At 63.3% G+C, this 82,418-nt stretch carries 86 protein-coding genes, 1 tRNA gene, 1 pseudogene and 1 riboswitch; of the genes and pseudogenes, 47 read left to right on the top strand and 41 right to left on the bottom strand.

What is annotated here, in order from left to right; all coding sequences use genetic code 11:
- From AC07FD_RS37060 to AC07FD_RS37075, 4 genes and pseudogenes are all read left to right on the top strand, one after another.
- A partial coding sequence (locus AC07FD_RS37060; protein WP_478353866.1) for a hypothetical protein occupies nucleotides 1–256 on the top strand: 256 nt, incomplete at its 5' end.
- Nucleotides 257–275: 19 nt separating this feature from the next.
- Nucleotides 276–407, top strand: a pseudogene (locus AC07FD_RS37065) (IS1 family transposase); the annotation flags it as partial.
- Between the two features lie 209 nt (nucleotides 408–616).
- Entirely contained in the window at nucleotides 617–859 is a 243-nt protein-coding gene (locus AC07FD_RS37070; RefSeq protein WP_095084843.1) for a cupin domain-containing protein, read from the top strand.
- Nucleotides 860–1,106: 247 nt separating this feature from the next.
- A complete protein-coding gene (locus tag AC07FD_RS37075) occupies nucleotides 1,107–1,313 on the top strand; it encodes a hypothetical protein (RefSeq protein ID WP_143748743.1) in 207 nt (68 codons plus the stop codon).
- A gap of 365 nt (nucleotides 1,314–1,678) precedes the next feature.
- On the opposite strand, the gene AC07FD_RS37080 is transcribed toward AC07FD_RS37075, so the two are convergent.
- Nucleotides 1,679–1,763 (bottom strand) — tRNA-Leu (locus AC07FD_RS37080).
- 291 nt (nucleotides 1,764–2,054) lie between these two features.
- On the opposite strand from AC07FD_RS37080, the gene AC07FD_RS37085 reads away from it, so the two are divergent.
- The gene (locus AC07FD_RS37085) at nucleotides 2,055–2,639 is read left to right on the top strand and encodes a YqaA family protein (RefSeq protein ID WP_478353867.1); all 585 of its coding nucleotides are present in this window, start codon (nucleotides 2,055–2,057) and stop codon (nucleotides 2,637–2,639) included.
- Nucleotides 2,640–2,721: 82 nt separating this feature from the next.
- The gene (locus tag AC07FD_RS37090; RefSeq protein ID WP_478353868.1) at nucleotides 2,722–3,240 is read left to right on the top strand and encodes a disulfide bond formation protein B; all 519 of its coding nucleotides are present in this window, start codon (nucleotides 2,722–2,724) and stop codon (nucleotides 3,238–3,240) included.
- 165 nt (nucleotides 3,241–3,405) lie between these two features.
- Here AC07FD_RS37090 and AC07FD_RS37095 read toward each other — a convergent pair whose 3' ends face one another.
- A complete protein-coding gene (locus AC07FD_RS37095) occupies nucleotides 3,406–3,963 on the bottom strand; it encodes an HNH endonuclease (protein ID WP_006328497.1) in 558 nt (185 codons plus the stop codon).
- 127 nt (nucleotides 3,964–4,090) lie between these two features.
- Complete coding sequence (locus AC07FD_RS37100) at nucleotides 4,091–4,732, bottom strand: DNA-3-methyladenine glycosylase family protein (RefSeq protein WP_478353869.1); 642 nt, start codon at nucleotides 4,730–4,732, stop codon at nucleotides 4,091–4,093.
- Between the two features lie 72 nt (nucleotides 4,733–4,804).
- Between AC07FD_RS37100 and gluQRS the strand changes: the two genes are divergently transcribed.
- From gluQRS to AC07FD_RS37115, 3 genes are all read left to right on the top strand, one after another.
- Entirely contained in the window at nucleotides 4,805–5,680 is an 876-nt protein-coding gene (gluQRS, locus tag AC07FD_RS37105; RefSeq protein WP_478353870.1) for a tRNA glutamyl-Q(34) synthetase GluQRS, read from the top strand.
- A gap of 136 nt (nucleotides 5,681–5,816) precedes the next feature.
- On the top strand, nucleotides 5,817–6,035 hold the full coding sequence (locus tag AC07FD_RS37110; protein ID WP_478353871.1) for a hypothetical protein: 219 nt from the start codon (nucleotides 5,817–5,819) through the stop codon (nucleotides 6,033–6,035).
- Nucleotides 6,036–6,190: 155 nt separating this feature from the next.
- Nucleotides 6,191–7,105: a DMT family transporter gene (locus AC07FD_RS37115; RefSeq protein WP_478353872.1), complete on the top strand. Its 915-nt coding sequence runs from the start codon at nucleotides 6,191–6,193 to the stop codon at nucleotides 7,103–7,105.
- Here AC07FD_RS37115 and AC07FD_RS37120 read toward each other — a convergent pair.
- The gene (locus tag AC07FD_RS37120; protein WP_478353873.1) at nucleotides 7,075–7,926 is read right to left on the bottom strand and encodes a YihY/virulence factor BrkB family protein; all 852 of its coding nucleotides are present in this window, start codon (nucleotides 7,924–7,926) and stop codon (nucleotides 7,075–7,077) included. The genes AC07FD_RS37115 and AC07FD_RS37120 overlap by 31 nt on opposite strands.
- 58 nt (nucleotides 7,927–7,984) lie before the next feature.
- On the opposite strand from AC07FD_RS37120, the gene AC07FD_RS37125 reads away from it, so the two are divergent.
- The 7 genes from AC07FD_RS37125 (at nucleotide 7,985) to AC07FD_RS37155 (ending at nucleotide 13,379) form a co-directional block, all read left to right on the top strand.
- Complete coding sequence (locus tag AC07FD_RS37125; protein ID WP_478353874.1) at nucleotides 7,985–8,851, top strand: SDR family oxidoreductase; 867 nt, start codon at nucleotides 7,985–7,987, stop codon at nucleotides 8,849–8,851.
- A gap of 23 nt (nucleotides 8,852–8,874) precedes the next feature.
- On the top strand, nucleotides 8,875–9,066 hold the full coding sequence (locus AC07FD_RS37130; RefSeq protein ID WP_184876255.1) for a twin transmembrane helix small protein: 192 nt from the start codon (nucleotides 8,875–8,877) through the stop codon (nucleotides 9,064–9,066).
- A gap of 18 nt (nucleotides 9,067–9,084) precedes the next feature.
- Nucleotides 9,085–9,666 (top strand): cob(I)yrinic acid a,c-diamide adenosyltransferase, encoded by a 582-nt coding sequence (locus AC07FD_RS37135; RefSeq protein ID WP_478353875.1) that lies wholly within the window; start codon nucleotides 9,085–9,087, stop codon nucleotides 9,664–9,666.
- 33 nt (nucleotides 9,667–9,699) lie between these two features.
- Nucleotides 9,700–10,500, top strand: a complete 801-nt coding sequence (locus AC07FD_RS37140) for a rhomboid family intramembrane serine protease (RefSeq protein ID WP_478353876.1) — start codon at nucleotides 9,700–9,702, stop codon at nucleotides 10,498–10,500.
- A gap of 180 nt (nucleotides 10,501–10,680) precedes the next feature.
- Nucleotides 10,681–11,430, top strand: coding sequence for an electron transfer flavoprotein subunit beta/FixA family protein (locus AC07FD_RS37145; RefSeq protein ID WP_478353877.1), 750 nt, complete (start codon nucleotides 10,681–10,683; stop codon nucleotides 11,428–11,430).
- A 23-nt stretch (nucleotides 11,431–11,453) separates the two neighbouring features.
- The gene (locus AC07FD_RS37150) at nucleotides 11,454–12,383 is read left to right on the top strand and encodes an electron transfer flavoprotein subunit alpha/FixB family protein (RefSeq protein ID WP_478353878.1); all 930 of its coding nucleotides are present in this window, start codon (nucleotides 11,454–11,456) and stop codon (nucleotides 12,381–12,383) included.
- 117 nt (nucleotides 12,384–12,500) lie between these two features.
- Nucleotides 12,501–13,379, top strand: coding sequence for a 3-hydroxybutyryl-CoA dehydrogenase (locus tag AC07FD_RS37155; protein ID WP_095084859.1), 879 nt, complete (start codon nucleotides 12,501–12,503; stop codon nucleotides 13,377–13,379).
- A gap of 17 nt (nucleotides 13,380–13,396) precedes the next feature.
- On the opposite strand, the gene AC07FD_RS37160 is transcribed toward AC07FD_RS37155, so the two are convergent.
- The 3 genes from AC07FD_RS37160 to AC07FD_RS37170 form a co-directional block, all read right to left on the bottom strand.
- Nucleotides 13,397–15,376 (bottom strand): PAS domain S-box protein, encoded by a 1,980-nt coding sequence (locus AC07FD_RS37160; protein WP_478353928.1) that lies wholly within the window; start codon nucleotides 15,374–15,376, stop codon nucleotides 13,397–13,399.
- Nucleotides 15,377–15,633: 257 nt separating this feature from the next.
- Complete coding sequence (locus AC07FD_RS37165; RefSeq protein ID WP_478353879.1) at nucleotides 15,634–16,272, bottom strand: NrsF family protein; 639 nt, start codon at nucleotides 16,270–16,272, stop codon at nucleotides 15,634–15,636.
- A gap of 1 nt (nucleotide 16,273) precedes the next feature.
- Nucleotides 16,274–16,825 (bottom strand): sigma-70 family RNA polymerase sigma factor, encoded by a 552-nt coding sequence (locus tag AC07FD_RS37170; protein ID WP_457150780.1) that lies wholly within the window; start codon nucleotides 16,823–16,825, stop codon nucleotides 16,274–16,276.
- 205 nt (nucleotides 16,826–17,030) lie between these two features.
- Here AC07FD_RS37170 and AC07FD_RS37175 point away from each other — a divergent pair, with 205 nt between their 5' ends.
- The 3 genes from AC07FD_RS37175 to AC07FD_RS37185 all read left to right on the top strand — a co-directional run bounded on the left by AC07FD_RS37175 (nucleotide 17,031) and on the right by AC07FD_RS37185 (nucleotide 20,872).
- Nucleotides 17,031–18,038, top strand: a complete 1,008-nt coding sequence (locus tag AC07FD_RS37175; protein ID WP_478353880.1) for an iron ABC transporter substrate-binding protein — start codon at nucleotides 17,031–17,033, stop codon at nucleotides 18,036–18,038.
- Between the two features lie 174 nt (nucleotides 18,039–18,212).
- Nucleotides 18,213–19,793: an ABC transporter permease gene (locus tag AC07FD_RS37180; protein ID WP_478353929.1), complete on the top strand. Its 1,581-nt coding sequence runs from the start codon at nucleotides 18,213–18,215 to the stop codon at nucleotides 19,791–19,793.
- Nucleotides 19,790–20,872, top strand: coding sequence for an ABC transporter ATP-binding protein (locus AC07FD_RS37185; RefSeq protein ID WP_477228408.1), 1,083 nt, complete (start codon nucleotides 19,790–19,792; stop codon nucleotides 20,870–20,872). Before AC07FD_RS37180 ends, AC07FD_RS37185 begins: the two co-directional genes overlap by 4 nt.
- Before the next feature lie 45 nt (nucleotides 20,873–20,917).
- Here the strand turns inward: AC07FD_RS37185 and AC07FD_RS37190 are convergent, their stop codons facing one another.
- The 5 genes from AC07FD_RS37190 to AC07FD_RS37210 form a co-directional block, all read right to left on the bottom strand.
- Nucleotides 20,918–21,727, bottom strand: coding sequence for a phosphodiesterase (locus AC07FD_RS37190; protein WP_478353881.1), 810 nt, complete (start codon nucleotides 21,725–21,727; stop codon nucleotides 20,918–20,920).
- 62 nt (nucleotides 21,728–21,789) lie between these two features.
- The gene (locus AC07FD_RS37195; protein ID WP_478353882.1) at nucleotides 21,790–22,890 is read right to left on the bottom strand and encodes a sn-glycerol-3-phosphate import ATP-binding protein UgpC; all 1,101 of its coding nucleotides are present in this window, start codon (nucleotides 22,888–22,890) and stop codon (nucleotides 21,790–21,792) included.
- Between the two features lie 14 nt (nucleotides 22,891–22,904).
- Nucleotides 22,905–23,819, bottom strand: coding sequence for an ABC transporter permease subunit (locus AC07FD_RS37200; RefSeq protein ID WP_478353883.1), 915 nt, complete (start codon nucleotides 23,817–23,819; stop codon nucleotides 22,905–22,907).
- Between the two features lie 7 nt (nucleotides 23,820–23,826).
- A complete protein-coding gene (locus tag AC07FD_RS37205) occupies nucleotides 23,827–24,711 on the bottom strand; it encodes a carbohydrate ABC transporter permease (RefSeq protein WP_478353884.1) in 885 nt (294 codons plus the stop codon).
- 157 nt (nucleotides 24,712–24,868) lie between these two features.
- The gene (locus AC07FD_RS37210; protein WP_478353885.1) at nucleotides 24,869–26,221 is read right to left on the bottom strand and encodes an extracellular solute-binding protein; all 1,353 of its coding nucleotides are present in this window, start codon (nucleotides 26,219–26,221) and stop codon (nucleotides 24,869–24,871) included.
- Nucleotides 26,222–26,465: 244 nt separating this feature from the next.
- Here AC07FD_RS37210 and AC07FD_RS37215 point away from each other — a divergent pair, with 244 nt between their 5' ends.
- On the top strand, nucleotides 26,466–27,506 hold the full coding sequence (locus AC07FD_RS37215; RefSeq protein WP_478353886.1) for an endonuclease/exonuclease/phosphatase family protein: 1,041 nt from the start codon (nucleotides 26,466–26,468) through the stop codon (nucleotides 27,504–27,506).
- 234 nt (nucleotides 27,507–27,740) lie between these two features.
- The gene (locus AC07FD_RS37220; RefSeq protein WP_478353887.1) at nucleotides 27,741–30,179 is read left to right on the top strand and encodes a putative bifunctional diguanylate cyclase/phosphodiesterase; all 2,439 of its coding nucleotides are present in this window, start codon (nucleotides 27,741–27,743) and stop codon (nucleotides 30,177–30,179) included.
- Here AC07FD_RS37220 and tlpA read toward each other — a convergent pair.
- Nucleotides 30,176–30,862 (bottom strand): thiol:disulfide interchange protein TlpA, encoded by a 687-nt coding sequence (tlpA, locus tag AC07FD_RS37225; protein WP_478353888.1) that lies wholly within the window; start codon nucleotides 30,860–30,862, stop codon nucleotides 30,176–30,178. The genes AC07FD_RS37220 and tlpA overlap by 4 nt on opposite strands.
- Before the next feature lie 35 nt (nucleotides 30,863–30,897).
- Between tlpA and argH the strand changes: the two genes are divergently transcribed.
- From argH to lysA, 3 genes are all read left to right on the top strand, one after another.
- The gene (gene argH, locus AC07FD_RS37230) at nucleotides 30,898–32,298 is read left to right on the top strand and encodes an argininosuccinate lyase (RefSeq protein ID WP_478353889.1); all 1,401 of its coding nucleotides are present in this window, start codon (nucleotides 30,898–30,900) and stop codon (nucleotides 32,296–32,298) included.
- Nucleotides 32,299–32,391: 93 nt separating this feature from the next.
- A complete protein-coding gene (locus AC07FD_RS37235; protein WP_111544266.1) occupies nucleotides 32,392–32,598 on the top strand; it encodes a lipoprotein in 207 nt (68 codons plus the stop codon).
- A 68-nt stretch (nucleotides 32,599–32,666) separates the two neighbouring features.
- Nucleotides 32,667–33,935 carry a diaminopimelate decarboxylase gene (gene lysA, locus AC07FD_RS37240; RefSeq protein ID WP_478353890.1) on the top strand — a complete coding sequence of 423 codons (1,269 nt, stop codon included), beginning with the start codon at nucleotides 32,667–32,669 and terminating at the stop codon, nucleotides 33,933–33,935.
- A gap of 34 nt (nucleotides 33,936–33,969) precedes the next feature.
- Here lysA and AC07FD_RS37245 read toward each other — a convergent pair whose 3' ends face one another.
- A complete protein-coding gene (locus AC07FD_RS37245; protein ID WP_095084875.1) occupies nucleotides 33,970–34,272 on the bottom strand; it encodes an ArsR/SmtB family transcription factor in 303 nt (100 codons plus the stop codon).
- A 50-nt stretch (nucleotides 34,273–34,322) separates the two neighbouring features.
- On the opposite strand from AC07FD_RS37245, the gene AC07FD_RS37250 reads away from it, so the two are divergent.
- The 3 genes from AC07FD_RS37250 (at nucleotide 34,323) to AC07FD_RS37260 (ending at nucleotide 38,397) form a co-directional block, all read left to right on the top strand.
- Complete coding sequence (locus tag AC07FD_RS37250; protein WP_478353891.1) at nucleotides 34,323–35,264, top strand: threonine/serine dehydratase; 942 nt, start codon at nucleotides 34,323–34,325, stop codon at nucleotides 35,262–35,264.
- A 114-nt stretch (nucleotides 35,265–35,378) separates the two neighbouring features.
- A complete protein-coding gene (locus AC07FD_RS37255) occupies nucleotides 35,379–37,970 on the top strand; it encodes a TIGR02302 family protein (RefSeq protein ID WP_478353892.1) in 2,592 nt (863 codons plus the stop codon).
- 55 nt (nucleotides 37,971–38,025) lie between these two features.
- Complete coding sequence (locus AC07FD_RS37260; protein WP_478353893.1) at nucleotides 38,026–38,397, top strand: glyoxalase superfamily protein; 372 nt, start codon at nucleotides 38,026–38,028, stop codon at nucleotides 38,395–38,397.
- Between the two features lie 58 nt (nucleotides 38,398–38,455).
- On the opposite strand, the gene AC07FD_RS37265 is transcribed toward AC07FD_RS37260, so the two are convergent.
- Nucleotides 38,456–39,319: a LysR family transcriptional regulator gene (locus AC07FD_RS37265; RefSeq protein WP_478353894.1), complete on the bottom strand. Its 864-nt coding sequence runs from the start codon at nucleotides 39,317–39,319 to the stop codon at nucleotides 38,456–38,458.
- Nucleotides 39,320–39,519: 200 nt separating this feature from the next.
- On the opposite strand from AC07FD_RS37265, the gene AC07FD_RS37270 reads away from it, so the two are divergent.
- A complete protein-coding gene (locus AC07FD_RS37270) occupies nucleotides 39,520–40,467 on the top strand; it encodes a DMT family transporter (protein ID WP_478353895.1) in 948 nt (315 codons plus the stop codon).
- Here AC07FD_RS37270 and AC07FD_RS37275 read toward each other — a convergent pair whose 3' ends face one another.
- The 3 genes from AC07FD_RS37275 to AC07FD_RS37285 form a co-directional block, all read right to left on the bottom strand.
- Nucleotides 40,468–40,839 (bottom strand): response regulator, encoded by a 372-nt coding sequence (locus AC07FD_RS37275; protein ID WP_478353896.1) that lies wholly within the window; start codon nucleotides 40,837–40,839, stop codon nucleotides 40,468–40,470.
- A 75-nt stretch (nucleotides 40,840–40,914) separates the two neighbouring features.
- Nucleotides 40,915–41,457, bottom strand: a complete 543-nt coding sequence (gene hpt, locus AC07FD_RS37280; RefSeq protein ID WP_477228397.1) for a hypoxanthine phosphoribosyltransferase — start codon at nucleotides 41,455–41,457, stop codon at nucleotides 40,915–40,917.
- 23 nt (nucleotides 41,458–41,480) lie between these two features.
- Nucleotides 41,481–42,125: a hypothetical protein gene (locus tag AC07FD_RS37285; protein WP_478353897.1), complete on the bottom strand. Its 645-nt coding sequence runs from the start codon at nucleotides 42,123–42,125 to the stop codon at nucleotides 41,481–41,483.
- A 192-nt stretch (nucleotides 42,126–42,317) separates the two neighbouring features.
- On the opposite strand from AC07FD_RS37285, the gene ftsE reads away from it, so the two are divergent.
- From ftsE to AC07FD_RS37300, 3 genes are all read left to right on the top strand, one after another.
- On the top strand, nucleotides 42,318–42,977 hold the full coding sequence (gene ftsE / locus AC07FD_RS37290; protein WP_027023302.1) for a cell division ATP-binding protein FtsE: 660 nt from the start codon (nucleotides 42,318–42,320) through the stop codon (nucleotides 42,975–42,977).
- Nucleotides 42,970–43,965, top strand: a complete 996-nt coding sequence (locus tag AC07FD_RS37295) for a cell division protein FtsX (protein WP_478353898.1) — start codon at nucleotides 42,970–42,972, stop codon at nucleotides 43,963–43,965. Before ftsE ends, AC07FD_RS37295 begins: the two co-directional genes overlap by 8 nt.
- 133 nt (nucleotides 43,966–44,098) lie before the next feature.
- Nucleotides 44,099–44,824, top strand: a complete 726-nt coding sequence (locus tag AC07FD_RS37300) for a YdcF family protein (protein ID WP_478353899.1) — start codon at nucleotides 44,099–44,101, stop codon at nucleotides 44,822–44,824.
- Between the two features lie 4 nt (nucleotides 44,825–44,828).
- Here AC07FD_RS37300 and AC07FD_RS37305 read toward each other — a convergent pair whose 3' ends face one another.
- From AC07FD_RS37305 to AC07FD_RS37315, 3 genes are read right to left on the bottom strand one after another with little or no spacing between them, the layout of a single operon-like run.
- Nucleotides 44,829–45,479 (bottom strand): pyridoxamine 5'-phosphate oxidase family protein, encoded by a 651-nt coding sequence (locus tag AC07FD_RS37305; RefSeq protein WP_478353900.1) that lies wholly within the window; start codon nucleotides 45,477–45,479, stop codon nucleotides 44,829–44,831.
- 24 nt (nucleotides 45,480–45,503) lie between these two features.
- The gene (locus tag AC07FD_RS37310) at nucleotides 45,504–45,974 is read right to left on the bottom strand and encodes a nuclear transport factor 2 family protein (protein ID WP_478353901.1); all 471 of its coding nucleotides are present in this window, start codon (nucleotides 45,972–45,974) and stop codon (nucleotides 45,504–45,506) included.
- A gap of 55 nt (nucleotides 45,975–46,029) precedes the next feature.
- Nucleotides 46,030–46,581, bottom strand: coding sequence for a carboxymuconolactone decarboxylase family protein (locus AC07FD_RS37315; RefSeq protein ID WP_478353902.1), 552 nt, complete (start codon nucleotides 46,579–46,581; stop codon nucleotides 46,030–46,032).
- 102 nt (nucleotides 46,582–46,683) lie between these two features.
- On the opposite strand from AC07FD_RS37315, the gene AC07FD_RS37320 reads away from it, so the two are divergent.
- Nucleotides 46,684–47,586 (top strand): LysR family transcriptional regulator, encoded by a 903-nt coding sequence (locus AC07FD_RS37320; RefSeq protein WP_478353903.1) that lies wholly within the window; start codon nucleotides 46,684–46,686, stop codon nucleotides 47,584–47,586.
- A 128-nt stretch (nucleotides 47,587–47,714) separates the two neighbouring features.
- On the top strand, nucleotides 47,715–48,503 hold the full coding sequence (locus AC07FD_RS37325; RefSeq protein WP_478353930.1) for a lysophospholipid acyltransferase family protein: 789 nt from the start codon (nucleotides 47,715–47,717) through the stop codon (nucleotides 48,501–48,503).
- Between the two features lie 18 nt (nucleotides 48,504–48,521).
- Here AC07FD_RS37325 and AC07FD_RS37330 read toward each other — a convergent pair whose 3' ends face one another.
- The 3 genes from AC07FD_RS37330 to AC07FD_RS37340 form a co-directional block, all read right to left on the bottom strand.
- Nucleotides 48,522–49,148, bottom strand: a complete 627-nt coding sequence (locus AC07FD_RS37330) for a LysE family translocator (protein WP_478353904.1) — start codon at nucleotides 49,146–49,148, stop codon at nucleotides 48,522–48,524.
- Nucleotides 49,149–49,238: 90 nt separating this feature from the next.
- Nucleotides 49,239–50,186: an aldo/keto reductase gene (locus AC07FD_RS37335; RefSeq protein ID WP_478353905.1), complete on the bottom strand. Its 948-nt coding sequence runs from the start codon at nucleotides 50,184–50,186 to the stop codon at nucleotides 49,239–49,241.
- Between the two features lie 121 nt (nucleotides 50,187–50,307).
- Complete coding sequence (locus AC07FD_RS37340; RefSeq protein WP_457152227.1) at nucleotides 50,308–50,829, bottom strand: gamma-glutamylcyclotransferase; 522 nt, start codon at nucleotides 50,827–50,829, stop codon at nucleotides 50,308–50,310.
- A gap of 133 nt (nucleotides 50,830–50,962) precedes the next feature.
- On the opposite strand from AC07FD_RS37340, the gene AC07FD_RS37345 reads away from it, so the two are divergent.
- Together AC07FD_RS37345 and AC07FD_RS37350 are read left to right on the top strand one after the other, a co-directional pair.
- Nucleotides 50,963–51,961, top strand: coding sequence for a DUF2125 domain-containing protein (locus AC07FD_RS37345; RefSeq protein WP_478353906.1), 999 nt, complete (start codon nucleotides 50,963–50,965; stop codon nucleotides 51,959–51,961).
- Nucleotides 51,962–51,968: 7 nt separating this feature from the next.
- A complete protein-coding gene (locus AC07FD_RS37350; RefSeq protein WP_478353907.1) occupies nucleotides 51,969–52,895 on the top strand; it encodes a sugar kinase in 927 nt (308 codons plus the stop codon).
- A gap of 9 nt (nucleotides 52,896–52,904) precedes the next feature.
- On the opposite strand, the gene AC07FD_RS37355 is transcribed toward AC07FD_RS37350, so the two are convergent.
- On the bottom strand, nucleotides 52,905–53,840 hold the full coding sequence (locus AC07FD_RS37355) for a prephenate/arogenate dehydrogenase family protein (protein WP_478353908.1): 936 nt from the start codon (nucleotides 53,838–53,840) through the stop codon (nucleotides 52,905–52,907).
- Nucleotides 53,841–53,846: 6 nt separating this feature from the next.
- A complete protein-coding gene (gene hisC, locus AC07FD_RS37360) occupies nucleotides 53,847–54,956 on the bottom strand; it encodes a histidinol-phosphate transaminase (RefSeq protein WP_478353909.1) in 1,110 nt (369 codons plus the stop codon).
- 137 nt (nucleotides 54,957–55,093) lie between these two features.
- Nucleotides 55,094–55,171, top strand: a riboswitch (SAM riboswitch).
- Nucleotides 55,172–55,284: 113 nt separating this feature from the next.
- Between hisC and metX the strand changes: the two genes are divergently transcribed.
- Nucleotides 55,285–56,454 (top strand): homoserine O-acetyltransferase MetX, encoded by a 1,170-nt coding sequence (metX, locus tag AC07FD_RS37365; protein WP_457153179.1) that lies wholly within the window; start codon nucleotides 55,285–55,287, stop codon nucleotides 56,452–56,454.
- The gene (gene metW, locus AC07FD_RS37370) at nucleotides 56,451–57,065 is read left to right on the top strand and encodes a methionine biosynthesis protein MetW (protein WP_095084894.1); all 615 of its coding nucleotides are present in this window, start codon (nucleotides 56,451–56,453) and stop codon (nucleotides 57,063–57,065) included. The genes metX and metW overlap by 4 nt, the downstream gene beginning before the upstream one ends.
- Nucleotides 57,066–57,087: 22 nt before the next feature.
- Here the strand turns inward: metW and AC07FD_RS37375 are convergent, their stop codons facing one another.
- Nucleotides 57,088–57,414: a DUF1330 domain-containing protein gene (locus AC07FD_RS37375; protein WP_095084895.1), complete on the bottom strand. Its 327-nt coding sequence runs from the start codon at nucleotides 57,412–57,414 to the stop codon at nucleotides 57,088–57,090.
- A 370-nt stretch (nucleotides 57,415–57,784) separates the two neighbouring features.
- Between AC07FD_RS37375 and AC07FD_RS37380 the strand changes: the two genes are divergently transcribed.
- On the top strand, nucleotides 57,785–58,720 hold the full coding sequence (locus tag AC07FD_RS37380; RefSeq protein ID WP_478353910.1) for a glycosyltransferase family 2 protein: 936 nt from the start codon (nucleotides 57,785–57,787) through the stop codon (nucleotides 58,718–58,720).
- Nucleotides 58,721–58,739: 19 nt separating this feature from the next.
- Here AC07FD_RS37380 and AC07FD_RS37385 read toward each other — a convergent pair whose 3' ends face one another.
- The 3 genes from AC07FD_RS37385 to AC07FD_RS37395 form a co-directional block, all read right to left on the bottom strand.
- Nucleotides 58,740–59,537 carry a DUF1194 domain-containing protein gene (locus tag AC07FD_RS37385; RefSeq protein WP_478353911.1) on the bottom strand — a complete coding sequence of 266 codons (798 nt, stop codon included), beginning with the start codon at nucleotides 59,535–59,537 and terminating at the stop codon, nucleotides 58,740–58,742.
- A gap of 87 nt (nucleotides 59,538–59,624) precedes the next feature.
- A complete protein-coding gene (locus AC07FD_RS37390) occupies nucleotides 59,625–61,451 on the bottom strand; it encodes an ABC transporter ATP-binding protein/permease (RefSeq protein ID WP_478353912.1) in 1,827 nt (608 codons plus the stop codon).
- 127 nt (nucleotides 61,452–61,578) lie between these two features.
- Nucleotides 61,579–62,367: a class I SAM-dependent methyltransferase gene (locus AC07FD_RS37395; RefSeq protein WP_478353913.1), complete on the bottom strand. Its 789-nt coding sequence runs from the start codon at nucleotides 62,365–62,367 to the stop codon at nucleotides 61,579–61,581.
- Between the two features lie 161 nt (nucleotides 62,368–62,528).
- Here AC07FD_RS37395 and gloB point away from each other — a divergent pair, with 161 nt between their 5' ends.
- Together gloB and AC07FD_RS37405 are read left to right on the top strand one after the other, a co-directional pair.
- Nucleotides 62,529–63,296 (top strand): hydroxyacylglutathione hydrolase, encoded by a 768-nt coding sequence (gene gloB, locus AC07FD_RS37400; protein ID WP_478353914.1) that lies wholly within the window; start codon nucleotides 62,529–62,531, stop codon nucleotides 63,294–63,296.
- Nucleotides 63,297–63,314: 18 nt separating this feature from the next.
- On the top strand, nucleotides 63,315–63,761 hold the full coding sequence (locus tag AC07FD_RS37405) for a cupin domain-containing protein (RefSeq protein WP_478353915.1): 447 nt from the start codon (nucleotides 63,315–63,317) through the stop codon (nucleotides 63,759–63,761).
- Here AC07FD_RS37405 and AC07FD_RS37410 read toward each other — a convergent pair.
- Genes AC07FD_RS37410 through AC07FD_RS37420 form a run of 3 tightly spaced genes read right to left on the bottom strand, consistent with a single transcriptional unit; the run spans nucleotide 63,758 to nucleotide 66,158 of the window.
- Nucleotides 63,758–64,432 (bottom strand): lysoplasmalogenase, encoded by a 675-nt coding sequence (locus AC07FD_RS37410; RefSeq protein ID WP_478353916.1) that lies wholly within the window; start codon nucleotides 64,430–64,432, stop codon nucleotides 63,758–63,760. The two genes, AC07FD_RS37405 and AC07FD_RS37410, sit on opposite strands and share 4 nt — an antisense overlap.
- Nucleotides 64,429–65,322: an aromatic amino acid exporter YddG gene (gene yddG, locus AC07FD_RS37415; RefSeq protein ID WP_478353917.1), complete on the bottom strand. Its 894-nt coding sequence runs from the start codon at nucleotides 65,320–65,322 to the stop codon at nucleotides 64,429–64,431. Before yddG ends, AC07FD_RS37410 begins: the two co-directional genes overlap by 4 nt.
- Nucleotides 65,323–65,369: 47 nt before the next feature.
- Entirely contained in the window at nucleotides 65,370–66,158 is a 789-nt protein-coding gene (locus tag AC07FD_RS37420) for a DUF3108 domain-containing protein (protein WP_478353918.1), read from the bottom strand.
- Nucleotides 66,159–66,415: 257 nt separating this feature from the next.
- Here AC07FD_RS37420 and rpmB point away from each other — a divergent pair, with 257 nt between their 5' ends.
- The 3 genes from rpmB (at nucleotide 66,416) to AC07FD_RS37435 (ending at nucleotide 68,250) form a co-directional block, all read left to right on the top strand.
- Nucleotides 66,416–66,712 (top strand): 50S ribosomal protein L28, encoded by a 297-nt coding sequence (rpmB, locus tag AC07FD_RS37425; RefSeq protein WP_091585249.1) that lies wholly within the window; start codon nucleotides 66,416–66,418, stop codon nucleotides 66,710–66,712.
- Nucleotides 66,713–66,849: 137 nt separating this feature from the next.
- Nucleotides 66,850–67,530 carry a queuosine precursor transporter gene (locus tag AC07FD_RS37430; protein ID WP_478353919.1) on the top strand — a complete coding sequence of 227 codons (681 nt, stop codon included), beginning with the start codon at nucleotides 66,850–66,852 and terminating at the stop codon, nucleotides 67,528–67,530.
- A 39-nt stretch (nucleotides 67,531–67,569) separates the two neighbouring features.
- Nucleotides 67,570–68,250, top strand: a complete 681-nt coding sequence (locus AC07FD_RS37435) for a spermidine synthase (protein WP_478353920.1) — start codon at nucleotides 67,570–67,572, stop codon at nucleotides 68,248–68,250.
- A 24-nt stretch (nucleotides 68,251–68,274) separates the two neighbouring features.
- Here AC07FD_RS37435 and AC07FD_RS37440 read toward each other — a convergent pair whose 3' ends face one another.
- From AC07FD_RS37440 to AC07FD_RS37465, 6 genes are all read right to left on the bottom strand, one after another.
- Nucleotides 68,275–68,760, bottom strand: coding sequence for an SRPBCC family protein (locus AC07FD_RS37440; protein WP_478353921.1), 486 nt, complete (start codon nucleotides 68,758–68,760; stop codon nucleotides 68,275–68,277).
- Nucleotides 68,757–69,125, bottom strand: coding sequence for an ArsR/SmtB family transcription factor (locus AC07FD_RS37445; protein WP_457152079.1), 369 nt, complete (start codon nucleotides 69,123–69,125; stop codon nucleotides 68,757–68,759). The genes AC07FD_RS37440 and AC07FD_RS37445 overlap by 4 nt, the downstream gene beginning before the upstream one ends.
- A gap of 173 nt (nucleotides 69,126–69,298) precedes the next feature.
- Nucleotides 69,299–70,327, bottom strand: a complete 1,029-nt coding sequence (locus tag AC07FD_RS37450) for an esterase-like activity of phytase family protein (protein WP_478353922.1) — start codon at nucleotides 70,325–70,327, stop codon at nucleotides 69,299–69,301.
- Nucleotides 70,324–72,222 carry a cobaltochelatase subunit CobT gene (gene cobT / locus AC07FD_RS37455; RefSeq protein ID WP_478353923.1) on the bottom strand — a complete coding sequence of 633 codons (1,899 nt, stop codon included), beginning with the start codon at nucleotides 72,220–72,222 and terminating at the stop codon, nucleotides 70,324–70,326. Before cobT ends, AC07FD_RS37450 begins: the two co-directional genes overlap by 4 nt.
- Before the next feature lie 11 nt (nucleotides 72,223–72,233).
- A complete protein-coding gene (gene cobS, locus AC07FD_RS37460) occupies nucleotides 72,234–73,220 on the bottom strand; it encodes a cobaltochelatase subunit CobS (protein ID WP_095084912.1) in 987 nt (328 codons plus the stop codon).
- A gap of 123 nt (nucleotides 73,221–73,343) precedes the next feature.
- The gene (locus tag AC07FD_RS37465; protein WP_184876143.1) at nucleotides 73,344–73,973 is read right to left on the bottom strand and encodes a J domain-containing protein; all 630 of its coding nucleotides are present in this window, start codon (nucleotides 73,971–73,973) and stop codon (nucleotides 73,344–73,346) included.
- A gap of 180 nt (nucleotides 73,974–74,153) precedes the next feature.
- Here AC07FD_RS37465 and AC07FD_RS37470 point away from each other — a divergent pair, with 180 nt between their 5' ends.
- Entirely contained in the window at nucleotides 74,154–74,456 is a 303-nt protein-coding gene (locus AC07FD_RS37470) for a BolA family protein (protein WP_095084914.1), read from the top strand.
- A gap of 22 nt (nucleotides 74,457–74,478) precedes the next feature.
- Here AC07FD_RS37470 and AC07FD_RS37475 read toward each other — a convergent pair whose 3' ends face one another.
- Together AC07FD_RS37475 and AC07FD_RS37480 are read right to left on the bottom strand one after the other, a co-directional pair.
- Nucleotides 74,479–76,032 (bottom strand): acetolactate synthase large subunit, encoded by a 1,554-nt coding sequence (locus AC07FD_RS37475; protein ID WP_478353924.1) that lies wholly within the window; start codon nucleotides 76,030–76,032, stop codon nucleotides 74,479–74,481.
- 127 nt (nucleotides 76,033–76,159) lie between these two features.
- Nucleotides 76,160–76,966, bottom strand: coding sequence for an alpha/beta hydrolase (locus tag AC07FD_RS37480; RefSeq protein ID WP_478353925.1), 807 nt, complete (start codon nucleotides 76,964–76,966; stop codon nucleotides 76,160–76,162).
- A 453-nt stretch (nucleotides 76,967–77,419) separates the two neighbouring features.
- Here AC07FD_RS37480 and AC07FD_RS37485 point away from each other — a divergent pair, with 453 nt between their 5' ends.
- Genes AC07FD_RS37485 through AC07FD_RS37495 form a run of 3 tightly spaced genes read left to right on the top strand, consistent with a single transcriptional unit; the run spans nucleotide 77,420 to nucleotide 82,250 of the window.
- On the top strand, nucleotides 77,420–79,369 hold the full coding sequence (locus AC07FD_RS37485; protein ID WP_478353926.1) for a PrkA family serine protein kinase: 1,950 nt from the start codon (nucleotides 77,420–77,422) through the stop codon (nucleotides 79,367–79,369).
- 17 nt (nucleotides 79,370–79,386) lie between these two features.
- Complete coding sequence (locus AC07FD_RS37490; RefSeq protein WP_478353927.1) at nucleotides 79,387–80,700, top strand: YeaH/YhbH family protein; 1,314 nt, start codon at nucleotides 79,387–79,389, stop codon at nucleotides 80,698–80,700.
- Between the two features lie 8 nt (nucleotides 80,701–80,708).
- Nucleotides 80,709–82,250, top strand: a complete 1,542-nt coding sequence (locus AC07FD_RS37495; protein WP_095084918.1) for a SpoVR family protein — start codon at nucleotides 80,709–80,711, stop codon at nucleotides 82,248–82,250.
- Nucleotides 82,251–82,418: the final 168 nt, after the last annotated feature.

Consider the following 82,418-nt stretch of genomic DNA (forward strand, 5'->3'; position numbering starts at 1 on the left):
TCTTGGGAATTCCAAAAACTCGCCCGCCGCTAAAAACTGCCAAAGTAGTGCTAGCCACCTCCATACAAAGGTCGCGCGCCATAAACTCTCGAACCCAATCCAATTTCCAACCAAACCGAGCCGGCTGGTGTCGCGCCTCGGAGCGGCAGCGGGCCAGTCATGGATGCTGGGGATCAAAACCAGCATAGGGTCAACGAGCGGCTGCGCGGTTGGTTGCGGACCGATCATTTTGGTAGTGGGTCAGTTTGAAATTTGACCGGATGCAATATGCATTCAAGCATGTCAGCACACCATTCGCGGAACGTCAGAACCTGACAATGCGGATGCACATGCGCCGCTTCACGCGTCTGACAAACGGCTTTTCCAAGAAGGTTGAAGCTGATTCAAACGCGGTGGCTTTGCACTATTGTTGCGCTGCTGGAAGCGGAAGAGGCGAAGATTGACCGCAAGCGTGCTACAAGAAGCACGTTGCCGCTAAACATTCGGGGGAAGCCAATGCAAATCACGGAAATATATGCTGACGAAGTTAGCGAGACGCACTTGCGCAATGTTCCGGTGAATCTTGCGCGACTTTGCCCCTCCATCTGCCCCCATCGGCGCGTCACCCGAAACACCGATGACGACCGGTGTATTTCTTGAATTGCCGCCCGGATGGGACCCGCAATACCATGCGACGCCGCGGAGGCAATTGGTGGTGTTGCTCCAAGGTCACCTCAAAATCACGACCACCGACGGAACTTCAGCCGACTTCCGGCGGGGCGATGTTCTCTTGCTCAATGACAAAGACAGCAAGGGCCACCGGTCGCTAGTCCAAGGTCAAGAGGCGGTTGGCCTGCTGCTGGTTGGCATCGCAGATTGATTCACATCGACAAATTTCAGACTGACCCACCGCCGTCATTTTAGAGAAATTGAATATTCGAATAAACGGCCTATAATTTGCCAGCCGGCAAACCCACCCCTCTTTGCCGGTAAGGCCCGGCGGTCAAACCCCGAGCCACCGCTATGGCCGCCGGACCGCTGGAAGACGGTCGGCAACGCTACGACGTTGTGCCGGGGTGAGGCAGGCACGAATCGGTGGCGTCGCCCAGCCAAGGGAGGTCATTCGCATGCACACGGCAGCACTGCAGCTTCGATCGCTCCGAGAAGCTTTATTGCCAATGATGGGGTTTACCGCCTGGCACGAAAGCGTCAGCGAAGAAGGCACGCCCATTTGGACACGTTACATCGCGAAAACGGACTCATGGGAGGTCCGTCCGATGACGCCTGAAGAGGAAGCCAAGGCTTTCTGGTGGTATTGTCCACCATTTATTTGAACCCCGTCCGAGGCGCCGCAGCCACTGTCTGGCCCCAAGGCCCGCGCCACGGAGGGACCGCTGGCGCGGGCCGGCCGATGTGCCCACCAGCCTGCGACGGAGCCAAGCAGCGGCGTCCGAAGCATGAACTCAACAATTCAAGCCCGCTAATGTTCCAGCCTCTTTGTCGGGTTCGATCCAACCCAACGCAAAAGGCCGCCACCTTACGGCAGCGGCCAAGTCATCGGCGACCGGCGCGCAAAACGAAATGGTCAAGGTGACCTCGGCCAAGTTCGGCTGGGCTGTGGACAGCGCCGTTGCATCCGTCAATCCGGCTCTCAGGATCAAGGCGAAATAACTGACAAATCAGCGCCTGAAAAATGGGGTGGTGCCCCTAGCCGGGATCGAACCAGCACTCCTTGCGGAACTCGATTTTGAGTCGAGCGCGTCTACCAATTCCGCCATAGGGGCTCAGGCCGGGCGGCCTGGATGGGCGCGGACTATACGGTTGGAGGCCTGTTCGTCAACTGGCCAATTGTCGATGGCCCGGATGCGACCAAACTTCACCTTTCGATTTCGTGGCGGCGCTGCCATTGTGCAGCGCGGAAAATCTTTCTAGACAGGCGGCGCATCAAAGTGCGGCGCGTCTGACAGGACAGATGGCGCGTGCTTTGGGTCTTTGTTTTGTGCATGCCCGTTGGTTGTGCATGCCAATGTCCGAAACCGCTGCGCATTTTTGGGCGACACGCATTAGGAGTGCCGATGCTTCGCGGACTTTACGACTGGACCTTGTCGCTGGCGGCAAGGAAATCCGCGGAATGGTGGCTTGCCATCATCGCCTTCATTGAGAGCTCGTTCTTCTTCGTACCGGCCGATGTGCTCTATCTGCCGATGGCGTTGGCACGCCCCGACCGCGCCTACCGCTATGCGCTGACCGCCACGGCCGCCTCGGTGCTGGGCGGCATCGCCGGCTGGATGATCGGCTACTTCGCCTACGACGCCGTCGCCCGTCCGATCCTGGAGCATTTCGGCGGCCTGTCGACCTTCGAGCACTGGCAGAATTCTGGCACCGGCCTGATGCTGGTGCTGCTCGTTACGTCCGGTCTCGCGCACCTGCCGCCGATCAAGGTCGTCACCATCCTTGCCGGCGCCCTGCACGTCAATTTGCTGATCTTCATCATCTCGGCCATCGTCGCGCGCGGCGCCCGCTTCCTGCTGCTGGCCTGGCTGCTGCGCCGCTATGGCGAGCCGATCCGCGAATTCATCGAAAAGCGTCTCGGACTGATCGCCGGCGCCGGCGCGGCTGCCCTGATTTTGCTCTATATCCTCGTCAAATACGCGTTCTAGTCCTGTCGCCCAAAAGTGCCCGGCGCTGTTGGGACAAGGACAGGGACGAAGAGCGCGGCGAACTCAACGGACGAAGAACACGATGACAGCGACCATGAATACCGACACCGGACGCCAGCGGACGCGCACCGCCTTGTTTCTCGCCGTCGCGATGGCCGCTACCGTGGGCTCGGCGCTGGGCTTCCAGTATCTCGGCGGCTACATCCCCTGCCACCTCTGCCTTGAACAGCGCACGCCCTACTACATCGGCGCGCCGCTGATGCTGCTGGCCGTGCTTGCATCCATGCTGCACGCGCCAGCATGGCTGACGCGCGGCCTGCTGGCCATAGGCGGCCTGCTCATGCTCTACGGCCTCTATCTCGGTGTCTATCACTCCGGCGTCGAGTGGCAGTGGTGGGCCGGCCCGACCGATTGCACCGCCGGCGCCGGGCCAGTCGACACCGGCGGCAAGGGCGTGCTCGACGCGCTCGACAAATTCGTGCCGCCCTCCTGCGACAAGGCGGCGCTGCGCATCCTCGGCCTGTCGCTGGCCGGCTGGAACGCCATCGCCAGCCTCGTCCTGGCCGCCGTCGCCTTCCGCAGCGCCCTCACCCGCGATTGAGCAAATTCGTTTGGCCGGCGCGACGCAGAGTTCGCGCAAAAATTCGGCAGGCTGAGTCGGATGGCGCGGCTTTCGAGAACCGGAGCGGAGCGTACTCAGGTACGTGAGCACCGGAAGCGCAGAAAGCCGCGTCAGGCGGCCAGCATGGCGGATTTGTGCCGAACTCTACGGTTCGAGTTCGACATCCCAGTACAGATAATCCATCCAGCTTTCATGCAGATGGTTGGGCGGGAACAGGCGGCCGTTGTTGTGCAAATCGTGCACCGTCGGCTGGAAGGGTTTCTGCAGCGGCCACATCTTGGCATGCGCCGGCATCATGCCGCCCTTCCTGAGATTGCAGGGCGAACAGGCGGCAACGACATTCTCCCACGTCGTGGCGCCACCGCGATGGCGGGGGATGACGTGATCGAAGGTCAGATCCTCCGGCGTGCCGCAATACTGGCACTGGAAGCGGTCGCGCAGGAAGACGTTGAAGCGGGTGAAGGCGGGGTGCCTGGACGGCTTCACATAGGCCTTCAGGCTGACGACGCTCGGCAGCTTCATCGAGAAGGTCGGCGAGGAGACGGCGTGCTCGTATTCGGCTACGATGTTCACCCGGTCGAGGAACACCGCCTTGATGGCATCCTGCCAGGACCAGAGCGACAGAGGGTAATAGCTGAGCGGACGGTAATCCGCATTCAGCACCAGTGCTGGAAGCCCATCCGGAGATACGGCGACCGTCACGTGTTTACCTCCTTGGTTCTAGACCCGAACGGCGCGGATACTGTAAGCCTGACATGACAGGGATGTGAAGCGGATTGTCGCGTCGCTGAAGCGCCAAAAATGCGTGATTTTCATGCCTTTTTGCGGTTTAAGCCGGCGGCGCGGCGTCCCGACCTTTGGTTTCGCGATAATAGGACCAGAAAAGCCGCGATGCGACACCTCGCCACGGGCTCCATGATTCGGCCAGTGCGATGAGTGTTTTCTCCGGCGGACGCGGCTCGATGCCGAGCGCGTGACCGACCGCGCTCTGCAAGGCGACGTCGCGCGCCGGAAAAATGTCGGGGTGGCCGGCGGCAAACAAAAGATACACTTCCGCCGTCCATGGGCCGATCCCGGACACCGCCGTCATTGTCGTAATCGCCTCCTGGGCATCGAGCGAACAGAGATGATGGAGGTCAAGGCCATCGGACACCGCCTGGGCAATGGCGATCAGTCCGCGCTGCTTCGGCCGCGACAGGCCCGCCTCGCGAAACATGTCTTCGCCGGCGGCAAGTATCGCCTGCGGCGTCAGCGGATCGACGAGTTTGGTCAGCCGGCTGAAGGTCGCATCGGCGCTGGCTCGGGACACTTGCTGCGAGACGATGATCGAGGCCAGGCTCCGGAACCCCGGCTCGGAAAGCCGCAGCGGCACCTCGCCAGCCATGCCGCGCACCTTTTCCAGGCGCGGGTCGATCAGGCAAAGCGCATCGAGCCCCCGGGCAATGTCGTCTGATGTGGCGATGCGCTGCATGTTTCTTGTTCCTTGACCCTCGACAGGGTAGCAATTGGCGAAGCGCCGCAAAACCTGATTGCCGCCGGACAAATGACACTCCTGACATTCCGCTTCGCCCCCAGCCCCAACGGCGACTTGCATCTCGGCCACGCCTATTCGGCGCTGCTCAATCAGAAATTGGCTGACGCCGCCGGCGGCCGCCTGCTGCTGCGCATCGAGGATATCGACACGACGCGCTGCACGCCGCAATTCGAGGCCGGCGTGCTTGCCGATCTGAAGTGGCTGGGGCTTGGCTGGGAACAGCCGGTGCGCCGCCAGTCCGAGCATTTCGCGGAATACGAGACGACGCTTGACCGGCTGATTCGGGACGAACTCGTCTATCCCGCCTTCATGAGCCGTGGCGAGATCCGGGCCTTCATCACCGACAGCGAAAAGCGCGGACGCGACTGGCCTCGCGATCCCGATGGCGTGCCGCTGTACCCGGCCGCCGACAAGGCGCTGTCGGCGAAGGAACGCAGGCGACGGATCGCCGAGAACGCGCCCTTCGCCTGGCGGTTGGATATCGATGCGGCCGTGGCGCGTGTCGGCAAGGACCTCGCATGGGCCGAATTCAGCGACGAGACGCTCGTCGCGACACGTACGACCGAAGCCCGGCCGCAGGACTGGGGCGACGTGGTCGTGGCGCGCCGCGACATCCCGACCAGCTATCACCTCGCCGTCGTCATGGACGATGCCCTGCAAGGCGTCAGCCATGTCGTGCGCGGACAGGACCTGTTTTCCGCCACCGGCGTGCAGCGCCTGCTGCAGGAACTCCTCGGACTGCCGCAACCGGCCTACTTCCATCATCGCCTCATCCTCGGGCCGGATGGACGAAAGCTGTCGAAGAGCCTCGGCGAAACCGGCCTTGCCGCCTTGCGCCATGCCGGCGCTTCGGTGGATGACATCAGGCGGATGGTCGGCCTTTGAGCCTGGCGAGGCCAGAGAAACCGCGTGGCGAATTCGGGTCATGTCGGTTTGAAGCCCGGTCGTCAGCCGCCATCAACCGACTGTCGCGTGACGGTCAAAACTTCTGTATGCTTGGCGCAAAGCGGTGGAGGCTTCCATGAAGCGACATCTGACTGACGAAGAAAAGGCGCGCGTTTGCGACAGGCTGACGGCAATCGAGGGCGCCAAGTACCCGGACCATATCGTTTCGGTCATGGTCAGCAACGAGACCGACGACAACGGCGATCCGGTATGGTCGGTAGTCAAGTCGTTTGACGACAGGGAAGCTGTCTATGGGCACAGCCCGCTTATCAAGTGGCCGGGGTGCAGCTGGTAACAGAGATCAGTCTCCCGAAATTTCAAACTGAGCCGAATTCGCCGTCGGTTGAATTCCAATGATGCATGGATCAATCGTTTCGTTTTGCGCGCCGGCTTGAACCGCATTAGAGCAGCGCCACGATCAACTCTCCCCAGTGCGGCGGTCTCCCGAACATGCACAGCTTCAAGCGGTTCATCCCCGCCACCTTCGTTGTCCTGTGGGCAACCGGCTTCATCGGCGCGCGCTACGCCATGCCGTGGGCCGAGCCGTTCACCTTTCTTGCCGGGCGTTTCGTGCTGGCTACGATCCTGCTCGCCGTCCTCATGCTCGTGCTGGGATCGAAGAGAGCCACCCGCACTGAAGCGCTGCATGCCACCGGCGCCGGCATCCTGATGCATGGCGTCTATCTCGGCGCCGTCTTCTGGGCCATCCACCGGGGCATGCCGGCCGGATTTTCGGCCCTCATCGTCGGCCTGCAGCCGCTGATCACGGCCGTGCTTGCCGGCAAGTTTCTCGGCGAGGCGATCCTGCCGCGTCATTGGGCCGGCCTTGGCATCGGGCTCATCGGCATCGTCATCGTGCTGTGGCCGAAGCTCGGCGCGCTCGGCGGTGGCGTGACGGCGGCGACGCTGACCGCCTCGCTGGTCTCGGTGCTCGGCATGAGTGCAGGTACGATCTGGCAGAAGCGTTTTGCCTCCGGCGGCGACCTCGTCGCGGCGACCATGTGGCAATATGTCGGCGGCGCCTCTTTAATGATCCTGGCTTCGCTCGCCTTCGAGACACGCACCGTCGTCATCAACGGCGAATTGATTTTCGCCATGGCCTGGCTGGTGCTGGTGCTGTCGCTCGGCGCCATCTTCCTGCTGATGGTGATGATCCGCGACGGCGAGATGTCGAAAGTGGCCTCGCTGTTCTACCTGGTGCCGGCGGTGACGGCCATCGTCGCCTGGGTTCTGTTCGACGAGCAGCTCAACACGCTGCAGATTGTCGGCATGGCGATCACGACATTCGGCGTCGGCCTGGCAACGGCTCGACAGACCAAGCCTCAGCCTTTCAATCAACCGACTCGGGCGCGCGCCTCCAGATAGCGGCTGATCGCGGCATTGAGTTCACCGCCGAGGATGAAAATCGCCGAGACCATGTAGAGGAACACCACCGCGATCATGATCGAGGCGAGGCCGGCATAAGTCGTCACGTAAGACGAGAAATGATCGAGATAGGTGGCGAAGACGGTCGAACCGATAAGCCATGCCGCCAGGGTGAAGATGATGCCGGGTACGATCGAGACCAAGCGGCGCTTGCCCGCCGGCAGCCAGAAATGCACGGCAAACAATCCGCCTACAATGACTGCCGAGGCGATGACATACCGCCATAGCGTGATCGTGCCCATATAGGGCTTGATCCCTTCGATATGGGCTTCGGCGAGCCGCGCCAGCAGTGGCGCGAACACCAGGAGCACGCTGATCGCCAGGAAACCGGCCGTCGCGATCAGAACGAAGATGATGCTCTGCACCCGGCGGTAGATGATGCCGCGCGTTTCCGAGACGCGGTAGGCGCGGTTGAGCGATGTGCGCAACGCCTCGATGCCGTTCGAGGCAAAGTAGGCGGCAAGCAGCACGCCGTAGGTCAACAGGTCGGTGCGCCTGACGGTCAGCACATTGAGCACCTCGCGCGCGATTGGCTTGGCGATCTGTTCGGGCCAGGTGTCGAAGACCAGATGCACGGCCGTGTCGGAGAACGCCTGCGCGCCGAGGAAACTCGCCAGCGTCGTGGCGAAAATCAGGAACGGAAACAGCGCCATCAGCGAAGTGATGGCCAGATGGCTGGCCATCGCCCAGCCGTCATCGGTGTTGAAATGGCCGAGCGCGTCGTAGAGCACGCGGCGCAGGGCGACAATATTCCGCAGCAAGAACCCGCGCTCCCTTCGATTGTCTCGACGCCGCGAATATGGGAAGGGATTGCGGCAAATGGCAACCCTTGGCGAAACCACGAACAGTCCGGTGCAAGCGTTGCGCTCGATCATCGTTACCGGCGCCTCTTCGGGAATAGGCGCCTACTGCGCCCGCGCATTGAAGGCGGAAGGCTGGCGGGTGTTCGCGACGGCTCGCAAACCGGAAGACATCGCCACTCTCGAAACGGACGGCATCGAGGCCTTCTATCTCGACTACACTGAAGCCGCATCCATTGAAGCGCTGGTCACATCGGTTCTGGATCGCACAGGCGGCCGGCTCGACGCCTTATTCAACAATGGCGCCTACGCGCAAGCCGGCGCCGTCGAGGACCTGCCGGTGGCGGCGCTCAAGCAGCAATTCGAGGCGAATTTCTTCGGCTGGCACGACCTGACCCGTCGGCTGGTGCCGGTGATGCGACGCCAGGGCCATGGCCGCATCGTCCACTGCTCGTCGATCCTCGGCCTTGCGCCGGTGCGCTTTCGCGGCGCCTATTCGGCTTCGAAACACGCGCTGGAGGGTCTGATGCTGTGCCTGCATCAGGAACTTAAGGGCAGTGGCATCCATGTCTCGCTGATCGAACCCGGGCCGGTAACGTCGAAAATCGCCAGCAATGCGCTGCCATGGTTCCTGCAGAACATCGATCACGAGAATTCGGTCCACCGCCTCGACTATGAGGCGCAACTGGCAAGGTTGCGGGCCGGCGGCAGCCAATCGGCATTGAAGCCGGGGCCGGAAGTGGTACATGCGGCGCTGCGCCATGCGCTTCTGTCGCGGCGCCCGCGCCCGCACTATGTGGTAACAGTGTCGGCTAAGATCGGTGCGGCGCTCAAACGCATCCTGCCCGCATCTATACTCTACCGCTTCCTTGCCAAACGCGCCTGAACCAACCGAACTGGGAACACACCATGGCAACCGTCTTCAACATCCTCGCCATTCTGGTCATGGTCGCCGTGGTGATCGTGCTCGTTCGCGGCCTCGTCAACATGATGCGTGGCGGTTCCGGCGTCACCTCGAACAAGCTGATGCAGGCGCGTGTTCTGCTACAGGCCGTGGCGCTGGCGCTGATCCTGCTGGCGGTGTATTTCACCCGCAAGTGAGGCCGTTCGGGAGGCGATGTGGTCAAGCTCAACAAGATCTACACCCGCACCGGCGATGATGGCACCACCGGTCTCGGCACCGGCGAACGGCGGCTGAAATCGGACCTGCGGGTGGACGCCTACGGCACGGTCGACGAAGCCAATGCCTGCATCGGGATCGCCCGGGTCCACTCGGCAGTCACCCACCCGGTGATCGACGCTATGCTCTCCCGCATCCAGAACGATCTCTTCGACCTCGGCGCCGATCTCGCCGTGCCCGATGACGGCAAGCCTCTCGGCTATGAGCCGCTGCGCATCATCGCCACGCAGACCGACCGGATCGAAAAGGATATCGACCTGCTCAACAAGCATCTTCAGCCGCTCAGATCCTTCGTGCTGAACGGCGGCACGCCGGCCGCCGCCGCCCTGCATCTCGCCCGCACCGTGGCGCGGCGGGCCGAACGGCTGATGGTGGCCCTGGCCCAGGACCCCCGCGAGCACGTCAGCCCCGACGGGCTGAAATACATCAACCGCGTCTCGGATTTCCTGTTTGTCGCCGCCCGGGCGGTCAATGACAACGGAAATGCCGACGTGCTATGGGTTCCCGGCAAGAACCGCTGAACTGTCCGAAAGCGCGAGGGGGCCAGGGGACCGATGTTCATCCCGCTTTACGACACCAACAGGCTGCGGCACATCCGCCTGCAATATGTGACGATCGGGTTGATCGTGGTCAACGCCTTGGTCTACTTCGCCACCGCGCTCGGCGGCGAGAATTTCTCAAATGCCGCCGTGCTCGGCCTCGGCTTCATCCCGGCCGTCGTCCATGACACCGCTGAGCTCGATCCTCGCTTTGTCGTCGTCCCCGAAAGCCTGAGCTACCTGACCTATTCCTTCCTGCATGCCGACATCTTCCACCTCGGCGGCAACATGCTGTTCCTGTGGGTGTTCGGCGACAATGTCGAGGACGCCCTCGGCCACGTCCGCTACCTCATCTTCTATCTGTTGTGCGCGATCGCCGGAGCCGCCTTCCAGGGCCTCATCGCCTGGGATTCGCAGGTGCCACTGATCGGTGCGTCCGGCGCCATCGCCGGCGTGGTCGTCGCCTATCTGATCCTTTATCCGCGCGTGAAGGTATGGGTGCTGGCCTTTGCCCGCATCCCGCTGCGCATTCCGGCCTTCATCCCGCTGGTCCTGTGGGTGGCGTTTCAGGTGGTGATGTTTGCCGCAGGCGGTGAGGACCAGATTTCATGGGCCTGCCACATTGGCGGCATCATCGCCGGCGCCATTTTGGTGCTAGTCTTGCGCAGCCGCGGCGTGCCGCTGTTTGCCGGCCCCGACGAGGACGTCACTGTCGCTCCGGCTGACCAGCCGACCGTTGCGGCCGAACCGGTGACCCCCGACCCGCCTGCTGCAACGCCGCGCTGGGGGCGAGGAAACGCTTCCGGCTCGGACTGAACCGATTTGAGCGCCTTGCGGCGTATTGACGTGCAGGGTTGCCGCAACTACGGAAACGTCTCCGTCGCAGCCTAAGGCGGTCAAAGACCAGAATTTCCATCCGGAATGTCGGCTTTCGACAACTCAGAAAGGGCGCAGGCTGTTATAGCGCGCCTAATTATCTTGAAGAGGTGACAGGCAATGAAGATCCTTGTGCCCGTAAAGCGGGTTGTGGATGCGAACGTCAAGGTTCGCGTGAAGGCTGATGGTTCGGCGGTGGAACTCGCCAACGTCAAGATGGCGATGAACCCGTTCGACGAGATCGCGGTCGAAGAGGCGATCCGGCTGAAGGAGGCCGGCAAGGCCGAAGAGATCATCGTCGTTTCGATCGGCCCGCAGCAGGCGCAGGAAACCTTGCGCACCGCGCTTGCCATGGGTGCCGACCGCGCCATCCTGGTCAAGACCGACGAACAGACCGAGCCGCTCGGCGTCGCCAAGGTGCTGAAGGGCGTCGTCGACGCCGAACAGCCCGGCCTCGTCATCCTCGGCAAGCAGGCGATCGACGACGATTCCAACCAGACCGGCCAGATGCTGGCGGCACTTCTCGGCTGGGCCCAGGGCACCTTCGCCTCCAAGGTGGTGCTCGAGGGCGACAAGGCCAAGGTGACGCGCGAGGTCGATGGCGGCCTGCAGACGGTGGAGCTGAAGATGCCGGCGATCGTGACCGCCGACCTTCGCCTCAACCAGCCGCGCTATGCCTCGCTGCCCAACATCATGAAGGCCAAGAAGAAGCAGCTCGACGAGAAGACCCCGGCCGACTACGGCGCCGACGTCAAGCCGCGGCTGAAGGTCATCAAGACCGAGGAGCCGAGCGGCCGCAAGGCAGGCGTCAAGGTCAAGAGCGTCGCCGAACTGGTCGACAAGCTCAAGAACGAAGCCGGCGTTTTGTAAGCGATCGGGAAAGGAACACGAAAATGGCTATTCTTCTGATTGCTGAACACGACAACGCCACCCTTTCCGACCAGACCGCCAAGGCGCTCTCCGCGGCCCTGCAGATCGGTTCGGACGTGCATGTGCTGGTTGCCGGCAAGGGCGCCAAGGGCGCAGCCGACGCCGCCGCCAAGCTGAAGGGCGTGAGCAAGGTGCTGCTCGCAGAAGCCGACGAGCTGGCCGAGCGCCTTGCAGAACCGACGGCGGCCCTTGTCGTCTCGCTGGCCGGTGACTATGACACGATCATTGCGCCGGCGACCTCGTCGGGCAAGAATGTCGCGCCGCGCGTGGCGGCCCTGCTCGATGTTGCCCAGGTCTCCGAGATCATCGAAGTCGTCTCGCCCGATACGTTCAAGCGGCCGATCTACGCCGGCAACGCCATCCAGACGGTGCAGTCGACCGACGCCAAGAAGGTGATCACGGTCCGCACCGCCTCCTTCCAGGCAGCCCCCGAGGGCGGATCAGCCGCGGTCGAGACCGCGAAGGCGGCGGCCAATCCCGGCCTCTCCACCTTCGTCGAGAACAAGCTCTCGGAAACCGACCGTCCGGAACTGACCTCGGCCAAGATCATCATCTCGGGTGGCCGTGCACTGGGCTCCTCGGAGAAGTTCCAGGAAGTCATCCTCCCGGTTGCCGACAAGCTTGGTGCCGCCGTCGGCGCTTCGCGCGCCGCAGTGGATGCCGGCTATGCGCCGAACGACTGGCAGGTCGGCCAGACCGGCAAGGTCGTCGCCCCCGATCTCTACATTGCGGTGGGCATTTCCGGCGCCATCCAGCACCTCGCCGGCATGAAGGATTCGAAGGTCATCGTCGCCATCAACAAGGACGAGGAGGCGCCGATTTTCCAGGTCGCCGACTACGGCCTCGTCGGCGACCTCTTCGTCATCCTGCCGGAACTGCAAAAGGCGCTTTGACGCTCTCTGCCAAAGCGTATTAAATAGTGAAGGGTGGGGTAGACGAAGTCGCCCCGCCCTTTTAGTTTGCACCGCACAAAAAGCAGGCCGCAAAGGCCTTTTGACGGGATCGGTGTAATGAGCAAGATCGAGACGATCGGCATCATCGGCGCGGGCCAGATGGGCGGCGGCATCGCCCATGTCTCCGCCCTTTCGGGCTACAAGGTGCTGATCTACGACATATCGCCCGACCGCATCGAGAAGGGTATCGCCACCATCAGCGGCAACATGGCCCGCCAGGTGGGGTCCGGCAAGCTCGACGAGAAGGTGCGCAACGAGGCGATGGCGCGCATCGCCTCCGCCCCGGCGATGGCCGATCTTGCCGGCGCCGATCTGGTGATCGAGGCGGCGACCGAGGACGAGACGGTCAAGCGCAAGATCTACGCACAGCTCTGTCCGCAGCTTAATCCCGAAGCCATCCTGGCGACCAACACCTCGTCGATCTCGATCACGCGGCTTGCCGCGCAGACCGACCGGCCGGAGCGATTCATCGGCATCCATTTCATGAACCCGGTGCCGCTGATGAAGCTGGTCGAGCTGGTGCGCGGCATCGCCACCGAGGACCAGACCTTCGAGGCGGCGAAGACCTATGTGAAGCAGCTCGACAAGACGATCACGGTCTCGGAGGATTTCCCGGCCTTCATCGTCAACCGCATCCTGCTGCCGATGATCAACGAGGCGATCTACACGCTCTATGAGGGTGTCGGCTCGGTCGACGCCATCGACACCGCCATGCGGCTCGGCGCCAACCATCCGATGGGCCCGCTGCAGCTGGCCGATTTCATCGGGCTGGATACCTGCCTGTCGATCATGCAGGTGCTGCATGACGGCTTGTCGGATTCGAAATACCGCCCCTGTCCGCTGCTGGTCAAATATGTCGAGGCCGGCTGGCTCGGCCGCAAGACCGGGCGTGGTTTCTACGACTATCGCGGCGAGCATCCCGTTCCGACTCGCTAATCGGGTCTTGGGTCGGATCAGGAGGCCGCGGCCAGCGGCTCGGGCGGTTCCATCCTGTCGTCCATGACGTCGCCGTCCGGCGCTACGGAAACGCAGCCGCGGCCGGCCGCCTTGGCCGCATAGCAAGCGGCGTCGGCCCTGGCGATGATCTCGTCGACTTCGCCGCAACTGGCGCCGATCGCAGCCAGGCCGATGCTGGCACCGATCACGTGAGGACGGCCATCCCAGGCGAAGTCCAGGCCGCGTATCGCATCGATGATGGATCGCGCCGCGATCTTGGCGCCGGCAGCCGAACCCGATTTCAGGACGACCGCGAATTCGTCGCCGCCCAGGCGCGCGACGATGTCTTCGGGACCAAGCACGCCGCGAACCGCCTCGGCAACCCGCTTGAGCAAGGCATCGCCGGCTGCGTGGCCGCCGGTATCGTTGACCAGTTTGAAGTGGTCGAGGTCAATGAACATGAACTGATGTCCGCTGCCTTTGCCCGAGGTGCCGTCCTTGCGCGCCTGATCGACCAGCTCCTCCATGGCGCGGATGAAGCTCGAGCGATTGGCAAGGCCGGTCAGTGCGTCATGCGCGGCCGCATGGGCAAGCTGGCGCTGCAGCGCGCGCGCATCGGTGAAGTCCTGGAAGACGATGACCAGTCCGCAGAATTCGTTCCGCTCGTTGATGATCGGCGACACCACCTGGCGGATGCTGCAGCGCGTATCGTCGCGCCGGATCAGGACGGCGCGGCTGTTCTGGTCGGCGGGCGCCTGGCCGCCGATGGTCGGCCGGGTGACGCCGATCCGGTGCCCCGTCTCCTCGTCGACCGCCCAGTAGACATGGCCAAGCACCTTGCCGAGGGCCTCGCCGCCGGCAACTCCGGTCAGCTTTTCGGCGACCGGGTTCATGAAGGTGACGCGGTTTGCGGCGTCGGTGCAGATGACGGCATCGCCGATCGACTGCAGCGTCACCCTCAGCCGCTCCTTCTCATCGGCCAGCATCGCCGCCGATACGGTGAGGCGTGCTTCCGCTTCCTTGCGCCGGGTGATGTCGGTCAGGCTGCCGATGGCCCTGACCAGCCGCCCCTCCTCGTCACGCTCGATGGCCTTGCCGCGGTCGAGGATCCATATCCAGTGGCCATCCCTGTGGCGCATCCTGAATTCGGCTTCGAAGTAGGGCGTGGTGCCGTCGAGATGGGCGCGATCCGCCTCGGCGACGGTCTCGCGATCGTCGGGATGGATCATCGCCAGCCAGCGGTTGGGATCGCCGTCGAGTTCGCCATCCTCGAAGCCCAGCATCTTGCCCCAGGTCTCCGAGTAGGTCGTCCCGCCCTTGCGCATGTCGAGATCCCAGACGCCCTGGCCGGCGCCTGCAAGCGCGAAATTCCAGCGCGTTTCCGCTTCGGCAATGCGCGCCTCGGCCTGTTTGCGCGCGTTGATGTCCTCGATCTGCGAGACGAGATAGAGCGGACGGCCGCTCCTTTCGTCGCGGATGACGGAGCCCGCAAGATGCGCCCAGACAGGTGTGCCATCCTTCCTGAGATAGCGTTTCTCGAAGTGGAAGGAATTGACCGTGCCCGCTTTCAGACCGGCCATCGTTTCCCGGCCGATCTGGATATCGTCGGGATGCGTGATTTGGAAGAAGGTCAACGCCTCGATCTCCTCGCGGCTGTAGCCGAGCATGGCGGCGAAGGCCGGATTGGTTTCGAGAATGCGCCCGTCGAGGCCGACAACGGCGATACCGATCGCGGAATCCTCCATGGCGCGGCGAAAGCGCTGCTCGCTCTCCGCGATCTGCCGGCCGTCCTTGCTGATCCGGCGGATGAACAGGGCTGCGAGGCAAAGCGCACCCGCCGCCACCGCCACCGAAACCTGCATGCAGAGCTTCAGCGCCTCGGTGCCGGGATCCAGTCGCGACAGCAGGATCGAGGCCGCCACGACGCTGAGGCCGGCCACGAGCACCGCCAACCCTGCGTGCCCAAAAGATCTTCGGCCGGTCAATCCTCGCCCCATCACGATACGTGCCACCCCCGTGCGCAAACGCATGTTGTCGCGCCGACCTTGGCGGATCGATTTTAAGGAATGGTTGCGTGCGGCATGCCGGCGCGATCGGTAATCGACAAACAATTGCCGGCATGATTAAGGATCGGTGTGCATGGGGCGCGACTGAGCAATTCCAGGAAAAGTGTGAAGCGGTTTTCCGTCCGGAATTGCGTCAAACAAAAAAGATGGAGCGGTTCGGCGTTTCCGTGAACTGCTCCGGCGCCGCACTACCAGCGCACGAAAAACCGCCCGCCGAGCGCGCCAAGCAGCGCGAGGAACGCAATCGCTATCGTGTACCAGGTGGCGACGAAAAGCGGCGAATCGTCGAAGCAGTGCGCGGCGTAGAAGGTTGCCGCCAGTCCGCCCGCGAGCAGGCCCGCGACCGCACCGGCAAGCACCGGCCGTGTCGGCGCGCCGTAGCGCAGCATCCACAGGAAAATGGCAAGCGGGCCAATGCCGATCAGCGGAATGAAACCCATGCAGATCATCATGTTGGAGCCGACCATCCTTGTGCCCCAGTCGGCCTCGGGCACGGCAAGCAGCTCAAGAACCACGGCCAAGGCTACCAACAGCGGCGCGGCGATCATCCCGGCCATTGCCCTGCTGGTCGGCGCACCGGGTGTCGACAACGCGCGGATCAGGGCAAAGGCGCTGACGGCAAGCACGATGGTGAAGACGAATTTGGAGAGAAAGCGCATCGTGTGCGCGGCGACCATGAAATCGGGGCGCGGGCCGATCGTCAGCAGGAAAACGATAGCCGCGATAACCGCCGCCGCACCGGCGGCCATCCACCAGGCCGATTGCAGCGGCATCGCCTTGCTGCGGGCATCGGCGTCCAGCGCTTTGATGAGATCGTCCGTCCTCATGTCATTCCCGCCCGAATCGCCCCTGCCCGAATCGCTTGGCTATCGCGGCAAGTCCCCGATGTAGCGACACGCGCACCGCCGTCTCGCTGATGCCGAACTTAGCCGCCGTCTCGCCGATTGACCGCCCCTCCACCGACACGGCCGAAACCACGGAACGCTGTGCCGGCGACAGGCCGTCCAATGCCCGGTTGATATCGCGTTCGCTGACGCTCTCCTGTTCCGGTTCGGCGAAGGTCTCGGCGATATCGTCGACATCGATCTCGATGCGTCGTCCGCGCCGCCGGAACGCGTCGATTAGCTTGAAGCGGGCGATCGCATAGACCCACGGCAACACCGGCGCATCCTGGCGCCAGGTATGTCGTTTCACATGAATGGCCAGCAAGGTTTCCTGCACGACATCCTCGGGATCGACCCCGCCCTGCACGATCTTGCGCCTGACAAAACCGCGAACCAGCGCGGCAATCCGGCGCAGAAAGTCGGCGTAAGCCTTTTCATCTCCCGCGATCGCGGCCCGCATCAGCCGGGAAAGCTCGGCCTCATCCTTGCCGGTCACAAGAGTTACTCCCCGATTTTCGCGTCTCGGCGGTGATTTGTTACGTGGCCGGCGAAATAATGTCCAAGCCAAATTACCGGCAAATCACGAAAGTTTGCGCCTCGGCGCTCGATCAAAATCGGCAAGACAATGTTGACTATCCCTGTCAGGTATTGATAGGTGCAGCCGTCACAGACGCAAGACCCCGAAATCCGAGGACGATGCCATGAAATATGCTCTCTCCACCCTCGTCGGCGCCACCGCGCTGGCAATTAGCCTGATCGCCGGACCAGCGATGGCGGAAGATGATGGCATCATTGTCTACAATGCCCAGCACGAGAACCTGACCAAGGCGTGGGCCGAAGGCTTCACCAAGGAAACCGGCATCAAGGTCACAGTCCGCAATGGCGGCGACAGCGACTTCTCCAACCAGATCGTCGCCGAAGGCGCGGCCTCGCCCGCCGACGTATTCCTGACCGAAAACTCGCCGGCCATGGCGCTGGTCGAAAGTGCCGGCCTGTTCGCGCCGGTCGACGCCGACACGCTGGCGCAAGTTCCCAACGACTATCAGCCGGCCAGCGGCAAATGGGTCGGCGTCGCCGCACGCAGCACCGTCTTTGCCTACAACAAGACCAAGCTGACGGCCGACCAGCTGCCCAAGTCGATGCTGGATCTCGCCGATCCGAGCTGGAAGGGTCGCTGGGCCGCCTCGCCGTCGGGCGCCGATTTCCAGGCCATCGTCAGCGCGCTGCTGCAGCTCAAGGGCGAGGCCGCCACGGCGGACTGGCTGAAGGCGATGAAGACGAATTTCACCGCCTACAAGGGCAACAGCACGGTGATGAAGGCGGTCAATGCCGGTGAGATCGAAGGCGGCGTGATCTACCACTATTACTATTTCGGCGATCAGGCCAAGACCGGCGAAAACAGCAAGAATGTCGAACTGCACTATTTCAAGAACCAGGATCCGGGCGCGTTCGTTTCAATTTCCGGCGGCGGCGTGCTGGCCTCGAGCAAGCATCCGATGGAAGCCCAGGCGTTCCTCAAGTGGGTGACCGGCAAGGGCGGCCAGGAGATCTTGAAGACCGGCGATTCCTTCGAATACGCGGTCGGCAAGGGCGCCGAGTCCAATCCGAAGCTGGTGCCGCTGGACGATCTGCAGGCACCCAAGGTCGATGCCACGACGCTGAACTCCAAGAAGGTCACCGACCTGATGACGGCAGCCGGCTTGCTTTAGTTGCCATTCCTCCTAAAAGGACAACCAACCACGCTCCCGCGGGAATTGGCCTTCCGCGGGAGTGATTTTGTTTTTCGAGATGGCATTCGTCGATGACGACACGCTGTGTTCCCGACCGCAATTGCGGTCCTTCAACTGCTGCCGCTGGACGGCACCGGCACGGCGTCTGACCTGATGCAGTCTGCGGTCGATCTCGCGCGCTCGGGCCTGCCTGCGGGCACAGGCCGAAGGGCTCGGCGACGCGCGGCACCCTGGCTGGTCATCGCCGCCATCTTCGTTTCGCTGCTGGCGCTGCTGCCGCTTGCCTTCATCATCTGGACCGCGGTGCAGACCGGCTGGGAAACCGTCTCGGCGCTGGTCTTCCGGCCGCGTGTCGGCGAGCTTCTTGTCAACACTGTCCTGCTGGTGTTGCTGGCCGTGCCGATCGCCGTCGTGTTGTCGGTGGCGCTGGCCTGGCTGACCGAGCGCAGCGACCTGCCTGGCGCCCGGCTCTGGGCCTGGCTGTGCGTGGCGCCGCTCGCCATTCCGGCCTTTGTGCACAGCTACGCCTGGATCACCATGGTACCCAGGCTGCACGGCCTGGGGGCCGGCGTGCTGGTTTCCGTCATCGCCTATTTCCCGTTCCTCTATCTGCCGGTGTCGGCGGCATTGCGCCGTCTCGATCCCGCCCTCGAGGACGCCGCGGCAGCGCTCGGCCTTGGGCCATGGCGCGTATTCTGGCGCGTCGTGCTGCCGCAACTCAGGCTTGCCATATGCGGCGGCTCGCTGCTGGTTGGGCTGCATCTGCTGGCCGAGTACGGCCTCTATGTCTTCATCCGCTTCGACACCTTCACCACGGCGATCGTCGACCAGTTCCAGTCGACCTTCAACGGGCCGGCCGCCAACATGCTGGCCGGCGTGCTGGTGAGCTGCTGTTTCGTGCTTCTGGGCCTCGAAGTGCTGGTGCGCGGCGAGGAGCGCTATGCGCGCGTTGGTTCCGGCGCCGCACGACACCAGCAGCGCGCGCCCCTCGGCCGCGCCACCATCCCGTGCCTGGCCTTGCTTGTCGCCACCACGCTGCTGGCGCTTGGCGTGCCTTTCGTCACCATCGGCGGCTGGCTTGCCGCCGGCGGCACCGCCGTCTGGCGCTTTGACGAGATCCGCCTGGCGCTCGGTCAGACACTGTTCCTGGCGGTCGCCGGCGCTTTGCTCGCCACCGTCGCCGCCATGCCTATGGCCTGGATCTCGATCCGCGCGCCCGGGCCATTGCAGCGCCTGCTGGAGGGCTGCAACTATATCGTCGGCTCGTTGCCGGGGGTCGTCATCGCGCTGGCGCTGGTCACCATCACCGTGCGCATCGCCCTGCCCCTCTACCAGACCCTTTTCACCATCCTGGTGGCCTATGCGCTGATGTTCCTGCCGCGCGCACTGGTCAGCCTGCGCGCATCGATCGCGCAGGCGCCGGTCGAACTCGAACGCGCTGCTTCCAGTCTCGGCCGGCCGCCGCTGCAGGCGCTGTGGTCGACAACGATCCGCCTGTCGGCGCCAGGTGCCGCGGCCGGCATGGCGCTGGTGGCGCTCGGCATCATGAACGAACTGACCGCCACCCAGATGCTGGCGCCGAACGGCACCCGCACGCTGGCGATGGCGTTCTGGTCGTACAGCGGCGAGATTGATTATGCCTCGGCCGCCCCTTACGCCTTCATCATGGTGGCGATGTCGCTCCCCTTGACCTGGCTGCTCTATGTCCAGTCGAAACGGATGGCCGGACGATGAGCTTTCTCGAAATCAGCGGCCTGCACAAGCATTACGGCCCGGTTGCGGCACTTGCCGGCGTCGATCTGAGCGTCGTCAGCGGCAGCCGCACGGCGATCGTCGGCCCGTCCGGTTGCGGCAAGACGACCCTGCTGCGGCTGATCGCCGGTTTCGAGGCGCCGGACCAGGGTCGCATCACGCTCGACGGCGAGGTGCTGGCCAAGGACGGCAGCGCGGTGCCGGCGCATCGTCGAGGCATCGGCGTGGTGGCGCAGGACGGCGCGCTGTTCCCGCACCTGACCATTGGCGACAATATCGGTTTCGGCATGGGTCGCGGCGAGGACAAGCGCGCCGAGCGCATCGCCGAACTCGCCTACATTGTCGGGCTCGACAAGGCGATCCTCAAACGCCGCCCCCATCAACTCTCCGGCGGCCAGCAGCAGCGCGTGGCGCTGGCCCGCGCCATGGCGATGAAGCCGCGGCTGATGCTTCTCGACGAGCCGTTCTCGGCCCTGGACACCGGCCTGCGCGCCTCCATGCGCAAGGCCGTGGCCGAACTCCTGGAGGCGGCCGGCATCACCACCATCCTGGTGACGCACGACCAGGCCGAGGCGCTGTCCTTCGCCAGCCAGGTGGCGGTGATGCGCGACGGCAAGTTCTCGCAGGTCGGTACGCCGCGCGAGCTCTATCTCAAGCCGAAGGACAGGATGATCGCCGAGTTCCTCGGCGATGCCATCATCCTGCCGGCCAAGATATCAGGCGGCTTCGCCAATTCTCCGCTCGGCCGCATCGCCGTCGATACGTCGGACAGCCGCGATGTTGTCCGCATCATGCTGCGGCCGGAGCAGATTGCCTTGAAGAGGACATCGCGCGAAGGCATGTCGGGCACCCCTGACATGCTGTTCGGCGAAGTGACGGAGTCCGAATTCGCCGGCTCGATGTGCACGGTCGCGGTGCGGCTTCTGAACAGCGCCGATCCGCCCGACGCCGCCGCGATCGGCAACACGCCGCTGATCCTGCGCAAATCCGGCATGGACGCGCCGGCGGTCGGCGAGATCGTCCGGCTGACCGTATCGGGAACGGCGCATGTGTTCGCCTGAACGGTCGAACGCTGGCGACGTTGTGCCTCAACGCGGCGAGCAGGCTCACGCCGTGATGCGTTCGCCGGTTTCGCCGGAATAGATCGGCCATTGTTCGAGAAAATCGCAACCATGCACGACCACGCGCCCGTTGGCGCTGTCGACGAGGATGACTGCGTAGGAGGGTGGCGCCTGCTCGACGATCTCGCTCGATCTGTCGAGGGCGAGCGCGAACCTTGCATGCAGGCCGCGCTGCGCCGAGAACGGAATGCCGGCGACCGTTCCGGCGATGTCGCGATGGACGTGACCGAAGAAGATGTGGCGGACATTGCCACGGCGCCGCAGGAGGCCGAGGAAGCGTTCGGGCTGCTCGAGCGCCAGCGGGTCGAGCTGCGGCAGCCCGAGCGCGACCGGCGGATGGTGCATGAAGACATAGGCGGGCCTGCCGGCTGTCTCCTCGAGCCGGGCGTCGAGCCAGGCAAGCCGCCTTTCGCACAATTCGCCTTCGATGCGTCCTTCCGCCAGGCAGTCGAGGAACAGCAGCACCTCGTCGGCCATTTGATGAGCCGACTGCACGAAGCCGTTCTCATCGACCGGAACTTCAGGAAACGCCGCGGCAAGATTGGCTCGCCGGTCGTGATTCCCCGGCAGCAATCGCCAGGGCACCGACAGCGCATTCAGGGCTGTCCTGAGATCGGCATAGCTCTGGGGCGCTCCGGTCTCGGTCAGGTCGCCAGTGAAGACGCAAAGCGCCGCGTCGGCGTGATGCGCATTGATGTGCGCGATGCATGAAGCCAATCGCTGATGCAGGTCCACGCCATAGCGGCGCTCGCCCTGCCGGCCAAGATGGACATCGGTGACCTGGATTATTTTCATCGCACGACCGTTTTGCCAGCACCGCCTGCCCCGTCATCGGCGACAGTGACTGCCTTCAGAAATCAGAGTGCTGGCTCCGGCACCGAGGCCTTGAAGACCTCGAGACGGGTTCCCGTGTCCGACGAGAAGAAATGCAAGTCATCCGGCGAAAACCGCAGACCGACAGTGCTCCCCGGCTCGGGGTGGACGGCCTCCGAAGTCATGACGGAGAACGACGCGCCGTCGAGATCGACATAGATGACCCGTCCAGCGCCCAGTTCCTCGACGAGGTCGACCGTGGCGTTGAGCGCGCCTGCCGTGCCGGGCGCCACCAGACGGACGGCTTCCGGCCGGATGCCGACGGCCACCTGCGTGCCGACAGCCAGACCGGCGCGTTGAACGGCAAGGCGCCGGCTGCCGCCCAGCAGCGAAAGCCCGTCGAGCTCGACCGTGCCTTCGAGCATGTTCATCGCCGGCGCACCAACGAAGGTGGCAACGAAACGGCTGGCCGGACGGCTGTAGACCTCACCGGGCGTGCCGACCTGTTCGACACGTCCGCCATTCATCACCACCAGCCGGTCGGCCAGTGTCATCGCCTCGACCTGGTCATGCGTGACGAACACGGAGGTGGCGTTCAAGCGGCGATGCAATTTGCGGATCTCCGAGCGCATCTGGACCCGCAGTTTGGCGTCGAGGTTGGACAGCGGCTCATCGAACAGGAACACCTTGGGTTCGCGGATCATCGCGCGGCCCATGGCGACGCGCTGCCTCTGGCCGCCGGAAAGCGCCATCGGCTTGCGGTCGAGCAGATGTTCGAGCTCCAGCGTACGCGCAACCGCCTGGATGCGCTGCGTACGCTCGGCAGCCGGAACACCAGCTACCTTGAGCGAATAGCCGATGTTCTGCGCCACGCTCATATGCGGATAGAGCGCATAATTCTGGAACACCATGGCGCAGCCGCGCTCGCGCGGTTCCAGCTTGTTGACGACGGTGCCGTCGATCGCGATCGTGCCGCCGGAGATATCCTCCAGCCCGGCGATCATGCGAAGCAAAGTGGACTTGCCGCAGCCGGACGGCCCGAGGATGACGACGAACTCGCCCGACGTGATGTCGAGGTCGACGCCGTGCACGACCTGCGACTTGGCGTAGCTCTTCTTGACGTCGCGAATGGTGATGGAGGCCATTGGCCGTCTCCTTGTTACTTTTCGGTGGCGATCAGGCCGCGCACGAACCAGCGCTGCATGGCGACCACGACTATCAGCGGCGGCAGCATGACGATAAGCGTTCCGGCCATGGCGATGTTCCATTCCGGGATGCCGCCGACATTGGGGATAAGCTGCTTCAACTCGGTGACCGCTGTCGCATGCGACTGGTCGGTGGTGATGAGCAGCGGCCACAGATACTGGTTCCATGCCCATAGGAACATGATGGTTCCAAGCGCCGCCATGTTGTTGCGCGACAGCGGCAGCAGGATGTCGATGAAAAAGCGCAGGGCACCGGCGCCGTCCATGCGTGCGGCCTCGGTCAGCTCATCGGGAACCGTCAGGAAGAACTGCCGGTAGAGGAAGGTGCCGGTTGCCGTCGCGATCAGCGGCAGGATAAGTCCGGAATAGGAGTTGAGCAGCCCGAGGCTGAGCGAAACCTGCACGCCCGAGACTTTCTCGATGAGCCAGCTCAGACCAGTCAAATCCAGGATGGTCTGATAGGGCGACAGAACGTTGGCGACCACTGCATAGGTCGGCACGATGCGCACCTCCAGCGGCAGCATCAGAGTGACGAAGATCAGCCAGAAGATGAGGGTGCGACCGGGGTAGCGGAAATAGACGATCGAGAAGGCGGTGAGCGCCGAGATCATCACTTTGCCCGCCGCGACGCCGGCGGCCATGATGAAACTGTTCAGAAGCTTGGGGCCAAGGTCGGCGGTCGTCCAGGCCGTTTTGATGTTGAGCCAGAAGTCGCTGCCCGGCAGCAGCGACATCGGCACGTCGTTGACATCCTTGAGATTATGCGACGCGGCAATGGTGACGACCACGAACGGCGCGATGCAAAGCACGAAGCCGACGAACAGGATCACATGCGTGAAGAAATTGAGGAAAGGGGTGCGCTCTACCATATCAGCCTCACCTGTAGTGCACACGCTGCTCGATGAAGCGGAACTGGAAAATGGTCAGCACGATGATGAGCAGCATCAGGATGATGCTCTGCGCGGCGGCACCCGAGTAATCGAGCCCTTTGAAGCCGTCGGAATAGATCTTGTAGACCATCAGGTTGGTGGCGTTGGCCGGCCCGCCCGAGGTCATGATGTCGACGATGCCGAAGGAATCCTGGAAGCTTTCGGTGATGTTGATGACCAGCAGGAAGAAGATCGTCGGCGTGATCAACGGGAACTGGATGTCCCGGAAACGCCCCATGACGCCCGAGCCGTCCATCGCCGCCGCCTCGATCAGCGAACGCGGAATGGCTTGAAACGCGGCGAGGAAGAAGATGAAATTATAGCCGACATATTTCCAGGAGAAGGCGATGATGATCGAGGCCATGGCGTCGGCGCCATCAAGGCCAGGGTCCCAGAAGCCGGGCCAGACCTGGTTGACGACGGCCATGAAGCCCGCTTCCGGCGCCAGGATGAATCGGAACGCCATTGCCAGCGCCGGAGCGGCGATGCCGTAGGGCCAGATCAGCACCACGCGATAGAAGCGCGAGCCGGCGAGCTGCCGGTCGGTCAGCGCCGCGAGCACGAGCGCGATGAACATCGCAAGCCCGGTGCTGATCCCGGCAAAGACCAGGCTGGCGGTGATCGAGTTCCAGTAATCGGCGTTAGACAGGATCGAGCGGAAATTGTCGAGCCCGACCCAGATGTTGCCGCCGCCCCAGGGCTGTTGCAGCGTTAGCGACCAGTAGACCGCCTGACCGGCCGGCCAGTAGAAGAACGTGAAGATCAAGAGGAGCTGCGGCACCGCGAAAAGGATGCCGATTGTCCAACTGCTGAAGGTAACGCGTTTTTCCATCGGTCCGCCGACGCCGCTTAACAGCTAGCTTAGAGCAAAGGGAGACTAGTCTACGAAATGGCCGCCCGTCGACCCAAGCATGATCCCGAAAGTGGAAACGGTTTTCGGAAGAGATCATGCCTGGACAAGACCGGCGGGCGGCCGCGTAGATGCGAGATCAGGGCAGGGTCTTGCCCGGATAGGTCTGCTGGAAGCGGTCGAGGATGGCATCGCCATTCTTGACCAGCGTGTCGAGGCCTTCCTGGACGCTGACCTTGTTGGCGAAGATCGCCTGTATCTGCGTGCCGAACTCGGCGCGGATCTGGGTGAAATTGCCCAACCGGATACCGCGGGTGATTTCGGTCGGCTCGGACGCGGTCAGGCTGGCGATCGCGGTTTCACGGCCCTTGAAGGGCGCCTTGTCGTAGAAGCCACTCGACTTCATGTAGTCGAAGCCCGACTTGGTCACCGGGATGTAGCCGGTGTTGGTCGACCAGAACAGTGCGGTCTTGGGATCGTGGATGAAGTTGAGGAACGCGGCCGCGCCCTTGTATTCCGCGTCCGACTTGCCCGAGAGCACCCACAGCGAAGCGCCGCCGACCAGCGAATTCTTGCGCTGGGTGCCGGCGTAGGCAGGCAGTTCGGCGACATCCCAGTTCATGCCTTCCTTCTGGGTCTTGCCGACGGTGCCGTGGTCGCCGACCGAGGTCATGATGACCTGGCAGGTGCCCGAGGCGAAAGCCTGGACCATGTCCTGGCCGAGGTCCTTCGACTTGATCTTGATCAGGCCGGTGTCATACCACTTCTTGAGGTCGGTGACGTACTGGACGAACTTGGTCTTGTTGACCTCCAGACGCGCGTCGAGGCCGTCATAGCCGTTGTTCTTGGTGGCGATCGGCTGGTTGTGGATGGCCGAGAACTGCTCCATCAGCTGCCAGCTTTCATTGGCCGAGATGTTGATAGCCATCGGGCATTCGTAGCCGGCGTCCTTCATTGCCTGCAGGTCGGCGCCGACATCTTCCCAGGTCTTCGGCGCTTCGGTCTTGCCGATCTTGGCGAAGGCGTCCTTGTTCCAGTACAGCAGCGCCGTCGAGGAATTGAACGGGAACGACAGCATCTCGCCCTTCGACGTTGCGTAGTAGCGCGCGATGCCGGGGAAATAGTCGGCGTAGTCGATCTTGTAGCCATTTTCTTCCATCAGCTTGTCGGCCGGCTTGTAGGCGCCCGACAGCATCATCGTGGCGGTGCCGACATCATAGACCTGGACGATGGCGGGCTGTTTGCCGGCGCGGAAGGCGGCGATGGTGTTCTGCAGCGTGGCGTCGTAGTTGCCCTGGCTGGTGCAGACGACTTCATAGTCGGACTGCGAGGCGTTGAAGTTCTTGCACAGCGTGTCGACGACACGTGCGAGGTCGCCTGAAAGGCCGAACCAGAAATCGAACTTGGTGGGCGCGGCGGCCGCTGGCAGCGCCATGGAAACGCTGATTGCGCCGGCGGCAAGAGCCGCCAGGCCATTTTTGATCATCGACATGAATCTCATTCCCTGTTGAGTGGCTCGTTTCAAGGATCGTTGCGCAGGTCCCGGGCCGTCTCATAGAGAAAGTATGTGACAGTTCTGCTGTGCCTTTTCAGGCCTGTGGACAGCCAATCTCTCCTCCCTCGACGGCTTGCGCCGGCATGAAATGAAAACGTCATATCGGCGCCCTAGGTACCTAGGGCGTCGAAAACTGGCGTAAAGGCCCACGTCGTTAACCGGCTAAAAATGGATAGACGAAATGCTTGTCTCGCAGCTCACACATGTGCCGATCGCCGACCGCGAGGCCATGCGCGAGGGGCCGCGTGATAGCGCCACTCATCTGCGCCTCGCTGCCGCCATTCCCGCACTGGGTCAGATCGAGATCGGCGGCAGGGCCTCGCGCGAAAGCGCCGGCGACACGCTCACCGTCGTGGCCTGGAACGTCGAGCGGCTCCGCCACGCCGACGCCGTCGCGGCGACGCTTATCGGCCAGTCTCCCGACGTTGTGCTGCTGTCCGAGGTCGATGAAGGCATGGCGCGCTCCGGCAACGGCCATCCGCTGCGCGCCCTCGCCGACCGGCTCGGCCATGCCTTCGCCTATGGCGTCGAGTTCGTCGAGCTCGGCACAGGCAACGCGGCGGAACGGTCGGCAACCGGCGACACATCCAATGCCGAAGGTTTTCACGGCAATGCTGTCATCAGCGCGGTTCCACTGCTTCGTCCATTCCTGGTGCGTCTCGACGCCGCCGGCGGCTGGTTCCTGCCGGAGCGCGGTCAGCCACGTATCGGCGGACGCATGGCGATCGGTGGCCAGGTGCAGGTCGGCAACCGCCGGGTGACGGTGGTCTCGGTGCATCTCGAAAACCGCACCGATCCCGCCGGCCGCGCCGGCCAGACACGCCACCTCCTCGATGCCATCGACAAATATGATCCGCAGGCACCGGTGCTGCTCGGCGGCGACTTCAACACGCTGACGGCCAGCCATGAGGACCGCCACGACGATCCCCAGGCCTGGGCGGCCCGCATCGCCGCCGAGCCCAACCGGCTGATCGATGTCGAGCCGCACGAACCGCTGTTCGCGATCCTCGCCGCACGCGGGTACGACTGGAAGACCGCCAACAGGCTCGACCTGCCCACCCAACGACTCGAGGCTGGTGATCCCACTCCCATCGGCCACATCGACTGGTTCTTCACATGCGGCCTCGTCGCGAGCGCTCCCGCCATTCTTCCGGCCCTGCTGCCGGATGGCCGGCCGAGTTCCGATCACGAGGCACTCGTTGTAACGGTTCGCATCGCGTGACGGGCTGGAGTCTCTCAGATTCATGGACCTCGATCTGCGGTCGGTTGGCCGGCCCCTGCGCCACTTCCGGCCCTCTGAAACCGCATCCACCCGAACGACGGGCCGATCCCACGCGGCCGCGCCTCACCCGGTAAAGCATGTCAGGGTTGCAGCGTACTTAATCGATCCTTCAACCACCAAGGGGCTAATCAATGCTATTGCCTTGTTTATTCCCGATAGATCAGGTGAGAGAAGATGCTGACGGTCTACAATTGTATCGTCAATGAACACGATTTGAGACTGGTGGCACTCGCCGCTCTGATCTGTGGAATATCTTCCTTTTCTGCCGTCAACCTGCTTCACCATGTCGGCCGGTCGACAAACCGAAACCGGCTTGCCTGGTTGATGATTGCGGCGGCGTCGACCGGCTTCGGTATCTGGGCGACGCATTTCATCGCCATGCTTGCGTTCACGCCGGGTATACCAAACGCCTACAATCCGGAACTCTCCGTGCTCTCGCTTGCCGCCGCCGTTGTCCTGACAGCGGCCGGCATGTGGGTCGCCACGTTGCGCAACGGGCTCGACCACTATCTCGTCGGCGGCGCCATCCTGGGCGGTGGCATTGCCACCATGCACTACATCGGCATGGCGGCGTTCGAGGTGCAGGGCCGGATCGAATGGAACCCGCTGCTTGTGGCGGTCTCCTTGCTGGCAGGGGTAACGCTCGCCGCGCTGGCGCTTTTGGTTGTCCTGCGTCGCCCATCGCTGTCTGCGACACTGGGCGGCGCGGTGCTGCTGACGCTGGCGATCTGCACCTTGCATTTCATCGCGATGGGCGCGGTGTCGATCGTTCCGGATTCCTCGATCGAGATATCGCCATACACGATCGCGCCCACTTCGCAGGCCTTTGCCGTGGCGGCCGCCAGCCTGGTGATCCTTGTTCTCTCGGGCACCGCACTTTGGATCGATCTGCGCTTCCGCCGCCAGAAGCTCGAGGCCGACCGCATGCACGGTCTGGCCAATGCTGCCGTGGAGGGTCTGATCGTCTGCGACGGCAACCGCGTCATCAGCGCCAATGACAGCATGGCGAAGCTGACGGGCACGGCAACCGCGACGCGGAACGGGATGCAGCTTGGCGATCTCTTCGGGTCCGATATGCCCGGCTTCGGCGAGCAGCCGCAGGAGGCCGAATTGAGGGGCCACGACGGCGCGGGCATTCCCGTCGAGCTGATCGCCAGGAGCATCGACTACTGTGGCAAGCCTCACAACGTGATTGCGGTCCGCGACATTCGCGAGCGCAAGAAGGCGGAACAGGAAATCCTGCGCCTTGCGCATTTCGATCCCTTGACCGGCCTTGCCAATCGCCGCAGCTTTTCCGGCCGGCTCGAGATGGAAATCGACGCGATGGGTCGGGCCAGGAAAACCGGCCACCTGGCGCTTCTGCTGCTCGATCTCGACCGGTTCAAGGAGGTCAACGATCTCTACGGGCACGGCGCCGGCGACGCCATGCTGCAGAAGGTTGCGCAGTGCGTCACCGGCGTCCTTCGCCAAGGACAGATGGTTGCGCGGCTGGGCGGCGACGAATTCGCCATCATCGCCCCAAACCTGACCGACCCGTTGGAGGCCGGCCGCATCGCCAACGCCGTGCTGAACGCAATGCGCGAAGAAAACAGGCTCTCGGTCGGCGGTGGTCTCGTGTCGGCCAGCGTCGGCATTGCGCTATTTCCGTCGGATGCCGAAAACCAGGCCAGCCTGATAACCCACGCCGATACGGCACTCTACCGGGCCAAGACCGAAGGCAGGGACACATACCGCTATTTTGAGGCCTCGATGGGGGCCGAGGCGCGCGACAAGCGCGTGATGGAGCACGAACTCCGACAGGCTGTCGCGCGCAAGGAGTTCTACCTCGTCTACCAGCCGCAGAAGGAGATCAGCAGCGGAAAGATGGTCGGCTTCGAAGCCCTGATCCGTTGGCGGCATCCGACGCGCGGCGACGTGCCCCCGACCATATTCATCCCGATCGCCGAAGACAGTGGAGCCATTGGCCAGATTGGCGAATGGGTACTGACGGCGGCCTGCGAGGAAGCCGCCCGCTGGGAAAATCCGCTGACGGTGGCCGTCAACGTTTCCGCGGTGCAGCTTCACAATCCGAATTTCAGCCGCAAGGTCCACGAAACACTGCTGAATTCCGGTCTTGCGCCCGGCAGGCTGGAACTTGAGATCACCGAGACGGCGCTTGTGAAAGATATGCCGCGCGCGCTGGCGACCTTGCGGCAGGTCAAGGCGCTGGGCGTGCGGGTGGCCATGGACGATTTCGGAACCGGCTATTCCTCGCTCTCCAACCTTCGCGCCTTTCCCTTCGACAAGATCAAGATCGATGGCTCCTTCATCAAATCCGTCGACAAGAACGGCCAGGTCGCGGCGATCGTGCGCGCCGTACTGGGGCTCGGGCGCGGCCTCGGACTGCCGGTTCTGGCGGAGGGTGTCGAGACGCTCGGCGAGCTGAAATTCCTGGATGCCGAAGCCTGCGAGATCGGCCAGGGTTACTATATCGGCAGGCCTGGCCTGATCGAGGAGTTCGGCGAGCTGACCGGTGTCGACGCACCCCGCGTCAGCAACGACACGGCTGGCCAGCGCAACAGAAGCGTCCTGGCCTTCGCTCCCGCGCCTGCACTGAGTGTGGACAGAGCCTAGCTTTCGGGCTGGAGCGCGGCCTCGACCAGCCGCTTTGCGTCCGGGCCCGACCATTCGGCAGGGCCGTTCATGTGGGCGATCAGGCAGCCTTCACCGTCGATCAGCATGGTGGCGGGAAGGCCGAGCGCCAGGCCGCGCGTCTTGAGATCGTTGAACACAGCCATCGTCGAATCCCGGTAGTAGCCGAGCGTCTTGACGCCTGTCTCACTGAGGAACTTCTTCGGCTTCACATCGTCGCCGGCATCGACATTTACGGCGACCACCTGAAAGGCGTCGCTGCCCTTTTCCTTCTGCAGCGCATCGAGAGCCGGCATTTCGGCGCGGCACGGCGCGCACCATGTCGCCCACAGATTGAGCAGCACCGTCTTGCCGGCATGGTCGGCGAGCGTCATCGGCTTGCCGTCCGGCCCATTGAAGGCAAGGGTCTTCAACGATTGCGGCGGATCGGCCGGCAGCAGTGCAGCGACCTCGCCGGTGGCCGCGGCCGCCACCTTCCTGGCACGGTCGCCCTTGGCGGCGCAGGCGACATCGTCCTTGCTGTCGCCGAGAGCCAATTGGCGCTCGGCGTTGTTGCCAGACCGGCTCTCGCTGACATATACCGCGACCGCGCCGGCCAGCACGCCCGCCACCAAAGCGGCGAGGATCAGGCGCGGGGCCGGGAAGAATCTATTACCGTCTGCCATTTTCTCAAAACTGCTCCGAAGCACGGGTTATAGCCATGAGCGACAAGAAGACCAGCAACCAGATGTGGGGCGGACGTTTTGCCTCGGGTCCGGCCGCGATCATGGAAGCGATCAACGCGTCGATCTCGTTCGATCGCAAACTCTATGCGCAAGACATCCGGGGTTCGATCGCCCACAGCGAGATGCTGGCGCAAACGGGCATTATTTCGGCGGCCGATCAAGAAAAAATCGCTCACGGGCTGAACACGATTCTGAAAGAGATCAAGGCCGGCACATTCGAGTTCTCGACCCGGCTGGAAGACATCCACATGAATGTCGAGGCTCGCCTCGCCGACCTGATCGGACCGGCGGCCGGCCGCCTGCACACCGCCCGCTCGCGCAATGACCAGGTCGCGGTCGACCTGAGGCTGTGGGTCAAGGACGAGTGCCTCCGCGTCGCCGGGGCGTTGAAAGGGCTGATCGAGGCGCTTCTGGCACGGGCCGAGGAGCATGCGGCGACGGTGATGCCGGGCTTTACCCATATGCAGGCGGCGCAGCCGGTGACCTTCGGCCATCACTGCATGGCCTATGTCGAGATGTTTGCGCGTGACCTTTCGCGAGTTCGCGACGCGATCGAACGGATGGACGAGAGCCCGCTCGGTGCCGCGGCCCTTGCCGGCACCAGCTTCCCGATCGACCGCCACAGAACCGCCACGGCACTCGGCTTCCGCGAGCCGATGCGCAATTCGCTGGACAGCGTTTCGGATCGCGATTTCGCGCTGGAGTTCCTCGCCTTGGCGGCGATCTGCGCCACGCATTTGTCGCGGCTCGCCGAGGAGATCATCATCTGGTCGACGCCGCAATTCGGCTTCGTCAGGCTGTCGGACAGCTTTTCCACCGGCTCGTCGATCATGCCTCAGAAGAAGAACCCCGACGCCGCGGAATTGGTGCGCGGCAAGACTGGCCGCGTCACCGGCCATCTGGTCGGCCTGCTGACGGTGATGAAGGGCATGCCGCTGACCTATGGCAAGGACATGCAGGAAGACAAGGAATCGGTGTTCGATGCCGCCGAGACGCTCGACCTGATGCTGGCGGCGATGACTGGCATGGTCTCGGACATGACGATCAACGCAGCGGCGATGAAAAAGGCCGCCGGCTCGGGCTACGCGACCGCCACCGATCTTGCCGACTGGCTGGTGCGCACGCTCGGCTTGCCGTTCCGCGAGGCGCATCATGTCACCGGCCGGGCGGTGGCGCTGGCCGAAGACAAGAAAGTGGGGCTGGAGAAGCTTTCGCTGGAAGACCTGCAGTCGATCAATCCAGGCATCACGGCAGATATTTTTTCGGTGCTGGCGGTGCAGAACTCGGTGAAGAGCCGCACCAGTTTCGGTGGCACCGCGCCGTCGGAAGTCAGAAGGCAGATCCGCGGCTGGAAAAAGCGCATCGCCAAGGCATGATCCTGGATAGTGCGACCAGGAATATCCGGGGTGCAATGCTCTGAGAACTCAGCTAAAAGCGGCGGCTGGAAAAAGTTTCGGACGGATGGATCGATGACCGGAAGCAGGATTTTGGTGACGCTGACGCTGCTGGTGGCGATTGCGGCCGTCTCGGCCTGCGGCAGGAGGGGCGCTCTCGACTCGCCCTACGAAGCAGCCGTCCAGGCGCGCAAGGATGCCTCAAAGGCGCATCAGCCCGTGCCGCCCGAGCCGGAAAAACCGGTCAAGGACAAGAAGTTCTTCCTCGACCCGCTGATCTAGTGCCGATGACACCCGGGTGGTCTTTTTGAACCCGGTCTCATCGTGCTCCAACTTCCGGAACCACTCTCGTGAACCATTTCGACTACCGCGACGGCGTGCTGCATGCCGAGGACGTGGCGATCCCCGATATCGCCGCACAGGTCGGCACGCCATTCTACTGCTATTCGACAGCCACGCTGGCCAGACACTACAGGGTGTTTGCCCAGGCCTTTGCCGGGCTCGATGCGCTGGTCTGTTACGCCATGAAGGCCAATTCCAACCAGGCGGTGCTGCGGACGCTGGCCAGGCTCGGCGCCGGTGCCGACGTGGTGTCGGAAGGCGAATTGCGGCGGGCGCTGGCCGCCGGCATCCCGGCAAGCAAGATCCTGTTTTCAGGCGTCGGCAAGACCGCGCGCGAAATGGACTTTGCCCTCGCCGCCGGCATCCTTTGTTTCAATGTTGAATCCGAGCCGGAACTGGAACTGTTGTCGGCCCGTGCCGCCGCCCTTGGCAAGGTGGCGCCGATCTCGCTGCGCATCAATCCGGATGTCGACGCCAAGACGCACAAGAAGATCTCCACCGGCAAGGCCGAGAACAAGTTCGGCATCCCGTGGCAACGGGCGCGTCAGGTCTATGCCCGTGCTGCACAGCTGCCGGGCCTCAAGGTCACCGGCATCGACACCCATATCGGCAGCCAGATCACCGAGCTGCAGCCCTTCGACGACGCCTTCGCCCTGCTTGTCGATCTGGTCGGCGCGCTGCGCGCCGACGGCCATGCCATCGAGCATATCGATCTCGGCGGCGGCCTCGGCATACCCTACCGCGTCGACAACAACCCGCCGCCCTTGCCCGACGCCTATGCCCAGATCGTTAGAAAGCATGTCACCAAGCTCGGGCTCAAGGTGATGTTCGAACCCGGCCGGCTGATCGTCGGCAATGCCGGCATCCTCGTCTCGGAAGTGATCTTCGTGAAGGAAGGCGACGCCAAGAATTTCCTGGTCGTCGACGCCGCCATGAACGACCTGATCCGGCCGACGCTCTACGATGCCTTCCACGACATAAGGCCGGTGGTGCAGCCGCCGGCCGACACGCCGCGCATGATGGTCGATGTCGTCGGCCCGGTCTGCGAGACCGGCGACTATCTCGGCCTCGACCGTGACCTGCCCAGGCTGAAGGCTGGCGACCTGATTGCCGTTTCCACCGCCGGCGCCTATGGCGCGGTCCAGGCCGGCACCTACAACACCCGCCTGCTGGTGCCCGAGGTGCTGGTCGACGGCGACCGTTTCCACATCGTGCGCCCGCGCCGGACCTATGACGACCTGATCGGGCTGGATTCGGTACCCGACTGGCTAAGGTAGGCGCTGCTCCGTCCGAAATGCTCCGCCGGCGGCGCTACAGCCGGTTCTGGATGAGCGCCCTTGTGTCGGCGATCCTGTCCTCGTCGCGGCGGTAGAACGTCCATTGCTTGATGCGCTTGGCCCGCAGCAGGCCGGCCTGGGTGAGCACGCGCATGTGCTCGCTGAGCGTCGCCTGCGTGATGCCGAGCTTCTCGGCGATCAGCAGGGCGCAAACGCCGTCTTCGACCAGATCGCCATCGGCTTGGCGCGGGAAATGCGCGCGCGGGTCCTTCAGCCAGTCGAGAATCTGCAGCCTGCGTTCGTTGGCGATCGCCTTGAAGACATCAACCTCTTGCATTTAGCCATTTTGCCAAGTTACTAATTACTGTCAATCCCAAGGAGACGTCCATGAGCAACGGCAACACCGTCACACGCGAACGCATTGCCGCGATGGAACCGCGCATTCGGCCCTATGTGCGCCACACGCCGGTGCTGCGCGTCGACATGGCCGACTTCGACCGCCCACCGTTGACCGTCGACCTGAAGCTCGAATGCCTGCAGCATTCCGGTTCGTTCAAGGCGCGCGGCGCCTTCACAAACCTCCTGGAGCGAACGGTTCCCGAGGCCGGCGTGGTTGCCGCGTCGGGCGGCAACCACGGCGCCGCGGTCGCCTACGCCGCCATGCGGCTTGGCCACAAGGCGACCATCTTCGTTCCCGAGGTGAGCCCGCCGGCCAAGCTGGAGCGGATCCGCTCCTACGGCGCTGAACTGATCGTCGGCGGCGCCCGCTACGCCGAGGCGCTGGCCGCCAGCGAACGTTTTGCCGAGGAAACCGGCGCCTTGCAGATTCATGCCTTCAACCAGGAGGAGACGTTGGTCGGCCAGGGCACGCTAGGCCTGGAAATTGAGAGCGACTTGCCTGAGATCGACACGCTGCTGGTCGCCGTCGGTGGCGGCGGCCTGATTGGCGGCATCGCCGCCTGGTTCGCCGGCCGCATCCGCATCATCGCCATCGAGCCGGAGGGGGCGCCAACGCTTTACCGCGCCTTCGAGGCCGGCCGCCCCGTCGACGCGCCGGCCGAGGGCATCGCCGCCGATTCGCTGGCACCCAAGCGCGTCGGCGAAATGATGTTCCCGATCGCCGAGGCCTTTGTCGAGCGTTCGATCCTGGTCAGCGACGACGACATCATCGCCGCCCAGAAGGCGCTGTGGAACCGGGTGCGCATCATCTCCGAACCCGGCGGCGCCGCGGCCTTCGCGGCGGTGCTGTCCGGACGGTATGCGCCGGAGCCCGGTGAAAGGATCGCCGTACTGGTCTGCGGTGCCAACGCGAACCCCGCCACGTTCTGACAGCAACCCGTCCGGCAGCTTCACGTTTTCTCAAACTGCCTCGCCTTTGCCGTGTTTGCTGGTATTCTTCGAGTCGTGAGGATCGGGCTATCCTGCCCGCCCATGGAAGGGCCGATGACGCAACGACCCACCTTCAGCAGCCATCGCGGCCTGGCCGGGCGCCTCGCCTTGAGCCGGCTGGCGACGCGGGTCTCGATGATGGTCGAGCGTGGCTGGCCGTTGCTGCTTCCGCTCGTCATCGTCGCCAGCCTGTTCCTCAGCGTCTCCTGGCTCGGCATCTTCTCGCGACTGCCGGACGTGGCGCGCATCGGCCTGCTCGCAGCATTCGGCGTGGCAGCACTTGCGGCACTCTATCCGCTGCGTTTCTTCCGCTTGCCGGGCGCCGCCGAAATCGACCGCAGGATCGAAGCGGCCAATCAATTGCTGCACACCCCGGTGCTGGTGCAGACCGAGCGGCCGAGCGGCCGGGAGAGCAGCTTCTCGCAGGCACTGTGGCGCGAACACCAGAAGCGCATGGCCGGAAAGCTCGACAGCCTTGGCGCCGATCTGCCGCGCACGCGCGTGCCGGAGCGCGACCGCTGGGGTCTGCGCGCGGTGGCCGCGCTTTTGCTGGTGACCGCCTTTGCCTTCTCCTTCGGACCGAGCGGCGGCAGGATTGTCGACGGATTCAGCGCCCATGGCGTCCACGATGCCATACCACCGCGCATCGACGCCTGGGTGACGCCGCCGGCCTATACCGGCAAGCCGCCGATTTTCCTGACCGCCGACGTCAACCAGGCGACGCCGACCTTCATCATTCCCGAAGGCAGCGACGTCTCGCTGCGCGTCACTGGCGGCTCGGGCGAGGAAACGCTCGCCTATGCCGACAAGAACGGCAATTCCCGCGCCATCGACCCGGCTGGCCCGCAGGCCGCCGCCACGGCCAAGCCGGCGGCAAGCCCGGTGACGCCATCCAAGGTGCGCCAGTTCACCGGCAAGCTGACCGGCGACGGCACCCTGACGCTGACGTCGGGCGAGGATCAGCTCGGCCGCTGGGCCTTCGCGGTCATGCCGGACAAGCCGCCGCAGATCCGTTTCGTCGGCGAGCCGAAGCGCGCCGCCAACGGCGCCTTCGAGCTCAACTACCAGATCGACGACGACTATGGCGCCGCCAATGCCAAGGCGGTTTTCGCGCTCGCCGATCCGCAGGCGCCCAATGCACATCCGCTCTATGGTCCGCCTGAAATGCCGCTGTCGCTGCCGCGTCGCGGCGGCAAGTCGAATGCCGCCCGGACGACGAAGGACCTGACCGAACATGTCTGGGCCGGCAGCAGCATCAAGCTGACGCTGGTCGCCACCGACGATGCCGGGCACACGGCGTCGAGCGAGACCAAGACGATGGTTATGCCGCAGCGGCCATTCGCCAACCCGCTGGCGCGCGCGGTGCTCGAGCAGCGCCGCCTGCTGGCCCTCGACGCCAACGCCAAGCCGCATGTGCTCGACCTGATGGACGCAATCACGCTGCGGCCCGAGGACACGTTCGACAACATGTCCCACTACCTCGCCATCATGAGCGCCCGCAGCCGGCTGAAGATGGCCATCAATGACGACCAGCTGCGCAGCGAGGTGTCCTATCTCTGGGAAATCGCGCTCGGCATCGAGGAAGGCAATCTCTCGGCCGCCGAAAAGCGGCTGCGCCAGGCGCAGCAGGCGCTGCAGGACGCCATCAAGAACGGCGCCAGCGACGCGGAAATCGAAAAGGCGATGAAGGAACTGCGCGAGGCGATGAACCAGTTCCTGCAGGAATTCGCCGAACGCGCCAAGCAGAATCCCAACGCGCCGCAGATGCAGCAGAACGGCCAGGAACTGCGCCAGAGCGATATCGACCGCATGATGGATCAGATCGAGAACTTGGCGAAGTCGGGCGATCGCGACAAGGCGCAGCAATTGCTGTCGCAACTGCAGGATATGATGAACAATCTCCAGGCCGGCCGTCAGCAGCAAGGCGGCCAGCAGGACAGCGAGATGCGCCAGCAGATGGACAAGCTCGGCGAAATCCTGCGGCGCCAGCAGGAGATGATGAACGACACCTTCCGCATGGACCAGATGCAGCGCGGCGAGCGCCAGCGCGGGCAGAACCGCGAAGAGCAGCTCGGCCAGGACGGTGAGCAAGGTCAGTCGGGCGAAAACGGCAAGCCCGGCGAGGATGGCCAGCAGAAGCCGATGACACCGCAGGAATTCGCCGATGCGCTGAAGCAGCTGCAGCAGGGCCAGGGCCAGCTGAAAAGCGACCTCGAGCAGCTGAAGAAGGGGCTCGAAGGCATGGGCATGGAGCCCAATGAGGGATTTGGCGAGGCCGGCAAATCCATGGGCAATGCCGAACAGGCGCTCGGCGAAGGCGACGGCGATCAGGCGGTCGGCCACCAGGGCCGGGCGCTGGAAGCGCTGCGCAAGGGCGCCAAGGACATGATGAAGCAGATGCAGGCCATGCAGGGCGATCAGGGCGGCAGCGAGGAAGGTGGCCGCCAGCAGAACGCCGACCGTGACCCGCTGGGCCGTCCGCGCGCCAGCCAGGGCCCTGATTTCGGCGATTCGGTGAAAGTGCCCGACGAGATCGACGTGCAGCGCGCCCGCCAGATTCTGGAAGCGATCCGCAAGCGGCTCGGCAATGTGCTCAGCCCCGACATCGAACGCAGCTATCTGGAACGGCTGCTCGAGCTGAAATAGGGATCGCCGCTCCGCTTCCAACCTCACCCGAAGACACTCGAACGGTTGCAACACCATGCCGAAACTTGGCACCGTCACGCCCATCCTGCGCATCTTCGACATTGCCAAAGCACGTGAATTCTATGTCGACTTCCTTGGTTTCGAGGTGCAATGGGGGCATCGCTTCGACGACAACGCGCCGCTCTACATGGCGGTCGGCCGCGACGGCTGCGTGCTGCATCTGAGCGAACATCACGGCGACGGCGCACCTGGCATTGCCGTGCGCATCAAGGTCGAGGATATCGCGGCACTTCATCGCGAGCTGATCGGCAAAAATTACCGCTTCGCCAGGCCGGGTCTGGAGGAGACGCCGTGGAAATCCCACGAAATATCGGTCGCCGATCCGTTCGGCAACCGGCTGCATTTCTACGAGGAAGCGGCCGCTTAAGTCTTTGTTTTGTGCATGTCGTTATCCCAAGACCGCTGCACACGTTGGACGACAGGCACTAAATCTGCCTGTTGACGAACGCCTCGCGGATTGCCTCTTGCATGCCGTCGATCGCCTCGCCGGAGGCATTCGGGTTGCGATGCATCACCACATTCGAGGAATCGATATCGCCGAACCCGTCCGCCGACGTCAGTTCGCGACAGCCGGCCGGAATGTTGCTGCGCGAGATCGGCGCGATCGCCAGCCCGGAGGTGACGGCGAGCTTTAGGCCGCCAGTCGTGTCACTGGTATAGGCGACGCGATAGGCAAGACCGCGCTGCTCCAGTGATTTGACGGCAAAATCCTTGCACCAGCCGGCCCGGTTGTAGAGCGCGATCGGCACCGGCCGCTCCTCATGCATGTGGTGCAGGGTCGATGTCACCCATACGGTCGGATCGTGCATCAGCACTTCGCCGCCTGACGGATCCTGCCATTCGAAGACCACGCACAGATCGAGTTCGCCGGCGGCGAGCGCTGCCATCTGCGCCCCCGAATGCGCATAGCGCACGGTGACCTCGACCTGTGTGTGGCGCTTCGAAAAAGCACCGAGCGCGCGCGACAGGATGGCGTGGCCATATTCCTCCGGAATGCCGATGCGCACCGGCCCGCCAAGCGGTGCCGCCGCCATCGACGCCGCCGTCTCGTCGAGCAGCGAAACGATCCGGCGAGCGTTGACGATGAGTTCGCCGCCGCGCCGCGTCAACACGACGCCGCGCGAACCGCGCTCGAACAGGCTATCGCCGATCAGGTCCTCGAGCTTCTTCATCTGCATCGACACCGCCGACTGGGTGCGGCCGGCCTGCTCCGCCGCCCTGGTGAAATTGCCGGCTTCGGCAATAGCCACGAAGGTGCGCAGAAGGTCGCTGTCGAGGGTCGGTCGCATGAAATCCGCCATAAGGAATTTTGATCACTGATATCATTCCAATTCGTTTGCAACATGTCAAACGCCGAACGATAGTCGCCTCACCCATTGGATATGCGGCTGCGAAATCGGCCGCGGACCAATTCGAAGAGTCCTCACTCATGCCCGCTGCCCGAAACGGTGGCGGGTTCTTTTTCGCTTGCAGGGAGCCCCGAAGGCACATGCAGAACCGGATGGTCCTTGGCATCCTGAGCCTGTGCCTTGGCGTGCTGGTCTTCTCGCTGCAGGACCCGCTCGTCAAAGCCGTGTCGAGCGGCTATCCGGTGACCGAGGTGATGGCGATCCGCTCGATCGTCGCCTTGCCGATCCTGATTGTTCTCGTCCATGTCGATGTCGGCTTGCCGGCGATCCTGTCGAGGCGATGCGGCATGCTGACGATGCGCGCCTTCATCCAGTTCACCTCCTATACGGTGTACTATCTGGCTATCGCCGCCTTGCCGCTGGCCGACGCCGTGGCGCTCTATTTCATGGCGCCGCTGTTCATCATGGTGCTGGCCGGGCCTTATCTTGGCGAGCGCGTCTCCTGGCAGACGCTGGCGACCGTGCTGATCGGGCTGTTCGGCGTCCTCGTGATGCTGCGCCCGGGCGCCGGTCTGTTCGACTGGGCGGCGCTGCTGTCGCTGGGCTCGGCGGCGCTCTACGGCTTTTCGCAGTTGATGGCCCGCAAGATCGGCGATACCGAATCGTCCACCGTCATGGCCTTCTATCAGAACGGCGCCTATCTGGTCGGCGCGGCCGTGGTTGCAGGCACGTTTCACCTGGCCGGCATCACCCACGCCGTCCACCCGAGCCTCGAATTCCTGGTGCGGCCCTGGCTCTCGCCGACATTGCCTGATTTTCTCAAGATGGCGGCCTGCGGTTTCGTCGCCTCCGCCGGCATGGTCCTGCTGTCGCAGGCCTACCGGATGGCACCGGCCAACCGCGTTGCCACCTTCGAATACACCGGCATCCTGTGGTCGCCGCTATGGGGCTTCCTGTTCTTCGCCGAGGTGCCACGGTCGACGACGGTGATCGGCGCTGGCCTGATCATCGGCGCCGGCCTGCTCGCACTGAACTCCGAACGCCGCAAGAGCATGACGCCCGTACTTGCCGCCACCGATCCGGCCTGATCAGGCGAAGCAGATCAGCGCCCGTTCGACGCGGGAGCGGATTTCGGCCAGCGTAAACGGCTTCTGCACGACATCGAGGATAACCCCGTTCAACTCCTCGGCGCGCTCGCGCTGGTCGGCATAGCCGGTCATCAGCATGATCTTCATCGACGGGAAAAGGGCTGCCGCCGCAATCGCCATCTCGATGCCGTCCATCTCCGGCATCCGGATGTCGGAGACGACGAGATCATAGCCGCCATTTGCGGCTCGGATCAGCGAAAGGCCTTGCGCGCCGTCCGCGGCGATATCGATTGTGTGTCCGGCGCGTTCAAGCCCGCGGGCGGCCAGGGTGCGAACGGACTCATCGTCCTCGACGATCAGAAGCTTTGCCATGGCCGCCATGTTTGGCTGCGAAAAGTTGACTTTTTCTGAAGGCGCCGGAGGCCAACAAGCCTTTTTGGAAGTCGCTTACACGTCGCCTTTGACGACGCCGACAAACGGCAATTCGCGAAAGGCATGCGCAACGTCCATGCCGTAGCCGACGACGAAATAGTCGGGACAGTCGAAGCCGACATAGTCGGCGTTGAGTGAGGTCTGGCGGCGCATGCGCTTGTCGAGCAGCACGGCGATGGCGCAGCTCTTGGCGCCGCGCGACAGCATCAGGTCGCGGGTGAAGCTCAGCGTCTTGCCTGATTCGAGAATGTCGTCGATCAACAGCACGTCGCGGCCGGCGACCTCATTGTCGATGTCGCGCAGCACCCTCACCTCGCCGCTGGTGGTGCCGGCGCCGTAGCTGGAAATGAAGATGAATTCGACCTCCGGCGACAGGCCGACATCATGCATGGCGCGGATGAGGTCGGCGGCGAAGATGAACGAGCCCTTCAGCACCGAAATCACCAGCAGATCATGGTAGTCGTGGCCGGCGATCTCCTTGGCGAGCTCCAGATTGCGCCGTGCGATCGCCGATGCCGAAAACAGGACCTCGATGTCCTTGCCGCGTACGTTTGGCATTGGTGGTCTTCCCCGGTGATCGCCTATTGGGCGAAAGTGACCAAAACGGTTCTTACGCCGTTCTTAGGCACGTCGAGCCGGCTGGCAAAGCCGAATCTTTCGCCCGACGCCAGCGAACGACCGGATGTTCCCAACGAATAGCGGGTCGTGCGCCCGTCATTGCCGGTCACCCGGATTTCGAGCGGCGGCAGCGGCGCCGGTTTCGCGCCGTCATTGGCGGCCTCGCCATCGACGAACAGCACGGGGTTCGGTCCGGAGGCATCGACGCGTGACGTGACGCCTGAAATGCTCAGCGCCGACGCCTGCGCACTGGACAGGAACGGCGCCTGGCGCACCAGCGCATGCCCTCCGGAGACCCAGAAAGCGGCGAACGCGGCACCAATGCCGGCGATCCAGAAGATCGGCCCGCCGCGTGAAGCCGGTGGCCGCTCCGCCGGGGCCTCGGGCTTGCGCAGCATGTCCATGCCCTCGATGGGCGGCGTGACGATCGCGCGTGGCAGCGGCGAAACGCTTTCCGCGGCGGGGACAAGGCGCGGCATCACCACATAGTCGGCATCGACGATGTCAGCCGCTGGAGCGCGCATGAACCAGTCCGTTGCGGCAATTGCCGCCGGATCGGTCATGATTTCGCCGGAAACCGGGCGCGCGGTTCTATCATCAGCCATCATGGCCCCAGCATTGCAGCACGTGTTCGCTTTTCGTTTCTTTTGCGTAAACACAAATGGTTAACGCTTCCCCACCGGAGCCCTCGTGAAGAGCCGAAAAAGCCCAAGAATTAACCGCCGGTTAACCATGCCGGCCGATGGTCATTACCCAGAACAGGCTGGCTCGCTGCCGCCGCGAATTTCAGGTCGCCGAAATTGATTCGCTTCGAAAATGTCGGCCTCCGCTATGGCATGGGTCCGGAAATCCTCCGTGACATCTCCCTGCACATTCCGGAGCGCTCCTTCCAGTTCCTGAGCGGGCCTTCGGGTGCCGGCAAGACGACGTTGCTGCGCCTGCTGTTCATGTCGTTGAAGCCGACGCGCGGGCTGATCACCATTTTCGGCAAGGACCGCTCGCGCATCTCGCGCGCCGAACTGCCGCATTTGAGGCGTCGTATCGGTGTGGTGTTCCAGGACTTTCGCTTGCTCGACCATATGACCACCTACGAGAACGTGGCCTTGCCGCTGCGCGTGCGCGGGCGCGAGGAGGCGAGTTACCGCACCGATGTCACCGAGCTGTTGAAATGGGTCGGGCTGGGCGAGCGCATGCATGTGCTGCCGCCAGTTCTGTCCGGCGGCGAGAAGCAGCGTGCGGCGATCGCCCGTGCGCTGATCGAGCAGCCGGAGATCCTGCTGGCCGACGAGCCGACCGGCAATGTCGATCCGCCGCTGGCGCGACGCCTGCTGCGGCTGTTTATCGAGCTCAATCGTCTCGGCACCGCCGTGGTGATCGCGACCCATGACCTTGGCCTGATGGAACAGGTCGACGCGCGCCGCATGATCCTGGCCGGCGGAAGGTTGGACATCTATGACTGAGCTGTCCGCCGAACATCTTGAACAGCAGGAGCAGGACGCCGAGGCGGCCGAGGCGAGGCCGCGTGCCCAGCGCAGGATGGCGCCGATCGTGCCGGCGCAGAACATCGCCGGCCGGGCGCTGGTGCTGGTCATCGCCATCATGACCTTCCTGTCCTGCCTGACCTTCGGCGCGGTAACGCTGGTGCGTGACACCGCCTCGGTCTGGGAGAACCAGATTTCGCGCGAGGCGACGATCCAGATCAAGCCGGTCGACGGCCTCGACATGGAGGCCGCCCTTGCCCGGGCCTCGCAGATGGCCAGCGAGTTTCCCGGCGTGAAGGCGACCCGGATCATCGATCGCGACGCGACGGCGAGGCTCCTGGAGCCGTGGCTGGGCTCCGGCCTCAACATCGACGAACTGCCGGTGCCGCGCCTGATCATCGTCACCATCGACGAGAGCAGCCCGCCCGATTTCGCCGCCATGCGCGCCGCGATCACGCCGAAATTGCCTAGCGCATCGCTCGACGATCACCGCACCTGGGTCGACCGGCTGGTGGCCATGGCCCGCACCACGGTGACCATCGGCATCGCCGTGCTGGCGCTGATGCTGTCGGCGACCGTGCTGACCGTGGTGTTCGCGACGCGCGGCGCCATGGCCGGCAATGGCCACATCATCGAAGTGCTGCATTTCGTCGGTGCCGAGGCGCGCTTCATCGCGCGCGAATTCCGCCGGCATTTCCTGGTCACCGGCATGAAGGGTGCCGCCGCCGGCGGAGCCGCGGCAGTGCTCGTGTTCATCGTCTTTTCCTGGTGGTCGTCGCGCAACATGGCGACGCCGCAGGCCGACCAGGCGACCGCGCTGTTCGGCAATTTCGCCATCGGTTCGGCGGGCTATCTCGGTGTCGTTCTCATGGTGCTGGTGATCGGCGGGCTGACGGCGGCAACCTCGCACGCCACTGTCGTCGCCTATCTCAGCGACATCGAGGTCCGCCAGCCGGATGCCGGCTAATTCACGTCGCTTGGAAGCAGAGACCAGTTCGGGACAATGACATCGATAGAAACAGGATGATCACGGATGGAGAATTGGCGTAACGCAAAGTGCGTCTTTCTACTACCCAAAGCCACATTTGGGGATTAACCATATGGCGATGGACGCGCGGCAAACGACCGGGACGGCTGGGCAGATGCCAGTGGTGGTTGCTCATTCGCGCGACCACGGCAAGGTCAGCCGCCTGAAAGCCGCTCTGCGCCTGTCCGCGCTTTCCCTGCTCATCCTCGCAACTCTGTTTGCCGGCGGCTTTGGCTGGTTCGCCAACAAGGTCAGCCACCTGACGACGCCCGCCAATCCGGCCAAGGCCGACGCAATCATCGTTTTGACCGGCGGCCAGTCCCGCCTTGACGCCGCCATGGATCTGCTGGCGTCGGGCAAGGGCGAGCGGCTGCTGATCAGCGGCGTGCATCCTTCCGCCAGCCGCCGCCAGCTGCAGGCGGCGATCGGTGGCGACAAGCGCTTGTTCTCCTGCTGCGTCGACATCGACCGCGCCGCGCTGGACACGATCGGCAATGCCGAGGAGAGCGCCAAATGGGTGGAGAGCCATGCCTACGGCACGGTGATCCTGGTCACCAACAACTATCATATGCCGCGCAGCCTGCTGGAAATGGGCCGGCTGCTGCATGGCGCCAAGCTCGAACCATATCCGGTGGTCAACACCAGCCTCGACAATGGCAGCTGGCTGACCAAGCCGCGCGCATTGCGCGTGCTGTTCACCGAATACAATAAATATCTGCTGGCGCTGGCGCGCGGCATCGTGCCGATGAAGCCGACGCCGGACGGCATCGCACTGGCCGAGACCGCGGCCGGCGGCTGAACCATCATTCCCCGGTGGCGGCGCCTGCCCCGGCTGCAGCGCCTGAAATCCCCTTGAGGCGCGCGATCTCCTGTTCGAGGCGCTCGATACGCCTGTCCCGTTCACCCAGCGCCGCTGCCACGTCAGCCGCCTCGAACCGCTGCGGAATATGTTGCGGGCAATTGGAGTCCCAGGCCGAGACCGTGAACAGGATGACCTGCTCGGGACGCGCCTTGTAGTTCTGCGGCATCAGCCTCGCCATCAGCTCGGCATCGTTCTCGACGACGCGGGCCGTGCCCCAGATCTTGATGCGTTGCCGGTGGGCATAGTCGATCAGGAACAGGAAGGCCTGCTGATTGTCGGCCAGGTTGCCCTGCGTGATGAACTGCCTGTTGCCGGCAAAATCCGCAAAGCCGATCGTGTGTTGATCCAGCACCTTGAGAAACCCGGCGGGTCCACCGCGATGCTGGATGTAGGGCTGGCCATCGCCATTGGCCGTCGACAGGAAGACACTGGTCTGCATCTCGATGAAGGCGGCAAGGTCGGGCATGATATCAGCCTGCCAGCCACCACGCTCCTCGACGCGGGCATAGGACTGGCGTGAGCCCTTGCGGGCCTGGATCGCCTTGACGGTCGGCGTGAAGGCGACGTCGCTGGTGAAAGCATGAGCATTCATGAAAGCCTCCTCGCCCGGACGATCCTAAAGCCCAAGCTCCGACAATGACGGGTGGTCGTCCGGGCGCCGGCCGAGCGGCCAGTGATATTTGCGATCCGCCGCGCCGATCGGCAGGTCGTTGATGCTGGCGATGCGCAGGCGCATCAGCCCGTGTTCGTCGAATTCCCAGTTCTCGTTACCATAGCTGCGGAACCATGAGCCGCTGTCGTCGTGCCATTCATAGGCGAAGCGCACGGCGATGCGGTTGCCGTGGAAGGCCCAAACCTCCTTGATCAGTCGGTAGTCCAGTTCGCGGCTCCATTTACGCGTCAGGAACGCCTGGATGGCATCGCGGCCGTGCAGGAATTCGGCGCGGTTGCGCCAGCGGCCATCAACTGTGTAGGCAAGCGCCACCCGGGCCGGATCGCGCGAATTCCAGGCATCCTCGGCCATGCGCGCCTTCTGCGCGGCGGTCTCGGCGGTAAATGGCGGCAGCGGTGGCCGGGCTTCGGACATGGGATTCCTCTGCGGGGGTGGAAGGTGAGGGCCAGCAACCTGACCCTCGCCGATTTCAGGCTGCGTCGCGGACGGAGACAACCGGAAAGTCGATCTCCGTCTTGGCAACTTCATTGATATAATTGGTCCACGTGTTCAAAGCGACGTGCTGGACGATCTCGATGATCTGAGCATCATCATAACCTGCAAGCCGGACGGCGCTGAGATCCTCTTCGCCGATATGGCCGCGATTGCGCGCAACCTTGGCGGCGAAGCGCACGGCTGCTGCTGCCTTGGGATCGGTGGATCCGCCGCCGCGGTTAGCGGTCATTTCGGCGTCGTCGAGCTTGGCAAGGTTCCTGCCGAGATAGGTATGAGCTGAAAGACAATAGTTGCAGCCATTGATCTCGGCGACCGCCAGCGCGATGCGCTCGCGCGTCGGCGCCGGCAAACGGCCCTTGGCAAGCGCTCCTGACATGCCGAGATAGCCTTCGAGTGCGGCCGGACTGTTGGCGACCATCCGAAACAGGTTCGGCACGACACCGAGTTGCTTCTCGACAGCGCGCAGCATGGGCTGCGCTGCGACGGGTGTGGCCGCTATGGATGCGGGTGTTGGGATACGGGGCATACGCTTTCCTTTGTGTGAACTGCCCGCTCGATATGCGCTCTTCCATCTTTTAGATGTAGATGGCATATCTGCAACTTATCCTTCCAATATTCGGAAGAAGCGATGGATCGCCTCGAGGCCATGTCCCTTTTCGTCGCCGCAGTGGAGGCCGGCAGCCTGTCCGCGGCAGGACGCCGCCTCGGCATTCCACTGGCGACGGTCAGTCGCAAGGTCTCGGATCTGGAAGGGCATCTGAAGACGCGCCTGCTCAACCGCTCGACGCGCCGGCTGGCATTGACCGACGCGGGACACTCGTATCTTGCCGCATGCCGGCGGATCCTGGATGAGGTGGGCGAGGCCGAGCGTGCGGCTGCGGGCGAATACAGCACCCCGACGGGCGAACTTATCATCACTGCGCCGCTTGTCTTCGGGCGCCTTCATGTGCTGCCGGTCGTCACTGCCTTCCTCGCCGCCTACCCGCAAGTCGATATCCGCCTGACGCTCGGGGACAGAGTAACCCAGCTGATCGAGGAGCATATCGATCTCGCCATCCGCATCGGCCGGCTTCCGGACTCCAGCATGGTCGCCATCCGCGTCGGCTCGATCCGGCAAGTCGTTTGCGCGAGCCCGGCCTATCTGGCCGAACACGGCACACCGAAGGCGCCGAAAGATCTGGGCGTACACAGCTGCATCACCTTCGAGGGACTAACCTCCCCCGCCGCCTGGACATTCGCTTCGGACAAGGCCGAATTTCGCGTTCCCGTCCGCTCGCGGCTTCAGGTCAATACCGCCGAGGCTGCCATCGATGCGGCGATTGCCGGCGTCGGGCCGACAAGGGTGCTGTCCTACCAGATCGATGATGCGCTGCGCGCGGACACGCTGCGCGTCCTGCTGCAGGAGTTCGAACCGGAACCGTGGCCGGTAAGTCTCGTACACACCGGCCAGGGCCTGCTGCCGCTGAAACTGCGCGCTTTTCTCGATTTCGCCGCACCGCGCCTGCGAGAACGGCTGGCTCAGTTGGTCTAGCTGAGCCGTGCCGTCCGGAGGAGGACCTTGGCTCATTGCCGGTCAGTGCGATCTGCGGCCATTGCGCCGTTTCCTTTTTCTCGGCGCTTGGTGTAACCAACGCCTACCTCCTCACCGGGCCTCCCCCTATGCTCTATGTCCGATCGCTGGCGTTCAATTTCGTCTTCTACGTCAATCTGATCGTCCAGATGATCCTCTGGACCCCCTATTATTTCCTGTCGCCCCGGCACCGCGCCTGGTTCGTGCCGAAGTTCTGGTCGCGCACCTCGATGTGGCTCTATGCCAAGATCGCCGGCACCAGCAACGACATCACCGGCCAGGAAAACCTGCCCGAAGGGTCTTTTATCCTGGCGCCCAAGCATCAATCGTTCTGGGACGCGATCGCCTTCTTCCCGTTCCTCCAGGATCCGCTCTACATCCTCAAGCGCGAGCTGACCTGGATTCCGTTCTTCGGCTGGTACATCATGAAGATGCGCATGATCCCGGTCGACCGCGGCAGCCGCTCGAAGGCGTTGAAGGCGGTGGTCGCCGCCACCAGGCAGGAAATGGCGCGCAACCCACGCCAGCTGATCATCTATCCCGAGGGGACGCGCCGCGCGCCCGGCGACGAGCCGGCCTACAAATACGGCATCGTCGAAATCTATTCGCAGCTTGGCGTTCCCGTGGTACCGGTCGCCCATGTCGCCGGTCTCTACTGGCCGCGCCGCAAATTCCTGCGCTACCCCGGCACGATCAAGGCGCGGTTCCTGCCGCCGATTCCCCCCGGACTGGGCAAGGACGAATTCATGGCGCGGCTGATCGGCGAAACCGAGGCTGCCTGTGACCAGCTTCTCATCGAGGCATCCCGCGCGCCCAACCCGCCGGCCTTGCCGTCGACAGCGGCGAAGCGGTTGCGGGAACTCGGCGCGAAAGCCTGAAAAGCTCCGAGCCGACACTCAGCCGAACACGGCCAGCGCGGTGGTCAACACCAGCGTTGCGGCAAAGACCAGATTGATGATCCGCGAAGCGGCCGGCCTGCGGAGGAACCGGGCGAAAGCCGCTCCCGCAACGAGCCACAAAGCGTGGATGGCGACGATCATCAGCGCGAGGACGGTCAGCTTGAGCCGCATGCCGATATCGGCGGCGCCTTGGCTCGACGAAGCGCCGGCGAACACGGCGGCGATCGCCACATAGGCTTTTGGGTTGGCGATAGCCAACAGGAACCCGGCCAGCCATGTTGGGCGCGAAGCCTCGGCCGCGCGCGCCGCCAATGGCGGAGCCGTGGCGATCTTGAACGCGAGATAGAGGATGTAGGCGCCGGACGCGAAAGCCAGCAGCGGCGCCAGCAGCGGCATCGACGTGAGCACCGCCATGACCCCGGTGGCCACGACCAGCAGCACGGCGACCGTGCCCAGCACGATCCCGCAGGTATAGCGCACGGAGTGGCGCAGGCCGAAGGCAGCACCGACGGCGGTGACGCTTATCGTTGCCGGTCCCGGGCTGCCCATCACCACGGTAGCGGCAAGCACCAGCGCGAACAGCTGGCGCCAAAGATCCGGCTGCGAAGGAAAAAGTTCGGCCATCTCACCCTCTGCCTTGCCTCGTGCGAAGGAACCGTATGGCAAGACAGTAGGGTGGTCTTGGACGTTCGTGAGCAGCGGCCGCCGGAAGCTTCAGCCGCTTGCCTTGTCGAGCTCGGCCATGTCGTCGGCGATCAATTTCAGCGACGCCGCCTTGATCAGGCTGTCCATCTGCTCACGCCTGGTGGCGCTGGCGATCGGCGCGGTGACGCCTGGCCGTGCGATAACCCAGGCAAGCGCTACCTCCGCCTGCTTGGCCGAATGCCTGGCCGACACCGCGTCGAGCGCCGCAAGGATGCGCGTGCCGCGCGCGTTGAGGTAGTCTTTCACACCGCCGCCACGCAGGCTTTGGCCGAGATCGGCCTCGCTGCGGTATTTGCCGCTGAGGAAGCCCTTGGCCAGGCTGAAATAGGTGATGACGCCGATATCCTCGGCCACGCACAGATCGCGCAACGGCCCGTCGAAGGAGGAGCGATCGTAGAGATTGTATTCCGGCTGCAGCACCTCGTAGCGCGGCAGGCTGCGCAGGCTCGCCACATCGAGTGCCGCGCGTAACTGGCCGGCGTCGAGGTTCGAGCAGCCGGCATAGCGGATCTTGCCCTTGGCGAGCAGCTTCTCGTAGGCGCCAAGGGTTTCCTCATAGGGCGTGGTCGGATCCGGCCAGTGCGACAGATAGAGGTCGATGACATCGGTCTGAAGCCGCTTCAGCGACGCGTCGACGGCCTTTTCGATATAGGCTGCGGACAAGTCCTTGTGGCCCTGCCCCATATCCGAGCCAACCTTGGTGACCACCACGACGTGATCGCGATTGCCACGGTCCTTCATCCACTTGCCGATGATGGTTTCCGATTCGCCGCCCTTGTGGCCTGGCACCCAGCGCGAATAGGCGTCCGCCGTGTCGATGGCGTTGAGACCGGCCCCGACGAAGCGGTCTAGCAGATCGAACGACGTTTTCTCGTCGGCGGTCCAGCCGAAGACATTGCCGCCCAGAACCAGCGGCGCGATGGAAAGGTCGGTGCGACCAAGGCGGCGTTTCTGCAAGGCGTATCTCCGGGATGATTGGGGGCCAGTGAATGCAGCCCTGGCTGAGGTTCGGGACCTAACCTAGGTCTTCCCTTATCGAGGTCAAAGGCCTGGCGGCCTTTTCCGCAGAGCCAGCGCTTCACAAAGGCGCTACCCGGCGCGCGACATCCTCCAGCCAGTGGTCGCTTATGCCCAGCGCCTCAAGGTGTTCCAGCGTGCTGATCACATAGTCCTCATTGTTGCCGGACTGGCCGACCGCGCCGCGCACCACGGCCGCTGCATGCGCCGCGTCGAGCGCGCCGGCGTATTGCTCGTGCTGGCGGTCGACGATGTAGGCCACGGCTTCGACCGTCCGGCCGCCGTCAAGGCGAATCTTGAGCGTCCGTTCGAGATAGACGTTGGTGACCAGCTCGCGCTCGCGCAGATAGGCGATGACCTCGTCGCGCAATTCGCCGGGCACGCGGAACGCCAAACCGACGCAGGAGCCACCACGGTCAAGACCGAGCACCAGCCCCGGCCGCTGACGCGTGCCGCGATGCACGAAGGAATAGACGCACAGCGAGCGCCGGTAGCCGTGCAGGCGGGCGCGCTGTGTCTCGACATGCGCGAAACCCGGCCGCCAGATCAGCGACCCATAGCCAAACACCCAAAAATCGCCCATATCGCCGCGCCTGATTGTAAAGAATGGCAGCACCACACCGGAATCGGTGTTTTTTCCGTCCGCCTCTGTCTACTTGTTGTTGTCGGAATCGCGAGTCCGCCTACAACACCCATGCGTTAACGAGAGCCAAAGCATGACGTCAAGTGACGAACGCCAACCGAAGCGCCGACGCCTCCTGTTCTGGCTTGCCGCGTTCATTGTCGTGCTGTTCGCCATTTACAGCGCTGGCTGGTTCTACCTAGCTGACCGGGTCCGAAGTGAAGCCGACAAGGCGATTGCCTCGCTCAACAAGAGTGGCGTCGAGGCCGGCTGTGCCAATCTCCAAGTCAGCGGCTATCCGCTGAGCTTTGCCGTCTCCTGCGACAATCTCGCTTATGAGGACGATGCCAGGAACATCGCCGCCTCGGCCGGCAGCTTCAATGCCATCGCCCAGATCATCCAGCCGCTGTCGCCGGTGGCCGATCTGCGCGGTCCGCTCAGGACCTCCGTTCCAGGCATGATGCCGCTGTGGATCGACTGGGACAATCTGCAAGCCAACGTCAAACTGTCATGGCCTCTGCCACGGCGGATTTCACTGAAGGCCGAGGGTCTGTCCGGCCAAACCGATCCGGCTGATGACACCGATCCGGTCGAACTGTTCAGTGCCGGCAAGGCGGACAGCCAATTGCAGCCGAACGGTGAGGATATCAACTATCTCGGCAATTTCAGCGATCTCGAGATCGATGCCGAGGCGATCGGCGGACGGGTGCTGCCGGCGCTCGATGCCAGCGGCGACGTGACGCTGAAGAATGGCGTCGCGCTGATCGGCAGGCAAGTGAAGAGCCTGCGCGGCCAGGCGATCGAGATCCGCAACCTCGACCTGTCGTCAGGCACGGCGCGCGTCACCGTTTCCGGACCACTGTCGGTCGATGCCGAGGGTCTCATCGACGCCGACCTGACGATCACGCTGAAGGATCCGAAGGCCGTGGCGGCGATCCTCGGCGGTGCCATCCCCGAGCAAAAAACGCAGATCGAGCAGGGCTTTGCTGGCTTGGCGCTGCTCGGCAACCAGCCGTCGATGCCGCTCAAGGTGGTCAAGGGCAAGGCCTCGCTCGGCTTCATTCCGCTGGGCAAGATCAAGCCGGTGGAATAGCGCATCGATGGCAAAAACCGTGAGACTGCTGAGTGTCGGCGCGCTGACGCTGGATACGATCCTGCGTGTCGAGACGCTACCCGGCCACCAAGGCAAGTTCATCGCCTCCGACGGAGTCCAGATCGCCTCGGGCATGGCGACGAGCGCGGCCTGCGCTGCACATCGCCTGGGCGCCGACGTATCGCTGTGGGCGAGCGCGGGTGACGATTCCGTCGGCGATCAACTGATCGCCGGAATCGAGGCGGAAGGCATCGATTGCAGCTTCGTGCGCCGCGTCAACGGCGCCCGCTCTGCGCTGGCCTCGATCCTTGTCGACACGCATGGCGAGCGCATCATCGTGCCCTTCTACGACAGTCAAGCTCAAGCCGATCCCGAGGCGCTACCGGTCGCCGACCTCTCCGCATTCGATGCCGTGCTGGCCGATGTCCGCTGGCCGGGTGCTGCAGCACTTGCCCTGGAGGCGGCGCACGCCATCGGCCGGCCGGCGATCCTCGATGCCGATACCGCGTCAAGGGACGTGCTGGAACTGCTGCTGCCGCTGGCATCCCATATCGTCGCTTCTGAACCGGCGGCGCGCATTCTGTGCGGTTTGGAACTGGATTCGCGCCAGGCGTGTGAGGCACTTGCGCTGCGCGGCGATGCGTTTGTCGCGGTTACCGGCGGCGCGGCTGGCACCTGGTGGTTCGATCGCGCGACGGGATCATCGCGACATGTCGCGGCGCCGAAAATCAAGGCGGTCGACACGCTGGCCGCCGGCGATGTCTTTCACGGCGCCTTCGCCGTCGGGCTGGCGGAAGCCATGCCGGTCGAGCAGGCCTTGCGCTTTGCCAGTGCGGCCGCCGCGCTCAAATGCCTGCGCTTCGGCGGCAGGCTGGGCGCGCCGGACCGGGCCGAGACGCTGGCGATGATGAAAAGCCACTGGCCAGCAGGCTGAAGAACCGATCTATGCCTTCGCCGGGTGCTCGACCGCCTGACGGCCGAAATCGGGGACGTCGATGTCCTGGCCGGCCTCGATGATCGAGCGGCGCACAGCGCGGGTGCGGGTGAACAGGTCGAACAGCTTTTCGCCGTCGCCCCAGCGGATCGCCCGCTGCAGCGACGCCAGATCTTCCGAGAACCGCGCCAGCATTTCAAGAATGGCGTCCTTGTTGTGCAGGCAGACGTCGCGCCACATGGTCGGATCCGAGGCGGCGAGACGGGTGAAATCGCGAAAACCTGAAGCCGAATATTTGATCACTTCGGACTTTGTCACCGACTGCAGATCGTCGGCGGTGCCGACGATGTTGTAGGCGATGATATGCGGCAGGTGCGAGACGATGGCCAGCGTCATGTCGTGATGCTGCGGGTCCATGGTGTCGATGTTGGCGCCGCAACGGCGCCAGAATTCCGACAGCCTCTCCAGCGCATCCGGGTCGGTGTCGGGCAGCGGGGTGAAGATGCACCAGCGATTGTCGAACAGGTCGGCGAAACCGGCATCGGGGCCGGATTTTTCCGTGCCCGCCAGGGGGTGGCCCGGAATGAAATGCACGCCATCAGGCACATAGGGCTGCATCTGCGCAATCACCGATGCCTTGGTCGAGCCGACATCGGTGAGGATCGCACCCTGCTTCAGTGCCGGCGCGATTTCCTCGGCCACAGCGCCCGACGAGCCGACCGGCACCGAGACGATGACCAGATCGGCATCGCGGACCGCTTCCTTCGCATCAGTGGAGTAGGAGGAGCCGAGCCCAAGCTCTTGCGCCCGCGCCAATGTCGCGGCACTGCGGGTCGAGATGGCGACGTGACGGGCGAGGCCCTCGCGACGGATGACGCGGGCCAGTGACGAGCCGATCAGGCCGATGCCGACCAGCGCGATCTTTTCAAACATCGGTGATGTCATGGTGTTCTAGCTTTTCAGGAATGTCGTGAGAGCAGCGACAACGCCGCGATTGGCCTCTTCGGTGCCGACGGTCATGCGCAGTGCGTTGGGAAAGCCGTAGCCGGAAACGCGCCGCAGGATATAGCCCCGCGCCGTCAGATAATCGTCCGCCGCGGCAGCCGAATGGTTCTGGTCGTCGGGAAAATGGATCAGGATGAAATTGCCGACGCTTGGCGTCACCCGCAGCCCGAGCTTGCCAAACTCCCCGTTCAGCCATGTGAGCCAGGTTTCGTTGTGCATCACGCTGCGTTGGACGTGGTCGCGGTCACGGATAGCGGCGATGCCGGCCTCGATCGCCGTCGCATTGACGTTGAAAGGGCCACGCACACGATTGATGGCGTCGACGATGTGCATTGGAGCGTACATCCAGCCTATCCGCGCCCCGCCCAGGCCAATCTTGGAGAAGGTGCGGGTCATCACCACGTTCTCGGCGCCGCCGACCAGTTCGATGCCGGCTTCATAGTCGTTGCGGCGGACATATTCGGCGTAAGCCGCGTCGAGCACCAGAAGCACATTTCTAGGCAGGCCGGCATGCAGGCGGCGCACTTCCTGGAACGGCACATAGGTGCCGGTCGGGTTGTTGGGATTGGCAAGGAATATGATTTTCGTGCGCGGCGTGACGGCGGCCAGCATCGCATCGATGTCGGCACGCTCATCGGTCTCCTTGACCGCGACCGGAGTTGCGCCGGCCGACTGGATGTAGATCTTGTAGACCATGAAGGCGTGTTCGGTGAAAATCGCCTCGTCGCCGGGAGCGAGATAGGTCTGCGCCAGAAGGCCGAGAATTTCGTCGGAGCCGTTGGAACAGATGATGTTCTGCGCGTTGAGACCATGCACCTCGGCGATCGCCTCACGCAGCCGCCTGGCGGTGCCATCGGGATAGACGTCGAGCTTCGCAGCAATCTCCCGCGCGGCCTCGATCGCCTTCGGCGACGGACCCAGCGGGTTCTCGTTCGACGACAGCTTGTAGACCTTGGCGACGCCGGCGGGCGCCGTGCTCTTGCCCGGCACATAGGCGTCGATGTCCATGATGCCCGCGCGCGGGGTTGGACGTGCCTTGTCCGGTGTCTGGCTCATGTTGCAAAATCCGTCGAGAACGCTTCCGTCTGGAAGCCGCAGCGGAAATACAAGCCACGGCCCGCAATGTCGAGAGGTGGCAGCCTCCGGACCGCGGCTGGCGGTTGACGCCGGCGCCCCACAGTCCTAGAAGAGGTGCGAAATTCCGTGGTGATTTGGCCGGTCGGCTTGCAGCCACGTTAAACAACTTGCTAAAGGGCCGTTTGCATCCTGTAACCGGCTTTGCGACGGCAATGCCGGTTTTTTGTTGTCCGCGCCGGCCGGACACCGCATCGGCATCGATTTTCGAAACGCACGGTGCGTGGATTCAAAGTGTGAGATGGATGCAATGGCCGCTCTGCGCGCTGGAAAAACCAACAACGAGGCTGATCAACCGTCGAGCCCGGTTCTGCGTTTTGGGCCCGACAAGCCGCTCAAACTCGATGCAGGCACGCTGCTGTCGCCGTTCCAGATCGCCTACCAGACCTACGGCACGCTGAACGACGCCCGTTCCAACGCCATCCTCGTCTGCCATGCGCTGACGGGCGACCAGCATGTCGGCAGCACCAATCCGGTGACCGGCAAGCCGGGCTGGTGGGAAGTGCTGATCGGCCCCGGCAAGATCATCGATACCAACCGTTTCTTCGTCATCTGCTCCAACGTCATCGGGGGCTGCCTGGGCTCGACCGGCCCGGCCTCGACCAATCCCGCCACCGGCAAGCCCTATGGGCTCGACCTGCCGATCATCACCATCCGCGACATGGTGCGCGCCCAGCAGATGCTGATCGACCATTTCGGCATCGAAAAACTGTTTTGCGTCCTCGGCGGCTCGATGGGCGGCATGCAGGTGCTGGAATGGGCGTCCAGCTATCCGGAGCGCGTCTTCTCGGCTCTGCCGATTGCCACCGGCGCGCGCCATTCCTCGCAGAACATCGCCTTCCATGAGGTCGGCCGGCAGGCCGTGATGGCGGATCCGGACTGGCATGGCGGCAAATATTTCGAGCACGGCAAGCGCCCGGAAAAGGGCTTGGCGGTGGCGCGCATGGCCGCCCACATCACCTATCTGTCGGAGGCTGCCCTGCATCGGAAGTTCGGCCGCAATCTGCAGGATCGCGAGGCGCTCACCTTCGGCTTCGACGCCGACTTCCAGATCGAGAGCTATCTGCGCCACCAGGGCATGACCTTCGTCGATCGCTTCGATGCCAATTCCTATCTCTACATGACGCGGTCGATGGATTATTTCGACCTTGCCGCCGACCATGGCGGCCGGCTGGCGGATGCGTTCGCCGGCACGAAAACCCGCTTCTGCCTGGTGTCCTTCACCTCGGACTGGCTGTTCCCGACCGAAGAGAGCCGCTCGATCGTTCATGCGCTCAACGCCGCCGGCGCGTCGGTATCTTTCGTCGAGATCGAGACAGATCGCGGCCACGACGCCTTCCTGCTCGACGAGCCGGAACTGTTTGCCGCCATCAATGGCTTCATCGGCTCCGCGGCACGGGCGCGAGGACTCGCATCATGAACGTCACCCGCAACCAGCGCGTCGACCTCGAAGTCGTCGCTAACCTCATCCCGCCACAGTCGCGCGTGCTCGACGTCGGTTCAGGCGATGGCTCGCTGCTCGAATTGCTGCAGGACACCAAGCAGGTCGACGGCCGCGGCCTTGAACTGTCGCAGCGTGGCGTCAACGAATGCGTGGCGCGCGGCTTGAGCGTCATCCAGGGCGATGCCGACAAGGATCTCGAGTTCTATCCCGACAAGGGCTTTGACTTCGTCGTCCTGTCGCAGACCCTGCAGGCCACCCGCAACCCGAAGCTGGTTCTCAAGGAACTGCTCAGGATCGGCAATCGCGCCATCGTGTCCTTCCCCAATTTCGGCCATTGGCGGGTCCGCATGTCGCTGTTCCTCAATGGCCGCATGCCGGTGACCACGGACCTGCCCTATTCCTGGTACGACACGCCCAACATCCATTTCTGCACCATCCGCGACTTCGTCAATCTGTGCGACGAGCTTGGCGCTACCGTGGAAAAAGCAACCGCGCTCGACGCCAATGGCCAGAAGATCGGCCTGTCGATGCCATGGTGGTTCTGGAACTTCTTCGGCCAGCAGGCGGTGTTCTTGCTGAAACGGTAATCCCGCCGCGCCATTGTCGACTTCACGCCTGGTCAAGGACATCCGTGGCCTTATGCGGATGCTCAACGCCATCAACGAAGATCACGTCGGCTTCCGAGTTGTCGGTCCGCAACGTCAGTATCGCCTGATAGGCGGCCGAGTTGTACCATCCGCGCACGTGTTGCCTGTCGGGAAATTCGATGATGATCAGGTGGCCCTGCCAATCGTTTTCGATGACCTCGACGTCGCCGCCATGGACCAGAAAACGACCGCCGAAAGGGGCCAGCGTGGCATCGATCTTCTGCAGATATTCGACGATCTGCGGACCCATCCGGGCTTGGCGCATATGGGCAACGGCGTAAGCAGTCATGACAGTACTCCCTCTGGGACCGAAGCCGACCAGCCGGCCTCGCGACGGCAATCTGCCCAAACACCGGCCGCGATGCGATTACGTCTGACGTAGTAGAATGCATTCGGATCATAGACGCGTCATTCATCGCAAGGGCGATTCGCAAGCATAGCGCGCGGCAATAGTGTTGCAGTTGAAGCGCTAGATACTGGAATTCGTCGTTTCACGCGCATTGAGCAGCATCCCGGTGGGGCGACAGGTACGTCTGTTTTTTGTAGCGTCGTGGCCAATACGGGGGATATGGAAGGGGGAGTCCGATCCATTTGACCGTCCTAAAGATCGAAAGACCTGGCAGGAAGCGTATTTTTTCGCTGGAAATGGCTGACGCAGTATGACCGGGAAGACAGAGCACGCTCCTCTCATCACGGTCATCACGCCGACTCACAACAGGCGTGAGGCGGTATTGCGCGCCGTGGAAAGTGTACTTTCCCAGAGCATGCCGAGGTTCGAGCATATTGTCGTCGACGATGGCTCGACGGACGGAACCGCGGCGGCACTGGCCGGCATTCGTGATCCGCGACTGATCTATGTCGGCGCGAAATGGCGAGGCGCCAATGCCGCCCGCAATGCAGGCATCGAGCGCGCGCGGGCACCCGTCGTGACGTTCCTCGATTCCGACGACGTCTATCTGCCGCACAGGCTCGAACGGACCCTGACCTGGTTCGATGCCAATCCGGCGCTCGAAGTGCTGATCAGCTCCTATGTCTCCCTGAAGGGCGGACGCGCCACCGATTGCATAAATCGCGATGCATTCCTAAACTCTGCCACGCTGGAGCGAACGCTGGTCGCGGAGACAATCTTGATCGCGGGATCGGCGATAACAGCGCGCCGCGAGGCGTTGCTGGCCATCGGCGGCTACGACAGCGACATCGCCCGGATGCAGGATCGGGAATTGCTGCTGCGCCTTGCCCGGCGCTTCGGCGCGCAATTGTCTCAGGACATCGACTGGACGAAGCACAATTCGGAGAATTCGATTTCGCGACGTCGCCACGGCTATGTCGAAGCCTATGCGAACCTGATGCGCAAACACCCGAATATTGCCCGCTCCTACCCGCATATCCCGCCCTACATGATCACGCGGCAGATCATTGCCGATGTTCTGAAGTGCCGAATCCCGGAAGCCTTCTCGGGCTATATGGCCAACCGCTCGTCGAAAGATCTCGGCTACTCGCTGCCCGAACTGATCAATGGCTATGTCTATGGCCGGCGCTGGCGCCGCGACCTTCACGAGGAGTTTCGCCAGAAGTTCGGCGTCCGTCCGGCCTGACCCTGTCACTACGACGAAGCTATCGGTCGAGCTCCGGAAAATACGGGTCCGAAAAAAACCGTCTGTCCCGCTCGCCTTTCAAGCAGTCGACAGGCGCAGCAGCGTCGACGGGGATGGCCGTCGCCTGAATGCCGCTCACTTCGAGGATCAGCTTGCGCCGGATGGCCGTAGAAAATTCGGCGGCAGCGTAAATCGGCAGCACAAAGGAACCAGGCCCTCCGGTCACGCACTGCGCATAGTACTGGTCGAGATGGCTGAAGGTTGGTGACGGATTGATCAGGATCGGCAGGCCGTTGATGACGATGCCTTTGGCGGTTGCCGCATCGCGCGTCGCGGTGACCGGCGGCCCGATATTGTTGGGACCATCGCCTGATATATCGATGACGCTGCGTTCGCCCTCGAAAGAAGTGCGATCGAAAATCTCGGTGCCGAAAGCCAGTGCACTGGAAATCGAAGTGCCGCGGAAGCTGCGGAACGGCCGGGCCGCGACCTTGTCGGCAAAGCTGTTGGCGCTCTCGGCGCTGTCGATGATTTGCCAGTCGATGATCGCGTCGTCGCGCACCGTGCCGGCCCATTCGAAATAGGCGAGCGCGATGCGGCCCGTCTTGCCGGCGCGGACAGCCTGGATGAAATCGGGATGCCGCAGCGCCTCGACATAACCGGCACGCTGCAGGGCAAACTCCTTCTCGTCCATCGACAACGAAATGTCGACCGCCAGCACCAGCTCGACATCGACCGCCAGCGCATCCGGCGGCGGGGCGGTCGGAGTAGCCTGGGCACAGGCAAGACAGGCAAGCAGGCGTAAAGCATCAAGCATGGCCGACGCCAGAGTTGTTTCTTCGCGAAATCTTCCTTCGCGATCGCGGCAAAATAAAGCTTGGAGCCCGTAACCGGGGAAAACAGCCTATTTCTTGCGGCGGGCGACCGCAGGCGGCGGGTCGATCGCACCGGCCCTGACGCGGACGGGTTTCAGCGCTTGCGCACCGGTATCCTTGACGATCGTCAACGCGCGCGGAAAGAACTGATTGTTGTGCAGCCCGCGTCCGATGTTGAGGATCGCGGTCCCGGGCAAGCGCTTCTCTAGCGTCGACAGCACGCGCCGCAGCGAGGGTCCGTCGAACGCGTCCAGGGCTTCGTCGATGATCACCCACTTCGGCTGCCGCAAGGCGAGCCTGGCGAAGGCCAGCGAACGCTGTTCGTCATCGCCCAGCTCATGCTCCCAGCGCGCGCTGCGATCGAGTGAGGACGACAGCCGTCCAAGCCCGACTTCGACAAGCACCGCCGAAATATCGGCGTCGCTCGCCGGCGCAGGTCCGTTCGGGTGATCGAGGACCTCGCGCAGAGTGCCGGCAGGGAAATACGGGACGCGCGGCACGAATATGGGGTTTTCTCCCGCCGGCAGGCCGATCCGCCCGCCACCCCATGGCCACAGGCCGGCAATGGCGCGGAAGAACAACGTCTTGCCGGCGCCGGGGTCGCCGGTGATCATGACGCGCTCGCCGGGACGGATTTCGACATGCTGGTCGGCAAGCTTGGTGCAGCCGTCCCGCGAGGCCACTTCGAGCTTCTCGAAAGTCAGGCTGCCATTGGCGTTTTCGCCGAAGGCAATGCGCCTTTCCTTGTCGTGCAGCACATCGGTCTCATTGAGCGCGATGCGGAAATCGGCGACGCGCATCAGCGTGGCGCGCCAGTCGGCGATGCTGCCGATGTTGTTGATGAACCAGCGCAAGGAAGAGTGAACCTGATTGAAGGCGCCGACCGCCATCATCAGCCCGCCAAAGCTGATATCGCCCGAGAAATAGACCGGCGAGGCGACCAGGATGGGTGCCACGACGGTGATCCAGCCATAGGTGTCGGTCACCCAGGACAGGTTGATCTGGGCGGTGTAGATGCGTCGCATGGCGCCAAGCACCGTACCGAGGTCGAGTCCGAGCCGTCGCCTGGCGTCGGCCTCGCCATGGTACAGCGCGATGGCATCGACATTCTCGTTGACGCGCACCATCGACGAGCGAAGCTCGGCTTCGCGTGTGTAGCGGTCGCTGTTGAGGCGGATCAGCGGTCGCCCGACCAGCCAGCTCAGCCAGGAGGCGGTGCCGGCATAGAGGATGGCGGCCCAGACCATGTAGCCCGGTATGGCCAGCGCGGTGCCGCCGATATGAAACACGAAGCCCGAGGACAGTTCCCACAACACGCCGACGAAGGATACGAGCAGGATACACGACTGCAGCAAGCCGACGCCGAGGTCGGTCGACAGGTCGGACAGATGCGCGGCATCCTGCTGCATGCGCTGGTCGGGATTGACGCCGATGGCGCCGGCATTGGCCAGACGGAAGGCCCGCACCGGCCGCATCCACTGGTCGATCAGATCCAACGTCAGCGCCTCGCGCAGCTTCAGCCTGATCATCTGGTTGAGCCAGGTCTGGCCGATGTTGAGCACCAGAAGTCCGCCGGCGATTGCCGCAAAGACGAGAAGCTGGTGCTGGAAGGCCGCCATGTCGCGGCGCGCAAGCGCATCGTAGAAAGGCTGGTTCCAGCGGTTGAGCAGGACCTGGCCGATCGACGTTGCGATGATGACGGCCATGATGCCGACCGATGTCCAGAGCAACCAGCTGCGAACCGGCGATCCCGTCAGCGCTTGCCTGATCGTCGCCACCTGATCGCCCAGGCTGCTGGCTTCGACCGCCACGGCAGCCGGCTGAACGGTGGCTGCATTGTCCAGTTGATCAGCCATAGCTGAGGTCCTTGCGTTCAGTGCTGAAACCGGATGGAGAGACTTGATCGCATCCGTCGTTCAAATGGGCTGCGAGCCCCCTTGCGACAGATAGGGTGGGACAAGGCTCCAGGCGTTCTTGTCGCGATCACGAAGCCGTCACCCCCGCAGCCGATGGCTTGGCATCCCCGGCCTCATTCTGACGCCCGAGCCGCGTGGCGCCATGCGGCGACAGCACCGGCACGAAGACGCGACGCGAGGCGCGCTGGGCGACCGGAACGCCTTGATAGAGCCGCTTCTGCGCCTCGACGACGATGACGCCGGAAAAGATCGGCCACAGCCGCCGGCCGGCGCGTTCCAGCACGTTCTGGAAGCGCATCATGAATCGCCGCCGCGATGGCGGGAAGAACAGCGCATCGGACCAGGCGGCCGGCGTGAAATTCGTCTCGCGCAGCAGTTCGGTAAGCTGGCCGCGCGAGAAAGGCCGGCCATTGCCGAACGGCGTGTGCTCGAAGCGCGCCCAGACGCCGCGCCGGTTGGGCACGACGATGACGACGCGGCCAGCCGGCGACAGCACCCGCCAGATCTCGTTCAGCGTTTCGCGCGGATTTTCGACATGTTCGAGCGAATGGACGAGCAGCATGCGGTCGATGCAGGAATCGACCAGCGGCAGCTCCTCGTCGAAGACCAATGCCGTCGCCGTCGGCCCCGTCGCCGGCCACACCACGGCGCCTTGCGTTGCCGGCATGAAGGCGAAGACCCGCTCGGCATCGGCGCCGAAGCGCTCCAGCCACGGCAAGGTATAGCCGAGGCCGACCAGCCGCTCATTGGGTACGGCTGCCCAGATCGACGACAGCGCCATGGTGATCGAGCGCTCGGCGAACCGGCCGAGCGTTGTCGAATAGAAGGAGCGAAGATCGACGATGTCGGAATGCATGCGAGGGATGTAGCCGTGATATCGGGGGGTTTCAACAAAAGGCCTCGACGAGGTCGACATTCCCGAGTGACACTTGTCATCTCCCTGGGATGTCATTCGACATTCCGGGATGACATCGGCGCCTTGGCGCCCTATGTCTGCGGCGACAATGGAGAGATGCGATGCCGGTCGAAATCGAACAGTTCATGTGCCGCAGCGACAACTTCGGCGTGCTGGTGCATGACCCCAAAAGCGGCCAGACCGCGATCATCGATGCGCCCGAGGAAGCGCCGATCCTGGCCGCACTCAAGCGCACCGGCTGGACGCCGACATTGATCCTGACCACGCATCACCATGTCGATCATGTCGAGGCCAATCTGGCGCTGAAGGAGCGCTTCAAGCTGCGCATCATCGGCCCGGAAGCGGAAAAGGCCAAGATTCCCGGCATCGACGAAACCGTCGAAGAAGGTTCCGTCGTTCATCTCGGCGATGAACGGATCGAGGTGATCGCCACGCCTGGCCATACCGCCGGCCACGTCTCCTATTACTTGCCGGCATCGAAGGTGGCGTTCACCGCCGACACGCTGTTTGCGCTGGGTTGCGGGCGGCTGTTTGAATCCAAGCCACCGGTGATGTATGAGTCGCTGAAGAAGCTTGCAGCGCTTCCCGCTGCGACCGTCATCTATTGCGGCCACGAATACACGCTCTCCAACGCGCGTTTCGCGCTGACCGTCGACCCGACCAATTCGGCATTGAAGGAGCGTGCCGCCAAGATCGAGGCGTTGCGGGCCGACAACAAGCCGACGCTGCCGACGACGATCGGCGAGGAACTGTCGACCAATCCGTTCCTGCGCTGGCACGATCCGGCGATCCGCAAGCATCTTGGGCTGGAGAAAGCCTCGGACGTCGAGGTGTTCGCCGAAATCCGCAAGCGCAAGGATAATTTCTAAGCAGATGGTCCGGAACCCATGACCAGCGCAGCCGAAATCATCGCGATCCTCGGCCTGAAGCCGCATCCGGAAGGCGGCTGGTATGCGGAGACCTTTCGCGACGGCGCCGGCGGCGCGCGCGGCCATTCGACCGCGATCTATTTCCTTTTGGAACAGCACCAGGTTTCGGCCTGGCACCGGGTCAAGGACGCCACCGAGGTCTGGCATTTCCACGCCGGTGCCCCGCTGGCCTTGTCGATGAGTGAGGAAGATGGCGCCGTGTTCGAGCAGGTGCTCGGCATCGACCTCGCGGCGGGCGAGCGACCGCAGATCGTCGTGCCGGCAGGCTGGTGGCAATCGGCGCGCAGCCTTGGCGAATGGACCCTGGTCGGCTGCACCGTCGCACCGGGCTTTGAGTTTGCCACCTTCGAGCTGGCCGAGCCCGGCTGGCAGCCGAAACAACCCCAACTCAGCAAGGACCTTTAGCTGAGCAGGAATCCTAGGGTGATCGCCAGTTGGGCGGCGTAGTAGAGACCCCAGACGGCCAAACGCATCCAGACGCGGTGCGGCGAGATGGCAGCCACCAGGAATTTTTCAGCGGCGAGCAGCCCGTCCGATGCCATGAACAACAGCGCGCCGCCGACAATCGAGACGCTGCCTGTCGTCAGCGCCGAAACGCCCATGGCGAGGATGGCCGCGATATAGACGACGATCGGAATACGCAGGCCCGGACCGACACGCCGCCAGAGCGCCGCCAGCATGACGATCGCGAACACCGCCATTGCTAGCGCGATCGCCCCGCGCCACGACTCGGCGCCAAGCAACTCCAGGCCGCCGCCACTGCGCAGGAACAACGCGACATAGACGATGTGGGCAACAAGAAAACTGGCCAGCCCGCCGAGAAAGGCCCTTTCGCCGTCGCGCGATAGGAAGGCATCGCCAGCGGCGCTGAGCGCAAGGGCGATGACCAGCAGCAGCGGGCCGCCTTGCAGCGCCGCCAGCACGGCAAGCATCGCCACGGCGAGTGTCTTTGCCGCCGAGCGGGCGAGCGTCGGCGGCATGCCTGATATGAAGGCGTAGATCACCGCCGCCACCAGCGAAAAGATCAACGTCGCATTGGCATTGGCGTCAATGCCGCCTGCAAAAGGCATTGTCATGCCTTGGCTCCGCTTTCGGTCACGACCGGCTTGCGCAGGAACAGCGATTTTGCCGCCAGCGCCGCCCCGCCGGTGATGAGCACGCAGGCGGCGAGGATGCGCAGCGACGGCTCGGCGACGCCGGCCGCGATCAGCACCAGCGTCGACAACAGCGGCGCCGCATAGCTTGCCGCGCCGAGCACCTGGATGTTGCCGCGCTTGACGCCGATATCCCAGGCGTAGAAGGCCGCGCCGACCGGCATCAGGCCGAGCCCGAGCACGGCCAGCCACTGGCCGGCACCGTTCGGCAGCACGGTTTGTTCCAGCGCCAGGTGGCAAGCGAGCGACAGCACCGCGGTGGCGGCGCAGAACCAGGTGACGATGCTGGTCGGCACCGACGGGAAGCGCCGCGACAAAAGCGAATAGGACGACCACAGAACCGCACAGACGGCGGCCATGGCATAGCCGAAGGCGTAGCGGACATCGAAGGCGAGGCCGCCGCCCTTGGTGACGATTAGCACGGTGCCGGCAAGGCCGAGCAGCGCGCCGACGACATGGTTCCAGGCCAGGCGCTCGCCCGGCATCAGCGCCGAACCCAGCACGATCAGCAGCGGCCACAGATAGGCGATCAGGCTCGCCTCCACCGCCGGCGCATTGCGCAGCGCGGTGAAGTAGAAGAAGTGGTAGCCGAACAGGCCGGCAACGCCGATCAGCCAAACCTGCGGCGGTATCTTCTGGCTCTTGTCGGGGGCCGGCATGACCAGCCGCGCGACAAGCCCGACCCCGGTGCCGATCGAAAAGGTGATTGCCGACAACAGGAACGGCGGCACCTGGCCGGAGGCATCCGTAAGCAGCGCCAGCAGCGCCCACATGGCGACCGCCGAAAAACCGATGAGTGTAGCGCGCCCCATTCTGTCTCCAGTGGTGCGCCCATTCTGTCCCCAGTGGCGCGCCTGACCTATTGTACCGCTTCGAAACGCCTGGCACTGATGGTCAAGGTGCCGATCTGCGTTCCAACCGTGGCATGGATCGGCGCATATACGCCGGTTTGGCCGAGCGGCGCAAACGTCACCATCATGCGGCTGCGGTCCTTCAGGTAGTTGAGCGCCTTGCGGCCCTTGCGGTAGCCCGCCACCGGGTCGAAGCCCATCCGGCAGGTGATGGTATCGCCCTTGTAACCCGGCACCGAGATCGTGCCTTTCGACGCGTAGGTCAGCGTCAGATCGGCGCGCATCTCGCCATCATAGAATTTCACCGTGCGGCCGCAGACCTGGTCTAGGCTGTCGGCGTGGATGACCGTGGCGGCCATCGGATCGAGCACCGATGCCAGGTCGCCGGTGCCAATCGGCACCCAGCTCTTGGGATCGCGCTTGTCCGGCGCCGGGATGACCTGCGTCGAGGTGACCGTGCCATTGGCAAAGCGGATATCGACCACCGATGCCTTCTTGCCGGAGGTGTAATCGGCACGAAACGCCTGCGGCACCATCTTCTTGCCCGAGATCGTGCCCTTGGACGAGACCGTGCCCTGGGTATCGTCGAACAGCTTGGCGAGACCGGCAGCTCTGACGCTGCCTTCGATCGCATAGGCGCCGTTCTCATAGTGGCTGGAAAACGTTGATTTCGCTATCGAAAGACCAAAAAATGACACGATGTACTCGCCCTTGAACGACTGCGGCGAGGCAGCTGTGGCGGCGGACGGCAAGGCGATGGCGAGCACGGCAGCAAGGGCGTGAGAGGAACGAAGCATGGCGGCATCGGGTCCTTGATTCTTGGCCGGGAGGCGGGCAACTCCGGGCTGGCATGTCCCTGTCAGACCGCTTATAGGATGAATTCCGGCCTTAATATGAAATGCCGGGCGCGTCCGTGGGCATGCCGGAGCTTGACGCACCGGCGAAATGCAACTATGGAACGCCAACTTTTTCCATAAGGCCGCCTGACCAGAACCGCGCGCCACCCGGCGTGGGCATAAAGGTTTGGCAGACCCGAGAACTGAAGGTTAGAACTATGTCCCGCACCTGCGAACTCACTGCCAAGGCAGTCATGTCCGGCAACAATGTGAGCCACGCGAACAACAAGACCAAGCGTCGCTTCCTGCCGAACCTCGTCAATGTGACGCTGATCTCGGAAGCGCTGAACCAGAACGTGCGCCTGCGCATTTCCGCCAACGCCCTGCGTTCGGTCGAACATCGCGGCGGTCTGGATGCCTTCCTGGCCAAGGCCGACGTCAAGGAACTGTCGCAGCGCGCGCGTCTGTTGAAGAAGCAGATCGCCAAGAAGCTTGCCGATCAGCCTGCTGCCTAACATCGTTTAAAGGCGGGGGACGACCGCCTTGGGCATCGGATCCAAGCCTTTCAAAGTGGCTTCCGATGCTCAAACAAAGCGAGCGTGATTCGGTTTCGGAATAACGCTCCGCTGGTTCCATTACCCAGGATAAAAAAATGAGTTCCTTCTCGCGATACCTGCCCTTCGTGGCCGCCATGGCGCTTGTCGTCGTGGCATCGAACATTCTCGTGCAGTTCCCGATGCAAGGGCAAATCGGCGGCCTGTCGCTGGCCGACCTTTTGACCTGGGGCGCCTTCACCTATCCCTTCTCGTTCCTGGTCACCGATCTCGCCAACCGCCGCTACGGGCCTGCCGTGGCGCGCAGGATCGTCTTTGTCGGCTTCATGACTGCCGTCATCTGCTCGATCCTCGTCCCGCCCTTCCTGTTCCGCCACGGCCTGATCGAATTCGAGACCGCGGCCGACCGGCTGGTGCGCATCGCCGCGGCGTCAGGTGCTGCGTTCCTCTGCGCGCAATTGCTTGACGTCACCGTGTTCAACCGGCTGCGCCGGCAAAGCTGGTGGCGGGCGCCGATCGTCGGCACGCTGGTCGGCTCGGTGTTCGACACCGCCGTGTTCTTTACCGTCGCTTTCTCTACCGCTTTCGCCTTTGCTGGTCCCAACGACAGTTTCGCGCTAGAAACCGCACCGCTGATGGGTGTGTTCCATTTCGACGCCATGCGCTGGATCTCCTGGGCGCTCGGCGACCTCAGTGTGAAGCTGATCATCGCCATTGTGGCCCTCATCCCCTACCGACTGCTCGCCGCCCGCTGGAGCCAGCCGGCTGTCGCGGTCTAGGCCTTTCGGATAAGATCACGCCAAACAGAAAGAAAGCCCGTGATCCCCTGGGTCCAGCTCGATTCGGCAAAGACCCCAGACGGCCAACAAGAGCTTCGCCTCAAGCGGCGCGGTTCCGAATTCTCGATCATGCTCGGCACCAATGAGCTGATGAACAGCCGTCTCAGCGGCTCCGAGCAAGCGCTGGCAAAACTGTCTTGCCAAAGGATTGCCGACCATCGGCGGCCGAGAATGCTGATCGGCGGGCTCGGCATGGGTTTTACCTTGCGCGCCGCCCTCGCCGAACTAGGCAATGATGCCAGCATCGTCGTTGCGGAGCTGGTGCCGGCGGTCGTCGCCTGGGCACGCGGCCAGATGGCCGAGGTGTTTGGCGGCTGCCTTGACGATCCGCGCGTCACTGTCGAGGAAACCGACGTCGGCCAGTTGATACGGTCTGAGCCGGCAGCCTGGGACGCCATCCTGCTCGATGTCGACAACGGCCCGCAAGGCATCGTCCACAAGTCCAACGACGCGCTTTACAGCCTGCAGGGGCTGGGAGCCGCGCGCACCGCCCTCAAGCCGGGCGGTGTCCTGGCGGTGTGGTCGCAAGGCCCCGACGGCGGCTTCACGCGGCGCCTGAAGCAGGCTGGCTTTGCGGTCGAGGAGATCAACACGCGCGCCAACGGCAAGCGCGGCGCGCGCCATGTCATCTGGATGGCCACCAACGGCCCACGATCCTGAGCGAGAGCCGGGCCGCGGTCCGGTCTACCTCGACTTCTGGAGTTCCGCGGCAAGGGCTTCCAACAGCCCGCGTGTCCCCTCTTCCCGCCCTTTCGCGGAATCGACACCGTCGAAAAACGCGCCCTGCTCGGTATAGGTCAGCCGCGTGCCACTGCCCGAGGGGGTCAGCTCGACGGTGGTGAGGGATGCCGACATTGGCTGGGGCCCGATCGCCATCCTGTAGGAGAACACAATGCGCTGATCGACAACGATGTCCTGGAACTGCGCGTCGAGCCTGATCTCCGGACCGCCGGCATAGCTGAATCGCGACACCTCGCCACCGCCGACGCGGAAGTCGAAGCTAAATTCGGCGATGGCAAAACCATCGCCATCGATCCGCCAGCGCCGCACAGTCGCCTTGTCGGCGAAGGCATGGAAGACTTGGGTCGGCGATTGCGGATAGGTCCTCTCGATGGTGAACGTGGAGTGGATGACGGAATGCTCGTCTTTCACGGGGGCGATTTGGTTCATGTCTGTTCGTCCTTTTCCTGATCTTGAACTTTCGGGGGCGATTGATCTGTGTCGGCCAGGATCTGGCCAAGTCGGTCGAGCTGACGTTCCGCCGGTATGCGGCGTTCAGCAATCCAGTCGGCGAGCGGGGCAAGCCCGCCCGGTTCGATCCGGCAGGTGCGTACCCGTCCGATCTTTTCGCTGCGGATCAGCCCGCAGGCTTCCAGCACCTGCAGATGTTGCAGCACGGCGGCGAACGTCATGCCGAACGGCTCCGCCAGCTGGCTGACGGTGGCTGGTCCGCGGCTCAATTTTTCCAGGATCTGGCGGCGGGTGGGCTCGACCAGAGCCCGCAAGATGCTGTCGATCTCGGAATAGTTAAGCATGGACTTGAGTATTGCGGCGGCGTCATCAATTGTCAAGTCTATACTAAAGTATTTTGAGGCGCGACCGCGCGGCTAGAAAACCGTTCAATGTCAATGACTTGGCAGGGAAAATGCGGAGCAGGTCAGTCGCGTCATCGAAAATTAATGGCGACTGTCAGCTTGTGAGGCGTTGCTCAATCCTGATGGAGAATAAATTCCAGATAGAGATTGCGCTGCAGGATCGAGTGGTTGTCGTCGGAGACCAGCGACACCATCAGCGCGCCGTCGTCGCGGGTCCAGACGTCGAGCCCTTCCATATTGTCGATCTGGTAGCCCATGTCGGCCTCCAGCAGCACCGGCCCGTCGGCGACGGCGCCCTTCTCGACGCTTTCGCCATAAATGCGCCGCAGCCGCATCTTGACGCCGCGGGCCATCGAGAAGCTGCGCTCCAGCAACAGCAGGTCACCATCCGGCAGGAAGGCGCCGTCGGTGATGTCGAAGTCGCCGTTGCGCTTGACGGTAAACACGCCCTTGTGCGGCCCTTCGATGATGGCGGCATAGATGTTGCCGGCTTTGTCGAGGCTCTTTTCGGAGACCACCACCAGCCCGCCCTCATGCTGGCCGTTGGCATTGGCGTGGGTGACGGTCTCGAAACCGCGGTTCTGGCGCAGTTCCCGGGCCGGCACCAGGAAATCCAGCTGCTTGAACGGCGCCTTCATATCGTTGGGGTCGATCTTGAACTGGGCGACGTGATGGCTGCGCTCGAAGCCGACAGTGGCGATGCCGTCCTTGACGGCGAGGCCTTCGGCGTCGACCTCCCACTTCTCGTCGATCGCCCGCCCCGCTTCGTCGACCATCTGCTGGATCCGGAAATTCTGGATGCCGGACGGCCGCTTGTTGGCGTCGCGGACCACCGTTCCGAAGAACCAGAAGCCTGTGTCGGCGACGCCAATGAAATCGCTGCCGCCTTTGAGAAAGCGGAAGGCCGACAGTGCCCCGAAATCGCGTGTCGGCGAGGTCATTTCCAGGCCGCCGACGAATTCGAATGGGCCGAACTGTTTGTCGGCGCGGCCGATTTGGAATTCGGTGATCGGGCGGGTCGAGATCTCGACCAGTTCGACCGAGGTCGAGTCGGGCGAACCGGCCAGCACCGGAGCCGCGCCGGCAAATAGGGCGATGGCGGCGAAAAGCGTCTGCTGGAAGCCGCCGCGCGAAAAGATCATCCGGCGCGCCGCATGCCGCCGCGCCGCGTGTCGCGCGCGCTTTCCTCGGCGAACAGCGAGGCCAGTTGCTCGGTCATGGCGCCGGCCAGTTCCTCGGCGTCGACGATGGTGACGGCGCGCCTGTAATAGCGGGTGACGTCATGGCCGATGCCGATGGCCAGCAACTCCACCGGCGAGCGCGTCTCGATCAGTTCGATGACGGCGCGCAGATGGCGCTCGAGATAATTGCCCGGATTGACCGACAGCGTCGAATCGTCGACCGGCGCGCCGTCCGAGATCATCATCAGGATCTTGCGCTGTTCAGGCCGCGCGATCAGCCGGTTGTGCGCCCACAGCAGCGCCTCGCCATCGATGTTTTCCTTGAGCAGGCCCTCGCGCATCATCAGGCCAAGGTTGCGCCGTGCCCGCCGCCACGGATGATCGGCGGATTTGTAGATGATGTGGCGCAGATCGTTGAGCCGGCCGGGGTTCGGCGGCTTGCCGTCCTTCAGCCACTTCTCGCGCGCCTGCCCGCCTTTCCAGGCTCGCGTTGTGAAGCCGAGGATCTCGACCGAGACGCCGCAGCGTTCCAGCGTGCGCGCCAGTATGTCGGCGCAGGTGGCGGCGACCGTGATCGGCCGGCCGCGCATCGAACCGGAATTGTCGAGCACCAGCGTCACCACCGTGTCGCGGAACTTGGTGTCGCGTTCCTGCTTGAAGGACAGCGGCTGCATCGGATCGATGACGACGCGCACCAAGCGCGCCGGGTCGAGGTAGCCTTCCTCCAGGTCGAAATCCCACGACCGGTTCTGCTGGGCCATCAGCCGCCGCTGCAGCCGGTTGGCCAACCGCCCGACGACGCCGGACAGATTGGCAAGCTGCTTGTCGAGGAAGGCGCGCAGCCGGTCGAGCTCCTCCTCTTCGCAAAGCTCCTCGGCACCGACCGTCTCGTCGAAGGCTGTGCTGAAGACCTTGTAGTCGATTTCCTTCGGCAGATTGGTGAAGGGATTGTCGTTGCGGCGCGCCTCGCCCGGCGTCTCGGCATCCGCATCGTCATCGTCGGACAGGTCGTCGGCGGTGGCGTCGGAGGCTTCGGTCTCGGCCGACTGCTCATCATCGGCGGACGCCTCGGCATCTTCGGACTGCGACTGCTCGGAGCCGGAATCCTCTTCGCCGCCGTCCTCGCTCTGTTCCTCGCCTTGCGGCTGGTTGTCGTCATTGTCCTCGGAGTCTTCCGTCTCCTGGTCGTCGCCGAGTTCCTCGGCCATTTCCATGGAGGCGAGCATCTCGCGCACGACGCGGGCGAAGGCCTGCTGGTCGTCGAGCTTGGCCGAGAGACCGTCGAGATCGGCCCTGGCCTTTTCCTCGACCCAGGGCCGCCACAGCTCGACCAGCCGTTCGCCGTTCTTCGGGATCGGACGGCCGGTCAGCTTCTCGCGCACCATCAGCGCCAGTGCTTCCTCGATCGGCGCGTCGGCCTTGTCCTTGACGTCGACGAGGTTGGCCTTGGCGTATTTGTCCTCCAGCATCGAGCCGATATTGTCGGCGACGCCTTGCATGGCGCGGCTGCCGATCGCCTCGACGCGGGCCTGCTCGACCGCGTCGTAGACGGCGCGGGCCTGTTTGCCCTCCGGCGCCAGCTTGGTGTGGATACGCACGTCATGGCAGGCGCGCTTCAGCGCCATGGAATCGCCAAGGCCTCGCGTGATGGCGATGTCGGCCTTGGACGCCTTCTTCGGTAGTTCGGGCAGCCGGGCGCGGCTGCCGGCAAGTGCCGGCCGGTCCTTGGCGAAGCCGACTTCAAGCTCCTTGTCGCCGGCGATGGCCCGCATGCAGACGGTGACGGCACGTTTGAAGCTGTCGGCTTCAGACCCCGTCTTCGACTTGTTACGCGTATTGTCGCCCGGACCCGCCATCGAGACTCTGCTTAGCCCAGCACCACATTGGCAGCTGATTCCGGCAAATCCTCGCCGAAGGCGCGCTGGTAGAACTCGGCAACCACCGAGCGCTCCAGCTCGTCGCACTTGTTGAGGAAGGTCAGCCGGAACGCCATGCCGATATTGCCGAAGATCTCCGCATTCTCGGCCCAGGTGATGACCGTACGCGGGCTCATCACGGTAGACAGATCGCCATTGATGAATGCCGAGCGCGTCATGTCGGCGACGCGCACCATCTTGTTGACGATGTCCTTGCCCTTGCCGTCGCGATAGTGCTTGGCCTTGGCCAGCACGATGTTCACTTCATTGTCGTGCGGCAGGTAGTTCAGCGTGGTGACGATCGACCAGCGGTCCATCTGCGCCTGGTTGATCTGCTGGGTGCCGTGATAGAGGCCGGTGGTGTCGCCCAGGCCCACCGTGTTGGCGGTCGAGAACAGCCGGAAGGCCGGATGCGGACGAATGACCCGGCTCTGGTCGAGCAGCGTCAGCCGGCCCGACGATTCCAGCACGCGTTGGATGACGAACATCACGTCCGGACGGCCGGCGTCATACTCGTCGAAGCAGAGCGCGACATTGTGCTGGTAGGCCCAGGGCAGGATGCCGTCGCGGAATTCGGTGATCTGCAGCCCGTCCTTGACGACGATCGCGTCCTTGCCGACGAGATCGATACGGCTGACATGGCTGTCGAGGTTGACCCGCACGCATGGCCAGTTGAGGCGGGCAGCGACCTGTTCGATATGGGTCGACTTGCCGGTGCCGTGATAGCCCGACACCATGACGCGGCGGTTGTAGGCGAAGCCGGCAAGGATCGCCATCGTCGTGTTCTTGTCGAACAGATAGTCCGGATCGATGTCGGGTACATGCTCGCTGGTCACCGAATAGGCCGGCACCACCATCTTGGACTCGAACCCGAATTTCTCCTTCACCGACACAGTCGTGTCGGGCAGGTTGGCGATGTCGCGATCGACCTTGTTCATATCTCTCAACGTCTCCACGGGCGAAAAGCCTGATTTCGCCGGCAATCGATTTTGTCCGGGGGCGGTCTTAGAGCCTTTTCCAACCTTATGAAAGTTGGAAAACGACACGAACCGTATGGTCGCTCAGCACAGGCCCGCCTGTTTGAGCACGCGATAGGCCTGCAGCACATCGCGGAACCGGTCTTCCGAACCTCGGTCGCCACCATTCGCATCCGGATGATGACGCTTCACCAGTTCCTTATAGCGCGCCTTGATCTCCTTGCCAGTCGCCTTTGTATCAAGGCCAAGCGTTTCCAGCGCCTTGGCCTCAAGCGGCTTGGCCTTGCGCTCGCGTGCCTCGCGCGGATCCTTTGGCCCCTTGAACAGGTCGAACGGGTCGCGCATGCGATTATAGTAGCCGGCGCGACCGGAGCGCATCTGGGCCACATCCGGCGACGAACGCGTCGAGGCGCCGTTGACGCCCATCTTCCAGGTCGGCCGGTGGCCGGTCATGGCTTCCTTCTGGAAGCGCGCGACCTCGGTGTCCGGCACGCCGGAGAAATAGTTGAAGCCCTTGTTGTACTCGCGCACATGGTCGAAGCAGAAGCGGAAATACTCGCCCTCCTTCATGCGCCCGACAGGCGCACGATGGGTGCCCGCTTCCTTGCAGCCGTCCCACTGGCAGATCGGCGAGTGCGACTTCAGCTCCGCATCCTTCTCCGGGCGGATGCGAATCTTCTCGAAATATTTGGGATACGGCTTCATCTCACCCATTTATGGGGCGTTCGCAAATGCGAAACAAGAATTGACATTTTCGCGATGATCGCCCTAACCGCTGAATCGCGGCATAAAGCAGGCGAATGGCGGATTTTGTTGCGCGGCAGCGGCTTTTGCGAGCCCGATTTTGGTTTTGTCGGCTGCCGCGCCAGCCATATGTGGTGAAGGGAGACGGCGATGTCCATACAGGCAACCATGGAAGACAAGCTCAACAAGGCCTTTTCGCCGGACCGGCTGGTCATCATCAACGAAAGCCATCTCCATGCCGGCCATCACCATCACGGCTCCGACCATCACGGCGCCTATGATGGCACCGGCGAGACGCATTTTCGCGTCCGCGTCGTCTCTTCGGCCTTTGCTGGCATGAGCCGCATCGACCGCCACCGCGCCGTCAACGAATTGCTTGCCGACGAATTGAAAGCCGGCGTGCATGCGCTGGCGATCGAGCCGGCGGCTCCCGGCGAAAAGACCCGCTGGTAGGTCGGTTCTACCTTGGCTGTGCTCAGAGCACCGCTTCGATGAGGAACGGTCCGCGCCGCGACAAGGCGCTGTCCAGCAGCGCGTCGAACCGTTCGCATGTATCGGCGCGGGCCGCCTCCACGCCCATGCCTTTGGCCAGGCAAACCCAGTCCAGCGACGGCTGGTCGAGATCGAGCATCCGCCTGGCGTTCTCGCCGATCGCGCCGACGCCGACATTGCGCATCTCGCCATGCAGGATCGCATAGGTTCGGTTGGAAAAGACGATCGTCACCACGTCGAGATTCTCTCTCGCCTGCGTCCACAGCCCCTGCACCGTGTACATGCCGCTGCCGTCGGCCTCCAGATTGATCACCTTGCGGCCGGGACAGGCGATCGCCGCCCCGGTTGCAAGCGGAATGCCTCCTCCGATCGATCCGCCTGTGGTCATCATGTAGTCGTGCGGGGCGGCAAAGGCCGACAGGGCGAAGAAACGCCGTGCCGAGGTGACCGCCTCGTCGCAGACGATAGCATCGGCCGGCAGCTTGCGCGCCACCGACTGCGCGATCGCATCCTCCGTGAGTTGGCCGCTCGGCGTTGCCTCGTCGGGAGAGGCGGTTGCGAACACCGTCTGCTGCGACGGCTTGATGCCGAGTTCGTCGCGGAGCGCTTCCAGAGCCGCATTTAGATCCTCGCCATGCGCGGCCAGCGTCAACACCTGGCAACCTTCCCGAACAAGCCGCCCCGGCTTTCCGGGATAGGCGAAGAAGGCAACCGGCTCGCGCGCGCCGACCAGCACCAGAACATCGATATCCCTGAGCAGCGCTGTCGCCGCATCGATCGGATAGGGGATGCGTGTCGGCGCCACGCGCCCGCACCCGCGCTGCATCCGGGCGATCAGAACCTCGCTGAACAGACGGACATTGCTGTCCGTCGAGATCTGCCCGGCGATGGCAAGCGCATCGGCTCGTGCGGCCTGTCCGCGAACGATGATGCCCGCCCGGCCCGGAGCGGCGCGGATGGCCGCGGCGACCGAGCGCACGGCGTCCATGTCGACGGCCGGCGGCGGCGCCAGCTTCACCTCGCCGACTGAGGCCGCGCCGACTTCGCCCCAGGCGGCGTCAGCCGGCAGGATCAGGGTGGTTACGCCGGGAGGCGTCAGCGAGGCGCGGAAGGCGGCCTCGGTCGCCGGCGCGACATCGTCTGGGCCAGCGATGCGGCGCACCCAGTTCGACATCGGTCCCGCAAGGCTCTCGATATCGCTGGTCAGTGGAGCATCGAGCGGCAGATGGTAGGCTGCATGGTCGCCGACAATGTTGATCATCGGGCTCAGCGCGCGCCGCGCATTGTGCATGTTGGCCAGGCCGTTGGCCAAACCCGGACCGGTATGCAGCAGCGTCGCGGCCGGCCGATCGGTCATCCGCGCATAGCCATCGGCGGCACCGGTCACCACGCCCTCGAACAGGCCGAGCACGCAACGCATCTGAGGTTTCCGGTCGAGCGCTGCGACGAAATGCATTTCGGATGTGCCGGGGTTGGCGAAGCAGACCGTCACATCATTGGCCAGAAGCACTTCACACAGGACATCGGCGCCGTTCATGGAATTCTCTCCCGCTTGACGATCGAAGAGAGCAGTTGCACCGGCAAACGCCCGCGCAGCAATATCCCGTCGGCACTTTTGATCTGATCCAGTCCCTCTGATGCCTGTGCCTCGTCGGGGTCGGGGGTCAGCTGACGGTCGATTTCAGGAATGCCAGCGCGGCGGCGGTCAGCGCGTCGCCATCCTCGCCGAAATCGCGATTGATCGACATGTGCGTATAGGCACTGCCGTCGAACACAGTGACCTTGGTGCCGGCCGCCCGCAGGCGCGCGGCGAAGGCCTTCGAGGCCTCGCCACGGCCCGCGGCGCTTGAATAGGCGATGAAGGTCGGCGGATGCTTGTGGCCGTCGACATAGCTGGCGGGCGACAGCGCGGCCCATTGCGCGGGATCGGAAAAGACGCGGGCATAGGCCCGGACCATGCCGCCATTGCTGGAAAGCGCTGCAAGATCATAGGCCCTGGTATCGTCGAGGATGAGTGCCGCGACGCCAGGCAGGCCACCGCGCATGCCGGTCAGCGCAATCAGATGGCAGCCGGCCGAGTGGCCCATGCCGACAATGCGATCGGGATCGCCGCCATGCTGCGCGATGTTGGCGCGCACATAGCCATAGGCCTTTTCGACGTCGCCGGCCTGGGTGGCGACGTCGGCCTCGGGCAGCATGCGATAGTCGATGGAGACGAAGCAGAACCCATTGGCGGCCAGGAAGGCCGGCTTGGCGTTGACCTGGCTGCGTTTGCCGAAATGCCAGGTGCCGCCATGGACGAAAAAGACGACCGGCAACCCACTTGCACCGTCAGGCGCATAGATATCGAGCTTGGCCGGCCCGTAGTCGAAGGTTTTTGGCGCGAGTTGGCGCGGGCGCCGCGCGGCCGATGCTCCCAATGGCAGCATCGCCGCCACGGAGGCCAGAATGAGGCTTCGTCGATCGATCATCATGGTCTCCCGACCGTGTTTGCCAACAGTGCCCGCAGGCGCAGCGAGCGTCCAGTTAAGGATTGGTAATACCCAAGTGGTCTGGGTCGGCGAGCTATCATCGATCCGAATCTCGAACGGCACTCGAGTTTTTTGGGGCTCATCCGCTGTAGAGGGGCCGGATCCACCGGCTTTGCCGAACTCGCATCGGGTCGCAAATGTCGCAGCATCAGGCCGTATCGAATGCACTGTCTTGCAGTTCAGTTCACGAAATCAATATCTGCCCCTTGACGGTCTCATCTGGCCATCACCACCTAAGTATTTGGCAAGCATTTTTGCCACATGGGTGGTGTCCCGGGTTTCAATGCCAGATGCACGCGCTCTCCTTCGTGTGAAGGGAACCACAATGCATTCCGGCAGTTGAATACATGATGAGCCGGCAGGCAGCCAAAACGGCTCTGAGGGCAGAGTATCATGCGCGAGAATCAATCCGACGTCTTCGACCTGTTTTCGGAGATTTATGCGAACGCAGCCCAGGAAGAAATCAGCCTCCAGCAATATCTCCTTGCCTGCCGAGAGGACAGATCGATGTATGCCTCGGCACCTGAACGGATGGTCGAGGCTATCGGCGAGCCGAACCTAGTCGACACCAGCAAGGACGAACGGCTCGGTCGCATTTTCTCGAACCGTACCGTTAAGATCTATCCCTCCTTCTCCGATTTCTACGGAATGGAGGACACGATCGAACGCATTGCTGGCTATTTTCGCTACGCTTCCCAGGGGCTCGAGGAGCGCAAGCAGATCCTTTATCTCCTGGGCCCGGTTGGCGGCGGCAAATCCTCGCTTGCCGAACGGCTGAAGAAATTGATGGAGCAGCGCCCGATCTACACGCTGAAGGTCGGCAACCAGGTCAGCCCGGTTTTCGAATCGCCGCTTGGCCTCTTCCATCCCGATCGCATGGGCGACCTGCTGCAGGATAAATACGGCATAGCCCGACGGCGGCTGAACGGGCTCATCTCGCCATGGGCGGCCAAGCGCCTCGACGAACTCTCCGGCGACATTTCCAAGTTCAGCGTCGTCAAGCTGATGCCTTCGCGGTTGCGCCAGATCGGCATCGCCAAGACCGAGCCCGGCGATGAGAACAATCAGGACGTCTCGGCCCTGGTCGGCAAGGTCGACATCCGGCTATTGGAAAATTTCAGCCAGTCCGATCCGGACGCCTATTCCTATAGCGGCGGACTGAACCGGACCACCCAGGGCCTGCTTGAATTCGTGGAAATGTTCAAGGCGCCCATCAAGGTCCTGCATCCGCTGCTGACCGCGACCCAAGAGGGCAGCTACAACGGCACCGAAAATTTCGGCGCCTTTCCCTACCAGGGGATCATCGTGGCCCATTCCAACGAGTCGGAGTGGCAGCAGTTCAAGAACAACAAGAACAATGAGGCCTTCCTCGACCGCATCCTCGTGGTCAAGGTGCCTTATTGTCTGCGGATCACCGAAGAGAGGCAGATCTACGAAAAGCTGCTGCGGGAGAGCGAATTGGCCGCCAGCCCGTGCGCGCCCGAGGTGCTGGACATTCTCAGCCGGTTCACCGTCTCGACCCGCCTGGCAGAGCATGACAATTCGCCGCTCTACACCAAGATGCGTGCCTATGACGGCGAGAACCTGAAGGACGTCGACCCCAAGGCGAAGTCGGTCCAGGAATATCGCGATGCCGCCGGGGTCGATGAGGGCATGAGGGGCGTCAGCACGCGCTTCGCCTTCAAGATCCTGTCGCAGACCTTCAACTACGACACCAAGGAAGTGGCTGCCGATCCTGTGCACCTGATGTACATTCTGGAGGAGGCGATCAAGCGCGAGCAGTTTCCCAAGGAATCGGAAGCAGCCTATCTCGATTTCATCAAGTCGGAGATCGCCACGCGGTATGCCGAGTTCATCGGCCACGAGATCCAGAAAGCCTATCTCGAATCCTATAGCGAATATGGCCAGAACCTTTTCGACCGTTACATCGCTTATGCCGATGCCTGGATCGAGGATCAGGACTACAAGGACCCCGACACCGGCCAGATCTTGAAACGCGAGGTTTTGGAAAACGAATTGTCGCAGGTTGAAAAGCCGGCCGGCATCGCCAATCCCAAGGACTTCCGCAACGAGGTGGTGAAGTTCACGCTGCGCGCGCGCGCAAGGAACCACGACCGCAACCCGTCATGGACGAGTTATGAAAAGCTCCGCGAGGTCATCGAGAAGCGGATGTTCGGTCAGGTCGAAGACCTCTTGCCGGTGATCAGCTTCGGCTCCAAGCAAGACAGCGTTACGGAAAAACGGCACAACGAATTCGTTCAACGCATGGTCGAGCGCGGCTACACCCAGCGGCAGGTGCGTCGCCTGGTGGACTGGTACATGCGGGTGCACAAGGCGGGCTGAGAGAGCCCGATGGGTCCATGCCGATCTTCATCGACCGCCGCCTGAATCCAAAGGACAAGAGCCTCGGCAATCGCCAGCGCTTCCTCAAGCGTGCCCGCGAGGAACTGAAGCGGAGCATACGAGATCAGATCCGCGCTGGCAGGATCGCCGACGCGGATGCCGAGCACACCGTGCCTATGCCCGAAAGGGGCACAGGCGAGCCGAGCTTCAACAACGCCCGCAACAGCGGCAGGCGCCAACACATCCTGCCGGGCAACAGGCATTTCTCCCCTGGAGACCTGATCCCCAAGCCCGGCCAGGGTGGCGGCGGGGGAGCGTCGTCCCCGGGAAACACGGCGTCTGAAGACGACTTTCGTTTCGTGCTGTCACGCGAAGAGGTGCTCGATCTTTTTTTCGAGGATCTCGAACTTCCGGACATGGTCAAGCTCAACCTCAAGGAAATCCTTGCCTTCAAACCGCGCCGGGCTGGTTTCGCCGCTACCGGCTCACCGACCAACATCAATGTTGGGCGCACGATGCGCAACAGCCATGGCCGCCGCATTGCGCTGAGGCGTCCCAAGCAGGCGGAGTTGGACGCGGTCCTCCAGGAAATCGCTACGCTTGAGTTGGTGCCATCCGGCGCAGCGGCAAGCCAGCGCATTGCGGCATTGCGCGAGGATCTCGACCGGCTGGAACGCCGCCGCCGGCGAATTGCCTATGTCGATCCGGTCGACATCCGCTTCAACCGCTTCGATCCCCAGCCTGTGCCGAACGCCAACGCCGTCATGTTCTGCCTGATGGATGTGTCCGGCTCGATGGGCGAGCGCGAAAAGGATCTGGCCAAGCGCTTCTTCGTGCTGCTGCACCTGTTCTTGAAACGGCGCTACGACCGCATCGAGATCGTCTTCATCCGCCACACGCACTTGGCACAGGAGGTCGATGAGGACACATTCTTCTACAACACGCAAAGCGGCGGCACTGTCGTTTCCACCGCGCTGGAGGAAATGCATCGCATTATTGAAGAACGTTACCCGGCCCGCGAATGGAACATCTATGCCGCCCAGGCCTCGGACGGCGACAATTTCGCCGGCGATTCCGAGCGATGCAAAGCCTTGCTCAACGGCAAGCTCATGCGGCTATGCCAGTATTTTGCCTATGTGGAGATCATCGACGAGCGTGAGGCCCATATCTTCCGCACAACCGAAAACGGGACATCGCTATGGCGTGCCTACAGCGAAATCGACGTGAGATGGCCGAACTTCCAGATGAGCCGCATCGCCACGCCCGCCGATATCTACCCGGTCTTTCGCCAGCTCTTCGGCAGACAGCTGGCTCCCCTTAAGAGAGCGTGAAGGGTACGATGGCCAGACAAGCCAGTAAATCCAGCCTGCTTTTTTCAGGGTCCGACTGGGATTTCAAGACATTGTCGCGGGCCTATGACGCGATCGAGGCAATCGCGGTCGAAGAGCTTCATCTCGATACCTACCCCGTGCAGATGGAGATCATCTCCTCCCAACAGATGCTCGACGCCTATTCGTCGGTCGGCATGCCGCTGATGTACCGTCACTGGTCTTTCGGCAAACATTTCCTCTACCAGGATCTGCTCTATCGCAAAGGCGCGCGAGGGCTTGCCTATGAACTGGTCATTAATTCCAATCCCTGCATCGTCTATCTGATGGAGGAAAACACCATGGCCCTGCAGGCCTTGGTGACGGCCCATGCTGCGCTCGGGCACAACCATTTCTTCAAGAACAATCAGTTGTTCAAGCAGTGGACGGACGCCGGGGCGATCCTCGGCTACCTGGACTTCGCCAAAGGCTACATTGCCCGTTGCGAGGAGCGGCACGGCCTCACCGCCGTCGAGGCTGTTCTCGATTCCGCCCACGCGCTGATGGCGCAGGGCGTGTTCCGCTATCACCGGCCGCCGAAGCTGTCGTCGGAGCGGCAGCGCGAAGGGCTTCGCGAGCGCCTGGAATACGAGGAGCGCTCCTACAACGATTTGTGGCGCACGCTGCCGCCTTCTCAGCAAAGGGTCAGCGATAAGGAGCAAGAGCCGGAGCGGAAGAAATCGCTCAACCTGCCCGAGGAAAACCTGCTTTATTTCCTGGAAAAGAACAGCCTGGTCCTGGAGCCTTGGCAGCGGGAGATCATCCGGATCGTTCGTGTCATAGCACAGTATTTTTATCCGCAGGGGCAGACACAGGTGATGAACGAGGGCTGCGCCACTTTCGTGCACTATACTCTGATGAACATGCTGTTCGATCGCGGCCTGATCAGCGAAGGCGCCATGCTCGAAATCCTGCGCAATCATTCCAACGTGGTCTTCCAGCCGGCGTTCGACGATCCACGCTTTTCCGGCATCAACCCCTACGCTCTCGGCCTCGACATGATGCAGGACATCCAGCGTATGTCGACAGAGCCGACGGCCGAGGACCGGGACTGGTTTCCCGACATTGCCGGCCGCGGCAACTGGCGCGAGATCCTGCTCGACGCCTGGGCGGATCACCGCGACGAATCCTTTATCCGCCAGTACCTCAGTCCGACTTTGATCCGAAAATGGCGGTTCTTTGTGCTCGGCGACGTTGCCGACCAACCGCATTGCCAGGTCGCCTCGATTCACAACGAGCGCGGCTATGCCAAGATACGCGCCGCGCTCGCTCACAGCTACGACGTTGGCGCGAAGCGACCGGACATCCAGGTGGTGGATGTCGATCTGCTCGGCGACCGGCATTTGCGACTGCAGCACAAGGTCAATGACGGCGTCCTTCTCGAGGATGCCAGCCGGGACGCCACGCTTCGTCACATCCGCAGGCTTTGGGGTTATGAGGTCAGCTTGGCCGCCGTCGACGCTGAAACGGGGGCAACGATCCACGAACGCTCGACGAGCCAGATCACAGAATGAAGCTGCGCAGTTGCGCTTGTTCTCATGGCGTCAAGAAGTGCGCGCCGGTCTTGGGCGACATGCATCAAAACAGGGGCTTGAAGCACGTCGCCTGAATTCGTTCAACGCGACACGCCCTAGAGTATCCGTGTTGGTCAAGGAAGGGATTGGGTCCAAATTCGACCGTCC

Source organism: Mesorhizobium waitakense, assembly GCF_056431085.1.

Bases quoted from the DNA above. Each gene is read 5' to 3' on its own strand.
- AC07FD_RS37495 (WP_095084918.1), top strand. From the start codon at position 80,709: ATGGCCAGACAAGCCAGTAAATCCAGCCTGCTTTTTTCAGGGTCCGAC.
- AC07FD_RS37220 (WP_478353887.1), top strand. From the start codon at position 27,741: ATGCTGACGGTCTACAATTGTATCGTCAATGAACACGATTTGAGACTG.
- hpt (WP_477228397.1), bottom strand. From the start codon at position 41,457: ATGCCAAACGTACGCGGCAAGGACATCGAGGTCCTGTTTTCGGCATCG.
- AC07FD_RS37235 (WP_111544266.1), top strand. From the start codon at position 32,392: ATGACCGGAAGCAGGATTTTGGTGACGCTGACGCTGCTGGTGGCGATT.
- AC07FD_RS37215 (WP_478353886.1), top strand. From the start codon at position 26,466: ATGCTTGTCTCGCAGCTCACACATGTGCCGATCGCCGACCGCGAGGCC.
- AC07FD_RS37155 (WP_095084859.1), top strand. From the start codon at position 12,501: ATGAGCAAGATCGAGACGATCGGCATCATCGGCGCGGGCCAGATGGGC.
- AC07FD_RS37260 (WP_478353893.1), top strand. From the start codon at position 38,026: ATGCCGAAACTTGGCACCGTCACGCCCATCCTGCGCATCTTCGACATT.
- AC07FD_RS37385 (WP_478353911.1), bottom strand. From the start codon at position 59,537: ATGCTTGATGCTTTACGCCTGCTTGCCTGTCTTGCCTGTGCCCAGGCT.
- AC07FD_RS37195 (WP_478353882.1), bottom strand. From the start codon at position 22,890: ATGGCCTCCATCACCATTCGCGACGTCAAGAAGAGCTACGCCAAGTCG.
- AC07FD_RS37285 (WP_478353897.1), bottom strand. From the start codon at position 42,125: ATGATGGCTGATGATAGAACCGCGCGCCCGGTTTCCGGCGAAATCATG.
- AC07FD_RS37115 (WP_478353872.1), top strand. From the start codon at position 6,191: ATGCACAGCTTCAAGCGGTTCATCCCCGCCACCTTCGTTGTCCTGTGG.
- AC07FD_RS37265 (WP_478353894.1), bottom strand. From the start codon at position 39,319: ATGCGACCGACCCTCGACAGCGACCTTCTGCGCACCTTCGTGGCTATT.
- AC07FD_RS37085 (WP_478353867.1), top strand. From the start codon at position 2,055: ATGCTTCGCGGACTTTACGACTGGACCTTGTCGCTGGCGGCAAGGAAA.
- AC07FD_RS37125 (WP_478353874.1), top strand. From the start codon at position 7,985: ATGGCAACCCTTGGCGAAACCACGAACAGTCCGGTGCAAGCGTTGCGC.
- AC07FD_RS37395 (WP_478353913.1), bottom strand. From the start codon at position 62,367: ATGCATTCCGACATCGTCGATCTTCGCTCCTTCTATTCGACAACGCTC.
- AC07FD_RS37445 (WP_457152079.1), bottom strand. From the start codon at position 69,125: ATGCTTAACTATTCCGAGATCGACAGCATCTTGCGGGCTCTGGTCGAG.
- AC07FD_RS37480 (WP_478353925.1), bottom strand. From the start codon at position 76,966: ATGATCGATCGACGAAGCCTCATTCTGGCCTCCGTGGCGGCGATGCTG.
- AC07FD_RS37465 (WP_184876143.1), bottom strand. From the start codon at position 73,973: ATGGGTGAGATGAAGCCGTATCCCAAATATTTCGAGAAGATTCGCATC.
- metX (WP_457153179.1), top strand. From the start codon at position 55,285: ATGGCCGCTCTGCGCGCTGGAAAAACCAACAACGAGGCTGATCAACCG.
- AC07FD_RS37325 (WP_478353930.1), top strand. From the start codon at position 47,715: ATGCTCTATGTCCGATCGCTGGCGTTCAATTTCGTCTTCTACGTCAAT.
- AC07FD_RS37180 (WP_478353929.1), top strand. From the start codon at position 18,213: ATGCAGTCTGCGGTCGATCTCGCGCGCTCGGGCCTGCCTGCGGGCACA.
- cobS (WP_095084912.1), bottom strand. From the start codon at position 73,220: ATGAACAAGGTCGATCGCGACATCGCCAACCTGCCCGACACGACTGTG.
- AC07FD_RS37320 (WP_478353903.1), top strand. From the start codon at position 46,684: ATGGATCGCCTCGAGGCCATGTCCCTTTTCGTCGCCGCAGTGGAGGCC.
- AC07FD_RS37255 (WP_478353892.1), top strand. From the start codon at position 35,379: ATGACGCAACGACCCACCTTCAGCAGCCATCGCGGCCTGGCCGGGCGC.
- AC07FD_RS37245 (WP_095084875.1), bottom strand. From the start codon at position 34,272: ATGCAAGAGGTTGATGTCTTCAAGGCGATCGCCAACGAACGCAGGCTG.
- AC07FD_RS37430 (WP_478353919.1), top strand. From the start codon at position 66,850: ATGAGTTCCTTCTCGCGATACCTGCCCTTCGTGGCCGCCATGGCGCTT.
- AC07FD_RS37310 (WP_478353901.1), bottom strand. From the start codon at position 45,974: ATGTCCGAAGCCCGGCCACCGCTGCCGCCATTTACCGCCGAGACCGCC.
- AC07FD_RS37190 (WP_478353881.1), bottom strand. From the start codon at position 21,727: ATGAAAATAATCCAGGTCACCGATGTCCATCTTGGCCGGCAGGGCGAG.
- AC07FD_RS37270 (WP_478353895.1), top strand. From the start codon at position 39,520: ATGCAGAACCGGATGGTCCTTGGCATCCTGAGCCTGTGCCTTGGCGTG.
- AC07FD_RS37250 (WP_478353891.1), top strand. From the start codon at position 34,323: ATGAGCAACGGCAACACCGTCACACGCGAACGCATTGCCGCGATGGAA.
- AC07FD_RS37380 (WP_478353910.1), top strand. From the start codon at position 57,785: ATGACCGGGAAGACAGAGCACGCTCCTCTCATCACGGTCATCACGCCG.
- AC07FD_RS37295 (WP_478353898.1), top strand. From the start codon at position 42,970: ATGACTGAGCTGTCCGCCGAACATCTTGAACAGCAGGAGCAGGACGCC.
- gloB (WP_478353914.1), top strand. From the start codon at position 62,529: ATGCCGGTCGAAATCGAACAGTTCATGTGCCGCAGCGACAACTTCGGC.
- AC07FD_RS37355 (WP_478353908.1), bottom strand. From the start codon at position 53,840: ATGACATCACCGATGTTTGAAAAGATCGCGCTGGTCGGCATCGGCCTG.
- AC07FD_RS37090 (WP_478353868.1), top strand. From the start codon at position 2,722: ATGACAGCGACCATGAATACCGACACCGGACGCCAGCGGACGCGCACC.
- AC07FD_RS37470 (WP_095084914.1), top strand. From the start codon at position 74,154: ATGTCCATACAGGCAACCATGGAAGACAAGCTCAACAAGGCCTTTTCG.
- AC07FD_RS37210 (WP_478353885.1), bottom strand. From the start codon at position 26,221: ATGTCGATGATCAAAAATGGCCTGGCGGCTCTTGCCGCCGGCGCAATC.
- AC07FD_RS37315 (WP_478353902.1), bottom strand. From the start codon at position 46,581: ATGCCCCGTATCCCAACACCCGCATCCATAGCGGCCACACCCGTCGCA.
- AC07FD_RS37275 (WP_478353896.1), bottom strand. From the start codon at position 40,839: ATGGCAAAGCTTCTGATCGTCGAGGACGATGAGTCCGTTCGCACCCTG.
- AC07FD_RS37375 (WP_095084895.1), bottom strand. From the start codon at position 57,414: ATGACTGCTTACGCCGTTGCCCATATGCGCCAAGCCCGGATGGGTCCG.
- AC07FD_RS37450 (WP_478353922.1), bottom strand. From the start codon at position 70,327: ATGATCTTTTCGCGCGGCGGCTTCCAGCAGACGCTTTTCGCCGCCATC.
- AC07FD_RS37110 (WP_478353871.1), top strand. From the start codon at position 5,817: ATGAAGCGACATCTGACTGACGAAGAAAAGGCGCGCGTTTGCGACAGG.
- AC07FD_RS37345 (WP_478353906.1), top strand. From the start codon at position 50,963: ATGACGTCAAGTGACGAACGCCAACCGAAGCGCCGACGCCTCCTGTTC.
- AC07FD_RS37185 (WP_477228408.1), top strand. From the start codon at position 19,790: ATGAGCTTTCTCGAAATCAGCGGCCTGCACAAGCATTACGGCCCGGTT.
- AC07FD_RS37350 (WP_478353907.1), top strand. From the start codon at position 51,969: ATGGCAAAAACCGTGAGACTGCTGAGTGTCGGCGCGCTGACGCTGGAT.
- gluQRS (WP_478353870.1), top strand. From the start codon at position 4,805: ATGACACTCCTGACATTCCGCTTCGCCCCCAGCCCCAACGGCGACTTG.
- hisC (WP_478353909.1), bottom strand. From the start codon at position 54,956: ATGAGCCAGACACCGGACAAGGCACGTCCAACCCCGCGCGCGGGCATC.
- AC07FD_RS37340 (WP_457152227.1), bottom strand. From the start codon at position 50,829: ATGGGCGATTTTTGGGTGTTTGGCTATGGGTCGCTGATCTGGCGGCCG.
- AC07FD_RS37485 (WP_478353926.1), top strand. From the start codon at position 77,420: ATGCGCGAGAATCAATCCGACGTCTTCGACCTGTTTTCGGAGATTTAT.
- AC07FD_RS37075 (WP_143748743.1), top strand. From the start codon at position 1,107: ATGCACACGGCAGCACTGCAGCTTCGATCGCTCCGAGAAGCTTTATTG.
- AC07FD_RS37490 (WP_478353927.1), top strand. From the start codon at position 79,387: ATGCCGATCTTCATCGACCGCCGCCTGAATCCAAAGGACAAGAGCCTC.
- AC07FD_RS37440 (WP_478353921.1), bottom strand. From the start codon at position 68,760: ATGAACCAAATCGCCCCCGTGAAAGACGAGCATTCCGTCATCCACTCC.
- rpmB (WP_091585249.1), top strand. From the start codon at position 66,416: ATGTCCCGCACCTGCGAACTCACTGCCAAGGCAGTCATGTCCGGCAAC.
- AC07FD_RS37100 (WP_478353869.1), bottom strand. From the start codon at position 4,732: ATGCAGCGCATCGCCACATCAGACGACATTGCCCGGGGGCTCGATGCG.
- AC07FD_RS37165 (WP_478353879.1), bottom strand. From the start codon at position 16,272: ATGAGGACGGACGATCTCATCAAAGCGCTGGACGCCGATGCCCGCAGC.
- AC07FD_RS37160 (WP_478353928.1), bottom strand. From the start codon at position 15,376: ATGGGGCGAGGATTGACCGGCCGAAGATCTTTTGGGCACGCAGGGTTG.
- AC07FD_RS37305 (WP_478353900.1), bottom strand. From the start codon at position 45,479: ATGAATGCTCATGCTTTCACCAGCGACGTCGCCTTCACGCCGACCGTC.
- AC07FD_RS37405 (WP_478353915.1), top strand. From the start codon at position 63,315: ATGACCAGCGCAGCCGAAATCATCGCGATCCTCGGCCTGAAGCCGCAT.
- AC07FD_RS37150 (WP_478353878.1), top strand. From the start codon at position 11,454: ATGGCTATTCTTCTGATTGCTGAACACGACAACGCCACCCTTTCCGAC.
- AC07FD_RS37410 (WP_478353916.1), bottom strand. From the start codon at position 64,432: ATGACAATGCCTTTTGCAGGCGGCATTGACGCCAATGCCAATGCGACG.
- AC07FD_RS37145 (WP_478353877.1), top strand. From the start codon at position 10,681: ATGAAGATCCTTGTGCCCGTAAAGCGGGTTGTGGATGCGAACGTCAAG.
- metW (WP_095084894.1), top strand. From the start codon at position 56,451: ATGAACGTCACCCGCAACCAGCGCGTCGACCTCGAAGTCGTCGCTAAC.
- argH (WP_478353889.1), top strand. From the start codon at position 30,898: ATGAGCGACAAGAAGACCAGCAACCAGATGTGGGGCGGACGTTTTGCC.
- yddG (WP_478353917.1), bottom strand. From the start codon at position 65,322: ATGGGGCGCGCTACACTCATCGGTTTTTCGGCGGTCGCCATGTGGGCG.
- cobT (WP_478353923.1), bottom strand. From the start codon at position 72,222: ATGGCGGGTCCGGGCGACAATACGCGTAACAAGTCGAAGACGGGGTCT.
- AC07FD_RS37175 (WP_478353880.1), top strand. From the start codon at position 17,031: ATGAAATATGCTCTCTCCACCCTCGTCGGCGCCACCGCGCTGGCAATT.
- AC07FD_RS37330 (WP_478353904.1), bottom strand. From the start codon at position 49,148: ATGGCCGAACTTTTTCCTTCGCAGCCGGATCTTTGGCGCCAGCTGTTC.
- AC07FD_RS37200 (WP_478353883.1), bottom strand. From the start codon at position 23,819: ATGGTAGAGCGCACCCCTTTCCTCAATTTCTTCACGCATGTGATCCTG.
- AC07FD_RS37300 (WP_478353899.1), top strand. From the start codon at position 44,099: ATGGCGATGGACGCGCGGCAAACGACCGGGACGGCTGGGCAGATGCCA.
- tlpA (WP_478353888.1), bottom strand. From the start codon at position 30,862: ATGGCAGACGGTAATAGATTCTTCCCGGCCCCGCGCCTGATCCTCGCC.
- AC07FD_RS37205 (WP_478353884.1), bottom strand. From the start codon at position 24,711: ATGGAAAAACGCGTTACCTTCAGCAGTTGGACAATCGGCATCCTTTTC.
- AC07FD_RS37140 (WP_478353876.1), top strand. From the start codon at position 9,700: ATGTTCATCCCGCTTTACGACACCAACAGGCTGCGGCACATCCGCCTG.
- AC07FD_RS37070 (WP_095084843.1), top strand. From the start codon at position 617: ATGACGACCGGTGTATTTCTTGAATTGCCGCCCGGATGGGACCCGCAA.
- AC07FD_RS37130 (WP_184876255.1), top strand. From the start codon at position 8,875: ATGGCAACCGTCTTCAACATCCTCGCCATTCTGGTCATGGTCGCCGTG.
- AC07FD_RS37390 (WP_478353912.1), bottom strand. From the start codon at position 61,451: ATGGCTGATCAACTGGACAATGCAGCCACCGTTCAGCCGGCTGCCGTG.
- AC07FD_RS37475 (WP_478353924.1), bottom strand. From the start codon at position 76,032: ATGAACGGCGCCGATGTCCTGTGTGAAGTGCTTCTGGCCAATGATGTG.
- AC07FD_RS37420 (WP_478353918.1), bottom strand. From the start codon at position 66,158: ATGCTTCGTTCCTCTCACGCCCTTGCTGCCGTGCTCGCCATCGCCTTG.